Source organism: Streptomyces sp. NPDC029122, assembly GCF_055569445.1.
Genome location: NZ_JBVHWK010000035.1, coordinates 1 through 85,119, shown reverse-complemented (window position 1 = coordinate 85,119; position 85,119 = coordinate 1). Strand labels below are relative to the sequence as shown.

The 85,119-nt window shown below is 74.8% G+C and carries 23 protein-coding genes; 20 read left to right on the top strand and 3 right to left on the bottom strand.

The genetic code is table 11. From position 1 onward, the window contains the following. The 13 genes from ACZ4WZ_RS30120 to ACZ4WZ_RS30060 all read left to right on the top strand — a co-directional run. Window positions 1–7,232, top strand: a 7,232-nt coding sequence (locus ACZ4WZ_RS30120) for an SDR family NAD(P)-dependent oxidoreductase (RefSeq protein ID WP_467895475.1), incomplete at its 5' end; no start/stop codon positions are given. 45 nt (window positions 7,233–7,277) lie between these two features. Next, window positions 7,278–15,365 carry a type I polyketide synthase gene (locus ACZ4WZ_RS30115; RefSeq protein WP_467895472.1) on the top strand — a complete coding sequence of 2,696 codons (8,088 nt, stop codon included), beginning with the start codon at window positions 7,278–7,280 and terminating at the stop codon, window positions 15,363–15,365. A 3-nt stretch (window positions 15,366–15,368) separates the two neighbouring features. Continuing rightward, window positions 15,369–20,360 carry a type I polyketide synthase gene (locus tag ACZ4WZ_RS30110; protein ID WP_467895469.1) on the top strand — a complete coding sequence of 1,664 codons (4,992 nt, stop codon included), beginning with the start codon at window positions 15,369–15,371 and terminating at the stop codon, window positions 20,358–20,360. 65 nt (window positions 20,361–20,425) lie between these two features. Next, entirely contained in the window at window positions 20,426–31,696 is an 11,271-nt protein-coding gene (locus tag ACZ4WZ_RS30105) for a type I polyketide synthase (protein WP_467895466.1), read from the top strand. Between the two features lie 123 nt (window positions 31,697–31,819). After that, on the top strand, window positions 31,820–36,094 hold the full coding sequence (locus ACZ4WZ_RS30100) for a type I polyketide synthase (protein WP_467895464.1): 4,275 nt from the start codon (window positions 31,820–31,822) through the stop codon (window positions 36,092–36,094). A 9-nt stretch (window positions 36,095–36,103) separates the two neighbouring features. After that, on the top strand, window positions 36,104–41,089 hold the full coding sequence (locus tag ACZ4WZ_RS30095; protein ID WP_467895480.1) for a type I polyketide synthase: 4,986 nt from the start codon (window positions 36,104–36,106) through the stop codon (window positions 41,087–41,089). Window positions 41,090–41,147: 58 nt separating this feature from the next. Next, on the top strand, window positions 41,148–52,406 hold the full coding sequence (locus tag ACZ4WZ_RS30090) for a type I polyketide synthase (RefSeq protein ID WP_467895461.1): 11,259 nt from the start codon (window positions 41,148–41,150) through the stop codon (window positions 52,404–52,406). A gap of 31 nt (window positions 52,407–52,437) precedes the next feature. Beyond that, window positions 52,438–59,292, top strand: coding sequence for a type I polyketide synthase (locus tag ACZ4WZ_RS30085; RefSeq protein ID WP_467895458.1), 6,855 nt, complete (start codon window positions 52,438–52,440; stop codon window positions 59,290–59,292). Between the two features lie 183 nt (window positions 59,293–59,475). Beyond that, window positions 59,476–59,862 carry a nuclear transport factor 2 family protein gene (locus ACZ4WZ_RS30080; RefSeq protein WP_467895456.1) on the top strand — a complete coding sequence of 129 codons (387 nt, stop codon included), beginning with the start codon at window positions 59,476–59,478 and terminating at the stop codon, window positions 59,860–59,862. A 71-nt stretch (window positions 59,863–59,933) separates the two neighbouring features. Then, complete coding sequence (locus tag ACZ4WZ_RS30075) at window positions 59,934–60,716, top strand: thioesterase II family protein (RefSeq protein ID WP_467895453.1); 783 nt, start codon at window positions 59,934–59,936, stop codon at window positions 60,714–60,716. A gap of 59 nt (window positions 60,717–60,775) precedes the next feature. Continuing rightward, on the top strand, window positions 60,776–61,597 hold the full coding sequence (locus ACZ4WZ_RS30070) for a class I SAM-dependent methyltransferase (protein ID WP_467895450.1): 822 nt from the start codon (window positions 60,776–60,778) through the stop codon (window positions 61,595–61,597). 256 nt (window positions 61,598–61,853) lie between these two features. Continuing rightward, the gene (locus ACZ4WZ_RS30065; RefSeq protein WP_467895447.1) at window positions 61,854–62,807 is read left to right on the top strand and encodes an ABC transporter ATP-binding protein; all 954 of its coding nucleotides are present in this window, start codon (window positions 61,854–61,856) and stop codon (window positions 62,805–62,807) included. Then, window positions 62,804–64,432, top strand: a complete 1,629-nt coding sequence (locus tag ACZ4WZ_RS30060; protein WP_467895444.1) for an ABC transporter permease — start codon at window positions 62,804–62,806, stop codon at window positions 64,430–64,432. The genes ACZ4WZ_RS30065 and ACZ4WZ_RS30060 overlap by 4 nt, the downstream gene beginning before the upstream one ends. A gap of 149 nt (window positions 64,433–64,581) precedes the next feature. Here ACZ4WZ_RS30060 and ACZ4WZ_RS30055 read toward each other — a convergent pair whose 3' ends face one another. Both ACZ4WZ_RS30055 and ACZ4WZ_RS30050 read right to left on the bottom strand, forming a co-directional pair. Further along, entirely contained in the window at window positions 64,582–65,031 is a 450-nt protein-coding gene (locus ACZ4WZ_RS30055; RefSeq protein WP_467895441.1) for a nuclear transport factor 2 family protein, read from the bottom strand. A gap of 11 nt (window positions 65,032–65,042) precedes the next feature. Further along, window positions 65,043–65,486: a nuclear transport factor 2 family protein gene (locus ACZ4WZ_RS30050; RefSeq protein ID WP_467895438.1), complete on the bottom strand. Its 444-nt coding sequence runs from the start codon at window positions 65,484–65,486 to the stop codon at window positions 65,043–65,045. 209 nt (window positions 65,487–65,695) lie between these two features. Here ACZ4WZ_RS30050 and ACZ4WZ_RS30045 point away from each other — a divergent pair, with 209 nt between their 5' ends. From ACZ4WZ_RS30045 to ACZ4WZ_RS30020, 6 genes are all read left to right on the top strand, one after another. After that, window positions 65,696–67,132: an NAD(P)/FAD-dependent oxidoreductase gene (locus tag ACZ4WZ_RS30045; RefSeq protein ID WP_467895435.1), complete on the top strand. Its 1,437-nt coding sequence runs from the start codon at window positions 65,696–65,698 to the stop codon at window positions 67,130–67,132. A gap of 173 nt (window positions 67,133–67,305) precedes the next feature. Next, on the top strand, window positions 67,306–70,068 hold the full coding sequence (locus ACZ4WZ_RS30040) for a helix-turn-helix transcriptional regulator (RefSeq protein ID WP_467895432.1): 2,763 nt from the start codon (window positions 67,306–67,308) through the stop codon (window positions 70,066–70,068). 51 nt (window positions 70,069–70,119) lie between these two features. Further along, window positions 70,120–72,174 (top strand): APC family permease, encoded by a 2,055-nt coding sequence (locus tag ACZ4WZ_RS30035; protein ID WP_467895429.1) that lies wholly within the window; start codon window positions 70,120–70,122, stop codon window positions 72,172–72,174. Window positions 72,175–72,322: 148 nt separating this feature from the next. Further along, the gene (locus ACZ4WZ_RS30030; RefSeq protein ID WP_467895425.1) at window positions 72,323–73,084 is read left to right on the top strand and encodes a thioesterase II family protein; all 762 of its coding nucleotides are present in this window, start codon (window positions 72,323–72,325) and stop codon (window positions 73,082–73,084) included. A 202-nt stretch (window positions 73,085–73,286) separates the two neighbouring features. Continuing rightward, entirely contained in the window at window positions 73,287–74,339 is a 1,053-nt protein-coding gene (gene zapE / locus ACZ4WZ_RS30025; RefSeq protein ID WP_467895422.1) for a cell division protein ZapE, read from the top strand. A gap of 52 nt (window positions 74,340–74,391) precedes the next feature. Continuing rightward, on the top strand, window positions 74,392–80,106 hold the full coding sequence (locus ACZ4WZ_RS30020; RefSeq protein WP_467895477.1) for a type I polyketide synthase: 5,715 nt from the start codon (window positions 74,392–74,394) through the stop codon (window positions 80,104–80,106). Window positions 80,107–80,186: 80 nt separating this feature from the next. On the opposite strand, the gene ACZ4WZ_RS30015 is transcribed toward ACZ4WZ_RS30020, so the two are convergent. After that, complete coding sequence (locus tag ACZ4WZ_RS30015; protein WP_467895419.1) at window positions 80,187–81,410, bottom strand: cytochrome P450 family protein; 1,224 nt, start codon at window positions 81,408–81,410, stop codon at window positions 80,187–80,189. Between the two features lie 257 nt (window positions 81,411–81,667). On the opposite strand from ACZ4WZ_RS30015, the gene ACZ4WZ_RS30010 reads away from it, so the two are divergent. Further along, a partial coding sequence (locus ACZ4WZ_RS30010; RefSeq protein WP_467895416.1) for a beta-ketoacyl synthase N-terminal-like domain-containing protein occupies window positions 81,668–85,119 on the top strand: 3,452 nt, incomplete at its 3' end.

Below are 85,119 nucleotides of genomic sequence, written 5' to 3'. Positions count from 1 at the left end.
TCGACGCGGTGATGCGTCCCAAGGTGGACGCCGCGTGGAACCTGCACGAGCTGACCCGCGATCTCGACCTGACCGCCTTCGTCTTCTTCTCCTCCGCCGCGGGTGTCTTCGGCAACCCGGGCCAGGCCAACTACGCCGCCGCCAACGCCTTCATGGACGCCCTCGCCGCCCACCGCCGGCACCAGGGCCTGCCGGCCCGCTCCCTGGCCTGGGGCCTGTGGGAGACCAGCGGCCTCACCGGCCACCTCACGGACGGCGACCTCGGCTGGGCCTCCCGCGCCGGCGTCCTCCCGCTCAGCGCGGCCCAGGGCCTCGCCGCCCTCGACGCGGCCGCCGCCGACGGTGACGCCGACACCGATCCCGTCCTGGTCCCCGTACGCCTGGACGCGGCGACCCTGCGCACGCGCGCCGCCGCCGGGCTGCTGCCCCCACTGCTGCGCTCCCTGGTCCGCACCCCCGCCCGGCGCGCCGTCGAAACCGGCACCGGCGCCGAGGCCTCCTCCCTCGCCCGGCGGCTCGCCCCGCTCGGCGAGAGCGAGCGGGAACGTGAACTCCTCGGCCTCGTCAGCGGCCAGGTCGCCGCGGTGCTCGGCCACGCCGACCCGTCGGCGATCCGCCCCGAGGCGGCCTTCAAGGAGCTCGGCTTCGACTCCCTCACCGCCGTCGAACTGCGCAACCGGCTCAACGCCGCCACCGGCCTGAAACTGGCCGCCACGCTCATCTTCGACCACCCCACCCCGGCAGCCCTGGCCCGTCACCTCCTCTCCGGGATCCTCACCCCCGCCACCACCCCCGCCACCCCCGCCCCGGCCACCGCCGCTCCCGACGAGCCGATCGCGATCGTCGGGATGGCCTGCCGCTACCCCGGCGGGGTCTCCTCGCCCGAGGACCTGTGGCGGCTCGTCACCGAAGGCCGCGACGCCGTCGCCGGCTTCCCCACCGACCGCGGCTGGGACCTCGACGCCCTCTACGACCCCGAGGGACGCCGCCCCGGCACCTCGTACACCCGCAACGGCGGGTTCCTCCACGACGCCGCCGACTTCGACCCCGAGCTCTTCGGGATCTCGCCGCGCGAGGCCGTCACCATGGACCCGCAGCAGCGGCTCCTCCTCGAAGCCTCCTGGGAGGCCTTCGAACGCGCCGGACTCGACCCGGCGGAACGCAAGGGCACGCGCACCGGCGTCTTCGCCGGCGTCATGTACCACGACTACGCCAGCCACGTGGAGCGCGCCGCCGACAGCGCCGAGGGCTACCTGCTCACCGGCACCTCCGGCAGCGTCGTCTCCGGCCGCCTCTCGTACGCCTTCGGGCTGGAGGGCCCGGCCGTCACCGTCGACACCGCCTGCTCCTCCTCCCTCGTCGCCCTCCACCTGGCCGCCCAGGCCCTGCGGGCCGGCGAATGCACCATGGCGCTGGCCGGCGGCGTCACCGTCATGGCCACCCCCAGCGTCTTCGTCGAGTTCAGCAAGCAGCGCGGACTGTCCGCCGACGGCCGCTGCAAGTCCTTCTCCGCCGCCGCCGACGGCGCCGGCTGGTCCGAAGGCGCCGGCGTGCTCCTCCTGGAGAAGCTCTCCGACGCCCAGGCCAACGGTCACCGCGTCCTCGCGGTACTGCGCGGCTCGGCCGTCAACCAGGACGGCGCCAGCAACGGCCTCACCGCCCCCAACGGCCCCTCCCAGCAACGCGTCATCGAACAGGCCCTCGCCAACGCCCGGCTGACCACGCGCGACGTCGACGCCGTCGAGGCCCACGGCACGGGCACCACCCTCGGAGACCCCATCGAGGCGCAGGCCCTCCTCGCCACCTACGGCCAGGACCGGCCCGAGGACCGGCCGCTGTGGCTCGGCTCCGTCAAGTCCAACATCGGACACGCCCAGGCCGCCGCGGGCGTCGCGGGCGTCATCAAGATGGTCATGGCCCTGCGCGAAGGGATCCTGCCCAAGACCCTGCACGTCGACGAGCCGTCGGCCCACGTCGACTGGTCGGCGGGCGCGGTGGAACTCCTGACGGAGTCGGTGGAGTGGCCGCGGACCGGTCGCCTCCGGCGCGCGGGCGTCTCCTCCTTCGGAGCCAGCGGCACCAACGCCCACGTCGTCCTGGAACAGGCGCCCGCGACGGCGCCCGCCCCCGCCGCCCCCGACACGGACGGCGGACCGGTCACGTGGACCGTCTCCGGCCGCGGTCCCGAGGCCCTGCGCGTCCAGGCGGCGCGGCTCGCCGCGTACGCCCGGACGCACACCGGCCTGGACCCGCGCGCCGTCGCGTACTCCCTCGCCACCACCCGTTCCGCGCTCGAACACCGGGGCGCGGTGACCGCCACGGGCCTGGATGGCCTGCTGGCCGGACTCGACGCCCTGACCGAGACCACCAAGGCCCCGGTCCAGCCCGGGAAGCTGGCCTTCCTGTTCTCGGGGCAGGGTGCGCAGCGTGCGGGGATGGGTCGTGAGCTGTACGCGGCCCAGCCGGTGTTCGCGGCGGCTTTTGACGAGGTGTGCGCCCACTTCGGCTTCCCGTTGAAGGAGATCGTCTTCGGGGAGGGGGAGGCGGTTCACCGTACGGAGTTCACGCAGCCGGCGTTGTTCGCTCTCGAGGTGGCGTTGTACCGGCTGGTGGAGTCCTTCGGTGTGCGTCCGGATTTCGTGGCGGGTCACTCGATCGGTGAGATCGCGGCCGCGCACGTGGCGGGGGTGCTGTCCCTGGCGGACGCTGCCCGTCTGGTGGCGGCGCGCGGTGCGCTGATGGGTGCGCTGCCGGAGGGCGGGGCGATGGTGTCCGTCCGGGCCGGTGAGGACGAGGTGCGGCCGCTGCTGTCGGCCGAGGTGGACATCGCGGCGGTCAACGGCCCGTCTTCGGTGGTGGTTTCGGGTGCGGAGGACGCGGTTCTGGCCGTGGCCGCGCAGCTGTCCGGGCAGGGTCACAAGACCAAGCGCCTCACGGTCTCGCACGCCTTCCACTCGCCGCTGATGGAGCCGATGCTGGAGGCGTTCCGCGAGGTCGCCGAGACCCTGGAACACGCGCCCTCCTCCGTCCCGGTGGTCTCCAACGTCACCGGTGAGCAGATCATCGCGTTCACGGCCGACTACTGGGTGGAGCACGTCCGGGCAGCTGTCCGTTTCGGTGACGGTGTCGCCCACCTGGCCGCGCAGGGCGTGGGGCACTTCCTGGAGCTCGGCCCGCAGGGCGTCCTCGCCGCCATGGCGGGGGAGTCCCTCCCCGACACCTTCTCCGGGCTGCTGGCGCCCGTCCTGCGCAAGGACCGTCCCGAGCCCGAGGCCTTCCTGGGCGCCCTCGCCGAAGCCTGGACCCGCGGCCTCCCCGTCGACCGGGCGGCCCTGGCCGGCGGTACGGCGGCGGCCCCGGCCACCGTGGACCTTCCCACGTACGCCTTCCAGCGCAGCCGCTACTGGCCGCGCCCCGCCGCCTCCGCCTCCGCGGACGTGCTCGCTGCCGGACTCGGCGCCCCCGGGCACCCGCTGCTCGGCGCCAGCGTGACGCCGGCCGACGGAGGGCAGCTGCTGCTCACCGGGCGGCTCTCCTTGCACAGCCACCCCTGGCTCGCCGACCACGCGGTGGCCGGCACGGTCCTGCTGCCCGGCACCGCCTTCGTGGAACTCGCGCTCCGCGCGGGCGACGAGGCGGGCTGCGGCGAGCTGGAGGAACTCGCCATCGAGACGCCCCTTGTCATCCCCGACCGGGGTGGCGTCCTGCTCCAGGTGCTCGTCGGTGCCGTCGACGAGGACGGCACGCGGCCGGTGAGCGTCCACTCGCGTCCCGAGGACGCCGACGCGGTCTGGACCCGGCACGCCGCCGGACGGCTCGCCCCTGCCCCCGAAACGACCCCCGAACCCCTGTCCGACCTGGCCGTATGGCCTCCGGCGGATGCCGAGCCGGTCGACCTCGACGGGTTCTATGAGGGGCTCGCCGCGGCCGGTTACGGGTACGGGCAGGCCTTCCAGGGGTTGGCCCGGGCCTGGCGTCGGAGCGACGGTGACGTGGTGTTCGCCGAGGTGGGGCTGCCCGATGCGCAGCAGGATGAGGCGGGCTGGTTTGCACTGCATCCGGCCCTGCTCGACGCTGCGCTGCACGGGCTCGCTGTCGCCGGGCCGGCCACGGACGCGGGGCAGGTCCGCCTGCCCTTCGCCTGGAGCGGTGTGCGTCTGCACGCCGTGGGCGCGTCCAGGCTGAGGGTGCGGCTGACGCCGGCCGGCCCGGATTCCCTCTCGCTCGACATCGCGGACCCGGCCGGGAACCCGGTCGTCTCCGTCGCCTCGCTGGCGACCCGTACGGTCGCCGCCGAGCAGCTGACCGCCGCCGTGGCGGGTGCCGGCCACTCCGACGCCCTGTACCGGCTCGACTGGACCGCGGCTCCGCCGGCCGCCGCGGCCGCCGGCGGGCCGCGGGTGGCGGTCGGCGGTGCGGGTGCGGACCACGCGGACCTCGCTTCCCTGCGGGCCGCCCTCGACGAGGGTGCGCCGGTGCCCGCCGCGGTCCTCCTGCACGCCGGATCCCTGGCCGCGGTCCCGGCCGCAGGACTGGCCGGAGCCGTGTACGGGACCACCGCCGCGCTGCTCGACACGCTGCAGACCTGGCTGGCCGACGAGCGGCTCGGGGCCACCCGGCTGGTCGTCGTCACGCGCGGTGCGGTGGCCGTACTGCCCGGCGAGGACGTCACCGACCTGGCCCAGGCGCCGCTGTGGGGTCTGGTGCGGGCCGCGCAGGCCGAGAACCCCGGCCACTTCGTCCTCCTCGACACCGACACCGGCACTGATACCGGACTCGGCCTCCCCGACGCGGTGTTCACCGGGAACGAGCCGCAGGCCGCGCTCCGCGACGGCGCGCTGCTCGTACCGCGCCTGGTCCCGTCCGCCGGCACGTCCGCCGCGGGCGGCGTCCTGGTCCTGCCCGCCGGCTCCTCCTGGGTCCTCAACAGCACCAAGGCGGGGACGCTCGACAGCCTGGACTTCGTCCCGTCCCCGGCCGGCGGGATGGAGCTCGCCGAGGGCGAGATCCGTGTCGCGGTCCGCGCCGCGGGCCTGAACTTCCGCGACGTGATGATCGCGCTCGGCATGTACCCGGGTCTGGCCCGTATGGGCAACGAGGGCGCCGGCGTCGTCACCGAGGTGGGCCCCGGGGTCACCGGCATCGAGGTCGGGGACGAGGTCACCGGTCTCATCCGGGGCGCGTTCGGCCCCGTCGCGGTCGTCGACCACCGCCTGGTGGTCCGCATCCCCGACGGCTGGACCTTCGAGCAGGCCGCCGCGATCCCGACCGTGTTCCTCACCGCCTACTACGGGCTCGTCGACCTGGCGGGTCTGAAGGCGGGCGAGCGGGTCCTCGTCCACGCCACCGCCGGAGGCGTCGGCATGGCCGCCGTGCAGCTCATCCGCCACCTGGGCGCCGAGGTGTTCGGCACGGCCAGCGAGGGCAAGTGGGACGTGCTGCGCGAACTCGGACTGGACGAGGCGCACATCGCCTCCTCCCGTGACGCCCTCTTCGAGGAGCACTTCTCCGTCGCCACCGGCGGCGAGGGCATGGACGTGGTGCTGGACTGCCTGGCTGGGGAACTGGTGGACGCCTCGCTGCGGCTGCTGCCGCGCGGCGGCCGCTTCCTGGAGATGGGCAAGACGGACGTGCGCGACCCCGAAGAGGTCGCCCGGCTCCACCCCGGAGTGACGTACCAGGCCTTCGACATGGTCGAGGGCGCTGGTCCGGAGCGGATCGGCGAGATGCTCGCCGAGTTGGGCCGGCTGTTCGAGGCGGGCGTGCTGCGGCCGTTGCCCGTCCGTGCCTGGGACGTCCGGCGGGCGCCGGAGGCGTTCCGGTTCATGAGTCAGGCCAGGCACACGGGGAAGATCGTGCTGACGGTTCCGCAGGGCTGGGACCCGGACGGGACGGTCCTGATCACCGGCGGTACCGGCACCCTGGGCGCGCTCGTCGCCAAGCACCTCGTCACGAAGCACGGCGTACGGCACCTGCTGCTCGCCGGCCGGCGCGGCCCGGACGCCCCCGGCGCCTCCGAACTCGTGGCGGAGATAGCCGGGCTGGGCGGGACGGCCGAGGTGGTGGCCTGTGACGCCGCCGACCGCGACGCGCTGACCGCCCTCCTCGCCGCGATCCCCGCCGACCGGCCGCTGCGCGGGGTCGTCCACACCGCCGGAGTCGTGGACGACGGAGTCCTCGGCTCGCTCGACGCCGACCGGCTGGCCCGCGTACTGCGGCCCAAGGTCGACGCCGCCGTCAACCTGCACGAACTCACCCGCGACCTCGACCTGACCGCCTTCGTCCTCTACTCCTCCGTGGCCGGCGTCATGGGCGGCCCCGGACAGGGCAACTACGCCGCCGCCAACTCCTTCCTGGACGCGCTCGCCCAGCACCGGCGCGCCCACGGACGGCCGGGCGTCTCGCTCGCCTGGGGCCAGTGGGCCGAGTCCAGCGGCATGACCGCCGGACTCGACACCGCCGACCTCGCGCGGATGAGCCGCAGTGGTGTCCTGCCGCTCGCCACCGAACAGGGCCTGGCCCTGTTCGACGACGCTGCACGCCACGACGAAGCCCTGCTGGCCGCCGTACGCCTGGACACCACGGCGCTGCGCGGCCAGGCCGACGCGGGCCGGCTGCCCGGTGTGCTCAAGGGCCTCGTGCGGGCCTCCGTACGCCGGGCCGCGGGCGAGACGGCCGCCGCCCCGGGGGCCTCGGCCCTCGCCGAGCGGCTGTCCCGCCTCACCGGTGCCGAACGCGCCGAAGCCCTCCTCGACCTGGTCCGCACCCAGGTGGCCACCGTCCTCGCCCACCCCAACCCGGCGGCCATCGACACCGAACGCGGTTTCCTCGACCTCGGGTTCGACTCGCTGACGGCCGTGGAACTGCGCAACGGACTCGGCGCGGCCACCGGCCTCCGGCTCCCGACCACGCTGATCTTCGACCATCCGTCGCCCGCCGCCCTCGCCGGTTTCCTGCACACGGAACTGGACCCGGGCGAGGGCACCCGGGAGGCCGCGGTGCTCGACGCCATGGCCGGCTGGGAGGCGGCCGTGGCCGCGCTGCCGGAGGGCAGCGACGGCAGGGAACGGGCCGTGAACCGGCTGCGCTCGATCCTGTGGAAGCTCGAGCAGGCCGGCACCGACCACGACACCGACGAGGGAGCACAGACCTCCGACGGGACCGCGGAGATCACCTCGGCGAGCGACGACGAGATGTTCGCCCTCATCGAGAAGGAACTCGGTCTCAGCTGATCCCCGACCCGTCGTCCTGACCGTCCCACCGGAGGCACTGCCACGATGGCCAGCAGTAACGAAGACAAGCTCCGCGACTACCTGAAACTCGTCACCGCCGACCTCCAGCAGACCCGCAAGCGTCTGCAGGCCGCGGAGGCGAAGGAGCAGGAGCCGATCGCCATCGTCGCCATGGCCTGCCGCTACCCGGGGGACGTCGGTTCGCCCGAGGACCTGTGGCGGCTGGTGGCGGAAGGCGGCGACGGCATCGTCGCCTTCCCCACCGACCGCGGCTGGGACCTCGACGGCCTCTACGACCCCGACCCGGACGCCCATGGCAGCAGCTACGTCCGGGAGGGCGGGTTCGTCTCCGACGCGGCCGGGTTCGACGCGGGCTTCTTCGGGATCCCGCCACGCGAGGCCCTCGCCATGGACCCCCAGCAGCGGCTCTTCCTGGAGTCCTCCTGGGAGGTCTTCGAACGCGCCGGGATCGACCCCGCCACCCTCAAGGGCAGCCGTACCGGCGTCTTCGTCGGCGCCGGAAACCCCGGCTACCTGGGCGGCGGCACGGGAACCCCGCACCGCGAGGTCGAGGGCTACACCCTCACCGGCAACGTCAACAGCGTCATCTCCGGCCGCGTCGCCTACACCTTCGGGCTGGAAGGCCCGGCCATCACCGTCGACACGGCCTGCTCCTCCTCCCTCGTCGCCGTCCACCAGGCCGCCCAGGCCCTGCGCGCCGACGAGTGCTCCATGGCGCTGGCCGGGGGCGTCACCGTCATGCCCAACCCGTGGCTGTTCCAGGAGTTCAGCCGCCAGCGCGGACTGGCCGGCGACGGCCGTTGCAAGGCGTTCTCCTCCACCGCCGACGGCACCATCTGGGGCGAGGGCGTGGGCGTGCTCCTCCTGGAGAAGCTCTCCGACGCCCGCCGCAACGGCCACCGCGTCCTCGCCGTGGTCCGCGGCTCCGCCGTCAACCAGGACGGCGCGAGCAGCGGCCTGACCGCCCCCAACGGGCCCTCCCAGCAGCGCGTCATCCGCCAGGCGCTGGCCAACGCCCGGCTGACGGCACAGGACGTGGACGCGGTCGAGGCGCACGGTACGGGCACCGCCCTCGGCGACCCGATCGAGGCGCAGGCCCTGCTCGCCACCTACGGGCAGGACCGGCCGGAGGGCCGGCCGCTGCTGCTGGGCTCGGTCAAGTCGAACATCGGCCACACGGCCGCAGCGGCGGGCGTCGCGGGCATCATCAAGATGGTCATGGCGATGCGGGAGGGCGTGCTGCCGCGCACCCTCCACGTGGAGGAGCCCACCCCCCAGGTCGACTGGTCGGCGGGCGCCGTCGAACTCCTGACGGAAGCCGTGGACTGGCCCGGGACCGACCGTCCGCGCCGCGCGGGCGTCTCCTCGTTCGGCATCAGCGGCACCAACGCCCACGTGATCGTCGAGCAGGCGCCCGCCGGCGCGCCGGAGGAACAGCCCCACGCCCCGGCCCGTTCCGGGCCGCTGCCGTGGGTGGTCTCGGCGCACAGCGCGCAGGCGCTGCGCGGCCAGGCCGAGCGCCTCCTCGGCCTCGACACCTCCCTCCCGGCGGCGGACGTCGCGGCAGCGCTCGTGATGACCCGCTCCGCGCTGGACCACCGCGCGGTGGTCCTCGCCGAGGACACGGACGGCTTCCGCTCCGGCCTGCGCGCCCTCGTCGACGGCACTCCGGACGGGTCGCTGTCCGAGGGCACGGCACGCCCCGGGAAGCTGGCCTTCCTGTTCTCGGGGCAGGGTGCGCAGCGTGCGGGCATGGGGCGCGAGCTGTACGCGGCCCAGCCGGTGTTCGCGGCGGCCTTCGACGAGGTGTGCGCCCACTTCGGCTTCCCGCTGAAGGAGATCGTCTTCAGCGGCGGGGACGAGGTCCACCGCACCGAGTTCACGCAGCCGGCGTTGTTCGCCCTTGAGGTGGCGTTGTACCGGCTGGTGGAGTCCTTCGGTGTGCGTCCGGACTTCGTGGCGGGTCACTCGATCGGTGAGATCGCGGCCGCGCATGTGGCGGGGGTGCTGTCCCTGGCGGACGCTGCCCGTCTGGTGGCGGCGCGCGGGGCGCTGATGGGTGCGTTGCCGGAGGGCGGGGCGATGGTGTCCGTACGCGCCGGTGAGGACGAGGTGCGCCCGCTGCTGTCGGCCGAGGTGGACATCGCGGCGGTCAACGGCCCGTCTTCGGTGGTGATTTCGGGTGCGGAGGACGCGGTTCTGGCCGTGGCCGCGCAGCTGTCCGGGCAGGGTCACAAGACCAAGCGCCTCACCGTCTCGCACGCCTTCCACTCGCCGCTGATGGAGCCGATGCTCGAGGCGTTCCGCGAGGTCGCCGAGACCCTGGAACACGGAACCCCGTCCGTCCCGGTCGTCTCGAACGTGACCGGTGAGCAGATCACCGCGTTCACGGCCGACTACTGGGTGGAGCACGTCCGGGCCGCCGTCCGCTTCGGCGACGGTGTCCGCCACCTCGCCGGACGCGGTGTCAGCCACTTCCTGGAGCTCGGTCCCGCCGGGGTCCTCACCGCGATGGCCCGGGAGAACCTCCCCGAGGACTTCGACGGCCTGGCCACCACCTGCCTCGACAAGCAGCGCCCCGAGCCCGAGGCCTTCCTCGGCGCCCTCGCCGAAGCCTGGACCCGCGGCCTCCCCGTCGACTGGACGCCCCTCCTCGCCCCCCGCACCCCGGCGGACTCCGTCGAGCTGCCCACGTACGCCTTCCAGCACCGCCACTACTGGCTGACCCCCGAGGCCGGCACCCCCCGCGACGCGGCCGAGGAGCGGTTCTGGCAGGCCGTCGACGAGGAGGACGTCGACACCCTCATCGCCACCCTGGACATCGACGGCGACAAGCCGCTGCGCGAAGCCCTCCCCGACATGGCCTCCTGGCTGCGCCGCCGCCGCGCCCCCGAGACCCGCACCGCCCTCGCCGCCCTGCACTCCGCACCCGACGAGGAAGCCGGCAGGGCCGCCGGGTCGGCGCTGCGCGAGGAGCTCCGGGGCCTCCCGGAGGCCGAGCAGCTCCGCACCGTCCTGGACCTCGTACGCGCCCTCGCCGCCGCCGTGCTCGGCCACGACGGGCCGGCCGCCGTCGACCCGCAGCGGGCCTTCAAGGAGCTGGGCTTCGACTCGCTGGCCGCCGTCAACCTGCGCAACCGGCTGAACAACGCCACCGGGCTGCGGCTGCCCGCCGCCTTCGCCTACGACCACCCGACCCCCGCCGCCGTCGCCGCGTTCGTCCGGGCCGAAGTGCTCGGTGAGCGCACCGCCGCCGTCACCGGCCACATCGCGGGCGCGGCGGCGCAGGACGAGCCCGTCGCGATCGTCGCCATGGCCTGCCGCTACCCCGGCGGCGTCCGCTCGCCCGAGGACCTGTGGCAGCTCGTCGACACCGGCGCCGACGTCATCAGCCCCTTCCCCGCCGACCGCGGCTGGGACCTCGAGGCCCTCTACCACCCGGACCCCGACCACCCCGGCACCACCTACGTCCGCGAGGGCGGGTTCCTCCACGACGCCGCCGACTTCGACCCGGCCTTCTTCGGGATCTCCCCGCGCGAAGCCGTCGCCATGGACCCCCAGCAGCGGCTGCTCCTGGAGGCCTCCTGGGAGGCCTTCGAACGGGCCGGCATCGACCCGACGAGCGTGAAGTCCGCCCCCATCGGCGTCTTCGCGGGCGCCACCCAGCCCGGCTACTTCGGCGGGCTCCAGCAGATGGGCGGCGAAGGCGTCGAGGGCTACTCCCTCACCGGCAACCTGACCAGCGTCATCTCCGGCCGCGTCGCCTACACCTTCGGGCTGGAGGGCCCGGCCGTCACCGTCGACACCGCCTGCTCCTCCTCCCTCGTCGCCCTGCACCTCGCCGCCCAGTCCCTGCGGGCCGGCGAGTGCACCATGGCGCTGGCCGCCGGCGTCACCGTCATGCCGACCCCGGACCTGTTCGTCGAGTTCAGCCGCCAGCGCGGACTGGCCGGCGACGGCCGCTGCAAGGCGTTCTCCGCCGCCGCCGACGGCACCGCCTGGTCCGAGGGCGCCGGGGTCCTCCTCCTGGAGAAGCTCTCCGACGCCCGCCGCAACGGCCACCGCGTCCTCGCCGTGGTGCGCGGTACGGCGACCAACCAGGACGGCGCCAGCAACGGCCTCATGGCCCCCAACGGGCCCTCCCAGCAGCGCGTCATCCGCCAGGCCCTCGCCAACGCCCGCCTCGCCCCGCAGGACGTGGACGCCGTCGAGGCCCACGGCACCGGCACCGCCCTCGGCGACCCCATCGAGGCGCAGGCCCTGCTGGCCACCTACGGCCAGGACCGGCCCGGGGACCGGCCGCTGCTGCTCGGCTCGATCAAGTCGAACATCGGCCACACCTCGGCCGCCGCCGGTGTCGCCGGCGTCATGAAGATGGTCATGGCCATGCGCCACGGCGTACTGCCCAGGACCCTGCACGCCGACGAGCCGTCCCCGCACGTCGACTGGTCGGCGGGCGCGGTGGAACTCCTCACCGAGGCCGTCGAATGGCCGGAGACGGGCCGTCCGCGCCGGGCCGGCGTCTCCTCGTTCGGCGTCAGCGGCACCAACGCCCACGTGATCGTCGAGGAGGCCCCGCAGGAGCCCGCGCCGCAGGCCACGACCGAGCCCGGGCCCGAGCAGGAGCCGGCGCCCGCTGAGCTGCTGCCCTGGCTGGTCTCCGCCCGCACCCCTGACGCCCTGACCGAACAGGCGCGCCGCCTGCGCGACCTCACCGCGGCCCGCCCCGGGCTGGACCTGCCGAGCACCGCCTCCGCCCTGCTGTCCTGGCGCGCCCAGCTGGAGAGCCGCGCCGTGGTCCTCGCCGACAGCCGCGAGGGCTACCTGGAGGGCCTCGACGCCCTCGCGGCCGGCGCCTCGGCGCCCGGCACCTTCCGCGGCGAGGCCGTCGGGGGCGCCCGTACCGCCTTCCTGTTCTCCGGGCAGGGCGCGCAGCGGCCGGGCATGGGCCGCGAGCTGTACGACGCCCAGCCGGTGTTCGCCGACGCCTTCGACGAGGTCTGCGCCCACTTCGACCTCCCGCTGAAGGAGATCGTCTTCGGCGGCGGGGACGAGGTCCACCGCACCGAGTACACCCAGCCCGCGCTGTTCGCCGTCGAGGTCGCACTCTTCCGCGTACTGGAGTCCTACGGCGTCCGCCCCGACTTCGTGGCGGGTCACTCGATCGGTGAGATCGCGGCCGCGCATGTGGCGGGGGTGCTGTCCCTGGCGGACGCGGCCCGTCTGGTGGCGGCGCGCGGTGCGCTGATGGGTGCGCTGCCGGAGGGCGGGGCGATGGTGTCCGTCCGGGCCGGTGAGGACGAGGTGCGGCCGCTGCTGTCGGCCGATGTCGACATCGCGGCGGTCAACGGCCCCGAGTCCGTGGTGATCTCCGGCGCCGAGGACGCCGTACTCGACGTGGCCGCCAAGCTGGCGGAGCGGGGTCGCAAGACCAAGCGGCTGACGGTCTCGCACGCCTTCCACTCGCCGCTGATGGAGCCGATGCTGGAGGCGTTCCGGGAGGTCGCCGAGTCCCTGACCTACGCCGCGCCCGCCATTCCGGTCGTCTCCAACGTGACCGGCGGGCAGATCACCGCGTTCACGGCCGACTACTGGGTGGAGCACGTCCGGGCCGCCGTCCGCTTCGGTGACGGTGTCGCCCACCTGGCCGCGAAGGGGGTCACCCACTTCCTGGAGGTCGGCCCGCAGGGCGTCCTCGCCGCCATGGCGGGGGAGTCCCTCCCCGACACCTTCTCCGGACTGCTGGCGCCCGTCCTGCGCAAGGACCGTCCCGAGCCCGAGGCCTTCCTCGGCGCCCTCGCCGAAGCCTGGACCCGCGGCCTCCCCGTCGACTGGACCCCGCCGCTCGCCGACCGCCCCGCCTGCCGGGTCGACCTCCCCACGTACGCCTTCCAGCGCAGCCGCTACTGGCTCGACGCCGCCCCCGCCGGCGCCGGCGCGCCCACCGCGCGGGACGAGGCCGACACCGAGTTCTGGGCGGCCGTCGAACGCGAGGACCTCCAGGCCCTCACCGGGACCCTGCGCCTCCCCGACGAGGAGCAGCTGCGCGGCGTCCTGCCCGCCCTGTCCACGTGGCGGCGCGCCCGCCGCCGGCAGCACACCATCGACTCCTGGCGCTACCGCATCACCTGGAAGCCCGCCCCCGACCCGGCCGCCGCCGCCCGCCCGGACGGACACTGGCTGCTCGTCGTACCCGAAGGCGCGGACCCCGCCGGGCCGCTCGCCGGCCGGGCCGCCGCCGCGCTCACCGCCGCCGGAGCCACCACCACCGTCCTGCGCCTCGACGCGACCGCCGCCGACCGCACCGACTGGGCCGCCCGGCTGCGCGCCGGCACCGGCCCGGAGCTCACGGGCGTGCTCTCCCTGCTCCCGCTCGACACCCGCCCGCACAGCGCCCAGCCCGGGGTCAGCGCCGCGCTCGCCGCGACCGCCGCCCTGGCGCAGGCCCTCGGAGACGCCGGCATCGGCGCCCCCCTGTGGAACCTGACCAGCGGCGCCGTCTCCACCGGACCCTCGGACCCGACGGCCGACCCCACCGGCGCCCAGGCCCAGGTGTGGGCCCTCGGCCGGGTCGCCGCCCTCGAATACCCCGACCGCTGGGGCGGCCTCGTCGACGTGCCCCACGACCTCGACGAGCGGGCCGCCGCCCGCCTCGCCGCCGTCCTGGCCGCACCCGGCGGCGAGGACCAGCTCGCCGTCCGCGGCGCCGGCGTCCAGGTACGCCGGCTGCGCCGCGCACCCGCCCCCGCCGGCCGCCCGGCCGCCGCACCCTGGCGGCCCACCGGAACCGTCCTCGTCACCGGCGGCACCGGCGCCCTCGGCAGCCGGCTCGCCGGCTGGCTCGCCGAAGGCGGCGCCGAACACCTGCTGCTGACCAGCAGGCGCGGCGCGGACGCCCCCGGCGCCACCGAACTCGCGGCCGCCCTGCGCGCGTCGGGCACCGAGGTCACCCTCGCCGCCTGCGACGTCGCCGACCGCGACCAGCTCGCCGCCCTGCTGGCCTCCGTACCGGCCGACCGGCCGCTGACCGCCGTCGTCCACGCCGCGGGCGTCTCCGACAACGGGTTCATGGACGAGGTCACCGCCGGACACCTGGCCCACGTCCTGCGCCCCAAGGCCGTCGCCGCCGACCTGCTCGACGAACTCACCCGCGGCCTCGACCTGTCCGCGTTCGTCGTCTTCGCGTCCAGCGCCGGCATGTGGGGCAGCGGCGGCCAGGCCGCCTACGCGGCCGCCAACGCCCACCTCGACGCCCTCGCCGAACGCCGCCGCGCCCACGGGCTGCCCGGCACCGCCGTCGCCTGGGGCCCCTGGGCCGAAGCCGGCATGGCGGCCTCCGAGGACATCGACGAGCACCTGCGCCGCCGCGGAGTCATCGGCATCGCGCCGGACACCGCCATCGCCGCCCTCCAGCAGGCCCTCGACCTCGACGAGACCTGCGTCGGCGTCGCCGACGTCGACTGGGCGCTGTTCGCCCCCACCTACACGGCCATGCGCCACAGTGCGCTCATCAGCGAACTGCCCGACGTGCAGGAGGCGTTGGCCGACGACGGCCCGGAGGCCGGACAGGAGGCCGCCGCCTCGGCCGCCGCCCTCCGGCAGCGGCTCGCCGCCGCCGCGCCCGCAGAACAGCAGCACCTCCTCGTCGAGCTGGTCCGCGGACACGCCGCCGCGGTCCTCGGCCACCGCACCGCCGACGGGGTGCAGGAGGCGCGGCCCTTCAAGGACCTGGGCTTCGACTCGCTCAGCGCCGTCGAACTGCGCAACCGCCTCGCGGGCGACACGGGCCTGAAGCTGTCCGCCACCCTCCTCTTCGACCACCCCACCCCCGCGGCGCTCGCCCAGCACCTGCGCGAGCACCTGCGGGGCGGCGACATCGAGACGGACCGGTCCGTCCTCGCCGACCTCGACCGCATCGACGCGGCCCTCACCCGGCTCACCCCGGACGACGGGGCGCGCCACCGCATCGCCGGCCGGCTCCAGGTGCTGCTCACCAAGTGGGGCGGCACGGACCCGGAGAAGACCGAGGAAGCCGACGCCCACGACGAACTGGCGTCCGCCTCGGCCGAAGAGATCTTCGCGTTCATCCACGAAGAGCTCGGCAAGTCGTAGCCCGTGCCGGAACGTCATCCAAGGAGCTCCCGCCAGATGGACAACGAACAGAAGCTGCTCGATCACCTCAGGTGGGTGACCGCCGAGCTGAAGCAGACCCGGCAGCGGCTGCGCGAGGTCGAGGCGGACGAGCCCGAGCCCATCGCCGTCGTCGGCATGGCCTGCCGCTACCCGGGCGGCGTGCGCTCGCCCGAGGACCTGTGGCGCCTCGTCCGCGACGGCCGCGACGCCGTCTCCGGCTTCCCCGTCAACCGCGGCTGGGACCTCGAATCCCTCTACGACCCGGACCCCGACCACCTCGGCACCACGTACGTCCGCGAGGGCGGCTTCGTCCACGACGCGGGCGACTTCGACGCCGACTTCTTCGGGATCTCCCCGCGCGAGGCCCTCGCCATGGACCCCCAGCAGCGGCTGCTGCTGGAGACCGCCTGGGAGGCCTTCGAGCGGGCGTCCGTCGACCCGACGGCGGTCGCCGGCAGCCGGACCGGCGTCTACGTCGGCACCACGTACACCGGCTACGGCAGCGACCGGGAGGGGGCCGCCGAGAACGTCGAGGGCCACCTGATGACCGGCATCGCCACCGCCGTGTCCTCCGGGCGCCTCTCGTACGCCTTCGGGCTGGAGGGCCCGGCGGTGTCCGTCGACACCATGTGCTCCTCCTCCCTCGTCGCCATCCACCTGGCCGTGCAGTCCCTGCGCCAGGGCGAGTGCGCGCTCGCCCTCGCGGGCGGCGCGCAGATCATGTCGACGCCCGAGGTGTACGTCGAGTTCAGCCGCCAGCGCGGACTCTCCCCCGACGGCCGCTGCAAGCCGTTCGCGGCCGCCGCCGACGGCACCGGCTGGTCGGAGGGCGTCGGCGTCCTGCTCCTGGAGAAGCTGTCGGACGCCCGCCGCAACGGCCACCGCGTCCTGGCCGTCGTCCGCGGCTCCGCCGTCAACCAGGACGGCGCCTCCAACGGCCTGACCGCCCCCAACGGCCCCTCCCAGCAGCGGGTCATCGAGGAGGCCCTCGCCAACGCCCGGCTCTCGCCCCACGAGGTCGACCTGGTCGAGGCGCACGGCACCGGCACCACCCTCGGCGACCCCATCGAGGCCCAGGCCCTCCTCGCCACCTACGGCCGCAGCCGTCCCGAAGGCCGCCCCCTGCACCTGGGCTCCATCAAGTCCAACATCGGCCACTCGGCGGCCGCGGCCGGCGTCGCCGGCGTGATCAAGGCCGTGATGTCCGTACGCGACGGGGTGCTGCCCCGCAGCCTGCACATCGACGGCCCCACGCCCGAGGTCGACTGGTCCTCCGGCGCGGTCGAGCTCCTCACCGACGAGCGGCCCTGGCCCGCCACCGAGGGCCCCCGCACCGCCGCCGTCTCCTCCTTCGGTGCCAGCGGCACCAACGCCCACGTGATCGTCCAGGCCGCGGGCCAGGACACGGACGCCGAATCCGCCCCGCGGGCACCCGCGACGGCCCGGCCGCTCCTCCCCGCCGCCACCCTGCCCTGGGTGCTCTCCGGCCGTACCGCCGAGGGCCTGCGCGGCCAGGCGGCCCGGCTGCGCGCCTTCGCCGACGAAGCCGGCACCGGGGTGTCCGAGGCGGCCATCGGCCTCGCCCTGGCCACGACCCGGGCCGGGCTGGAGCGGCGCGGCGTCGTCCCGGCGGGCTCGCGGGCCGGCTTGGACGCGCTGGCCGCCGGGCTGCCGGCAGCGGGCGTCGTGGACGGGGCCGTGGTGACGGGCGCGGAGCGTCCGGTGTTCGTGTTTCCCGGCCAGGGTTCGCAGTGGGCGGGGATGGCGGTGGAGCTGTACGACTCCTCGCCGGTGTTCGCGGCGCGTCTGGACGCGTGCGCGGAGGCGCTGGCCGCCTATACGGACTGGTCGTTGTTGGAGGTGCTCCGGCAGAAGGACGGTGCTCCTGGTTTCGACCGGGTCGATGTGGTGCAGCCCGCGCTGTGGGCGGTGATGGTGTCGCTGGCGGAGCTGTGGCGTGCGGCTGGTGTCGTCCCGGCGGCGGTGGTCGGTCATTCGCAGGGTGAGATCGCGGCGGCCGCGGTGTCGGGTGCGCTGTCGCTCCGGGACGCGGCGAAGGTGTCGGCGTTGCGGGCGAAGGCGTTGCTCGCGTTGGCGGGCAAGGGCGGGATGGTGTCCGTCGCCGACACCGCCGAAGCGGTGGCGGAACGTATCTCCGCCTGGGGTGAGCGGCTCGCGCTCGCTTCGGTGAACGGGCCGCGCTCCACGGTGGTTTCGGGTGATCCGGAGGCTCTGGACGGGCTGGTGGCGGCTTGCGAGGCCGATGGTGTCCGGGCGCGTCGGATCAATGTGGACTATGCCTCGCACGGTCCGCAGGTGGAGTCGATCCGTGACGAGGTGATCGGTCTGCTGGCCGGGATCGAGCCGCGGACGGCCGAGGTCCCGTTCTTCTCCACCGTGACGGGGGAGTGGGCCGACGGGTCGGAGCTGGACGCCGAGTACTGGTACACCAACCTGCGCCGCACCGTTCGCTTCCAGGACGCCATCACCGGCCTCCTGGAGCGCGGGCACGGGCTGTTCGTCGAATCCAGTGCGCACCCGGTGCTGACCATCGGTGTCCAGGAGACCATCGAGGCGGCCGGTTCCCCGGCCGTCACCCAGGGCACCCTGCGCCGTGACGAAGGCGGCCCGCAGCGCTTCCTCGCCTCCCTCGCCGAGGCCTGGACCCACGGCGCCCCCGTCGACTGGCAGAGCCTCTGCGACACCCCGGACGCGCCCGCCGACCTCCCCACGTACGCCTTCCAGCGCCGCACCTACTGGCTCGAGGCCGCCCCGGCAGCCGACCGCGCGCCCGTCGTGGACGAGGCCGAAGCCGGCTTCTGGAGCTCCGTGGAGAGCGCGGACGTCACCGCCCTCGCCGACACCCTCGCGCTCCAGGACACCGGGCCGCTCCAGGAACTGCTGCCCGCCCTGTCCGCCTGGCGCCGTGACCGCCGGGAGGCGAGCGCGCTCGACGCCCGCCGCTACCGCATCACCTGGAAGCACCTGCCCGACGCGGCACCGGCCCGGCTCCACGGCGACTGGCTGCTGCTGGCCCCCGAAGGCACCCCCGAAGGCACCGCCGACGACACCGCCGCCGGGCCCTTCGAGGAACTGCTCACCGCCCACGGCGCCCGCGCCCGCGTCCTCGCCCTCGACCCCGCCCGGGCCGACCGGGACACGTGGGCCGGGGCCCTGCGCGCCGCGCAGGAAGGCCACGAGCCGTTCGCCGGGGTCCTCTCCCTGCTCTCCACCGACGAGGCCGCCGGTCTCCTCGGCACCCTCGTCGCCACCCAGGCGCTCGAGGACGCGGGCATCGAGGCCCCCCTGTGGGCCCTCACCCGCGGGGCCGTCGCCGCCGGTCCCGAGAAGGCTCCGCGCAGCGCCGTACAGGCACAGGTCTGGGGCCTCGGCCTCGTGGCCGCACTGGAACGGCCGCGCGGCTGGGGCGGCCTCGTGGACCTCCCCGCCGACCTAGACGAGGCCGCCGCGGCACGCCTCGCCGGGGCCCTCGCGGGCCGGGACGGCGAGGACCAGATCGCGATCCGCACCGCCGGCACCTACGTGCGCCGGCTCGTCCGGGCCGCCCTGCCCGACGGCGCACCCGCCCGCGAGTGGCAGCCGTCCGGCACGACCCTGCTCACCGGCGCCGCCGGCCCGCTGGGAGCCGAGACGGCCCGCCGCCTCGCCGCCGCGGGCGCCGGCCACCTCCTGCTCACCGCGGCCCCCGCGGAGTTCACCCCCGCGCTCGAAGCCCTCGCCGGCGAACTCGCCGCCGACGGCACCGAGGTGACCCTGGAGGAGTGGGACGGCGCGGACCCGGCGGCGCTCGCCGCGGTGACCGCTCGCGCGGAGCGGGCCGGACGGCCGGTCCGCACCGTCGTCCACGCCGCCGCACACGTCGAACTCACCCCCCTCGCCGCCACCACCGGCCGGCACCTGGAGGAGGCGCTCGCCGCCAAGGTCACCTCCGCCCGGGCCCTCGACGAGGTGTTCGGCACGGACGGCCCCGCCCTGGACGCGTTCGTCCTGTTCTCCTCCGTCACCTCCTACTGGGGCGGCGGCGAGCACGCCGCGTTCGCCGCGGCCAACGCCCACCTGGACGCCCTCGCCCAGCAGCGCCGCGCCCGGAACCTGCCGGCCACCGCCGTCGGCTGGGGCGTATGGGACCTGTTCGACGCCGAAGCCCACCCCGACGAGGCGCGCGAACTCCACGAGCGCTCCGCCCGGCGCGGCCTGCCCCTCCTGGACCCCGCGGCGGCCCTCCGGGCCCTGCGGCGGATCCTCGACCACGACGAGACGGCCGTGGCCGTCGCCGACGTCGACTGGGACCGCTTCCTGCCCCTGTTCACCTCGGCCCGTACGGGACGCCTCACCGAGGACGTCCCGCAGGCCCGCCGCATCCTCGCGCGGGCCGGCCACGGCGGCGACGAGGACACCGGGAACACGGGAGCCGCCGACGCGCTGCGCCACAAGCTCGCCGAACTGTCCGGCGAGGAACAGGAACGCGTCCTCACGGACCTGGTGTGCGGCCACGCCGCCGCCGTCCTCGGCCACGCCTCGGCCGGCGCGGTCGACGCCGCCCGGGCCTTCAAGGACCTCGGCTTCGACTCGCTGACGGCCGTCGGCCTGCGCAACGGGCTGAACACCGCCACCGGGCTCGCCCTGCCCGCCACGATGGTCTTCGACTACCCCACCCCCGGCGCGCTCGCCGGCTACCTGCGCGGCCTGCTCCTGGACGGCGGTGCCCGGCGCGGAGAGGCGACTGCGGACTCCGTGCACAGCGACCTGGACCGCCTCGAGTCCGACCTGCTGTCACTGGCACCCGGCCAGGGCGAACGCAAGAACCTCACCCGCCGCCTGGAGGCACTGCTCTCCCGCTGGAAGGACGCGCAGGCCGCCGCGGACGCCGAATCCGTCAGCGGAAAGCTCGACGCCGCGTCCGACGAAGAGATATTCGCATTCATCCGCAAGGAATTCGGCCGCCCGGAGTAAGGGCGTCCTCCGGCCAGTCGGTCACACGAATTCCAGTTCTATCCGAGAGGTTCGAAGAGGTCCCCATGGCGACGAACGAAGAGACGCTCCGCGATTACCTCAAGTGGGTCACCGCCGATCTGCACGAGACGAAGCAGCGGCTGCGCGAGGTCGAGGACGCCGGGCACGAGCCGATCGCGATCGTCGGCATGGCCTGCCGCTTCCCCGGCGGCGTCGCGTCGCCGGAGGACCTGTGGCGCCTGGTGTCGGACGGCGCGGACGCCATCGGCCCCTTCCCCGAGGACCGCGGCTGGGACCTCGACGCGATCTACGACCCGGACCCCGAGCGCTCCGGCCGCACCTACGTCAAGGAAGGCGGATTCCTCTACGAGGCCGGCGCGTTCGACCCGGGCGTGTTCGGCATATCGCCGCGCGAGGCCCTCGCGATGGACCCCCAGCAGCGCCTCGTCATGGAAGCCGCCTGGGAGGCGTTCGAGCGCGCCGGAATCGACCCGCAGTCCGTGAAGGGCAGCCGCACGGGCACCTTCATCGGCTGCTACAACCTCGACTACTGCTGGTCCCTGCCCTCCATCCCCGAGGGGTACGAGGGCCACCTGACCACCGGCAGCGCGGCGAGCGTCGTCTCCGGCCGCGTCGCCTACACCTTCGGCCTGGAGGGCCCGGCCGTCTCCGTCGACACCGCCTGCTCCTCGGGACTCGTCGCCCTGCACATGGCCGCGCAGGCGCTGCGCTCCGACGAGTGCTCCATGGCCCTCGTCGGCGGCGTCACCGTCATGTCCACCCCGCTGGAGTTCATCGGCTACAGCGAGCAGCGCGGCATGGCCGCCGACGGCCGCTGCAAGGCCTTCTCCGCAGGTGCCGACGGCATGGCGCTCGCCGAGGGCGCCGGCATCCTGCTCGTCGAGCGGCTCTCCGACGCCGTGCGCAACGGGCACGAAGTACTGGCCGTCGTACGGGGTTCGGCGACCAACCAGGACGGCGCCAGCAACGGCCTGACCGCCCCCAACGGTCCCTCCCAGCAGCGCGTCATCAAGCAGGCCCTCGCCAACGCCCGACTGTCCGCCCACGACGTCGACGCCGTCGAGGCGCACGGCACCGGAACGGCCCTCGGCGACCCGATCGAGGCGGGGGCGCTGCTGGCGACCTACGGCCAGCGGCCCGCGGACGCCGCACCCCTGCGGCTGGGCTCCGTGAAGTCCAACATCGGCCACACGCAGGCCGCTTCGGGCATCGCCGGGGTCATCAAGATGGTCATGGCGATGCGCAACGGCGTCCTTCCCAAGACCCTCCACGTCAGCGAGCCGTCCCCGCACATCGACTGGTCGTCCGGCGCGGTGGAACTGCTCACCGAGCCCTCGGACTGGACCGTCGACGGCCGCCCGCGCCGGGCCGCCGTCTCCTCGTTCGGCATCAGCGGCACCAACGCCCACGTCATCCTGGAGCAGCACCTCGCACAGGACGGGGCCGAGGGCGCCGCCGGCAGTCCCGCACCCGAGGTACCCGCCGGGACCGTCGTCACCGGCGGCCCGGTCCCGTGGACCCTGTCCGGCAAGACCACCGAGGCCCTGCACGGGCAGGCGGCCCGGCTGCGCGCCCACGCGGAGTCCGGCACCGCCGTCGAACCGGCCGTGGTGGCCCGGGCCCTGGCCACGACCCGGGCCGCGCTGGAGCGGCGCGGTGTCGTCCTGGCGGGCGACCGCGAGGGCTTCCTGACCGGCTTGGACGCGCTGGCCGCCGGGCTGCCGGCGCCGGGCGTCGTGGACGGCGCCGTCGTCAAGGGCGCGGAGCGTCCGGTGTTCGTGTTCCCGGGGCAGGGTTCGCAGTGGGCGGGGATGGCGGTGGAGCTGTACGACTCCTCGCCGGTGTTCGCGGCGCGTCTGGACGACTGTGAGCGCGCCCTGGCCCCGTATACGGACTGGTCGTTGTTGGAGGTGCTCCGGCAGAAGGACGGTGCTCCTGGTTTCGACCGGGTCGATGTGGTGCAGCCCGCGCTGTGGGCGGTGATGGTGTCGCTGGCGGAGCTGTGGCGTGCGGCTGGTGTCGTTCCGGCGGCGGTGGTCGGTCATTCGCAGGGTGAGATCGCGGCGGCGGCGGTGTCGGGTGCGCTGTCGCTCCAGGACGCGGCGAAGGTGTCGGCGTTGCGGGCGAAGGCGTTGCTCGCGTTGGCGGGCAAGGGCGGGATGGTGTCCGTCGCCGACACCGCCGAAGCGGTGGCGGAACGTATCTCCGCCTGGGGTGAGCGGCTCGCGCTCGCTTCGGTGAACGGTCCGCGCTCCACGGTGGTTTCGGGTGATCCGGAGGCTCTGGACGAGCTGATGGCGGCTTGCGAGGCCGATGGTGTCCGCGCCCGCCGCATCAGCGTGGACTACGCCTCGCACGGTCCGCAGGTGGAGTCGATCCGTGACGAGGTGATCGGTCTGCTGGACGGGATCGAACCGCGGACGGCCGAGGTCCCGTTCTTCTCCACCGTGACGGGGGAGTGGGCCGACGGGTCGGAGCTGGACGCCGAGTACTGGTACACCAACCTGCGCCGCACCGTTCGCTTCCAGGACGCCATCACCGGCCTCCTGGAGCGCGGGCACGGGCTGTTCGTCGAATCCAGTGCGCACCCGGTGCTGACCATCGGCGTCCAGGAGACCATCGAGGCGGCTGGTTCCCCGGCCGTCACCCAGGGCACCTTGCGCCGTGACGAAGGCGGCCCGCAGCGCTTCCTCGCCTCCCTCGCCGAGGCCTGGACCCACGGCGCCCCCGTCGACTGGCAGGCCGTCCACGCCGGCCAGGACACGGCGCGCGTCGACCTGCCCACCTACGCCTTCCAGCGCGAGCGCTACTGGCTGGAGGTGGCCGACTCCGGGTCCGGTGACGTGTCCGCCGCCGGTCTCGGCGCCGCCGACCACCCCCTCCTCGGCGCGGCCGTCCGCCTCGCCGACGGGGACCAGGCCGTCCTCACCGGCCGCCTGTCGCTGCGCACCCACCCCTGGCTCGCCGACCACGCCGTGAACGGCACGGTCATCCTGCCCGGGACCGCGTTCGTCGAGCTGGCCGTCCGCGCCGGCGACGAGGCCGGCTGCGACACCCTCGACGAACTGACCCTCGAAGCCCCGCTCGTCCTGCCCCCCGAGAGCGCGGCACGCCTCCAGCTCGTCGTCGGCGGCCCCGAAGCCGACGGCCACAGGCCCGTGGCCCTCTACTCCCTCCCCGAGGACGCCCCCGAGGGCACCCCGTGGACCCGCCACGCCACCGGTCTGCTGCTCGGCGCCCGCCGCGAACCGGACTTCGACCTCTCCGCCTGGCCGCCGCCCGGTGCCGACCCCGTCCCCCTCGACGGCTTCTACGAGGCCCTCGCCGGTACCGGCTACCAGTACGGGCCCGCGTTCCGGGGCCTGACCGCCGTGTGGAAGCAGAGCGACGGCGACGAGCTCTACGCCGAGGTCGCCCTGCCCCACGAGCAGTACGACGACGCCGCCCGCTTCGGCCTCCACCCCGCCCTCCTCGACGCCGCCCTGCACGCCGGTCTGGTTCCGGCCGCCCGCGGCGAGGCCGACGGGATACGCCTGCCGTTCTCCTGGAACGGGGTCACCCTGCACGCCGTCGGCGCGACCGCGCTGCGCGTACGGATCTCCCCGGCCGGGGACGACGGCGTCGGCCTGGAGATCGCCGACGCCACGGGCCGCCCCGTCGCCACCGTCGGCGCCCTGGTGTCCCGGGCCGTCACCGCCGCGTCCCTCGACTCCGGACCGGTCACCGACGACTCCCTGTTCCGGCTGGACTGGACGGCCGTGGACACGGACGGCCTCCCGCGGGACGCCGCGCCGCACGACTGGTGCGTGCTCGGCGAGGACCGCCTCGGCATCGAGGCCGCCTTCCAGCGGGTCGGGGCGTTCCCGCAGGTCTTCGACGACGTGTCCACCCTCGGCGACGCCGTCGCCGCCGGACTGCCCGCCCCCGAGGTCGTCGTCCTGCCCGTCGGCGGCGCCCCCGCCCCGGACGCGGACTCCCCGGCCGGTGCGCTCGCCGACGCGGTGCGCGCGGAGACCGCCCGCGTCCTGGCCCTCCTCCAGGAATGGCTCGCCGACGAGCGGCTGGAGGGAGTCCGGCTGGCCGTCGTCACCCGCGGAGCCGTCTCCGTACGCCCCGGCGAGGACGTCACCGACCTGGTCCACGCCCCGCTGTGGGGCCTGGTCCGCTCCGCCCAGGCCGAGAACCCGGGCCGGCTGCTGCTCGTGGACCTCGACGCGGCCGGCGCCACGCCCGAGGACGCCGCCGCGGCCCTCCCCGCGGCCGTGGCCGCCGCGGGGCGTGCCGACGAGCCGCAGGCCGCCGTACGCGACACGGCGGTGCTCGCGCCGCGCCTGGTCCGCGGCGCCGCCGCCGGCGGCACCCTGACGCCCCCGCGGAACGCCGACGGCTGGCAACTGGCCTCCTCCGGCGGCACCCTCGACGGCCTGGCGCTGGTGCCCGCCGGGAGCCGGCCGCTCGCCGAGGGCGAGGTCCGTGTCGCGGTCCGCGCCGCCGGCCTGAACTTCCGCGACGTGATGATCGCGCTCGGCATGTACCCGGGCGACGCCACCATGGGCAACGAGGGCGCCGGCACCGTCACCGAGACCGGCCCGGGCGTCACCGGACTCGCCGTCGGCGACCGCGTGATGGGCCCGTTCCCCGGTGCCTTCGGCCCGCACACCGTGGCCGACCAGCGCGTCGTCACCCGTGTCCCCGACGGCTGGACCTTCGAGGAGGCCGCGTCCGCCCCGACCGCCTTCCTCACCGCGTACTACGCGCTGGTGGATCTGGCCGGCCTGAAGGCGGGCGAGCGGGTCCTGATCCACGCCGCCGCCGGCGGTGTCGGATCGGCCGCGGTGCAGATCGCCCGGCACCTGGGTGCCGAGGTGTTCGGCACGGCCAGCGAGGGCAAGTGGGACGCGCTGCGCGCGGCCGGTCTCGACGACGCCCACATCGCCTCCTCCCGTGACGTCTCCTTCGAGGAGCGCTTCTCCGCCGCCACCGGCGGCGAGGGCGTCGACGTGGTCCTGAACTCCCTCGCCGGCGAACTCACCGACGCCTCGCTGCGGCTGCTGCCGCGCGGCGGCCGCTTCGTCGAGATGGGCAAGACCGACGTCCGCGACCCGCGGGACACCGAACGGCACCACACCGGGGTCGCCTACCGGGCCTTCGACCTCGCCGAGGCCGGACCCGACCGGATCGCGGAGATGCTCGCCGAGCTGGGCCGGCTGTTCGAGGCGGGCGTGCTGCGGCCGTTGCCCGTCCGTGCCTGGGACGTCCGGCGGGCGCCGGAGGCGTTCCGGTTCATGAGTCAGGCCAGGCACACGGGGAAGATCGTGCTGACGGTTCCGCAGGGCTGGGACCCGGATAGCACGGTCCTGATCACCGGCGGTACCGGCACCCTGGGCGCGCTCGTCGCCAAGCACCTCGTCACGGAGCACGGCGTACGGCATCTGCTGCTCGCCGGCCGGCGCGGCCCGGACGCCCCCGGCGCCTCCGAACTGGTGGCGGAGATAGCCGGGCTGGGCGGCACGGCCGAGGTGGTGGCCTGTGACGCCGCCGACCGCGACGCGCTGACCGCCCTCCTCGCCGCGATCCCCGCCGACCGGCCGCTGCGCGGAGTCGTCCACACCGCCGGAGTCCTCGACGACGGGGTGATCGCCTCCCTCGACGCCGACCGGCTCGGCGCCGTCCTGCGGCCCAAGGCGGACGCGGCCGCGCTCCTCCACGAGCTCACCCGCGACCTGGACCTCACCGCCTTCGTCCTGTTCTCCTCCGCCGCCGGCGTCATCGGCGGCCCCGCCCAGGGCAACTACGCCGCCGCCAACGCCTTCCTCGACGCCCTCGCCCAGCACCGCCGCGCCCGCGGCCTGCCCGCCACCTCGCTCGCCTGGGGCCTGTGGGACGAGGCCAGCGGCATGACCGGCCACCTCTCCGAGGAGGACGTCGCCCGCATGGCCCGCTCCGGCATGGTCGCCTTCTCCCCGGCCGAGGGCCTCGCGCTCCTCGACGCCGGCACGGCCACGGGCGCGCCCCTGCTGGTCCCCGTACGCCTGGACCAGACCGCCCTGCGCACCATGGCCACCACCGGCGCCCTGCCCGCCCTCGCCCGCGGCCTGGTCCGCGTGTCCGGCCGCCGCACCGTGGAGAGCGCCGACGGCGCCGGCGGCTCGGCCCTCGCCCGCCGGCTGACCGCACTGACCCCCGACGACCGGCTGCGGACCCTGCTCGACCTGGTCCGCACCCACGCGGCCGCCGTGCTCGGGCACTCGGCCGCCGAAGCCGTCGGCGCCGACCGGGCCTTCAAGGAGCTCGGCTTCGACTCGCTGACCGCCGTCGAACTGCGCAACCGGCTCGGCGCGGCCACCGGACTGCGGCTGCCCGCGACCATCGTCTTCGACCACCCCACCCCCGCCTCCCTCGCCCGCCAGCTGCGCACCGCGCTCGTCGGCGACGCCGGGGCGGAGCGGCGGGACGAGGACAACGCCCCCCTCACCGTCCCGGCCGCCGACGGCGACCCGGTCGTGATCGTGGGCATGGCCTGCCGCTTCCCCGACGGCGTGGACTCGCCCGAAGCGCTGTGGCGGCTCGTCACCGCCGAGGGCGACGCCATCGGCGCCTTCCCCGCCGACCGCGGCTGGGACCTGGACGCCCTCTACGACCCGGAGCCCGGCACGCCCGGCCGCACGTACGTCAAGGAGGGCGGGTTCCTGCACGACGCGGGCCGCTTCGACGCCGAACTCTTCGGGATCTCCCCGCGCGAGGCCCTCGCCATGGACCCGCAGCAGCGGCTCGTGCTGGAAGGCGCCTGGCAGGTCTTCGAACGGGCCGGCATCGACCCCGCCACCCTCAGGGGCACCCGCACCGGCGTCTTCGTCGGCGCCGTCCCGTCCGGGTACGCCACCGAACTGCGCGAGATCCCCGAGGGCGTCGAGGGCTACTTCGGCACCGGCCTCTCCAACAGCGTCATCTCCGGCCGCGTCGCCTACAGCTTCGGCCTCGAGGGCCCCGCCGTCACCGTCGACACCGCCTGCTCCTCCTCACTGGTCGCCCTCCACCTGGCGGCGCAGTCCCTGCGCCAGGGCGAATGCTCGATGGCGCTGGCCGGCGGCGTCGCGGTCATGTCGACCCCCGCCGAGTTCGTCGAGTTCGGCCGCCAGCGGGCGCTCGCCGCCGACGGCCGCGCCAAGGCCTTCGCGGGCGCGGCCGACGGCACCGCCTTCTCCGAGGGCCTCGGCGTGCTCCTCCTGGAGAAGCTCTCCGACGCCCGCCGCAACGGCCACCGCGTCCTCGCCGTCGTACGGGGCTCCGCCACCAACCAGGACGGCGCCTCCAACGGCCTCACCGCCCCCAGCGGACCCGCCCAGCAGCGCGTCATCCGCCAGGCACTGGCCTCCGCGAAGCTCTCCGCGCAGGATGTCGACGCCGTCGAGGCCCACGGCACCGGCACCCGGCTCGGCGACCCCATCGAAGCGCACGCCCTGCTCGCCACCTACGGCCAGGGCCGCGACACCGACCGGCCGCTGTGGCTCGGCTCCCTCAAGTCCAACATCGGCCACACCCAGGCCGCCTCCGGCATCGCCGGCGTCATCAAGTCCGTGATGGCCCTGCGCCACGGCGTCCTCGCCCGGACCCTGCACGTCGACGAGCCCTCCCCGCACGTCGAATGGTCCACCGGGGGCGTCGAGCTGCTCACCGAGCAGCGGGCCTGGCCCGAGACCGGCCACCCCCGCCGGGTCGGCGTCTCCTCCTTCGGGCTCAGCGGCACCAACGCGCACGTCATCCTGGAGCAGGCCCCGCAGGCCGCCTCCCAGGACCGCGACCGGGCGCCCGAGGACACCGGACGCCCGACGGTGGCCGGGGTCCTCGCCGCCACCGTCCCCTGGACCCTGAGCGGCAAGAACCCCGCGGCCCTCCAGGCACAGGCGCGGCGCCTGTACGACCACCTCGCCGCCGACGTCGACCTGTCCCTGTCCGACGTCGCCCTGTCCCTGGCCACCACCCGGGCACGCCTGGAGCACCGGGCCGCCGTCGTCCTCGGCAGCCGCGAGGAGGCCCTCGCCGGACTCGCCGCCCTCGCGGAGGCCGCACCCGCCGGCCGCACCGTCACCGGCACCGCCGACACCGAGGGCAAGACGGTGTTCGTGTTCCCGGGTCAGGGTTCGCAGTGGGCCGGGATGGGCGTCGAACTCCTGGACTCCTCGCCGGTGTTCGCGGCCCGGTTCGCGGAGGTCGCGGCGGCGGTGGAGGCGCATGTCGACTGGTCGGTGGAGGAGGTGCTGCGCGGGGAGGGTGATCTTTCCCGTATCGAGGTGCTCCAGCCGGTGCTGTTCGCGGTGATGGTGTCCCTGGCCGACCTGTGGCGTGCGGCGGGTGTGGTGCCGGACGCGGTCGTCGGCCACTCCCAGGGGGAGATCGCCGCCGCGGTCGTCTCGGGTGCGCTGTCGCTGGAGGACGGTGCGAAGGTCGTCGTACTGCGCTCGCAGCTGTTCGCCGACGAGCTGGTCGGGCGGGGTGCGGTCGCCTCCGTCTCGCTGGGCGCGGACGCGGTCCGCGAACGGCTCGCCCCGTACGGGGACGCGCTCTCCATCGCCGGGATCAACGGTCCGGGCACCGTCACCGTCGCCGGTGAGGTAGCCCCCCTGGAAGAGCTGGTCGCGGCCCTCGAGGCGGAGGGGGTGCGCGCGAAGGTCATCCCGTCGACGGTGGCCTCCCACTGCGCCCAGGTCGACCGCCTCAAGGACCAGGTGACCGGACTGCTCTCCTTCGTCCGGCCGCGGGCCGGCTCCGTCCCCCTCTACTCCACCGTCACCGGGGAAGTCCTGGACGGCTCGGAGCTGACCGCCGCCTACTGGTACGAGAACTGCCGGCGGCCCGTCTCCTTCGAACCCGTCGTACGCTCCCTGCTCGCCGACGGACACCGCGTGTTCGTCGAGTCCAGCGCCCACCCCGTCCTCGTGTACGGGGTCATGGAGACCGCCGAGGACGCCGGGTCCGAGGCCCTCGCCCTGGGTACCCTGCGCCGCGAGGAGGGCGGCCTGGCCCGCTTCTACACCGCCCTCGCCACCGCCTGGACCCGCGGCGTCGACGTCGACTGGACCTCCGTCCTCGCCGGACGCGGAGCCCGCACCGTCGAACTCCCCACGTACGCCTTCCAGCAGCAGCGCTACTGGCTGGCCTCCGGCCCCGCCGAGGCCACCGCCCTCCTCCAGGGTCCCGCCGAGGAGACCGAGGGCGCGTTCTGGTCGGCCGTCGAAGCCGGCGACCTCGACTCCCTGGCCGAGACCGTCGGCCTCGACGGCGACCGCCCGCTGCGCGAGCTGCTGCCCGAGCTCGCCACCTGGCGGCGCGGCCGCCGCGAACGCTCCACCGTCGACTCCTGGCGCTACGACGTCGACTGGACCCTGCTGCCCGAGGACGCCACCGACCGGCTCACCGGACGCTGGCTCGTCGTGGAGCCCCTGCGGGCGGCCCACCCGGAGCGCACCGCGGCCACCGTCGCCGCGCTCGCCGCGCACGGCGCCGACGTCCACCGGCTCGCCCTCGACCCGGCCGCGGCCGACCGCACCGCCTGGGCCGCCTTGCTCCCCGGCGACCCGCTCACCGGCGTGGTCTCCCTGCTCGGCGACGCGGCCGACCGGGACGACGTCGCCACCGGCACCCTCGTCCTCGTCCAGGCCCTGAACGACGCCGGAGTGACCGCGCCCCTGTGGGCGCTCACCCGCGGCGCCGTCGCCACCGGCCCGGCCGACGCGCCCGCCGACCCCGTCCAGGCCCAGCTGTGGGGCCTCGGCCGGGTCGTCGCCCTCGAACAGCCCCGTACCTGGGGCGGCCTCGTCGACCTGCCGGCCGAGCTGGACGAGCGGGCCTCGGCGCGACTCGCCCGGGTCCTCACCGGCCTCGGCGACGAGGACCAGGTCGCGGTGCGCTCCGGCGGAGCCTTCGGCCGCCGGCTGGTGCGCGCCCCGCTGGGGGACCGCGAGCCGGTCCGCCGCTGGCAGCCGTCCGGGACGGTCCTGGTCACCGGCGGCACCGGAGGCGTGGGCGCGCAGGTCGCCCGCCGCCTCGCCGCCACCGGCGCCGCCCGCCTCGTCCTCACCAGCCGGCGCGGCGCCGAGGCCCCGGGGGCGGAGGAACTCGCCGCCGAACTCCGTGCCCTGGGCGCCGACGTGACGCTCGCCGCCTGCGACGTGTCCGACCGCGGCCGGCTCGAGGCGGTCCTCGACGCGATCCCGGCCGGGCAGCCGCTGACCGCCGTCGTCCACGCCGTCGGCGTCGTCCAGTCCACCCTCGTCGACGAGATGACCACCGACGAGTACCGGAAGATCAACGAAGGCAAGATCGACGGCGCTCGCCACCTCGACGAGCTGCTCGGCGACACCCCGCTCGACGCGTTCGTCCTGTTCTCCTCGAACTCCGGTGTCTGGGGCAGCGGCCGGCACGGCGGCTACGCCCCCGGCAACGCCTGGCTCGACGCGTTCGCCCAGCAGCGCAGGGCCCGCGGCCTGACGGCCACCTCCCTCGCCTGGGGCGCCTGGGGCGGCGGCGGCATGATGGAGGGCGAGGGCGTCGAGGAGTACATGCGCCGCCGCGGCGTCATCGAGATGGACCCCGAACTCGCCCTGAACGCGATGGTCCAGGCCGTGGAGCACGACGAGGTGTTCCGCGCCGTCGCCGACGTCGAATGGGAGCGCTTCGCCCGCGGCTTCACCTCCGGCCGCCCCAGCCCGCTCATCCAGGGCGTCCCGGAGGCCCGCGCCGCCCTGAAGGCCGCCGAGGAGCCCGAGCGGACGGCGGCGGCCGCCACCGGGGCCGCGGCCCGGCTCGTCGAAGAGCTCACCGCGGCGAACCCCGCCGAACGCGAGACGATCCTCCTCGACCTGGTGCGCGACAAGGTGGCCGGCGTCCTCGGCCACGACTCGGTCGACGCCATCGAACCCGGCCGCGCCTTCAAGGGCCTCGGCTTCGACTCGCTGACCGCCGTCGAACTGCGCGACCGGCTCGGCGCCGCCACCGGCCTCAAGCTCCCCGCCACCATCGTCTTCGACTACCCCAACCCGGCGGCCCTCGCCGGGCACCTGCGCGGCGCCCTGCTGCCGGAGTCGACGGCCCCCGTCGGCTCGGTCCTCGACGAGCTCGACCGCCTCGAGGGCGCGCTCGCCGCCACCGCACCCGACAGCGACACCCGCACCAAGCTCAAGCAGCGCCTCGAAGCCCTGCTGTGGACCGTGGGCGGCACGGACGCCACCCCGGACGAGACCACCGGCGAAGGCCTGCACAGCGCCACCGCCGACGACATGTTCGCCCTGCTCGACAAAGAGCTGGGCACCTCCTGACACATCCGGGAGGGGTGTCTCCCCGGACGGGCCACGACCACGGTCTGTCCGGGGAGGCACCCCTTCCCCCATCCCACCCGCCGGCCAGCGATCCGCCCCACGGGGCCCACGGAGATACCGACCATGGCGAACAACGAAGAGAAGCTCCTCGAATACCTCAAGCGGGCGACGGCCGACCTGCAGCAGACCCGCAAGCGGCTGCAGGCCGCCGAGTCGGCCGGCCACGAACCGATCGCGATCACCGGCATGGCCTGCCGCTATCCGGGCGGGGTGAGCTCCCCCGAAGACCTGTGGGAGCTGGTCGCGGCCGGCGGCGACGCCGTCGGCGGCTTCCCCGTCAACCGCGGGTGGGACATCGAATCCCTCTACGACCCCGACCCCGACAAGCCGGGCACCAACTACGTGAAGGAAGGCGGCTTCCTGCACGACGTCGACGAGTTCGACGCCGCCTTCTTCGGGATCTCCCCGCGCGAAGCCCTCGCCATGGACCCCCAGCAGCGCCTCCTCCTGGAGACCGGCTGGGAGGCCGTCGAGCGCGCCGGGATCGACCCCGCCACCCTCACCGGCAGCCTCACCGGCACCTTCGTCGGCTTCAGCGCCATCGACTACACCACCGGCATCCTCCAGGCCCCCGACGAGCTCGAGGGCTACCTGGGCACCGGCAACCTGGCCAGCGTCATGTCCGGCCGGCTCGCCTACTCCCTCGGCCTGGAGGGCCCGGCCGTCACCATCGACACCGCCTGCTCCTCCTCGCTCGTCGCCCTGCACATGGCCGTCCAGGCCCTGCGCAACGGCGAATGCTCCATGGCCCTCGCCGGCGGTGTCACCGTCATGTCGAACCCCGCCGGGTTCGTGGAGTTCAGCCGCCAGCGGGCGCTCGCCGCCGACGGCCGCTGCAAGGCCTTCGCCACCGCCGCCGACGGCTTCGGGCCCGCCGAGGGCGTCGGCATGCTCCTCGTCGAACGGCTCTCCGACGCCCGCCGGGCCGGCCGCCGGGTCCTCGCCGTGATCCGGGGCACCGCCGTCAACCAGGACGGCGCCAGCAACGGCCTCACCGCCCCCAACGGGCCCGCCCAGATGCGGGTCATCAAGCAGGCCCTCGCCAGCGCCCGCGTCACCGCCGCCGACGTCGACGCCGTCGAGGCGCACGGCACCGGCACCACCCTCGGCGACCCCATCGAGGCCCAGGCCCTCCTCGCCACGTACGGGCAGAACCGGCCCGCCGACCGGCCGCTGTGGCTCGGCTCCGTGAAGTCCAACATCGGCCACACCTCGGCCGCTTCGGGCGCGGCCGGCGTGATGAAGATGGTCATGGCGATGCGCAACGGTCTCCTCCCGCAGACCCTGCACGTCGACGCGCCCTCCCCGAAGATCGACTGGGCCTCCGGCGCCGTGGAGCTGCTGACCGAGCCGCGCGCCTGGCCGGAAACCGGCCGTCCGCGCCGGGCCGGCGTCTCCGCGTTCGGCATCAGCGGCACCAACGCGCACGTCATCCTCGAGCAGACCCCCGAGGACCCCGGAACGGACGCCGAGGCCGAGCCGGCCGAGACCGGCCCCGGCCGCCCCGCCGTCCTGTCCGGCCCCGTGGACGGCACCCCCTGGCTCCTGTCGGGCCGCACCGCCGCCGCCCTGCGCGGACAGGCCGGGCGGCTCGCCGCGCACGCCGCCGCGCAGCCCGGCGCGCACACCGCCACCGGAGTCGCCCTGGCCACCACCCGGGCCGCCTTCGACCACCGCGCGGCGATCACCTCCCTCACCTCCGCGCGGGACACCGGGCGCGCCCTCGCCGCCCTCGCCGGGGGCGACACCGCGACCGGCGTCCACCAGGGGCAGGCGGGTGTCGGCAAGACGGTGTTCGTGTTCCCGGGGCAGGGTTCGCAGTGGGCGGGGATGGCGGTGGAGCTGTACGACTCCTCGCCGGTGTTCGCGGCGCGTCTGGACGCGTGCGCGGAGGCGCTGGCCGCCTATACGGACTGGTCGTTGTTGGAGGTGCTCCGGCAGAAGGACGGTGCTCCCGGTTTCGACCGGGTCGATGTGGTGCAGCCCGCCCTGTGGGCGGTGATGGTGTCCCTCGCCGAGCTGTGGCGTTCCGTCGGGGTCGTCCCGGCGGCCGTCGTCGGTCATTCGCAGGGTGAGATCGCGGCGGCCGCGGTGTCGGGTGCGCTGTCGCTCCAGGACGCGGCGAAGGTGTCGGCGTTGCGGGCGAAGGCGTTGCTCGCGTTGGCGGGCAAGGGCGGGATGGTGTCCGTCGCCGACACCGCCGAAGCGGTGGCGGAACGTATCTCCGCCTGGGGTGAGCGGCTCGCGCTCGCTTCGGTGAACGGGCCGCGCTCCACGGTGGTTTCGGGTGATCCGGAGGCCTTGGACGAGCTGATGGCGGCCTGTGAGGCCGACGGTGTCCGCGCCCGCCGCATCAGCGTGGACTACGCCTCGCACGGTCCGCAGGTGGAGTCGATCCGTGACGAGGTGATCGGTCTGCTGGACGGGATCGAACCGCGGACGGCCGAGGTCCCGTTCTTCTCCACCGTGACGGGCGAATGGGCCGACGGTTCCGAGCTGGACGCCGAGTACTGGTACACCAACCTCCGCCGCACGGTCCGCTTCCAGGACGCCATCAGCGCACTCCTGGAGCGCGGCCACAAGATCTTCGTGGAGTCCAGCGCGCACCCGGTGCTGACCATCGGCGTCCAGGAGACCATCGATGCCGCCCAGACCTCCGCCGTCACCCAGGGCACCCTGCGCCGTGACGAAGGCGGCCCGCAGCGCTTCCTCGCCTCCCTCGCCGAGGCCTGGACCCACGGCGCCCCCGTCGACTGGCAGGCCGTCTACGCCGGGCAGGACGCCTCTGGCGTCGAGCTGCCCACGTACGCCTTCCAGCGGGAGCGCTACTGGCTGACGGCCACCGCCACCGGCGCCGGCGACGTGTCCGCCGCCGGTCTCGGCGCCGCCGACCACCCCCTCCTCGGCGCGGCCGTCCGCCTCGCCGACGGCGGCCAGACCGTCCTCACCGGCCGCCTGTCGCTGCGCACCCACCCCTGGCTCGCCGACCACGTCGTGGCCGGAGCCCGCGTGCTGCCCGGCGCCGCGTTCGTCGAGCTGGCCGTCCGCGCCGGCGACGAGGCCGGCTGCGACACCCTCGACGAACTGACCCTCGAAGCCCCGCTGGTCCTGCCCGACGAGGGCCCCGTACTGCTCCAGGTCGTCGTCGGCCCCCCGGACACCGGCTCCAGGCGCACCGTCGCCGTGTACGGCCGCCAGGACGCCGCCGACGGCACCTGGACCCGCCACGCCCAGGGCGTGCTCAGCCGCGCCGAGACCCCGCGGCCCGGCCGCGAGCTCGGCGCCTGGCCCCCGGCCGGTGCCGAGCGCGTGGACCTCGACGGCTTCTATGAGGGGCTGTCGGGGTCGGGGTACGGGTACGGCCCGGCCTTTCAGGGGTTGGCCGAGGTCTGGCTCCCGGGCGACGGTGTCGGGGTGTACGCCGAGGTGGTGCTGCCCGAGGATCAGCAGGAGGACGCCGGCCGGTTCGGCCTCCACCCGGCCCTGCTCGACGCCGCGCTCCACGCGCTGGCGGTGAGCGGGCCGGAGACGGAGGACGGAACGGCCTGGCTGCCGTTCGCGTGGAGCGGAGTGCGCCTGCACGCCGCGGGAGCCTCGCGCGTGCGCGTGCACCTGACCCCGGCCGGCCCGGACGAGGTGGCCCTCACGGTCGCCGACGCCACCGGCCGCCCCGTGGCCTCCGTCGCGTCGTTCGCGTCGCGGCTGGTGTCCGCCGGGGAACTGTCCGCCGCCGCGGCCGCCGCCGGAGCCACCGGCGGGGCGAGCACCGTGACGCGTACGCCCGTACGCCGGACGGCCGCCTCGCAGGACGCGGCGGAGGCCGAATCGTTCGCACAGCGGCTGGCCGCGCTCTCCCCGCAGGAGCAGGAGCGCACGGTCACCGACCTCGTCCGTACCCGGGTGGCCGCGGTCCTCGGCCACCCGGAGACGGAATCGGTCGAGGCGGAGAAGGCCTTCCGGGAGCTCGGGTTCGACTCGCTGACCGCGGTCGAGCTGCGCAACCGGCTCACCGCCGCGACCGGCCTGTCCCTGCCCGCGACCCTCGTCTTCAGCCACCCGACCCCGCTCGCCCTCGCCCGGCACCTCCTCGACCAGCTGGGCACCGCCCGCGGCGCGCAAGCGCCCGGGCTGCGTGAACTGGCCGCCCTGGAAGCCGTACTGGCGGACGCCGACCCGGACGGCACCGCCCGCGACACCGTCGCCAAGCGGCTGGAAGCACTGCTGTGGAAGTGGCGCGGAACCGAAACGGAGGCGGACGTCCTCGACGACGACGCCCTCGCGTCGGTGACGGACGACGAGATCTTCGCACTGATCGACAAGGAACTGGGAGCTTCCTGACCTGCTCCTCTGTCCCATATCCACTTAGGAGTACCGAGCATGTCGACGAGCAACGAAGAGAAGCTCCGTGAATACCTCAAGCGCGTCACAGCCGACCTGAGCCGTACCAAGCAGCAGCTGCGCGACGCGGAGGACGCCGGGTACGAGCCGATCGCCATCGTTTCGATGGCCTGCCGCTTCCCGGGCGGGGTCACCGACCCCGAGGGCTTCTGGAACCTCGTGGCGTCCGGTACCGACGCGATCGGCCCCTTCCCGGCCGACCGCGGCTGGGACACCGACCTGTACGATCCCGACCCCGACGCCCCCGGCAAGACGTACGTCAGGGAGGGCGGCTTCCTCCAGGGAGCCACCCTCTTCGACCCGGAGCTCTTCGGCATCTCGCCGCGCGAGGCGGCCGCCATGGACCCGCAGCAGCGGCTGTTCCTGGAGACCGCCTGGGAGACCCTGGAGCGAGCGGGCTACGACCCGCTGTCGCTGAAGGGCACCGAGACGGGCGTCTTCGTCGGCGCCGTCGCCTCCGACTACGCCTCCCGGCTGGACGCCCTGCCGGACGGCGTGGAGGGCTACATCGGCACCGGCACCATGTCGAGCGTCCTGTCCGGCCGGGTCGCCTACACCTTCGGGCTGGCCGGCCCCGCCGTCACCGTCGACACCGCCTGCTCCTCCGGCCTGGTCGCCCTGCACCTGGCCGTGCAGGCCCTGCGCCAGGGCGAGTGCTCGCTCGCCCTGGCCGCGGGCGTGGCCGTCATGGCCAGCCCCGCCGCGTTCGTGGAGTTCAGCCGCCAGCGCGCGCTGGCCGCCGACGGCCGCTGCAAGGCCTTCGGCGCCGGCGCCGACGGCACCACCTGGTCCGAGGGCGCCGGAGTGCTGCTCGTGGAGCGCCTCTCCGACGCGCGCCGCAACGGCCACCAGGTCCTCGCCGTCATCCGCGGCTCCGCCCTCAACCAGGACGGCGCCAGCAACGGCCTCACCGCCCCCAGCGAGCCCGCGCAGCAGGAGGTCATCCGCCGCGCCCTCGCCAACGCCCGGCTCACCCCGCGCGACGTGGACGCGGTCGAGGCGCACGGCACCGGCACCTCCCTCGGCGACCCGATCGAGGCACAGGCCCTGCTCGCCACCTACGGGCAGGAGCACTCCGCCGACCAGCCGCTGTGGCTCGGCTCGTCGAAGTCCAACATCGGGCACGGCGGTCCCGTCGCGGGCCTCGCCGGCGTCATCAAGATGGTGCAGGCGCTGCGCCAAGGCGTGCTCCCCAAGACCCTGCACGCCGACGAGCCGTCGCCGCACATCGACTGGTCCTCCGGCGGCGTCCGGCTGCTGAACGAGTCCCGCGACTGGACGCGCCGCGGCGAGGAGCCCCGCCGGGCCGGAGTGTCCTCCTTCGGCGTGAGCGGTACGAACGCCCACGTCATCATCGAGGAGGCCGCCCGGGCGGACCGGCCGGCGGCGCCGTCCCCCGAGGACGGCGGCGGCGCGCCCGTGCCGTGGATCCTCTCCGGCCGCACCCGGGCCGCCCTGCGCGAGCAGGCCGCCCGCCTCCTGGCCCACGTCCGGGACGGCGCCGCGCCCGCCTCCACCGGCTTCTCCCTGGCCACCACCCGCACCGCCCACCCGGTGCGCGGCGCGGTCGTCGCCGCCAAGCACGAGGAGTTCCTCGCCGGGCTCGCCGAGCTCGCCGAGGGCGACACCACCGGCGTCACCGCCGCCGCGGGCGCGGACCGCCCCGTCTTCGTCTTCCCCGGCCAGGGCTCCCAGTGGGCGGGCATGGCCGTGGAACTGTACGAGGCCTCCCCGGTGTTCGCGGCCCGCCTCGACGAGTGCGCCGAGGCGCTGGCCCCCCACACCGACTGGTCGCTGCTCGACGTGCTCCGGCAGAAGGACGGCGTACCCGGTTTCGACCGGGTCGACGTGGTGCAGCCCGCCCTGTGGGCGGTGATGGTGTCCCTCGCCGAGCTGTGGCGCTTCCACGGGGTCCGCCCCGCCGCCGTGCTGGGCCACTCGCAGGGCGAGATCGCGGCCGCGGCGGTGTCGGGCGCGCTGTCGCTCCAGGACGCGGCGAAGGTGTCCGCGCTGCGGGCGAAGGCGATCGTGGCCCTGGCCGGCAAGGGCGGCATGGTGTCGGTCGCGGACATCGCCGACGCGGTGAAGGAACGCATCTCCGCCTGGGGCGAGCGTCTGGCGCTGGCTTCGGTGAACGGGCCGCGCTCCACGGTGGTTTCCGGTGATCCGGAGGCCCTGGACGAGCTGACGGCGGCCTGTGAGGCCGACGGTGTCCGCGCCCGCCGCATCAACGTCGACTACGCCTCGCACTCCGCGCAGGTCGAATCGATCCGCGACGAGGTCATCGGCCTGCTGGCCGGGATCGAGCCGCGCACCGCCGAGATCCCGTTCTTCTCCACCGTGACGGGGGAATGGGCCGACGGTTCCGAGCTCGACGCCGAGTACTGGTACACCAACCTGCGCACCACCGTCCGCTTCGAGGAGGCCGTCCGCAGCCTCCTGGACACCGGCCACGGCCTGTTCGTCGAGGCCAGCGCCCACCCCGTCCTCACCATCGGCGTCCAGGAAACCATCGACGCCGCCGAGTCCCCGGCCGCCCCCACCGCCGTCACCCTCGCCACCCTGCGCCGCGACGAGGGCGGTCCGCAGCGCTTCCTCACCTCCCTCGCCGAAGCCTGGACGCGCGGCGCCACCGTCGCCTGGCCCACCGTCTTCCCCGACGGCGCGCAGCGCGTCGAGCTGCCCACGTACGCCTTCCAGCACCGCCCGTACTGGCTCGACGCCGCGCCCTCGGACCCGGCGTCCCCCGGCCTCGTCGCGCACGGCGGCGACGAGGTCGACGCCGCCTTCTGGGCGGCAGTGGACAGCGGCGACCTCGCTCCCCTCGGGGTCGGCGCGGACCAGCCCCTCGGCGAGGCACTGCCCGCCCTGGCCGCCTGGCGCCGCACCCGCCGCGAGAAGTCCGCGATCGACTCCTGGCGCTACCGCACCGTGTGGACGGTCGCCGACACCGCCGCACCGCGGCTCACCGGCACCTGGCTGATCGTGGAGTCCGAGGGCGGCGACGACGCGGTGGCCGCGGCCGCCGCCGACCGCCTCGCCGCCCAGGGCGCCCGCACCGTCCGCGTCCCCGTCGACGTCTGGGCGAGCGACCGGTACACCCTCGCCCAGCAGCTCCACCAGGAACTCACCGCCGAGGGCGAGGACCGCGTCACCGGGATCCTGTCCCTGCTGTCCCTCGACGAGCGGCCCCATCCCGACCACCCGGACCTCCCGCTCGGCCTGGCCGGCACGGTCACCCTCGTCCAGGCGGTCCTCCAGGTCCGCGAACTCGCCGAGTTCGACGCCCCGGTGTGGTCCCTCACCCAGGGTGCCGTCTCCGTCGGCGACTCCGACCCGCTCACCAGCCCCGTCCAGGCCGCCGTATGGGGCCTGGCCCGCGTCCTGGTCCAGGAGCACCCGCGGCTGTGGGGCGGCATCGTCGACCTGCCGCGGCAGCCCGACGAGGAGGCATGGAAGCGGCTCGCCGGCGTCCTCACCGAGCCGGGCGACGAGGACCAGCTCGCCGTACGGTCCTGGAACGTCCTGGTCCGCAGGCTGGTCCGGGCGCCGCTCGGCGACGCCGAACCGGCCCGCGCCTGGCAGCCGTCCGGCACCGCCCTCATCACCGGCGGCACCGGCGGCCTGGGCGCGCAGACCGCCCGCTGGCTCGCCCGCGCGGGCGCCGAACACCTGCTGCTGATCAGCCGCAGCGGACCCGACGCCCCCGGCGCCGGCGCCCTGGAAGCCGAACTCACCGGGCTCGGCGCCAAGGTGACCATCGCCGCGGCCGACGTCACCGACGCCGCCGCGCTCGCCGCCGTCATCGGGGCGCTGCCCGCGGAAACCCCGCTGACCTCGGTGTTCCACACCGCCGCAGTCCTCGACGACGGCATGATCGACTCGCTGACCCCCGACCGCATGGAGCGCGTCCTCGCCGTCAAGGCGCGCGGCGCCCTCAACCTCCAGGAACTGACCCGCGACAAGGAGCTCACGGCCTTCGTCCTGTTCTCCTCCTTCGGCGCCGCCTACGGCTCCGCGGGCCTGGGCAACTACACCCCCGGCAACACCTTCCTCGACGCCCTCGCCGAGCAGCGCCGCGCCCTCGGGCTGCCCGCCACCGCCGTCGTGTGGGGCACCTGGGAGGGCAGCGGCATGGCCGACAACGGCGTCGGCGAACGCGCCCGCCTCCAGGGCGTCTGGGAGCTCCCCCCGGAACTCGCCACCGCCGCCCTCCAGCAGTCCCTCGACCACGAGGAGACCAGCCCGGTCGTCATCGACATCCGCTGGGACAGCTTCTCGCTGGGCACCAACACCGAGCGCAACAGCCCCCTCTTCGAGATGGTCCCCGAGGCGGCGCAGCTCCTCGCCCGGGCCGGGGCTGCTGCTGCGGCCGAGGCCGAGGAGGCCGACGGCGCCGCCGACGCCCTGCTGCACCGGCTCACCGGCCTCCCGCCGGCCGAGCAGGACCGCGTCCTGCTCGACCTGGTCCGCAAGCAGGCCGCCTCCGTCCTCGGCCACGGCACCGCCGGCCCCGAGGCCCTGGCCGCCGTCGGCCCCCAGCGCGCCTTCCGCGAGCTGGGCTTCGACTCCCTCAGCGCGGTCGAACTGCGCAACCGGCTCGGCGCCGCCACCGGCCTGAGCCTGCCCTCCACCCTCGTCTTCGACCACCCGACGCCCGTCGAGCTCGCCGCCCTGCTGCGCACCGAACTCCTCGGCGACACCGACGGCCCGGACGCGCTGCTCGACGAGATCGACCGGCTCGGCGGCGCCCTCGCCGGGGCCGCCCCGACCACCCCCGAAGACCGCGGCCGGATCAGCAGCAGGCTCCACGCGCTGCTCGCCGCCTGGAACGCCACCGCAGCGGACGCGGCGCCCGCCTCCGACGCCGACCTCGACGCGGCCTCGGACAGCGAGCTCTTCGACCTGCTCGACGACGAGTTGGAGACGCAGTGACCCCGCGCCCGCAACGACCGCGCCGTGTTGGCTTCCCGTTCCCGGTAGGTGAGTGACGTTGAGCACGAACAATGAGGACAAGCTCCGCGAATATCTGAAGCGGGCCACCGCCGACCTGCGCAACGCGCGCCGGCGCGTCAAGGAGCTCGAAGAGCCCGAGCCCGTGGCCATCGTCCGCATGGCCTGCCGCTTCCCCGGCCGGGTCGCCACGCCCGAACAGCTGTGGGACCTCGTCGCCGACGGCCGCGACGGCATCGGCGGCTTCCCCGAGGACCGCGGCTGGGACCTCGGCGCCCTCTACGACCCCGACCCCGACCGGATCGGCACCTCGTACACCCAGCAGGGCGGCTTCCTCCAGGACGTCCCGCGCTTCGACGCGCGGCTGTTCGGCATCTCGCCGCGCGAGGCCCTGGCCATGGACCCGCAGCAGCGGCTGCTGCTGGAGGCCTCCTGGGAGGTCCTGGAGCGCGCCGGATACGACCCGACGTCGCTCAAGGGCAGCCGCACCGGCGTGTTCGTCGGTGCCTCCGCCTCCAGCTACGCCACTGACCTCGACTCCGTCCCCGACGACGTCGAGGGCTATCTCGGCACGGGCAGTGCGGCCGCCGTGGTCTCCGGGCGCCTCGCCTACACCTTCGGGCTGGAGGGCCCGGCCGTCACCGTCGACACCGCCTGCTCCTCCTCGCTCGTCGCCCTGCACCTGGCCGTGCAGGCCCTGCGCCAGGACGAGTGCTCCCTCGCCCTGGCCGCCGGCGTCACCGTCATGTCCACCCCCGGCCTGTTCGTCGAGTTCAGCCGCCAGCGCGGCCTGGCCGCCGACGGCCGCTGCAAGGCCTTCGCGGACTCCGCCGACGGCACCGGCTTCGCCGAGGGCATCGGCGTCCTGCTGCTGGAGCGGCTCTCGGACGCCCGCCGCCACGGCCACGAGGTCCTCGCCGTCATCCGCGGTTCGGCGGTCAACCAGGACGGCGCCAGCAACGGCCTGACCGCCCCCAACGGACCCTCCCAGATCCGCGTCATCAAGCAGGCCCTCGCCAACGCCCGCCTCGGCGCCCAGCAGATCGACGCCGTCGAGGCCCACGGCACCGGCACCACCCTCGGCGACCCCATCGAGGCGCAGGCCCTGATGGCCGCCTACGGCAAGAACCGCCCCGAGGACCGGCCGCTGTGGCTCGGCTCCGTCAAATCCAACATCGGCCACACCCAGGCCGCCGCCGGCATGGCCGGCGTGATGAAGATGGTCATGGCCATGCGCCACGGACTGCTGCCCCGCACCCTCCACGTCGACGCACCCACCAGCCAGGTCGACTGGTCGGCCGGCTCCGTACGGCTGCTGCGCGAACCCGTCGAGTGGACCTCCCGCGACGGCGGCCCGCGCCGCGCGGGCGTCTCCGCCTTCGGCGTCGGCGGCACCAACGCGCACGTCATCCTCGAACAGCACACCCACGACGGCCCCGACACCGACACCGACGACGCGGCCGCCGCCGCCCCCGCCGCCACCCCGGCGGTCCTGTCCACCCCGCTGATCCCGTGGGCCCTCTCCGGCCACACCCCGGGCGCCCTGCACGCCCAGGCGGGCCGGCTGCGCGCCTTCGCCGCCCGCGAGAGCGCGCCGGGCCCCGCCGACGTGGCCCACTCCCTGGCCACCACCCGCGCCGCCCTGGAGCAGCGCGCCGTGGTCGTCGCCGTCGGCGACAGCGGCTTCCAGGAAGGCCTCGCCACCCTCGCCGACGCCGCACCCGGCGCCACCACCGTCGTCCGGGGCGCCACCCTGCCCGGCTCCGGGACCGTCCTCGTCTTCCCCGGCCAGGGCTCCCAGTGGGCGGGCATGGCCGTGGAACTGTACGAGGCCTCCCCGGTGTTCGCGGCCCGCCTCGACGAGTGCGCCGAGGCGCTGGCCCCCCACACCGACTGGTCGCTGCTCGACGTGCTCCGGCAGAAGGACGGCGTACCCGGTTTCGACCGGGTCGACGTGGTGCAGCCCGCCCTGTGGGCGGTGATGGTGTCCCTCGCCGAGCTGTGGCGTGCCGCCGGGGTCGTCCCGGCGGCCGTCGTCGGCCACTCGCAGGGCGAGATCGCGGCCGCGGCGGTGTCGGGCGCGCTGTCGCTCCAGGACGCGGCGAAGGTGTCCGCGCTGCGGGCGAAGGCGATCGTGGCCCTGGCCGGCAAGGGCGGCATGGTGTCGGTCGCGGACATCGCCGACGCGGTGAAGGAACGCATCTCCGCCTGGGGCGAGCGTCTGGCGCTGGCTTCGGTGAACGGGCCGCGCTCCACGGTGGTTTCCGGTGATCCGGAGGCCCTGGACGAGCTGATGGCGGCCTGTGAGGCCGACGGTGTCCGCGCCCGGCGGATCAACGTCGACTACGCCTCGCACTCCGCGCAGGTCGAGTCGATCCGCGACGAGGTCATCGGCCTGCTGGCCGGGATCGAGCCCCGCACCGCCGAGATCCCCTTCTTCTCCACCGTCACCGCCGGATTCGTCACCGGCACCGAGCTCGACGCCGAGTACTGGTACACCAACCTGCGCACCACCGTCCGCTTCGAGGAGGCCGTCCGCGCCCTCCTCGCCGAGGGCCACGGCATCTTCGTCGAGGCCAGCGCCCACCCCGTCCTCACCATCGGCGTCCAGGAAACCATCGACACCACGGCCGCCGCCGCCGTCACCCTCGGCTCCCTGCGCCGCGACGAGGGCGGCTCGCGCCGCATCCTCACCTCCCTCGCCGAAGCCTGGGTCCACGGCGCCGGCGTCGACTGGGCGACCCTCGTCGCCCCGCACGGCCCCCGCACCGTGGAACTGCCCACGTACGCCTTCCAGCAGCAGCACTACTGGCTGGAGGCGACCGCCACCCCCGAGACCCCGGGCGGGACACCGCCCGCCGACGAAACCGAGGCGCGTTTCTGGGACGCCGTCGAACGCGAGGACCTCGAAACCCTCGCCGGCACCCTCGACCTGGAGGAACGGCGCTCCCTGGGCGAGCTGCTGCCCGCCCTGTCCTCCTGGCGGCGCCGCCGCCGCGAACGCTCCACCGTCGACACCTGGCGCTACCGCGTCTCCTGGGACCGCCTCCCGGAGCCCGCCCCGGCGCCGCTGACGGGCACCTGGCTGGTCGTGCTGCCCGCCGACCCCGCACACGAGTCCCTCGCCGCCGACTGCGCCGCCACGCTCGCCCGGCACGGCGCCGCGACCGTGACCGTACGCGTCACCGGCGGCGACCGGACCGCGCTCGCCGAACTGATCCGCACCGCCGTCGCCGCCGCCGAGATCACGGGGGTCCTCTCCCTCGCCGGTCTCGGCGCCGACGCGGCCCTGCACAGCCTCCTCCTGGTCCAGGCCCTCACCGACGCCGCCGTGACCGGCGCCAGGCTGTGGACCGTGACCCGCGGCGCCGTCTCCACCGGCCGCTCCGACGACGCCGCCGACCCCGCCCAGGCGCAGGTCTGGGGCCTGGGCCGGGTCGTCGCACTGGAACAGCCCCGCAGCTGGGGCGGACTCGTCGACCTGCCGCGGGCCGCCGACGAACGCGCCCTGACCCGGCTCGTCCAGATCCTCGCCGGAGGCGCCGGCGAGGAGGACCAGATCGCCGTCCGCGGCTCCGGCACCTTCGGCCGCCGCCTCGTCCGCGCCGCCCTGGAGGACCGCGGACCGGCCCGCGAATGGCGCCCGCACGGCACCGTCCTCGTCACCGGCGGCACCGGCGGAGTCGGCGCGCACGTCGCCCGCCGGCTCGCCGCCGCGGGCGCCGAACGCCTCGTGCTGGCCGGCCGCCGCGGGCCCGACGCCCCCGGCGCCGCCGAACTCCTCACGGAGCTGCGCGCCCTGGGCGCCGAGGCCGAAGCCGTGGCCTGCGACGTCTCCGACCGCGACGCGGTTGCCGCGCTGCTGGCCGCCGTACCCGCCGTCACCCCCCTGACGGCCGTCGTGCACGCCGCCGGCGTCCCCCAGTCCACCGTCCTGGAGGACGTCACGCCCGAGGAGTTCGAGCGGGTCCTCGCCGGCAAGGCCGCCGGCGCCACCCACCTCGACGAGCTCCTCGGCGACACCGCCCTGGACGCCTTCGTCCTGTTCTCCTCCAACTCCGGGGTATGGGGCGCCGCCGGGCACACCGCCTACGCCGCCGCCAACGCCCACCTCGACGCGCTCGCCGAACGCCGCCGGGCCCGCGGCCTCACCGCCACCTCCGTCGCCTGGGGCGCCTGGGGCGGCGGCGGCATCATGGAGACCGCCGGCGCCCAGGAGTACATGAGCCGCCGCGGCGTCCTGGAGATGGACCCGGCGACCGCCCTGTCCGCGCTGTTCCAGGCCGTCGACCACGACGAGGCGTTCGTCGCCGTCGCCGACGTCGACTGGTCCCGCTTCGCGCCCGGCTTCACCGCCACCCGCCCCAGCCCGCTGCTCACCGGCATCCCCGAGGCCCGCGAGGCCACCCGGCCCGCCCGCGCCGACGCGGACACCGACGGGGAAAGCCCCTCGGGAGAGTTCGCCCGCCGCCTGCGGCAGGCCCCCGAAGGAGAGCGGGACACCATCCTGCTCGACCTGGTCCGCCGGGAGGCCGCCGCCGTCCTCGGCCACCCCTCCCTCGACGCCATCGAGCCCGGACGGGCCTTCAAGGCGACCGGCTTCGACTCGCTGACCTCCGTCGACCTGCGCAACCGGCTCACCGCGGCCACCGGCCTCACCCTGCCCGCGACGATGGTCTTCGACCACCCCACCCCCCAGGCCGTCGCCGACCTGCTGCGCGCCGGACTCCTCGGCGCCGGGGACACCGCCACCGCGGCCGGCGCCGCCACCGCGCGGACCGCCGCCTCCGACGAGCCCATCGCCATCGTCTCCATGAGCTGCCGCTACCCCGGCGGGATCACCTCGCCCGAGGACATGTGGCAGCTCGTCGTCGAAGGCCGCGACGCCATCGGCGGCTTCCCCACCGACCGCGGCTGGAACCTCGACGGCTTCTACGACCCCGACCGCGCCAAGGCCGGTACGAGCTACGTCCGCGAGGGCGGCTTCGTCGACACCGCCACCCACTTCGACCCCGGCTTCTTCGGCATCTCGCCCCGCGAGGCCCTCACCATGGACCCCCAGCAGCGCCTGCTCCTGGAGACCGCCTGGGAGGTATTCGAACGGGCCGGCCTCGACCCGGACACCCTCAAGGGCAGCAGTACCGGCGTGTTCATCGGAGCCGGATACCCCGGCTACGGCCACGACGTGCAGATGCCCGAAGGCTCCGACGGCCAGATGCTGTTCGGCGCCTCCGCCGCCGTCGCCTCCGGCCGCCTCGCCTACACCTTCGGGCTGGAGGGCCCGGCGGTCACCGTCGACACCATGTGCTCCTCCTCGCTGACCGCCCTGCACCTCGCAGTGCAGGCCCTGCGCACCGGGGACTGCCGCATGGCGCTCGCGGGCGGCGCGATGGTCATGTGCTCGCCCGGCGTCTTCATCGGCTTCAGCCAGCAGGGCGGACTCTCCCCGTCCGGCCGCTGCAAGTCCTTCTCCGAGGACGCCGACGGCACCGGCTGGTCCGAGGGCGTCGGCGTGATCATGCTCGAGCGCCTCTCCGACGCACAGGCCAACGGCCACCAGGTGCTCGCCGTCATCCGCGGTACGGCCGCCAACCAGGACGGCGCCAGCAACGGCCTCTCCGCCCCCAGCGGCCCCGCCCAGCAGCGCGTCATCCGCGCGGCCCTCGCCGACGCCGGACTCGACCCCGCCGACGTCGACGCCGTCGAGGCGCACGGCACCGGCACCACCCTCGGCGACCCCATCGAGGCCCAGGCCCTCCTCGCCACCTACGGCCGGGCCCACACCGCCGAGCAGCCCCTGTGGCTGGGCTCCCTGAAGTCCAACCTGGGCCACTCCCAGGCCGCCTCCGGTGTCGCCGGCGTCATCAAGACCGTCATGGCGATGCGCCACGGCGTCCTGCCCAAGACCCTCCACGTCGCCGAGCCGTCCCGCGAGATCGACTGGGCCTCGGGCGCCGTGGAGCTGCTGACCGAGGCCCGGCCGTGGCCAGAGACGGGCCGCCCGCGCCGCGCGGGCGTGTCCTCCTTCGGCGGCAGCGGCACCAACGTCCACGTCGTGCTGGAGCAGGCGCCGCGGACCGAGGAGCCCGCCCGCGTGCCCGCCGTCCCGGCGTTCCCGGCCGCCGCACTGCCCTGGATCGTCTCCGGGCGCGGTACGGCCGCCCTGCGCGGCCAGGCCGGGCGGCTGCGGGAGTTCGCCGCGGCCGAGGGCGCCGAGGCACTGCGCCCCGTGGACGTCGCCTGGTCGCTGGCGACCACCCGGGCCGCCCTGGAACGCCGTGGCGCGGTCCAGGCCGACGACCGCGACGGACTCCTTGCCGGGCTCACGGCCCTGGCCGAGGGCACGCCCGGCGTCGGCGTCACCGAGGGCGCCGTCGTCAAGGGCACCGGCCGCCCGGTGTTCGTGTTCCCGGGGCAGGGTTCGCAGTGGGCGGGGATGGCGGTGGAGCTGTACGACTCCTCGCCGGTGTTCGCGGCGCGTCTGGACGACTGTGAGCGCGCCCTGGCCCCGTATACGGACTGGTCGTTGTTGGAGGTGCTCCGGCAGAAGGACGGTGCTCCCGGTTTCGACCGGGTCGATGTGGTGCAGCCCGCCCTGTGGGCGGTGATGGTGTCCCTCGCGGAGCTGTGGCGTGCGGCTGGTGTCGTTCCGGCGGCGGTGGTCGGTCATTCGCAGGGTGAGATCGCGGCGGCCGCGGTGTCGGGTGCGCTGTCGCTCCGGGACGCGGCGAAGGTGTCGGCGTTGCGGGCGAAGGCGTTGCTCGCGTTGGCGGGCAAGGGCGGGATGGTGTCCGTCGCCGACACCGCCGAAGCGGTGGCGGAACGTATCTCCGCCTGGGGTGAACGGCTCGCGCTCGCTTCGGTGAACGGGCCGCGCTCCACGGTGGTTTCGGGTGATCCGGAGGCTCTGGACGGGCTGGTGGCGGCTTGCGAGGCCGATGGTGTCCGGGCGCGGCGCATCAGCGTGGACTATGCCTCGCACGGTCCGCAGGTGGAGTCGATCCGTGACGAGGTGATCGGTCTGCTGGCCGGGATCGAACCGCGGACGGCCGAGGTCCCGTTCTTCTCCACCGTGACGGGCGAATGGGCCGACGGTTCCGAGCTGGACGCCGAGTACTGGTACACCAACCTCCGCCGCACCGTTCGCTTCCAGGACGCCATCAGCGCACTCCTGGAGCGCGGCCACAAGATCTTCGTGGAGTCCAGCGCGCACCCGGTGCTGACCATCGGCGTCCAGGAGACCATCGATGCCGCCCAGACCTCCGCCGTCACCCAGGGCACCCTGCGCCGTGACGAAGGCGGCCCGCAGCGCTTCCTCGCCTCCCTCGCCGAGGCCTGGACCCACGGCGCCCCCGTCGACTGGCAGGCCGTCCACGCCGGCCAGGACACGGCGCGCGTCGACCTGCCCACCTACGCCTTCCAGAACGAGCCCTTCTGGCCCGATCCGCTGCCGCCCTTCTCCGGCGACGCCACCGGCTTCGGGCTCTCGGACGCCGGGCACCCGCTGCTCGGTGCGGCCGTGAGCCTCGCGGGCGGCGAAGGCCTCCTGTTCACCGGCCGGATCGCCCCCGACACCCAGTCCTGGCTCGCCGACCACGCGGTGTCCGGCACGCCCATCCTCCCCGGCACCGCCTTCGTCGAGCTGGCCGTCCGCGCCGGCGACGAAGCCGGGTTCACGCTGCTGGACGAGCTCACCCTCGAAGCACCGCTGGTCCTCCCGGCCCGCGGCGGTGTCCACCTCCAGGTGCTGGTCGGCCCCGAAGGCGGCGCCGGCACCCGTCCGGTCACCGTCCACTCCCGCGCCGAGGACGCCCCCGCCGACCTGCCCTGGACCCGCCACGCCAGCGGCGTCCTCGCCCGGGACGTCCGCTCCCCCGGCCACGACCTGACCGTCTGGCCGCCGGCCACCGCGGAACCCGTCGACCTCGACGGCTTCTACGCCGCCGCGGCCGAGACCGGCTACCAGTTCGGACCCGCCTTCCAGGGGTTGCGCGCCGCCTGGCGCCAGGAGTCCACCGGCGACGTCTTCGCCGAGGTCGCGCTGCCCGACAGCCACCAGGGCGAAGCGGCCCGCTACCTCCTGCACCCCGCACTGCTCGACGCCGCGCTGCACGCCATGCGGCTCGGCGAGTTCATCGAGCTGACCGGACAGGCCCGGCTGCCCTTCGCCTGGAGCGGCGTCGCCCTCCACGCGGCCGGCGCCGGCACCCTGCGGGTCCGGGTCAGCGCGGCGGGCACCGACACCATCGCGGTGGACGTCTGCGACGCGGCCGGCGCACCGGTCGCCACCGTCGACGCGCTCGTACTGCGTCCCGTCGACACGGCCACCCTGCGCCAGGGCGCCGACGCCGGCACCGACGGGCTGTTCCGCCTCGACTGGACGGAACTGCCGGCCCACGCCGACGCCTCCGCCGCCGGGAACTGGGCCGTCATCGGCTCCGCCGCACCCGGCATCGCGGCCGCCCTGGAAGGCGCGGGCGCCGCCGTCGACCGGTACGAGGACCTCGCGGCCCTCGCCGCCGCCGACGGCGCGGCCCTGCCGCAGACCGTGGTCCTGCCGTACGGAGACCCGGACGCGCACCCGGGCCCGGCCGGCGCGCCGGCCGAGGTCCGCGCCGGTGCGGCCGCCCTGCTCGCCACCGTGCAGGAGTGGCTGGCCGGGGAACGCTTCGCCGGATCCCGGCTGGTCGTCCTCACCCACGGCGCGGTCGCCACCCGTACCGGCGAGGACGCCACCGGCCTCGCGCACTCACCCGCCTGGGGGCTGGTCCGCTCCGCCCAGGCCGAGAACCCCGGCCGGCTCCTGATCGCCGACCTCGACACCACCGAGGAGTCGGCCGCCGCCCTCCGGGGCGCGGTCGCCGCGGCCCTCGTCCACGACGAACCGCAGACCGCGCTGCGCTCCGGCACCGCCCTGGCGCCGCGCCTGGTCCGGGCCGGATCGGGCACGGCCCTGCCGGTACCGGACGGAACCGCCGCCTGGGCCCTGGACACCACCGCCGCCGGAACCCTCGACCACCTGGCCCTGCTGCCCCGGCCGGAGGCGGCCGGACCGCTGCCCGAGGGGGCGGTGCGCATTGCCGTGCACGCCGCCGGGCTCAATTTCCGCGACGTCCTCGTCTCCCTCGCGATGTACCCGGGCGGCGGGTTCATGGGCTGCGAGGCGGCCGGTGTGGTCGTCGAGACCGGCCCGGGCGTCACCCGCCTCGCCCCGGGCGACCGGGTGATGGGCATGGTCCCGCACGCCTTCGGCCCCCTCGCGGTCGCCGACGCCCAGATGGTGGCCCGCGTCCCCGAGGGCTGGTCCTTCGAGCAGGCCGCCTCGGTGCCCGCCGTGTTCCTCACCGCGTACTACGCGCTGGTGGATCTGGCCGGCCTGAAGGCGGGCGAGCGGGTCCTGATCCACGCCGCCGCCGGCGGTGTGGGTTCGGCCGCGGTGCAGATCGCCCGGCACCTGGGTGCCGAGGTGTTCGGCACGGCCAGCGAGGGCAAGTGGGACGCGCTGCGCGCGGCCGGTCTCGACGACGCCCACATCGCCTCCTCCCGTGACGTCTCCTTCGAGGAGCGCTTCTCCGCCGCCACCGGCGGCGAGGGCGTCGACGTCGTCCTGGACTGCCTGGCCGGGGAACTGGTCGACGCCTCGCTGCGGCTGCTGCCGCGCGGCGGCCGCTTCGTCGAACTCGGCGCCACCGACGTCCGCGACGCCGGGCAGGTCTCCCTGGTCCACCCGGGCGTCCACTACCGCCGCTTCGACCTGGCCGAGGCCGGTCCACAGCGCACCGCCGCGATGCTCACCGAACTGACGGGCCTGTTCGGGACGGACGAGCTGCGGCCGCTGCCCACCCGCACCTGGGACGTCCGGCGGGCGCCGGAGGCGTTCCGGTTCATGAGCCAGGCCAGGCACACGGGGAAGATCGTGCTGACGGTTCCGCAGGGCTGGGACCCCGACGGGACGGTCCTGATCACCGGCGGTACCGGCACCCTGGGCGCGCTCGTCGCCGAGCACCTGGTGACGACGCACGGTGTACGGCACCTGCTGCTCGCCGGCCGGCGCGGCCCGGACGCCCCCGGCGCCTCCGAACTGGTGGCGGAGATAGCCGGGCTGGGCGGCACGGCCGAGGTGGTGGCCTGTGACGCCGCCGACCGCGACGCGCTGACCGCCCTCCTCGCCGCGATCCCCGCCGACCGGCCGCTGACCGGCGTGGTGCACGCCGCCGGGGTCGTCGACGACGGCGTCTTCGACTCGCTCACCCCGGCCCGTATGGAACGCGCCATGCGGCCCAAGGTGGACGCCGCGTGGAACCTCCACGAGCTCACCCGCGACCTGGACCTGCGCCGGTTCGTGCTCTACTCCTCGGCCGCGGGCGTGACCGGCAACTCCGGCCAGGCCAACTACGCCGCCGCCAACACCTACCTGGACGCGCTCGCCCACCACCGCCGCGCCCATGGCCTGCCCGCCACCTCCCTCGCCTGGGGCATGTGGCACCAGACCAGCGAGCTCACGGCCGGCCTCGACGACACCGACCTGGCCCGGTTCAGCCGCGGCGGCGTCACCCCGCTCACCGCGGAGCAGGGCCTCGCCCTGTTCGACGCGGCCGTGGACCAGGACGAGGCACTGAGCGTCCCCGTCCGGCTCGACCCGGCCGCCCTGCGCGACTCCGCCGGCGGAGCCGGCCTGCCCGCGCTGTACCGCTCCCTCGTCCGCACCCCGGTGCGGCGGGCCGCGGGAACCACCGCCACGGCGGAACCGGACGGCTCCGCACTCACCCGCAAGCTCGCCGGCCTCTCCGCCGAGCGCCGCCTGGGCGTGCTGCTGGACCTCGTACGCACCAACGTGGCGGCCGTCCTCGGCCACGCCAACCCCGGATCCCTCGAGGCCGACCGGGCCTTCAAGGAGCTCGGCTTCGACTCGCTGACCGCCGTCGAACTGCGCAACCGGCTCGGCGCGGCCACCGGACTGCGGCTGCCCGCGACCATCGTCTTCGACCACCCCACCCCGGTCGAACTCGCCGGACACCTCCGGGACGAACTCGCCCCGGAGACCGGAGCGACGGACGACGCGGCCGGCCCGGCGGGGACGGGCGCACCGGTCGACGAGGCACACCTGCGGCGGGCCCTGGCCACCCTCCCGCTGGCCCGGCTGAGCGAAGCGGGCGTCCTCGACACGCTGCTGCGGCTGGCCGGCAGCCCGGCGGCCGAACCGCCCACGTCCGACCACACCGGGGCACGGGAGGACTCGATCGCCACGATGGACCTCGACGATCTCGTGTCCCTGGCCCTGGACGGCGACCACCACTGATACGCGAAGACGAGATCCGGAGATCACACCCATGAGCACCCCCTCGGAAAAGGTCGTCGAAGCGCTGCGGGCGTCGCTGACGGAGACGGAACGCCTGCGCCGGCAGAACCAGCACCTGGTGGACGCCGCGCACGAGCCCATCGCCGTCGTCGCCATGAGCTGCCGCTTCCCCGGCGGCATCGAATCCCCCGAAGACCTCTGGGAGTTCGTCGCGAAGGAGGGGGACGCCGTCTCCGGTTTCCCCGACAACCGCGGCTGGGACCTCGGCGACACGGGAACGGTGCGCGAGGCCGCGTTCGTCCCCGACGTCGACGAGTTCGACGCCGCGTTCTTCGGGATCTCACCGCGCGAGGCCCTCGCCATGGACCCGCAGCAGCGGCTGCTGCTGGAGGCCTCGTGGGAGGCGCTGGAGCGGGCCGGCATCGACCCGGTCCGGCTCAAGGGCACCCAGACCGGCGTCTACATCGGCGCCTCCCAGCCCTCGTACGCCCAGAGCCTCGGCGACGAGGCCGAGGGCGCCGAGGGGCACCTCGTCACCGGCTCCGTGGCCAGTGTGATCTCCGGCCGGCTCTCCTACACGTACGGCTTCGAGGGCCCCGCGGTCACCATCGACACCGCGTGCTCCTCCTCCCTGGTCGCCGTGCACCTCGCGGCCCAGGCGCTGCGCCAGGGCGAATGCTCGCTCGCCCTGGCCGGCGGGGTCACCGTGATGGCGTCCCCCGGCCTGTTCGTGGGCTTCAGCGCCCAGGGGGTCATGGCGTTCAGCGGCCGCTGCAAGGCGTTCGCGGCCGGCGCCGACGGCACCTCCTTCTCCGAGGGCGTCGGCCTCGTCCTGCTGGAGAAGCTCTCCGACGCGCGCCGCAACGGCCACGAGGTACTCGCCGTCATCCGCGGCTCCGCCATCAACCAGGACGGCGCCAGCAACGGCCTCACCGCCCCCAGCGGCAAGGCCCAGCAGCGCGTCATCCGGGCCGCGCTCGCCAACGCCCGGCTCACCCCCGACCAGGTCGACGCCGTCGAGGCGCACGGCACCGGCACCACCCTCGGAGACCCCATCGAGGCCAACGCCCTGCTCGCCACCTACGGCCGCGGCCGGCCCGAGGACCGGCCGCTGTGGCTCGGCTCGATCAAGTCCAACATCGGTCACACCCAGGCGGCGGCCGGCGTGGGCGGCGTCATCAAGACCGTCATGTCGCTGCGCCACGGGATACTCCCCAAGACCCTGCACGTGGACGCGCCCTCCCCGCACATCGACTGGGCCGCCGGAGACGTCGAACTCCTGCTGGAGTCCCGCTCCTGGCCCGAGACCGACCACCCGCGCCGGGCCGCCGTGTCCTCCTTCGGCCTCAGCGGCACCAACGCGCACGCCATCCTCGAAGCCGCCCCCGAGGCCCCCGCCGCCCCCGAGCGGCAGGAGGGGCCGGACGCCGCCGCCCCGGCCGTGGGCACCGGCGGACCGCTCCCCTGGGTGCTGTCCGGCAAGGGGGCGGCGGCGCTGACCGCGCAGACCGCCCGCCTGCGGCAGTTCGTCCGGTCCGATGCCGCGCCGCGGCCCGAGGACGTGGCGCTCTCGCTGGCCGCCACCCGCTCGGCCTTCGACCATCGGGCCGTGGCGCTCGGATCCACCCGCGAGGAGCTCCTCTCCGCGCTCGACGCGCCCGTCGCGGCGGGTGTGGCGGACGCGGGCGGCAAGACGGTGTTCGTGTTTCCGGGTCAGGGTTCGCAGTGGGCCGGGATGGGTGTCGAACTCCTGGACTCCTCGCCGGTGTTCGCGGCCCGGTTCGCGGAGGTCGCGGCGGCCGTGGAGGCGCACGTCGACTGGTCGGTGGAGGGGGTGCTGCGCGGGGAGGGTGATCTTTCCCGTATCGAGGTGCTCCAGCCGGTGCTGTTCGCGGTGATGGTGTCCCTGGCCGACCTGTGGCGTGCGGCGGGTGTGGTGCCGGACGCGGTGGTCGGCCACTCCCAGGGGGAGATCGCCGCCGCGGTGGTGTCGGGTGCGCTGTCGCTGGAGGACGGTGCGAGGGTGGTCGTGCTGCGCTCGCAGCTGTTCGCGGACGAGCTGGTGGGGCGGGGTGCGGTCGCCTCCGTCTCGCTGTCGCGTGCCGAGGCCGAGGCGCGCATCGCCCCGTACGGGGACGTGCTCTCCATCGCGGGGATCAACGGTCCGCGGGCGGTGACGGTGGCCGGTGAGGTGGCCCCGCTGGAGGAGCTGGTCGCGGTCCTGGAGGCGGAGGGGGTGCGGGCGAAGATCGTGCCGTCGACGGTGGCCTCCCACTGCGCCCAGGTCGACCGCCTCCAGGGGCGGATCCTGGATCTGCTGGGCTTCGTGGAGCCCCGGACCGGTTCGGTTCCGCTGTACTCCACCGTCACCGGCGAGGTCCTGGAGGGGCCGGAGCTGACGGCCGCCTACTGGTACGAGAACTGCCGGCGGCCCGTCTCCTTCGAGCCCGTCGTCCGCTCCCTCCTGGCGGAGGGTTTCCGGGCGTTCGTGGAGTCGAGTGCGCATCCGGTGCTGACGTACGGGCTGGTGGAGACGGCCGAGGCCGTGGGCGCCGACATCCTGGCCACGGGCACGCTGCGCCGTGGCGAGGGCGGTCTGACCCGCTTCCACACCTCCCTCGCCACCGCCTGGACCCGGGGCGTCGACGTCGACTGGACCTCCGTCCTCACCGGCTCCGGCGCCCGCACCATCGCCCTGCCCACGTACGCCTTCCAGCGCCAGAGCTACTGGCTCAAGCCCGCCCCCGTCCGGCCCGAGGCGCCCACCAGCGGCCCCGCCACCGCCGACGAGACCGAGGCCCGGTTCTGGGCGGCCGTCGAGGCCGAGGACCTGGAGGCCCTGGCCGGCACCCTCGCCCTCGAGGAGCGCCGGGCCCTCGGGGAACTGCTGCCCGCCCTCGCCATCTGGCGGCGAGGACAGCGGGCCCGCTCCACCCTCGACTCCTGGCGCTACAAGGCCGCCTGGACCCCGCTGACCGCGGCCCCCGCCACGACCGCCCCGGCCGGCACCTGGCTGATCGTCACCCCGCCCGCCGCCGGCGACGCGGCCGGCACGGTCGCCGCCGGCCTCGCGGCCCACGGCGTCGAGACCGTCGTCCTCGAAACCGACCCCGCCACCGCCACCCGCCCGGCCCTCACGGTCCGGCTCGGCGAGGCCACCGCCGCCCTGCCCGGACTCGGCGGCGTCCTCTCCCTCCTCGGCCTGGACGAGGCGGCCGGCGCCACCGGCACCCACGTCCTCGTCCAGGCCCTGGCCGACGCCGGGATCACCGCCCGGCACTGGGCCGCCACCCGGGGAGCCGTCGCCGCCGGCCGCGCCGACGCCCCCGCCGTACCGGCACAGGCCCGCGTCTGGGGCCTCGGCCGGGTCATCGCCCTGGAACAGCCCGGCAGCTGGGGCGGCCTCGTCGACCTGCCGCCGGTGCTGGACCAGCGCGCGCTCGACCGGCTCGCGAAGGTCCTGGCCGGCGGCTACGGCGACGAGGACCAGGTCGCCGTCCGCACCAGCGGCGTCCTCGGCCGCCGGCTGGTGCGCGCCCCGCTGGGGGACCGCGAGCCGGTCCGCCGCTGGCAGCCGTCCGGGACGGTCCTGGTCACCGGCGGCACCGGAGGCGTGGGCGCGCAGGTCGCCCGCCGCCTCGCCGCCACCGGCGCCGCCCGCCTCGTCCTCACCAGCCGGCGCGGCGCCGAGGCCCCGGGGGCGGAGGAACTCGCCGCCGAACTCCGTGCCTTGGGCGCCGACGTCACGCTCGCCGCCTGCGACGTGTCCGACCGCGGCCGGCTCGAGGCGGTCCTCGACGCGATCCCGGCCGGGCAGCCCCTGACCGCCGTCGTCCACGCCGTCGGCGTACCCCAGTACACCCTCGGCGCCGAGACCACGGCCGCGGAGTTCGAACAGCTGTCGGCCGCGAAGGTGGCCGGCGCCGACCACCTCGACGCCCTCCTCGACGGCACCGACCTCGACGCCTTCGTCCTGTTCTCCTCCAACTCCGGAGTGTGGGGCGCCGCCCGGCACACCGCCTACGCCTCCGCCAACGCCTACCTCGACGCGCTCGCCGAACGGCGCCGGGCCCGCGGCCTGACCGCCACCTCCCTCGCCTGGGGCGCCTGGGGCGGCGGCGGCATGATGGAACTGGAGGGGGCACAGGAGTACATGCGCCGCCGCGGTGTCCTCGAGATGGATCCGCGGGCCGCCCTGGACGCCATGGTCCAGGCCGTCGAACACGACGAGGCCTTCGTCGCCGTCGCCGACGTCGACTGGTCCCGCTTCGCGCCCGGCTTCACCTCCGAGCGCCCCAGCGCCCTGCTCACCGAACTCGCGCCGCAGGCCGCGCCCACCGAGCCCCAGCCCCTGGACGAGTCCTCCTCCGACCTGGTCCGCAGCCTGCGCGCGGCCTCCCCGGGCGAGCGCACCACCCTGCTGACCGACCTCGTACGAGCCCAGGCGGCCGCCGTGCTCGGCCACGCCTCGGGCGAGGCCGTCGAGGCGGGCCGGGCCTTCAAGGAACTCGGCTTCGACTCGCTCACCGTCGTCGAACTGCGCAACCGGCTCACCGCCGCCACCGGACTGACCCTGCCGGCGACCCTGGTCTACGACCACCCGAGCCCGGTCGCCCTCGCCCGATTCCTCGCCGCCGAACTCCTGGGCACCGGCGAGCAGGAGACGGCCGCGCCCGTCACCGGCCACGGCGCCGCCGAGGACGACGACCCGGTGGTCATCGTCGGCATGAGCTGCCGCCTGCCCGGCGGCATAGAGACCCCCGAACAGCTGTGGCAGGCGGTCTCCGAGGGCGAGGACCTCGTCGGGGACCTGCCGCGCGACCGCGGCTGGCGGATCGCCGGCCTTCCCGGCGAAGGCACCGCCGACGGCGGGGACGAGGACGGCTTCCAGGCCGTCAAGACCCTCAGCCAGGCCGGACTGCTGCGCGGCATCGGCGAGTTCGACGCCTCCTTCTTCGGCATCTCCGAGGCCGAGGCCCTCGTCATGGACCCCCAGCAGCGGATCCTGCTCGAAACCGCCTGGGAGGCGTTCGAGCGGGCCGGCGTCGACCCCCGCGGCCTCACCGACGAGCAGATCGGCCTCTACATCGGCGTCGGCTACCAGGGCTTCCTGCCGACGGAACGGATCCCCGAGGAGAGCGAACCGCACTTCGGCAGCGGCATCGCTCCGGCCATCGCCTCCGGGCGGGTCGCCTACGCCCTCGACATCCACGGCCCGACCCTCACCGTCGACACCGGCTGCTCCTCGTCCGGCGTCGCCCTGCACCTGGCCGTGCAGTCGGTCCGGCGCGGCGAGTGCGCGATGTCCCTCGCGGGCGGCGTCACCGTCCTGTCGGCCCCCGTCGCCTGGCACCACATGGGCGGCGCCGCCGCCGACGGCCGCTGCAAGCCGTTCTCCGAGGACGCCGACGGCACCGGCTGGGGCGAGGGCGCCGGCATGGTGCTCGTCGAACGCCTCTCCCGGGCACGGCGCCTGGGTCACCCGGTCCTGGCCGTCGTACGGGGGTCCGCCGTCAACCACCACGGCGCCGGCAACGGCCTCACCGCCCCCAGCGGCACCTCCCAGCAGCGCCTCATCCGGCAGGCCCTGGCCGACGCCGGCCTGAGCGCCCGGGACGTGGACGCGGTCGAGGGCCACGGCACCGGAACCCCGCTCGGCGACGCCATCGAGGCCGAGGCCCTGCTGGCGACGTACGGCCAGGACCGGCCGGCCGACCGGCCGCTGCTGCTGTCGACCGTCAAGTCCAACATCGGCCACCCCCAGTCCGCCTCCGGCGTCACCGGCGTCATCAAGACGGTGCTGTCCCTGCGCCACGCGCTGCTGCCGCCGACGCTCAACGTCAAGGAGCCCACGAGCCGCGTGGACTGGTCGGCGGGCGCCGTCCGCCTGGTCACCGAGCCCACCCCGTGGCCGGAGACCGGCCGCCCGCGCCGGGCCGGCGTCTCCTCGCTCGGCGCCAGCGGCACCCAGGTCCACCTGATCCTCGAAGCGCCGCCCGCCCCGGGACCGGCCCCCGCCGGCCCGGCCCGTACCGGCCCGGGCACCGTCGCGGTCCCGCTGTCCGGCCGCACCCCGCAGGCGCTCCGGGCCCAGGCGGCACGCGTCGGCGCCGCACTCGCCGAGGATCCCGCCCTCGACCCCGCCGACGTCGGCTTCACCCTGGCCACCGGCCGGGCCGCCTTCGAACACCGCGCGGTGCTGCTCGCCGCCGGCCGCGACGAGCTCCAAGCGGCGCTGGCCGCCGTGGAGCGGGGCGAGGAACACCCCCGGGCCGTCACGGAAGGCACCGCGCGGATCGCGTTCACCGGTGCCGTACGCGGCCTCGCGGACGCCCTGTACGAGGCCCGGCCCGTCTTCGCCGACGCCTGGGACGCCGTACGCGCCCACCTCGACGTCCGGCTGGCAGCGCCCTTCCCGGCCGTCGCCGAGGCCTTCGCCGAGGAGGTCGCCCTGTTCCGGCTGTACGAGAGCTGGGGCCTGGCCCCGCAGGCGCTGCTGGTGTCCGGCCCCGGCCGGCTCGCCGCCGCGCACGTGGCGGGCGCGCTCACCCTGGAGGAGGCCGTCGAGGCGCTGGCCGTCCTCGCGGACGGGGAACAGCCACGGGTGACGGGCGCCGCACGGCCGGAAATCGCCCTCCTGGACGCCGACTCCGGTGAACCGCTCGGCGAGGACTGGACCGAGGGGCTCGCCGAGGCCCTGACCGCCGCCCCGGCCCCCGCCCCTTCCGCGGACCCGGTGGCCGATGAGCCGCTGGCCCTGGCCGCGGCCTTCCACAGCGCCGGCGAGCCCGTCGACTGGGCCGCGGTGTTCGAGGGCAGCGGAGCCCACGGCGTGGACCTGCCGACCTACCCCTTCCAGCGCGAACGGTTCTGGATCTTCGGCTGAGGAACGAGGGCCGGGGGCCGAGGCACCCGCGCGCACCCCTGGTACCCGTCCACCCCCGGCCCTGACGACCGGGGGTGGACGCGTGTCCGGACCCGCCCGCCCGGCGTCTTAAGCGCGGCTTTAAGCCACGCGCCTACGGTCACGCCCGCGTACGCACATCGATCACGACCGTGGAGGAACCCCATGCTGGACGAGCAGAAGCGCAAGGAGATCGTCGCGGAGTACTTCCGCAAGGTGAACGAGGGCGACATCGACGCCATCCTCACCCACTTCACCGAGGACGCCCGGATCGAGGACCCGGTCGGCCGTGAGCCCCGTGTCGGCCGCGCCGCCCAGCGCGAGTACTTCCACAGCAACATCGCCGCCGAGGTCACCGTCGCCCCCGGCCACGCCTCCGTCGGCCAGGACGGCAAGCAGGTCGCCGTTCCGGTCGCCGCGACGATGACCAACATCCTCGACCCGAACCGCACCCGCACCAACATCAACGCGGTCGACGTCTTCACCCTCAACGCCGACGGCCTGATCGAGGACATGCGCGTCTTCTGGGGCATGAGCGACATCGGCGTCTGAGCCCCCCCCACCGCGCCGCCGGAGGCCCCGGCGCACCCGACAGGCGATCACGACCGAGGAGAGGTACGGAGATGAGCACCCCCGACGAGCACGGCGACCTGTGGATCCGGCGCTTCCACCCCACGCCGGAAGCACGACACCGCCTGGTGCTGCTGCCGCACGCCGGTGGCAGCGCGTCCTTCTTCTTCCCCTTCTCCAAGGAGCTGGCCGGGCACGCCGAGGTACTGGCCGTGCAGTACCCCGGCCGCCAGGACCGCCGGGCCGAACCGCCCCTGGACGATGTGGCCGAGCTGGTGGAGCAGATCCACCGGGCGCTGCTGCCCTGGACCGACAAGCCGCTGGTGCTGTTCGGGCACAGCATGGGCGCGGTGCTCTCCTTCGAGCTCGCGCGCAGGTTCGAGCGCGAGGGCGTCCCGCTGGCCGGCCTGATCGCCTCCGGCCGGCGCTCGCCGACCGTCCGGCGCGAGGAGAACGTCCACACGCGCGGCGACGACGCGCTGATCGCCGAGATCCGGGCCCTCAGCGGCACCGACGCCGGCCTGCTGGCCGACGAGGAGCTGCTGCGCATGGTCCTGCCGGCGATCCGCAGCGACTACAAGGCCATCGAGACGTACCGCTACCGCCCCGACGGTCCGGGACCGGCCCTGAAGTGCCCGGTCAGCGTCCTGACGGGCGAGTCCGACCCGCGCGTGAGCGTCCCCGAGGCGATGGAGTGGCGGGAGCTGACCAGCGGCGGGTTCAGCCTGCGCAGCTTCCCCGGCGGGCACTTCTACCTGACCCCGCAGCAGGCCGGAGTGACCCGGGCGGTCATCGAGGACCTCGCGGCCTTCACCGCGGTTCCGGCCGGGCGCTGACGCCCGCGCGCCGGCCGCGGCCGTACCGATCGACCGAACGAACCGAGACGGGTGCCCCCATGCAGACCAAGGTGCAGTTCAGCGCGGCCACGAGGAACCTCCTCGTCGCCCTCTACTCCCGGGCCCATGACGCCAAGTCGGACCGCCCGATCCTGGGCGACCGCCTCGCGGTCCGGGCGGTCGAGTCCATCGAGGACTACGACGAGCTGAAGGTCCAGCTCAAGATGCGCGACGACGACGCCATCTCCCTGGCCATCCGCGGCAAGGAGGTGGACCGCTGGGTACAGGACTTCCTGAGCCGCAACCCGCGCTCCGTCGTGCTCCACCTCGGCGCCGGCCTCGACGGCCGCGTCTTCCGCGTCGAGCCCTCCGACGACGTCGAATGGTACGACCTGGACCTGCCGGAGATCGCGCAGATCTACCGCGACCTGTTCCCGGCGCGGCAGCACCACCACGTCATCGGCGCCTCGGCCCTCGACTCGGACTGGCTGGACGCGGTCCCCGCCGACCGGCCGGTGCTCGTCGTCGCCGAGGGCGTCCTCGTCTACTTCACCGAGGAACAGGTCCGCGACCTCGTCACCCGGATCGTCGGCCGGTTCCCCGAGGGCGAGCTGCTGTTCGACGCCTACACGCCGTTCTCGGTGAAGGCGATGAACAAGCACTGGACGGTCAAGGCGACCGGCCAGCGCTTCGTCTGGGGCCTGAAGGACCCCAAGGCGCTGGAGCGGTGGGACCCGCGGATCGAGCACCGGATGGAGTGGACCTTCACCGACTCGCCGTACGTGTCGCACATGCCGTGGACCTCGCGGGTCATGTGCAAGATCATGAACGTGATACCGGTACTGCGCACCTACAACCGGGTGCTGCGCTACACCTTCTGACGACCCGTGACACGGGGAAGGGCCCGGGAGCCGATCGGCTCCCGGGCCCTTCGGCGCGCCCGCTCACACGGTGGGGACCCCTATCGGACACCCTTACGCACCCCTGAATCCGGCCATGAACACGCCCTCACATTGCTCCGGAAAGGGGATCGGCGGAATGCTGATCCGGGCCGCAAACTGGCCGCGGTGCCGTCGTCTTCGGGAGTCGCACGGACGACGACTCCGATGAACACGACATCGTGAAAGGTGGTGTGCGGTGGCGCTGAGCGAGAACGCAATCGCCGCAACAGGACTGACCAAGAACTTCGGGAAGTTCCGGGCACTCGACGGACTCGACCTGACGGTCCGCACGGGCGAGGTGCACGGCTTCCTCGGCCCCAACGGGGCCGGCAAGTCCACCACCATCCGGGCCCTGCTGGGCCTGCTGAGGCTGGACGCCGGACAGGCCTCCCTGCTCGGCAAGGACCCCTGGGCCGACGCGGTGGAGATCCACCGCAGGCTCGCCTACGTCCCCGGCGACGTGAGCCTGTGGCGCAACCTCTCCGGCGGGGAGGCCATCGACACCCTCGGCGCCCTGCGCGGAGGCATCGACCAGGGCCGCCGGACCGAGCTGATCGAACGCTTCCAGCTCGACCCGACCAAGAAGGGCCGTACCTACTCCAAGGGCAACCGGCAGAAGGTCGCCCTCGTGGCGGCCTTCGCCTCCGACGCCGAACTCCTCATCCTCGACGAGCCCACCAGCGGTCTCGACCCGCTGATGGAGGCCGTCTTCCAGGACAGCGTCAAGGAGGTCAAGCGGCAGGGCCGCACCGTCCTGCTCTCCAGCCACATCCTCGGCGAGGTCGAGGCCCTGTGCGACCGCGTCAGCATCATCCGCAAGGGCCACACGGTCGAGACGGGCACCCTCACCGAGCTGCGGCACCTCACCCGTACCGCCCTCTCCGTCGAGTCGGAGCGCGCCATCACCGGCGTCGAGGGCCTCGCGGGCGTCCACAACGTCCAGGCCGAGGGCAACCACGTCCGCTTCGACGTGGACAACGGCAACCTCGACACCGTGCTCTCGCACGTGGCCTCCTTCGGCGTGCGCGCGCTCACCAGCACCCCGCCCACGCTCGAAGAACTCTTCCTGCGCCACTACGGCGACCACGTGGAAGAGGGCACCGAGCAGCGCGGCGGGCGGCGCGCCAAGGCGGGAGCGGGCGCGCGATGAGCGAGTACGCGAATACCCAGCCACTGCTCAAGCTCGCGCTGCGCAGGGACCGCATCCAGCTGTCCGTGTGGCTCTACGGCACCGCGGCGCTCGCCTACAGCGCGGCGGGCAGCGTCAGCAAGACCTACGCCGACGACACCGCCCGCACCGAAGCGGTCAAGCTGCTCACCGACAACCCGGCCCTGCTGCTCACCCGCGGCGCGCCCGTCGGCACCAGCGAGGGCGCGCTCGCCATGGTGCAGGTCCTGACGTTCCTGTGCGTCCTGGCCGGCCTGATGAGCACCTTCGCCGTCGTGCGGCACACCCGCCAGAACGAGGAGAGCGGCCGCGCCGAACTCGTCGGGGCGGCCCCCGTGGGCCGCCAGGCGGGCCTCGCCGCGGCCCTGCTGCTGGCCCTCCAGGCCAACGTGGGCCTGTTCATCTTCCTCGGCATCGTGCTGCCGCTGGCCGGGCTGCCCATCGGCGGCTCGCTGGTCGCCGCCGCGGCCGTCGCCGCGACCGGACTCGCCTTCGCGGGCGTGGCCGCCGTCACGGCCCAGCTGTCCGGCACCTCACGGGGCGCGAACTCACTGGCCGGCGCGGCCATCGCCGTCGCCTTCCTGATCCGCGGCATCGCCGACGCCGGCGGAGAGGTACGGGCGTCGGGCACGGTCGTGGAGAGCTCCTGGCTGTCCTGGCTGTCGCCCATCGGCTGGGCCCAGCGGACCAGCCCGTTCGGCGAGGACAACTGGTGGGTCCTCGTGGTCCCGCTGCTGTTCGCGGCCGCCTCGGCGACCGTCGCGCTGCGCCTTTCCGCGGGCCGCGACCTCGGCGCCGGCATGTTCGAGGACCGTCCGGGGCCGGCCACCGCCGCACCCGGCCTGCTCGGCCCGTACGGGCTGGCCAGGCGTCTGCACCGCGGTTCGCTGATCGGCTGGGCCGTGGGCATCGCCGTGCTCGGCGCGGTGATCGGCGGCATGGGCAAGTCGGCCGGGGACGCGCTGAAGGACAACGCCGGCCTCACCGACACCCTCGGCAAGATCGGCGGCGGGGGCGGTGCCCCCGTGGACACCTTCTTCGCCTCGATGATGGTCATGGTCGGCGCGATCACGGCGGGCTTCGTCGTGCAGGCGCTGCTGCGGCTGCGGGCCGAGGAGACCTCCGGGCGGCTGGAGTCCCTGCTGGCCACCGCCATCGGGCGGGGCCGCTGGGTGGCCGGCCACGTGGCCGTCGCGGTCGCGGGCTCGCTGATCCTGTTACTCGTCGCCGGGCTGGCCGCGGGCCTCACCTACGGGGCCGCCGCGGGCGACGTCGGCGCGGGCGTGGCCGACCTGACCGGGGCGGCGCTGGTCCAGGCCCCCGCGGTCCTGGTGCTCGCCGGCGTGGTGGTGCTGGTGTTCGGCCTCGCGCCGGCGGCCACCTCCGGCGCCGCGTGGGGGGCGCTCGCCCTCTGCCTGGTCGTCGGCCAGCTCGGCGCCCTGCTGAAGCTGCCCCAGGCGGTGCGCGACCTCTCGCCGTTCAGCCACCTGCCGGCCCTGCCCGCGGTGGATGCCGAGGCGCTGCCGCTGGTGCTGCTGACCGCCGTGGCGGTGCTGCTCCTGTGGGCGGGCACCGCCCTGTTCGGGCGGCGCGACCTGGCCGCCTGAGCCCGGGCCGCGACCCGGCGTACACGGAGGCCGTCCGCACCGGAGATCCCGGTGCGGACGGCCTCTTCGTGCGTCTCCGTGCGTCTCCGTGCGTCTCCGTGGGTCTCCGTGGGTCTCCGTGGGTCTTCGCGGGGGCGGACCGCTCCGCGTCACTCCTGGCCGGGGTCCAGGAGCGACAGGTCCGACTTCCCCCAGTACACCCACACCGCTTCGATCAGACCGTGCGAGCCGGTCCGGAAGATGCTCGTGAGCGCGAATTTGATGCGCTTGCGGAACGGGTCCGCGGGCTTGTCCAGATATCCGTGCTTCGTCAGCGCGGGGCCCAGCGGAAGATAATTCATGTACACCGAGACCGGAATGGCCACGTGCAGGCCGTCCTGCGCGGCCACCGGAACGCCGGCGACATCCACCGTTTTCGCTTCCGCGGCCCGCTGGAAATGCACGCGCAATTCGTCGTGCCCGATCATGGGAACCGAACCGACCGGATCCTCGAAGCGCACGTCCTTCGTGTACAGCTCCAGCATGTGGTCCACGTTGCCGCTGCTCATGCGACGGCAGTGCTCCAGCGCCAGTTCCTTGCGAGCCGCCTCGTCCAGCATTCTCTTCCTCCCTAAGCCGCGTCGGCGAGGGAGACGTCGCTCGCCCCCCAGTAGGCCTTCATGTCCTCGATCAGCCCGTCGTCCCCGGCCCGGATCACCATCAGGAAGCGGAACAGCATCCGCTGCCGTGCGGGTTCGGCCGGGGCCGGCAGTACTCCGTGCCGCGTCAGGACCGGCCCGAGCGGCAGGTAGTCCATCGTGGCGACGACCGGAACGGCGGCGTGGCGCCCGTCCTGGGCCGCCACCGGTGGCCCCGGCACCTCCACCGCGTGGCTGGTCACCGCGCCGGTCGCGTGCGCGCGCAGCGCCGCGTGGCCCTGCTGTGCCCCGGCGCCCACGGGGTCCTCGAAGCGGACGTCCGGCGAGTACAGCTTCAGCAGCCCCTCGACGTCCCCCGCGTTGACCCGGCGCGTGTGTTCCAGGATCAGGTCTTTCAGCGCCGCCTCGTCCAGCATGGATTCTTCTCCTTTCAGCAGGCCGGACCATCGTGGCGGCGGCCGCCCGGATCCCGCCATAGGCGCCTTGTTTGATAGGGGTTCGTAGGGGTTCAGGGCATTGTGGGCGAGTGCTAGCGTCGCGGGGATCGGGAATGCCTGCACCGGCTCCCGGGAATTCGAATTCGACGGTGCGCAAGGCGTCTGACGGATGGAAGGGTCACGCACTCATGACCGCAGAAACACGCGCCGTGGTAATCGGTGGCGGCCTGGCCGGAATGCTGGCGTCCACGGTGCTCGCGCGGCACGTGGACCGCGTCACCGTGGTGGAACGGGACGTTTTCCCCGAGGGGCCGGAACTGCGCAAGGGCGTTCCGCAGGCACGGCACGCCCACCTCCTGTGGTCCGGCGGCGCCCGCGCCATCGAGTCCCTGCTGCCCGGCACCCTCAAGCGACTGGCCGACGAGGGCGCCCACCGCCTCTACCTGCCGCGCGACATCGTCTGGTTCACCCCGTACGGCTGGCAGACCCGCTTCCCCGGCAGCCAGTTCATGATCACCGCCAGCCGGGCGCTGCTCGACTGGGTGGTCCGCGAGCAGGCGCTGGAGAACCCCCGGATCGAGGTGCGCCGGCAGACCGGCGTCACCGGCCTCACCGGCTCCGCCGCCCGCGTCACCGGCGTGCGTCTGCGCGACGCCGAGGGCGTCGAGGGCGAGCTCGCCGCGGACTTCGTCGTCGACACAGGCGGGCGCCCCTCCCAGACCCTCAAGTGGCTGCCCGAGCTGGGCCTGCCGGAGGTCGAGGAGGACGTCGTCGACACGGGCATCGCCTACGCCACCCGCGTCTACCGGGCCCCCGCGGGCGCCGAGACCTTCCCGATGGTCAACGTCGCCGCCGTCCCCGGCACCGGCGCGCCCGGCCGCAACGGCGCCCTCGTCCCCATCGAGGGCGGTCGCTGGCTGGTCACCCTCGCCGGTACCCGCGGCGCCGAACCCCCCACCGGCGACGAGGAGTTCATCCCCTTCGCGCGCGGCCTGCGCCACCCGGTCATCGCCGACCTGCTGGAGCACGCCGAACCGCTCGGCCCCGTCCAGGGATCCCGCTCCACCGTCAACCGCCGCCGCTACTACGAGCGCCTCGCCACCTGGCCCGACGGCCTGCTGGTGCTCGGCGACGCCCTCGCCGCCTTCAACCCCGTCTACGGGCACGGCATGAGCTGCGCGGCCCTCAGCGCCCGCGCGCTGGACACCGCCCTGACCCGCGGCGGCCTGGCCGCCGGCACGGCCGACGCCGCACGGCACGCGGTCGCCAAGGTCGTCGACGACCCCTGGCTGCTCGCCACCACCCAGGACATCTGCTACCCCGGCACCCGCAACCACGCCAAGGACCCGCGGATCGCCCCGCGCCCGCGGGACGCCCAGCAGTTCGCCGACCTGCTCGGCACCGCCGCCCTGTACGACCCGGTCGTCAACGCGGCGGCCATGCAGGTCACCTCGCTCGCCGCGCCCGTCGCCAGCCTGGAGTCCCCGCACCTGGTCGCCGCCCTGCGCAAGGCGGGAGCGGCCGGCGCGTTCACCGAACTGGACGGCCCTCCCTTCACCCCGGCCGAGCGGGCCGTCCTCGCCCCCGCCGAGGAGACGGGAGCACCCGCCCTGACCGGCGCGTAGCACAGAGCGCCCCGCCACGCCGCGCCACCCACGAAAAGGGCGTGATCATTGCTGCCGCATTTGCTGCCGGGCAACTAGTGACCGGCCCGAAGCCGGTGAGCCCCGGCGGTTCGCAAGGCATCGTTTGCTGCGGTTCGAGGCAAGCAATGCGGAGGGGGCGGACCATGAGGCTCATGTGCAGGGAAGACGCGTGCGCGCAGCTCGAGGGCGCGCTGACGGCATGCACGTCCGCAACGGCGGGCGTCGTACTCCTGGAAGGGGCGGTGGGCTGCGGGAAGACGGAAATGCTCCTGCACCTGGCCGAAAGGGCCGAGCGGCTCGGAGCCCTGGTGCTCCGGGCCGCCGGCACCGCCCAGGAGCGCGACGTCCCCTACGGAGTGCTGCGCCAGCTGATCGCGGCACTGCCCGCCGGCACCCTCCCGGCCGCGTCCGCCGGCCGGGGGCCGCTCGGCGGACGCGAGCTCATCCAGGCGCTGCGCACCGCCGCTGACCGGACCCCGGTCGTCGTGTGCGTGGACGACCTCCACCACACCGACCCCGCCTCCCTGGAACGGCTGCTGGACGTCGCCCGCGCCGTACGCGGCGAACGGCTCCTGCTCGTGCTGGCCGACGCGCTCCACGAGCACACCGAGAGCCCGCTCGCCCGCACCGAGTTCCTGCGCCACCCCGGCTTCACCCGGATCCTGCTCGGGCGGCTCGACGAGCCCGGCACGGCGGCCCTGCTGGAAGACCACACGGGCCGTCCCGCGACCACCGCCGACACCGCCTGGCTGCACGGCGCCACCGGCGGCAACCCGCTGCTGCTGCGGGCCCTGCTCAACGAACGGCCCCGCCCCGTACGGGGCCCCGCCGACCGGTGGCCGGAACCCGCACCGGGCGGACCCTTCACCCGGGCCGCCCTGACCTGCCTGCACCGCGACGGCGCGGACTCCCGCACCCTCGCCGTGGCCCTCGCCGTCCTCGGCGACGACGCCACCCCCGAACTGGCGGCCCGGCTCGCCGGCACCGGCCCCACCGCCGCCGCCCGCGCGGCCGCCGCCCTGGAGGCCTCCGGGCTCAGCGAGGACGGCCGCCTGCGCCACCCCGCCGTGGCCGCCGCCGTCCTCGACGGAGTCCCCCGGCACGAACTCGCCCTGCTGCGCACCCGCGCCGCCCAGGTGCTCCACGAGTCGGGCGCCCGCGCCGGCACCGTCGCCCCGCACCTGCTCGCCGCCTCCGAGGCCGGCGCCAGCCCGGAGGAGGTACCGCGCGGCGACTGGCCCGTCCAGGTCCTGCGCGAAGCGGCCCTCCAGGTCCTCGTCGACGACGAGCAGTGCGACCACGCAGCCGCCTGCCTGGAACTCGCACGCACCCTGTGCGCCGACGAGCGGACCGGCTGGGAGATCGGCCTCCAGCTGGCCGCGGTGCTCTGGCGCAGACACCCCGCCGCCGCCGAACGCCACCTGGACGGCCCGCTCGCCGCACTGCGCCGCGGCGACCTCGGCCCCGCCGCGGCCGGCCGGCTCGCCCGGCTGCTCGTCGCCCAGGGCCGCATCGAGGACGCGGCCGAGGCCCTCGAACGCATGGCGGACCCGGGCACGGCCGCCCGTACCACCCGCGAGGACCCGCTGCGCGAACTGTTCGCCCTGCCCCCCGCCGCCGCCCCCGCCGCCCCGGCCGCCGGACCCGGCGCGCCCGGCGACCACCCGGGCGGCGGCCCCGCCCGGACCGGCACCGCCGAACTGCGCTCCTCCGCCGCCCTGTGGACGCACCCCGACAGCGCCGGCGACGAACAGGCCGCCGAACGCCTCCTCAAGGGCACCCCGCTGGCCCACGCCACCTTCGATCCCATCGTCCAGGCCGTCCGCACCCTGGTGCACGCGGACCGACCCGACCGGGCCGCCGTCTGGTGCCGGCGCCTCCAGGCCGAGACCCGGCCCGCCGGCTCCCCCGGCTGGCAGTCCGTGTTCGGGCTCGTCCACTCGGAGGCACTGCTGCGCCTGGGCGACCTCGCCGGCGCCGAACACGAGGCCTCCGCCGCCGTCGACGCCGTCGCCGACCGGGGCGGACTCTTCCTCTTCGGCCCCGTCGCCACCCTCGTCACCGCCCTCACCGCGATGGGCCGCTACGACGCCGTGGCCCGCCGCCTCCAGACGCCCGTGCCCGAGGAGCTCTTCTCCAGCGTCTACGCCCTCAACTACCTGAGAGCGCGCGGACACTACTACCTGGCCACCCACCGCCACCGCGCGGCGCTCGGCGAGTTCCTCGACGCCGGCCGGCTCGCCCAGCGCTGGGGCCTGGACCGGCCGCGCCAGCTCCCCTGGCGCACCGACGCCGCCGAGGCCCTGCTGCGGCTCGGCGAACACCGGCAGGCCGAGCGCTTCGTGGTGGAACAGCTCGCCACCTCCGGCGTCCGCAGCCCCCGCGTCCTCGGAGTGTCCCTGCGGCTGCGCGCGGCCACCTCCGAACTGCGCCAGCGCCCCAAACTGCTCACCCGGGCCGTCGACGAACTCAGCCGTTCCGGCGACCGGCTCGAACTGGCCAAGGCCCTCGCCGACCTCGGCCGCGCCCTGCTGCTGCTCGGCGAGGGCACCCGGGCCGGCATGGTCACCCGCCGGGCCTGGCACCTGGCCGCCGACTGCGGGGCCGTGCCGCTGTGCGGGCAGATCATGCCGGGCCAGACCGGCACCGAGCAGCGCACCGCGCCCGTCCAGCGCGCCGAGGAGACCGCGGAGACCGAGCAGCTCAGCGAGTCCGAGCGGCGGGTCGCCGCACTCGCCGCGTACGGCTACACCAACCGGGAGATCTCCGCGAAGCTCTACGTCACGGTGAGCACCGTCGAGCAGCACCTCACCCGCGCCTACCGCAAGCTCGGCATCTCACGCCGTCAGGACCTGCCCATGAGCCTGCAGTTCGACAGCCTGGAAAGCGCCTTCCCCGGCGTAGGGGTGGCCTAGGGGCCGGCAGGGGAGGGGGCCGGACGAGGTCCCCGCCTAGCATCGGCCGACGTGTCCACCCTCACCGACCTGACCAAGCGGGTCCTGCTGGGACGCGCGCTGCGCAGCGAGCAACAGCACGGCCAACTGCTCCCCAAGAGGATCGCCCTTCCGATCTTCGCCAGCGACGCCCTCTCCTCCGTGGCCTACGCGCCGCAGGAGATCATGCTCACCCTGGGCGTGGCGGGCATCGCGGCGTACCAGTACACCCCGTGGATCGCCGGCGTCGTGGTGGTGGTGCTGCTGACCGTCGTCGCCTCCTACCGGCAGAACGTCCGCGCCTACACCAGCGGCGGCGGCGACTTCGAGGTGGCCAACACCAACCTCGGCGAACGCTCCGGCCTGGTCGTGGCCGCCGCGCTGCTGTGCGACTACGTGCTGACCGTCGCCGTGTCGGTGTCGGCGGCCGTGGAGAACCTCGGCGCGAGCATCCCCCTGCTGGCGGACCACCGCGTCGAGGCCGCGATCGCGGTGGTCGTCCTGATCTCCCTGATGAACCTGCGCGGCGTCCGGGAGTCGGGCGCCGCGTTCGCGATACCCACGTACGCCTTCATGCTCGCCGTGCTCGGCATGATCGTCTGGGGTGCGGTGCGGCTGCTCAGCGGCGACGAGCTCCGGGCGGAGACCGCCGACCTGACCATCCGGGGAGAGAGCGCAGGCATCGCCGGATTCGCCCTCGTCTTCCTCGTCCTGCGGGCCTTCTCCTCCGGCTGCACCGCGCTCACCGGGGTGGAGGCCATCAGCAACGGCGTCCCGGCCTTCCGCCGGCCCAAGGGCGAGAACGCCGCGACCACCCTGGTCCTGCTCGGCGTCCTCGGCGTCACCATGTTCGTCGGGGTGACCGCCCTCGCCTACAGGACGGGCGCCAAGTTCGCCGACCCGGCACACGGCAGCCGCCTCGTCGACCCGGTGACCGGCCAGGACGCCGGCATCCCCCACCCGGTGATCGCCCAGGTCGCCAAGACCGTCTTCGAGGGCTTCTCACCGGCGTTCTACTTCGTCACGGTGATGACCGGCATCATCCTCGTGCTCGCCGCGAACACCGCCTTCAACGGCTTCCCGGTGCTCGGCTCGATCCTCGCCCGCAGCCGCTTCATGCCGCGCCAGCTGCACACCCGCGGCGACCGCCTCGCCTTCAGCAACGGCATCGTCATCCTCGCCGCCGCGGCCGCGCTGCTCATCTACGCCTACGACGCGGCCGTCACCCAGCTCATCCCGCTCTACACGGTCGGCGTGTTCGTCTCCTTCACCATCAGCCAGATCGGCATGGTCCGGCACTGGAACCGGCTGCTGCCCGCCGCCGGCGCCCGAAGCCGCTCGGCGATGCGCCGGGCCCGCGCCATCAACGCCGTCGGCGCCTGCATCACCGCCCTGGTGCTGGCCGTCGTCCTCACGACCAAGTTCGCCAGCGGCGCCTGGCTGGTGTGCCTGGCCATGGCCGGCCTCTACGCGCTGATGCGGGTCATCCGGCGCCACTACGACCGGGTCGCGGAGGAACTGGAACCCGGGGACGACAAGCCGGTGACCGCCCGCCCGGGCCGGACCCACGTCCTCGTCCTCGTCTCGCAGCTGCACAAGCCCACCATCCGGGCCGTGGAGTACGCCCACGCCCTGCGCCCCGACACCCTCCAGGCCGTCTCCGTCTCGGTCGACCCGGAGGCGGCCGTCCGGCTGCGCGGGGAATGGGACCGCTCGGGCATGCCCGTACCGCTGCGGCTGCTCGAATCCCCGTACCGGGAGATCACCCGCCCGGTCCTCGAGTACGTCCACCGCTTCCGCACCGACCACCCGCGCGACGTCGTCGCGGTGTTCATCCCCGAGTACGTCGTGGGCCGATGGTGGGAGAACCTGCTGCACAACCAGAGCGCCCTGCGCCTCAAGGCCCGGCTGCTGTTCCAGCCCGGCGTCATGGTCACCAGCGTCCCCTGGCAGCTGGCCTCCTCCGAACGGGCCGGAGGACGCCCGGACCGGGCCGCGCCGGGATCCGTCCGCAAGTCCTCGCACCGCCACCCCGCCCCCGGACCGGGCACCGGCACCCGCACCGGCCCCGCGGGGCCGCAGGACTGACACCGGGCCGCGGCACCGGCACCGGCCCGCACCGCCCCCGGCCGTACGACAGGGGTGGGCAGGGGCCCCGGCAGGGGTGTGGTCCGGGCGCGCACCGCCATAACGTCGAGCGCGACGACACGTGCGAGCGAGCGATCTTGGGGGAACCGTGGTCCGTCGGCCTTGGGACGTGGAGTGCCCGGACGCACCCGTACGGCTGTTCTGCCTTCCGTGGGCCGGCGGCGGCGCCGTGGCCTACCGTCGCGGCTGGCCCCGGGCGCTGGCGCCCGACGTCGACGTGCACGCCGTGGAACTGCCCGGCCGGGGAGCCGAGTTCGACGAGCCGCTGATGCGCCGGGTGGAACCGCTGCTCGACGCGCTGATGACGCGGATCGTCCCGCTCGTGGACCGGCCGTACGCGGTCTTCGGCCACAGCATGGGCTCCATGCTCGGCCTGGAACTCACCCGCCGCCTGGTCGGCGCGGGCCTGCCCGAACCCATCCGCATGTTCATGTCCGGCAGCGGCATGCCGGGCCGTCGCCCCCGTACCGGGGGCAGCCCGCTGCACGAACTGCCCGAGAACGAGTTCCGGGAGTGGCTGCGCAAGACCGGCGGGACCCCCGCCGAGGTGTTCCGCAACCCCGAACTCCTGGACCTCGTCTCGCCGCTGCTGCGCGCCGACTTCGAGCTCTGCGACGCCTACCGCTACCGGCCCGCGCCGCCCTTCGGCTGCCCGGTCACCGCGATCGGCGGCGACGACGACCCCTACGTCCCGGTCGACGCGCTCGCCGAGTGGGCCGAGATCACCACCGGGCCCTTCGACCGCCTGGTGCTGGCCGGCGGCCACTTCGCCTTCCAGGAGCACCTGGACCGGGTCCAGGCCTTCGTCGCCGCCGCCCTGCGCAGCGCCGTACGCGGCCTCACCCACTGACCCGCCACCACCCCGGCCGGGCCGCCGCACCGGGGCCGCCGGACCGGACACAGGGGTTGCCGCGCCCGGAACAGGGGTGCCGGGAGGGGGCGCGGTGATCCAGTCTTGGAGGGCACCGTACGCGTCGGGAAAGATGATCATCTCTTGATCGCTCGTGCGCATCAGGATCCGATACCAACGGGAAACGGGTGATCACCAGTTGATGCGGGAGTTCGAACGCGCCGCCCAGCAGGCCGGATTCGTCCTTGACGAAGCCCAGCGGCAGGCCGCCCTCAGGCTCGGCGAACTCGGCGCGGACATGACGCGCCGACGCGGACTGTTCAGCCGCAACGCCGCACCGCCGCGCGGTGTGTACCTGTGGGGTTCGGTCGGCCGCGGCAAGAGCTGGCTGACCACCACCTTCTACGAGGCGGTGCCGCTGCGGAACAAACGCCGGCTGCACTTCCACGACTTCTTCCGCGAGTTCCACGCCGCGTACCACCGCCACCGGGGCGACCGCCGGGTCACCGACCTCGCCGTCACCGAACTCCTCGGCGACTGCCGCTTCCTCGTCTTCGACGAGTTCCACGTCCACGACGCCGGTGACGCGATGCTGATCGGCCGGGTGCTCAGGTCGATCCTCGACCAGAGGATCACCCTGCTCACCACCTCGAACTACCCTCCGGCCGGACTGCTCCCCAACCCGGTCTTCCACGAGCTGTTCGAGCCCACGATCAAGATGCTCGAAGAGACCATGGACGTCGTCGAGCTCGGCGGCGGACGCGACTACCGGGCCGAGTACGGATCCGGCGCGGCCCGCTCCGAGTTCGAGCGCGGGGCGTACGTCTGGCCCGGCACCGGCGAGCAGCTCGCCGAGCGGGGCCTGAGCCTGCCCGAGGCCGCCGAGCGGCAGCCGGTGGAGGTCGGCGGCGGACGCACGGTGCCCGCGCTGGCGGTCCGCGGCGACCTGGTCTGGTTCGACTTCCACGACCTGTGCGACCAGCCGAACTCGACCGGCGACTACCTGGCGGTGGCGGACCGCTTCCCCGTCTGGGTGCTCTCCGGCCTGCCCCGCCTGGCCGGCGAGAACCGGGACGCGGCCCAGCGGTTCGCCAACCTGATCGACGTGCTCTGCGACCGGGACGTACGCCTCGTCCTCGTCGGAGAGGCACCGCTCGACGACGTACTGCGGGGCGAGAACCTGCCGCTCGACGTCAACCGCACCGCGAGCCGCCTGTCGCTGCTGTCCGCCACGGCCGACTCCGACGCGCGCTGAGCGGGGCCCGGACGGTGCGGAACGCGCGGCTCGGTCCGCAGCTGTTTCCGACATCAGACAACAAAGGGCTATGCCGATGGCGACCGAACAAGAACTCCGCGACTACCTGAAGCGGGCCACCGTCGAACTGCGCTCCGTCAAGCAGCAGCTCCACGATGCCGAGGCAGCGGGCAGCGAGCCCATCGCCATCGTGGGAATGGGCTGCCGCTTCCCCGGCGGGGTGACGTCGCCGGAGGACCTGTGGCGGCTGCTCGACGGGGGAGTCGACGCGATCTCCCCCTTCCCCGCCGACCGCGGCTGGGACCTCGAAGCGCTGTACGACCCGGACCCCGAGCGGCCCGGTACGACGTACACCCGCGAGGGCGGGTTCATCGACCGCGTCGCCGAGTTCGACGCCGGGTTCTTCGGGATCAACCAGCGCGAGGCCCTCGCCATGGACCCCCAGCAGCGCCTCCTGATGGAGACCGCCTGGGAGGTCGTCGAACGCGCCGGGATCGACGCCGCCTCGCTGCGCGGCAGCCGCACCGGAGTGTTCCTCTCCGTGATGTACCACGACTACGCCAACCTCCTGGAGGGCCGGGAGAACCTGGCCGGCTACGTCATCAACGGCAGCGCCGGCAGCATCGCCTCGGGCCGCATCGCCTACACCTTCGGCTTCGAGGGCCCCGCCCTCACCGTGGACACGGCCTGCTCGTCCTCGCTGGTGACCCTGCACCTGGCCGCCGAGTCGCTGCGCCGCGGCGAGTGCTCCCTCGCGATGACCGGCGGCGCGACGGTGATGTCCACCCCCGCCTCCTTCGTGGAGTTCAGCCGCCAGCGCTCCCTCGCCCCCGACGGCCGCTGCAAGCCCTTCTCCGCGCACGCGGACGGCACGGGCTGGTCCGAAGGCGTCGGCATGCTCCTCCTGGAGCGGCTCTCGGACGCCCGGCGCAACGGCCACGAGGTGCTCGCGGTGATCCGGGGCACGGCCGTCAACCAGGACGGCGCCAGCAACGGCCTCACCGCCCCCAACGGCCCGTCGCAGCAACGGGTCATCGCGCAGGCCCTGGCCAACGCCCGGCTGACCGCCGACCAGATCGACGCGGTCGAGGCCCACGGCACGGGCACCTCGCTCGGCGACCCCATCGAGGCGCAGTCGCTGCTGGCGGCCTACGGTCAGGAGAGGCCGGCGGACCGGCCCCTGTGGCTGGGCTCGCTCAAGTCGAACATCGGCCACACCCAGGCCGCCGCCGGAGCCGGCGGGGTGATCAAGATGGTCATGGCCATGCGCCATGGCGTACTCCCCAGGACCCTGCACGCCGAAGAGCCGACCCCGCACGTCGACTGGGCCTCCGGTGCGGTGGAGCTGCTCGCCGAAGCCCGGCCGTGGCCCGCGACCGGACGGCCCCGGCGCGCCGGCGTGTCCTCCTTCGGCATCAGCGGCACCAACGCCCACGCCATCCTGGAACAGGCCCCCGACGAACGGGCGTCCGAGGAACAGGCCCCCGCCCCGCTCCTCGCGCAGGGCGCCCCGGCCGCCGGGACCCCCGACGAGGCCACCGCCGAGCCCGTCGCCCTCCCCGCGGCCTTCTCCCGCGGCGCGAGCACCCCCGCCCCGCCCGTCCCCTGGCCGCTCTCCGGCCGCACCGGACCGGCCCTGCGCGCGCAGGCCCAGCGGCTGCGGGACCGGATCGAGGCCGACCCGGCCCTGGACCCGCGCGCCGTGGCCGCCGCCCTCCTGCGCACCCGCTCGGACTTCGAACACCGCGCGGTCCTCCTCGCCGGGGACCGGCCCGGCTTCCTGCGGCAGCTGGACGCGCTGGCCGCCGGCCCGGACACGGGCGAGGACGACGGACGGCGCCCCGACGGGCCGGTCACCGGTGTGGCCCGGGCGTCCGGCGTCCGGCCGGTCTTCGTCTTCCCCGGCCAGGGCTCGCAGTGGACCGGCATGGCCCTCGGACTCCTCGACAGCTCCCCGGTCTTCGCCGCACGCGTCGAAGCGTGCGAGGCCGCGTTCGCCCCGTACGTGGACTGGTCGCTGACCGACGTCCTGCGGGCGGCGGACGGCGCGCCCTCCCTGGAACGCGTGGACGTCCTGCAGCCCGCCCTGTTCGCGGTGATGCTCTCCCTCGCCGAACTCTGGCGGGCCTGCGGCGTCGAGCCGGCCGCCGTGGTCGGCCACAGCCAGGGCGAGGTCGCGGCGGCCGTCGTCGCCGGCGCCCTGTCCCTCGCCGACGGGGCCCGGATCGTCGCCCTGCGCAGTCGGGCCCTGCTGGAACTGTCCGGGACCAGCGCGATGGCCTCGGTCGCCCTGCCGGCCGAGCGGGTCACCGCCCTGCTGCCCGCCTGGGACGGCCGGCTCTCCCTCGCCGCCGTCAACGGACCGACCTCCGTGGTCGTCGCGGGCGACCGCACGGCCCTGGAGGAACTGCTGGAGAAGCTGACCGCCGACGGCGTCTGGGCCCGGCGGGTCCCCGGTGTGGACACCCCGGGGCACTCGGCGCGCATCGAGGAGGTGCGCGAACGGATGCTCGACGCCCTCGCCCCCGTCGCCCCGGCCGAATCCGCCGTCCCCTACTACTCCACCGTCACCGGCACCCTCCTGGACACCGGGGGACTCGACGCCGGCTACTGGTACCGCAACATGCGCCGGACCGTCCAGCTGGAGCAGGCCGTCCGCGCCCTCGCCGCCGACGGCTACGCCCACTTCCTGGAGATCAGCCCCCACCCGGTGCTGGGCGTGGGGCTGGCCGAGACCCTCGAACAGACCGGCACCGACGCCTTCCTGGGCGAGACGCTGCGCCGGGACGCCGGCGGCCCCGAACGCTTCCTCACCTCCCTCGCCGCCGCCCACGCCCACGGCGTGGAGGCGGACTGGGAGGCGGCGTACGCCGGGCGGCTGCCGCACCCCGCCGACCTGCCCACCTACGCCTTCCAGCGCAGCCGGTACTGGCCCGAGGGGTTCGCCCCCGCCGGCGACGCGACCGCGCTGGGCCTCGGCCCCGCCGGACACCCGCTGCTCGGCGCCGCCGTCCCGCTGCCCGGCACCGACGGGTTCCTCTTCACCACCCGCCTCTCGCTGACCTCCCACCCCTGGCTCGCCGACCACGCGCTGCTGGGCCAGGCCCTGCTGCCCGGCACCGCGTTCCTGGAGCTGGCCCTGTACGCCGGCCGCCGGCTCGACTGCGCCCGCGTGGAGGAACTGGTCCTGGAGGCACCGCTGCCGCTGCCCGCGCACGGCGGCGTCCAGATCCAGCTCACCGTCGGCGCGGCCGACGAGGCGGGCCGCCGGCCGGTGGCCGTGTACGCCCGTACCGACGGCCCGGGCGCCGACCCGGCCGGGACCGGGCAGCCGTGGACCCGCCACGCCGCCGGGCACCTGACCCCGGACACCGCCCCCGCGGCCACCGCCTTCGGGGTGTGGCCGCCCGAGGGCGCGAGCCCGGTCGACGTGAGCGGCGTCTACGCCGGGTTCGCGGCGGCGGGCTTCGGCTACGGGCCCGCCTTCCAGGGCCTACGCGCCGCGTGGCGCCGGGGCGACGAGGTGTTCGCGGAGGTCCGCCTGCCCGAGGACCAGCAGGGCTCCGCGACCCGGTTCGGCCTGCACCCCGCCCTGTCGGACTCCGCCCTGCACGCCGTCCCGCTGGGCGCGCCGGCCGGCGGGGACGGCGGGACCGGCGGCATCGGCGAGGGGCGGATGCCGTTCGCCTGGCACGACGTGACCCTGCACGCCACCGGCGCCCGGGCGCTGCGGGTCGCCGTCGCACCCGCCGGGAACGAGGCCGTCTCCCTGGAACTCACCGACCAGACCGGTCTTCCCGTGGCCGGCGTCGGATCGCTGATGCTGCGGCCCCTGAACCGGGAGCAGCTCGCCGGGACCCGGCCCGGGCACGGCGACGGGCTGTTCCGCCTCGACTGGACCCCGCTCCCCGCGTCCCGTGCGGCCCTCGACGGTTCCTGGGCGGTGCTGGGTCCGGCCACCCCCGGCCCGGCCTCCGGCGCGCGGCGGGCCGCGGACCTCGCGGAGCTCACCACCGTCCCGGCGCTCGTGCTCGCCTCGCCCGCCGCGGGCGCCGCCGAGGTGCGCTCCGCCACCGCGGCCACCCTCGCACTGCTCCGGTCCTGGCTGGCCGACGCCCGCTTCGGGGACTCCCGGCTGGCCGTGGTCACCCGGGGAGCGGTGGCGGCGGGGGAGGGCGACGCCGCTCCGGACCTGGTCCAGGCGGCCGTGTGGGGCCTGGTGCGCTCGGCGCAGTCGGAGCACCCGGAGCGGTTCCTGCTGATCGACCTGGAGCGGCGGGACGCCGGCACCGACGAGGCCGCGGACCAGGAGGCCCTGGCCCGGGCCGTGGCGTCCGGCGAGCCCCAGACCGCGGTCCGCGGCGGCACCGTCCGCGCCCTGCGCCTGGCCCGCGCGGCCACGACCACGGCCGCGGACGCGTCCGGCGGGCCGCTCTTCACCCCCGGCGGCACGGTCCTGGTCACCGGCGGTACCGGAACCCTGGGCCGGGCGGTGGCCCGCCACCTGGTGACGGAACACGGCGTCCGTCATCTGCTCCTGGCGAGCCGCTCGGGCGGTGCCGGAGAATTGGTCGCCGAGCTGTCGGAGCTGGGGGCCTCGGTCACCGTCGCCGCCTGCGACGTCGCGGACCGGGAGGCCCTGGCCGGGCTGCTGGCCGGGATTCCGGCCGGGCACCCGCTGACCGCGGTCGTCCACACGGCCGGCGTCCTGGACGACGGCGTGGTCGAGTCCCTCACCCCGGAACGCTTCGACGCGGTCCTGCGGCCCAAGGCCGACGCCGCCTGGAACCTCCACGAACTCACCGCCGGCCTCGGCCTGTCGGCGTTCGTCCTCTTCTCCTCCGCCGCCAGCCTCTTCGGCGCCCCCGGTCAGGGCAACTACGCCGCCGCCAACGCCTACGTCGACGCCCTCGCCCAGTACCGGCGCTCCCTCGGCCTGCCCGCGCAGTCCCTCGCCTGGGGCCTGTGGGCCGAACGCAGCGGCATGACCGGGCACCTCGACGGGGCCGGACTCGCTCGCATCGAACGCGCCGGAGCCCAGGCCCTGACGACCGCCGAGGGCCTCGCCCTCTTCGACGCCGCGCTCACCTCCCCCGAGGCGGTGCTCGTTCCGATGCGGGTGGACCTCGCGGCGGTACGCGCCCAGTCGGCGGCCGGCGAGAGCGTGCCCCGGCTGCTGCGCGCCCTGGTTCCGGCACCGGTGCGCCGGGCCGCCGCCGAGGCGGCGCCCGTGACCTCGCCGGCGCAGCAGCTCGCCGGGCTGCCGGAGAACGAGCGCATCCGGTTCCTGTCCGACCTGGTACGCGGACACGCCGCGACCGTCCTCGGCCACGCGGGGCCGGAGGAGGTCGAGGCCGACCGCGGCTTCCTGGAGCTGGGGCTCGACTCCCTGACGGCGGTCCAGCTCCGCAACCGCCTCGGCACCGCCACGGGACTGCGCCTGCCCACCACGCTCGTCTTCGACTATCCGACGCCGGCCGCGCTCGCCGCTTACCTGTGCGGCCTGCTGGTGGCGGAGGAGCCGCGACCGGCGGTGTTCGGCGAACTGGACCGGCTGGAGGACGCCCTCCGGGCGACCGCCTCCCGGGACTCCGAGGAGGTCCGGGCCGAGGTGTCCGCGCGCCTGGCGGAGCTGCTGGCGCTCTTCGGGACGGCGGCGCCCGCCGGGAGTGCCGGCGGGACGGGCGCGGGAACCGCCGCCGCGGCCCTGGGCACCGCCTCCGCCGATGAGATATTCGACTTCATCCAGGCCGAATTCGGCCGGTAGGAGCGAGACGCAACGCGGGAGGGCCTGCGGCGGACGAAGCGATCCGTCCGGCGCAGGCCCGTTCCCGCTGCCTCCGCCCGCTACGGGCGAAGGCGCACCGGAAGCGTCTCGAGACCCTGCATCATAAAACTCTTGCGCCAGCGCAATTCCGAATCCGGCACCGCGAGCGAAAGGTCCGGGAAGCGGGCCAGGATATCGCGCAGGGCGATTTCCATTTCCGCCCGGGCGAGCGGCGCGCCGACGCAGTAGTGGATTCCGTGCCCGAATCCCAGGTGGCCGTTGGTGGACCGGGCGACGTCGAGCCGGTGCGGGCAGGCGAACTTCGCCTCGTCCCGGTTGGCGGACCCGAGCAGCACCGAAACGTACTCGCCGGCCCCGATGGTCACCCCGCCCAGCTCCAGCGGCTCCGTGGCATAGCGCAGGGTCGCCCGGTTTCCCGGGCCCTCGTAGCGCAGGAATTCCTCGTTGGCGGCCGGAACGAGGCCCGGGTCCGCGCGGACCGCCGCGAGCTGCGCCGGATGGTTGAGCAGGGCCCGCAGGCCGTGCCCGATCATGTTCACGGTGGTTTCGTAGCCGGCCACCACCAGCAGGAAGACCGTCGAGACCAGTTCGACGTCGGACAGCTGGTCCTGGTCGTCGCGGGCGGTCACCAGCGCGCTGATGAGGTCGTCGCCCGGATCGGCGCGCTTGTGCTGGATCATCTGCCCGATGTGCTGCCCGAACTTCGCCATGTTCGCGCCGGCGTTCTCGTTGTCGTTCGACATGATGGCGCCCGTCAGCCCCACCAGGACCGGCAGGTGTTCGGCCGTGATGCCCAGCAGCTCGCCGAGCACCTTGACCGGGAAGACCGCCGTGTAGTGCTCCACCAGGTCGACCACGCCGTCGCCGGATTCGGCGGCCGCCTTCTCGGCCGAGTCGAGCAGTTCCGCGCTGATCCGCTCGATCGTGGGCCGCAGCCGCTCCACGCTGCGCGCCGTCAGGGCCTTGTTGACCAGCTTGCGCAGCCGGGTGTGGCCCGGCGGGTCCATGTTGAGCATGTGCCGGCCCACCGAGCTGTGCTCCAGCCGGGGCGTGCCGCCCTCGCTCATCTCGCGGTCGAAGTACCCCAGCTCGACCGAGGTGTCGATGTCCTTGGACAGCGCGGGGTGCGTCATCGCGATGCGGGCCTCCTCGTGGCTGACGACCGCCCACACCCGCAGGCCGCTGGGCAGCAGCATCCGGTGCACCGGCCCCTTCGCCCTGAGGCCGGCGAAGGCCGGATAGGGGTTGCTCAGAAACTCGTCATCCATTACGGGAAGGGGCATGAAAACTCCTCGTATTGCTGAATAGGGGTTGCCCGAGAGGCTGTTTCAGGGGTTTGTTGAGGGGTTTATAGGGGCCGGTAGGGGTCGCCCCGGGTAACACCACTATTGAAGTTGATCTCACTTGTCGGCTCGCATAGTATCGGCCGCTGAGCGGGGGGCCAAAGAAATTCATAAACCTTTCTCCCGCGCGGTAAGGGCATTGGTCCGGCTCAATGTGTTCGATCGGATGCGGGGGACATGCAATGGGGGAGCACGGTGTGCGGGACGGCCTTTTCAGGCCCCTCTCGGAACTCCTCCGGGAGCACGCACGCGAGCGCGCCGCCCGGCCCGCCTTTTCCGACGGGACGCGCAGCGTCACGTACGGGGAGCTGGCGACGACCACGCGCAGGGTCGCCGGTCACCTCGCCGCCCTCGGAGCCGGCCGCGGCCGGCGCGTCCTCGTCCACCTGGGAAACCGGGTCGAGACGGTCGAGAGCTGCCTCGCCGTCACCCGCGCGGCCCTCGTCGCCGTACCGGTCGGCCCCCGCGCCGGCGACGCCGAACTGACGCATGTCCTCGACGACTCGCAGGCCGCCGTCGTCATCACCGACGTACACCGCCTCGCGCAGTACCGCCGCCTGGACGCGGTGGGACACGGCGTCCATTTCGTCGTCGTCACCGCACCGGGCGAGACCCTCGGCACTGACGGCCCCGACAGCGCGGGCGTCCACGACTTCACGCGGCTGTGCGCCACCGAACCGCCCGTGCCCGCCCCCGACGACCTCGGCCTCGACGAGGTCGCCTGGATGCTCTACACCTCGGGCACCACCGGCGCCCCCAAGGGCGTCCTGTCCACCCAGCGGGCCGGCCTGTGGTCCGTCGCGGCCGGATACCCGTCCGTCCTCGGCATCACCGAGGACGACCGGCTGCTGTGGCCGCTGCCGCTGCACCACAGCTTCGCGTTCAACCTCTGCGTCCTCGGCGTCACCGCCACCGGAGCCTCGGCCCGGATCATGGCCGACCGCACGCCGGGCGAGGTCCTCGCCGAACTCCGCGCGGCCCCGTACACCCTGATGGCGGCCGTCCCGACGCTCTGCCACCACCTCCTGGACACCGCCCGCGAAGGCGAATCGGCCCTGACCGGCCTGCGGGCGTTCCTGGTGGCCGGCGCGGTCACCGGCGCCGAACTCGGCGCACGCTTCGCCGAAGCCTTCGGGGTCCCCCTGATCGACAGCTACGGCAGCACCGAGACCACCGGCGTCATCACCTGCAACCCGCTCACCGGACCGCGCGTCCCCGGCTCCTGCGGCCGGCCCGTCCCGGGCCTGCGCCTGCGCGTCGTCGACCCGGCCTCCGGGCTCGACGTCCCCCGTGGCGACGAGGGCGAGATCCGGGTCGACAGCCCCGGCCTGATGCTCGGCTACCACCGTGCGCCCGAGGCGACCGAAGCGGCCTTCCACGAAGGCTGGTACCGCACCGGAGACCTCGGACGCCTCGACGCCGACGGCTTCCTGACCATCACCGGACGGCTGAAGGAACTGATCATCCGGGGCGGCGAGAACATCCACCCCGCCGAGATCGAGGACCTGATCCGCGCGGGCGAGGGCATCGCCGACGCGGCCGTGGTGGCCCGCCCGCACGCCACCCTCGGCGAGGTCCCGGTCGCCTACGTCGTGCCCGAGGAAGGCCGGAGCCTGTCCCCCGAAGCCGTCCTGACGCGGTGCCGGGAGCGGCTCGCCTACTACAAGGTGCCCGTCGCGCTCCACCGCACCGGGCACATCCCCCGCACCGCCTCCGGCAAGATCGTCCGCCGGCTCGTCGGCGACGGCCCCGAACCCTCGCGGCTGCTCGCCGCCGGCACCACCCACCACGACCGGATCAGCCGCACCCCGCCCGAACCCGCGCCCCTGCCCGCCTCGCTCCCCGCCGACGACACCAGCGTCGTCGCCGCCGCCTCCGTACTGCTGCTCACCGGCCCCGCTGACGAGGACCGCGCCGAAACCCTGGCCGGACACCTGACCGGCGCCCACCACTGCACCGACGTCACCCGCGCCACCTGCGACCCGACCGACGCCGACGCGGTCGACCGGGCCCTCGCCGGCTCCGACGCCCACGCCGTGGTGCTGCTCGCCGCCGACACCCCCGACGCGGTCTTCGACGCCGTCGCACGGCGCCTGCGCGCGCGGGGCCGTACCGCGCTCTCCCTGAGCGCCGCACCCGAAGTCACCGGGCGCGAGCTCCGGGAAGGCCTCGACGCCGCACTGATCGAGGGCGAACCGGCCGTCCGCGTCCACGCGTACGGCCACGAACCGGCGGCCCGCACCGGCGCCACGCCCACCGAGGACCCCGAGCTGACCCGGCGCCTGACCGCGGAACTGCGGACCCTGACCGGCGAGGGCCGCGAACGGCTGCTGCTGCGCCTCGTCACCGACGCGATCGCCGAAGTCCGTGGTGGAGCCCCCGCCCCCACCGCGTCCGGCCCGCGCGAACAGTCCCGGCCGCTGGGCTTCGACTCCATGGCCTCCGTGCGCCTGTCGGCCCGGCTGGGCGCGGCGACCGGGCTGCGGCTGCCCGCCTCGCTGGCCTTCGACCACCCGAGCCCCGTACTGCTGGCCCGGTTCCTGCACGGTGAGCTGGCCGGCTCGGCGCCCGGGGCCGCAGCGCCGGGGCCCGTCGCGGACGCCGCCGATCCGGTGGTCGTGGTGGGCGCCGCCTGCCGGTTCCCCGGCGGCGTGGGCTCGCCCGAGGAACTCTGGCGTCTGGTCGCCTCGGGCTCCGACGCGGTGGGTCCCTTCCCGCAGGACCGCGGCTGGGACCTGGACGGCCTCTTCGACGCGGACCCTGACGCACCTGGGACCACGTACACCCGCGAGGGCGGCTTCCTCGACGGGGCCGCCGACTTCGACGCCGCCTTCTTCGGGATCTCCCCGCGAGAGGCCCTCGCCATGGACCCCCAGCAGCGGCTGCTGCTGGAGACCTCCTGGGAGCTGTTCGAACAAGCCGGCATCGACCCGGACTCGCTGCGCGGCAGCCGCACCGGCGTCTTCGCCGGGCAGATGTACCACGACTACGCGCCGCGGCTCGCCGGGGAGAGCGGCCTGGAGGGCTACCTGAGCACCGGCGGCGCGGGCAGCGTCCTGTCGGGGCGGCTGTCCTACTTCTACGGGTTCCAGGGCCCCGCGCTGACCGTGGACACGGCGTGCTCGTCCTCCCTCGTCGCCCTGCACCTCGCGGCGGAGTCCCTGCGCCGGGGCGAATGCTCACTGGCGCTGGCCGGCGGCGTCGCCCTGATGTCCACCCCGGCCTCCTTCATCGACTTCAGCCGCCAGCGCGGCCTGTCACCCGACGGCCGCTGCAAGCCGTTCGCGGCCGCCGCGGACGGCACGGGCTGGTCCGAGGGCGCGGGCATGCTCCTCGTGGAGCGGCTGTCGGACGCCCGACGCAACGGCCACGAGGTCCTCGCGGTCCTCAAGGGTTCCGCGGTCAACCAGGACGGGGCCTCCAACGGCCTGTCCGCCCCCAACGGCCCCGCCCAGCAGCGCGTCATCCGCCAGGCCCTCGCCCACGCCGGACTGACAGCCGGCCAGGTCGACGCGGTCGAAGCGCACGGCACGGGCACCACCCTCGGCGACCCCATCGAGGCGCAGGCCCTGCTCGCCACCTACGGCCGGGACCGCGAGGAGGACCGGCCGCTGCTGCTGGGCTCCGTCAAGTCGAACCTGGGCCACAC

Bases quoted from the DNA above. Each gene is read 5' to 3' on its own strand.
- ACZ4WZ_RS30050 (WP_467895438.1), bottom strand. From the start codon at position 65,486: ATGCTGGACGAGGCGGCGCTGAAAGACCTGATCCTGGAACACACGCGC.
- ACZ4WZ_RS30070 (WP_467895450.1), top strand. From the start codon at position 60,776: ATGCAGACCAAGGTGCAGTTCAGCGCGGCCACGAGGAACCTCCTCGTC.
- ACZ4WZ_RS30055 (WP_467895441.1), bottom strand. From the start codon at position 65,031: ATGCTGGACGAGGCGGCTCGCAAGGAACTGGCGCTGGAGCACTGCCGT.
- ACZ4WZ_RS30085 (WP_467895458.1), top strand. From the start codon at position 52,438: ATGAGCACCCCCTCGGAAAAGGTCGTCGAAGCGCTGCGGGCGTCGCTG.
- ACZ4WZ_RS30080 (WP_467895456.1), top strand. From the start codon at position 59,476: ATGCTGGACGAGCAGAAGCGCAAGGAGATCGTCGCGGAGTACTTCCGC.
- ACZ4WZ_RS30105 (WP_467895466.1), top strand. From the start codon at position 20,426: ATGGCGACGAACGAAGAGACGCTCCGCGATTACCTCAAGTGGGTCACC.
- ACZ4WZ_RS30115 (WP_467895472.1), top strand. From the start codon at position 7,278: ATGGCCAGCAGTAACGAAGACAAGCTCCGCGACTACCTGAAACTCGTC.
- ACZ4WZ_RS30040 (WP_467895432.1), top strand. From the start codon at position 67,306: ATGTGCAGGGAAGACGCGTGCGCGCAGCTCGAGGGCGCGCTGACGGCA.
- ACZ4WZ_RS30060 (WP_467895444.1), top strand. From the start codon at position 62,804: ATGAGCGAGTACGCGAATACCCAGCCACTGCTCAAGCTCGCGCTGCGC.
- ACZ4WZ_RS30100 (WP_467895464.1), top strand. From the start codon at position 31,820: ATGGCGAACAACGAAGAGAAGCTCCTCGAATACCTCAAGCGGGCGACG.
- ACZ4WZ_RS30075 (WP_467895453.1), top strand. From the start codon at position 59,934: ATGAGCACCCCCGACGAGCACGGCGACCTGTGGATCCGGCGCTTCCAC.
- ACZ4WZ_RS30015 (WP_467895419.1), bottom strand. From the start codon at position 81,410: ATGCCCCTTCCCGTAATGGATGACGAGTTTCTGAGCAACCCCTATCCG.
- ACZ4WZ_RS30045 (WP_467895435.1), top strand. From the start codon at position 65,696: ATGACCGCAGAAACACGCGCCGTGGTAATCGGTGGCGGCCTGGCCGGA.
- zapE (WP_467895422.1), top strand. From the start codon at position 73,287: ATGCGGGAGTTCGAACGCGCCGCCCAGCAGGCCGGATTCGTCCTTGAC.